General features: G+C 44.2%; 91 protein-coding genes, 6 tRNA genes and 4 pseudogenes (2 of these 101 only partly in view). 32 read left to right on the plus strand and 69 right to left on the minus strand.

The genetic code is table 11. The features are described 5' to 3' along the window. The 3 genes from P4S59_RS21325 to P4S59_RS21335 all read right to left on the minus strand — a co-directional run. Positions 1-1,594: the 5' portion of an Ig-like domain-containing protein gene (locus tag P4S59_RS21325; RefSeq protein WP_337169211.1), read on the minus strand. The gene continues 89 nt to the left of window position 1, outside the view; the window shows 1,594 of its 1,683 coding nt (coding positions 1-1,594); the start codon lies at positions 1,592-1,594; the stop codon falls past the left edge of the window. A gap of 981 nt (positions 1,595-2,575) precedes the next feature. Beyond that, a tRNA-Cys gene (locus tag P4S59_RS21330) sits at positions 2,576-2,649 on the minus strand. A gap of 36 nt (positions 2,650-2,685) precedes the next feature. Further along, a tRNA-Leu gene (locus P4S59_RS21335) sits at positions 2,686-2,772 on the minus strand. Positions 2,773-3,073: 301 nt separating this feature from the next. On the opposite strand from P4S59_RS21335, the gene P4S59_RS21340 reads away from it, so the two are divergent. Beyond that, positions 3,074-4,003 carry a CHAD domain-containing protein gene (locus tag P4S59_RS21340; protein ID WP_085343762.1) on the plus strand — a complete coding sequence of 310 codons (930 nt, stop codon included), beginning with the start codon at positions 3,074-3,076 and terminating at the stop codon, positions 4,001-4,003. Between the two features lie 68 nt (positions 4,004-4,071). Next, complete coding sequence (locus P4S59_RS21345; RefSeq protein ID WP_053808369.1) at positions 4,072-4,860, plus strand: lipase family protein; 789 nt, start codon at positions 4,072-4,074, stop codon at positions 4,858-4,860. 74 nt (positions 4,861-4,934) lie between these two features. Here the strand turns inward: P4S59_RS21345 and P4S59_RS21350 are convergent, their stop codons facing one another. From P4S59_RS21350 to P4S59_RS21365, 4 genes are all read right to left on the minus strand, one after another. Beyond that, entirely contained in the window at positions 4,935-5,189 is a 255-nt protein-coding gene (locus P4S59_RS21350) for a hypothetical protein (RefSeq protein ID WP_012842214.1), read from the minus strand. A gap of 130 nt (positions 5,190-5,319) precedes the next feature. Then, complete coding sequence (gene amyS / locus P4S59_RS21355; RefSeq protein ID WP_085343761.1) at positions 5,320-6,843, minus strand: alpha-amylase; 1,524 nt, start codon at positions 6,841-6,843, stop codon at positions 5,320-5,322. 307 nt (positions 6,844-7,150) lie between these two features. Continuing rightward, positions 7,151-7,224, minus strand: a tRNA-Cys gene (locus P4S59_RS21360). Between the two features lie 37 nt (positions 7,225-7,261). After that, a tRNA-Leu gene (locus P4S59_RS21365) sits at positions 7,262-7,348 on the minus strand. Positions 7,349-7,900: 552 nt separating this feature from the next. Between P4S59_RS21365 and P4S59_RS21370 the strand changes: the two genes are divergently transcribed. From P4S59_RS21370 to P4S59_RS21385, 4 genes are all read left to right on the plus strand, one after another. Further along, positions 7,901-9,532: a methyl-accepting chemotaxis protein gene (locus P4S59_RS21370; RefSeq protein ID WP_012842212.1), complete on the plus strand. Its 1,632-nt coding sequence runs from the start codon at positions 7,901-7,903 to the stop codon at positions 9,530-9,532. A 199-nt stretch (positions 9,533-9,731) separates the two neighbouring features. Next, positions 9,732-10,961: an alanine racemase gene (gene alr / locus P4S59_RS21375; RefSeq protein ID WP_256952389.1), complete on the plus strand. Its 1,230-nt coding sequence runs from the start codon at positions 9,732-9,734 to the stop codon at positions 10,959-10,961. Positions 10,962-11,281: 320 nt separating this feature from the next. Continuing rightward, positions 11,282-12,013: an AzlC family ABC transporter permease gene (locus P4S59_RS21380; RefSeq protein ID WP_337169015.1), complete on the plus strand. Its 732-nt coding sequence runs from the start codon at positions 11,282-11,284 to the stop codon at positions 12,011-12,013. Beyond that, a complete protein-coding gene (locus tag P4S59_RS21385; protein ID WP_337169016.1) occupies positions 12,010-12,318 on the plus strand; it encodes an AzlD family protein in 309 nt (102 codons plus the stop codon). Before P4S59_RS21380 ends, P4S59_RS21385 begins: the two co-directional genes overlap by 4 nt. A 140-nt stretch (positions 12,319-12,458) precedes the next feature. Here the strand turns inward: P4S59_RS21385 and dld are convergent, their stop codons facing one another. From dld to P4S59_RS21415, 6 genes are all read right to left on the minus strand, one after another. Beyond that, positions 12,459-14,165 (minus strand): D-lactate dehydrogenase, encoded by a 1,707-nt coding sequence (dld, locus tag P4S59_RS21390; RefSeq protein ID WP_337169017.1) that lies wholly within the window; start codon positions 14,163-14,165, stop codon positions 12,459-12,461. A 384-nt stretch (positions 14,166-14,549) separates the two neighbouring features. Beyond that, positions 14,550-15,452, minus strand: a complete 903-nt coding sequence (locus P4S59_RS21395) for a LysR family transcriptional regulator (RefSeq protein ID WP_258507476.1) — start codon at positions 15,450-15,452, stop codon at positions 14,550-14,552. A 236-nt stretch (positions 15,453-15,688) separates the two neighbouring features. Next, positions 15,689-15,764: transfer RNA gene (locus P4S59_RS21400), tRNA-Gly, on the minus strand. 36 nt (positions 15,765-15,800) lie between these two features. After that, a tRNA-Cys gene (locus P4S59_RS21405) sits at positions 15,801-15,874 on the minus strand. A gap of 205 nt (positions 15,875-16,079) precedes the next feature. Next, positions 16,080-17,534, minus strand: a complete 1,455-nt coding sequence (gene viaA / locus P4S59_RS21410; protein WP_337169018.1) for an ATPase RavA stimulator ViaA — start codon at positions 17,532-17,534, stop codon at positions 16,080-16,082. Positions 17,535-17,543: 9 nt separating this feature from the next. After that, positions 17,544-19,205 carry an ATPase RavA domain-containing protein gene (locus tag P4S59_RS21415; RefSeq protein ID WP_005396405.1) on the minus strand — a complete coding sequence of 554 codons (1,662 nt, stop codon included), beginning with the start codon at positions 19,203-19,205 and terminating at the stop codon, positions 17,544-17,546. Between the two features lie 268 nt (positions 19,206-19,473). On the opposite strand from P4S59_RS21415, the gene P4S59_RS21420 reads away from it, so the two are divergent. From P4S59_RS21420 to P4S59_RS21440, 5 genes are all read left to right on the plus strand, one after another. Next, positions 19,474-19,989, plus strand: coding sequence for an NUDIX hydrolase (locus P4S59_RS21420; RefSeq protein ID WP_005396403.1), 516 nt, complete (start codon positions 19,474-19,476; stop codon positions 19,987-19,989). Positions 19,990-20,011: 22 nt separating this feature from the next. Next, complete coding sequence (gene ltaE, locus P4S59_RS21425; RefSeq protein ID WP_337169019.1) at positions 20,012-21,016, plus strand: low-specificity L-threonine aldolase; 1,005 nt, start codon at positions 20,012-20,014, stop codon at positions 21,014-21,016. 79 nt (positions 21,017-21,095) lie between these two features. Further along, the gene (locus P4S59_RS21430; RefSeq protein WP_005396401.1) at positions 21,096-21,416 is read left to right on the plus strand and encodes a c-type cytochrome; all 321 of its coding nucleotides are present in this window, start codon (positions 21,096-21,098) and stop codon (positions 21,414-21,416) included. Between the two features lie 203 nt (positions 21,417-21,619). Further along, entirely contained in the window at positions 21,620-23,152 is a 1,533-nt protein-coding gene (gene yfcC, locus P4S59_RS21435; RefSeq protein WP_258687208.1) for a putative basic amino acid antiporter YfcC, read from the plus strand. Between the two features lie 110 nt (positions 23,153-23,262). Beyond that, the gene (locus P4S59_RS21440; RefSeq protein WP_337169020.1) at positions 23,263-24,258 is read left to right on the plus strand and encodes a succinylglutamate desuccinylase/aspartoacylase family protein; all 996 of its coding nucleotides are present in this window, start codon (positions 23,263-23,265) and stop codon (positions 24,256-24,258) included. 198 nt (positions 24,259-24,456) lie between these two features. Here the strand turns inward: P4S59_RS21440 and P4S59_RS21445 are convergent, their stop codons facing one another. Next, on the minus strand, positions 24,457-24,990 hold the full coding sequence (locus tag P4S59_RS21445) for a lipocalin family protein (protein ID WP_337169021.1): 534 nt from the start codon (positions 24,988-24,990) through the stop codon (positions 24,457-24,459). A 314-nt stretch (positions 24,991-25,304) separates the two neighbouring features. Between P4S59_RS21445 and P4S59_RS21450 the strand changes: the two genes are divergently transcribed. Continuing rightward, entirely contained in the window at positions 25,305-25,685 is a 381-nt protein-coding gene (locus tag P4S59_RS21450; RefSeq protein ID WP_005396397.1) for a cystatin family protein, read from the plus strand. A 47-nt stretch (positions 25,686-25,732) separates the two neighbouring features. Here P4S59_RS21450 and P4S59_RS21455 read toward each other — a convergent pair whose 3' ends face one another. From P4S59_RS21455 to P4S59_RS21485, 7 genes are read right to left on the minus strand one after another with little or no spacing between them, the layout of a single operon-like run. Then, positions 25,733-26,086 carry a RidA family protein gene (locus P4S59_RS21455; RefSeq protein ID WP_257889110.1) on the minus strand — a complete coding sequence of 118 codons (354 nt, stop codon included), beginning with the start codon at positions 26,084-26,086 and terminating at the stop codon, positions 25,733-25,735. After that, positions 26,055-27,518, minus strand: coding sequence for an NAD(P)/FAD-dependent oxidoreductase (locus P4S59_RS21460; protein WP_337169022.1), 1,464 nt, complete (start codon positions 27,516-27,518; stop codon positions 26,055-26,057). Before P4S59_RS21460 ends, P4S59_RS21455 begins: the two co-directional genes overlap by 32 nt. A gap of 11 nt (positions 27,519-27,529) precedes the next feature. After that, positions 27,530-27,829: a (2Fe-2S)-binding protein gene (locus P4S59_RS21465; RefSeq protein WP_012842199.1), complete on the minus strand. Its 300-nt coding sequence runs from the start codon at positions 27,827-27,829 to the stop codon at positions 27,530-27,532. Then, positions 27,813-28,910 (minus strand): NAD(P)/FAD-dependent oxidoreductase, encoded by a 1,098-nt coding sequence (locus P4S59_RS21470; protein ID WP_337169023.1) that lies wholly within the window; start codon positions 28,908-28,910, stop codon positions 27,813-27,815. Before P4S59_RS21470 ends, P4S59_RS21465 begins: the two co-directional genes overlap by 17 nt. 58 nt (positions 28,911-28,968) lie before the next feature. Beyond that, the gene (dctP, locus tag P4S59_RS21475) at positions 28,969-29,994 is read right to left on the minus strand and encodes a TRAP transporter substrate-binding protein DctP (RefSeq protein WP_257889106.1); all 1,026 of its coding nucleotides are present in this window, start codon (positions 29,992-29,994) and stop codon (positions 28,969-28,971) included. Between the two features lie 12 nt (positions 29,995-30,006). After that, positions 30,007-31,305 carry a TRAP transporter large permease gene (locus P4S59_RS21480; RefSeq protein ID WP_012842196.1) on the minus strand — a complete coding sequence of 433 codons (1,299 nt, stop codon included), beginning with the start codon at positions 31,303-31,305 and terminating at the stop codon, positions 30,007-30,009. Between the two features lie 3 nt (positions 31,306-31,308). Next, positions 31,309-31,791: a TRAP transporter small permease gene (locus P4S59_RS21485; protein ID WP_012842195.1), complete on the minus strand. Its 483-nt coding sequence runs from the start codon at positions 31,789-31,791 to the stop codon at positions 31,309-31,311. Between the two features lie 112 nt (positions 31,792-31,903). Here P4S59_RS21485 and P4S59_RS21490 point away from each other — a divergent pair, with 112 nt between their 5' ends. Next, the gene (locus P4S59_RS21490; RefSeq protein ID WP_337169024.1) at positions 31,904-32,818 is read left to right on the plus strand and encodes a LysR substrate-binding domain-containing protein; all 915 of its coding nucleotides are present in this window, start codon (positions 31,904-31,906) and stop codon (positions 32,816-32,818) included. A gap of 90 nt (positions 32,819-32,908) precedes the next feature. On the opposite strand, the gene P4S59_RS21495 is transcribed toward P4S59_RS21490, so the two are convergent. The 22 genes and pseudogenes from P4S59_RS21495 to tssJ (P4S59_RS21600) all read right to left on the minus strand — a co-directional run bounded on the left by P4S59_RS21495 (position 32,909) and on the right by tssJ (P4S59_RS21600) (position 60,404). Further along, on the minus strand, positions 32,909-35,965 hold the full coding sequence (locus P4S59_RS21495; protein ID WP_337169025.1) for an SMC family ATPase: 3,057 nt from the start codon (positions 35,963-35,965) through the stop codon (positions 32,909-32,911). Positions 35,966-35,974: 9 nt separating this feature from the next. Further along, on the minus strand, positions 35,975-37,108 hold the full coding sequence (locus P4S59_RS21500; RefSeq protein WP_012842192.1) for an exonuclease SbcCD subunit D: 1,134 nt from the start codon (positions 37,106-37,108) through the stop codon (positions 35,975-35,977). Positions 37,109-37,432: 324 nt separating this feature from the next. Further along, complete coding sequence (locus P4S59_RS21505) at positions 37,433-37,822, minus strand: hypothetical protein (protein WP_337169026.1); 390 nt, start codon at positions 37,820-37,822, stop codon at positions 37,433-37,435. Then, the gene (locus P4S59_RS21510; RefSeq protein ID WP_337169027.1) at positions 37,771-38,271 is read right to left on the minus strand and encodes a hypothetical protein; all 501 of its coding nucleotides are present in this window, start codon (positions 38,269-38,271) and stop codon (positions 37,771-37,773) included. Before P4S59_RS21510 ends, P4S59_RS21505 begins: the two co-directional genes overlap by 52 nt. Beyond that, positions 38,272-38,562 (minus strand): PAAR domain-containing protein, encoded by a 291-nt coding sequence (locus P4S59_RS21515; RefSeq protein ID WP_005375969.1) that lies wholly within the window; start codon positions 38,560-38,562, stop codon positions 38,272-38,274. 11 nt (positions 38,563-38,573) lie between these two features. Then, complete coding sequence (gene tssI / locus P4S59_RS21520; RefSeq protein WP_337169028.1) at positions 38,574-40,409, minus strand: type VI secretion system tip protein TssI/VgrG; 1,836 nt, start codon at positions 40,407-40,409, stop codon at positions 38,574-38,576. A gap of 48 nt (positions 40,410-40,457) precedes the next feature. After that, the gene (locus tag P4S59_RS21525) at positions 40,458-40,937 is read right to left on the minus strand and encodes an Hcp family type VI secretion system effector (protein ID WP_005375967.1); all 480 of its coding nucleotides are present in this window, start codon (positions 40,935-40,937) and stop codon (positions 40,458-40,460) included. Between the two features lie 208 nt (positions 40,938-41,145). Further along, positions 41,146-43,713 carry a type VI secretion system ATPase TssH gene (tssH, locus tag P4S59_RS21530; protein WP_337169029.1) on the minus strand — a complete coding sequence of 856 codons (2,568 nt, stop codon included), beginning with the start codon at positions 43,711-43,713 and terminating at the stop codon, positions 41,146-41,148. A gap of 10 nt (positions 43,714-43,723) precedes the next feature. After that, on the minus strand, positions 43,724-44,689 hold the full coding sequence (tssG, locus tag P4S59_RS21535) for a type VI secretion system baseplate subunit TssG (RefSeq protein ID WP_053808355.1): 966 nt from the start codon (positions 44,687-44,689) through the stop codon (positions 43,724-43,726). After that, positions 44,686-46,508: pseudogene (tssF, locus tag P4S59_RS21540) on the minus strand (type VI secretion system baseplate subunit TssF). The gene tssG and the pseudogene tssF overlap by 4 nt, the downstream one beginning before the upstream one ends. Further along, entirely contained in the window at positions 46,505-46,969 is a 465-nt protein-coding gene (gene tssE, locus P4S59_RS21545) for a type VI secretion system baseplate subunit TssE (protein WP_012842186.1), read from the minus strand. Before tssE ends, tssF begins: the two are co-directional and overlap by 4 nt. Positions 46,970-46,976: 7 nt before the next feature. Continuing rightward, on the minus strand, positions 46,977-47,771 hold the full coding sequence (locus tag P4S59_RS21550) for a type VI secretion system accessory protein TagJ (protein WP_104973744.1): 795 nt from the start codon (positions 47,769-47,771) through the stop codon (positions 46,977-46,979). A gap of 10 nt (positions 47,772-47,781) precedes the next feature. Further along, the gene (gene tssC / locus P4S59_RS21555) at positions 47,782-49,293 is read right to left on the minus strand and encodes a type VI secretion system contractile sheath large subunit (RefSeq protein ID WP_152814361.1); all 1,512 of its coding nucleotides are present in this window, start codon (positions 49,291-49,293) and stop codon (positions 47,782-47,784) included. Between the two features lie 52 nt (positions 49,294-49,345). Beyond that, positions 49,346-50,839: a type VI secretion system contractile sheath large subunit gene (gene tssC / locus P4S59_RS21560; protein WP_005396386.1), complete on the minus strand. Its 1,494-nt coding sequence runs from the start codon at positions 50,837-50,839 to the stop codon at positions 49,346-49,348. Then, positions 50,839-51,369 carry a type VI secretion system contractile sheath small subunit gene (gene tssB / locus P4S59_RS21565; protein ID WP_005396385.1) on the minus strand — a complete coding sequence of 177 codons (531 nt, stop codon included), beginning with the start codon at positions 51,367-51,369 and terminating at the stop codon, positions 50,839-50,841. The genes tssC (P4S59_RS21560) and tssB overlap by 1 nt, the downstream gene beginning before the upstream one ends. 15 nt (positions 51,370-51,384) lie before the next feature. Then, on the minus strand, positions 51,385-52,503 hold the full coding sequence (tssA, locus tag P4S59_RS21570) for a type VI secretion system protein TssA (RefSeq protein WP_337169030.1): 1,119 nt from the start codon (positions 52,501-52,503) through the stop codon (positions 51,385-51,387). Further along, a complete protein-coding gene (locus P4S59_RS21575) occupies positions 52,496-53,290 on the minus strand; it encodes a PP2C family protein-serine/threonine phosphatase (protein WP_337169031.1) in 795 nt (264 codons plus the stop codon). The genes tssA and P4S59_RS21575 overlap by 8 nt, the downstream gene beginning before the upstream one ends. A gap of 9 nt (positions 53,291-53,299) precedes the next feature. Next, complete coding sequence (gene tagF, locus P4S59_RS21580) at positions 53,300-53,995, minus strand: type VI secretion system-associated protein TagF (protein WP_256965779.1); 696 nt, start codon at positions 53,993-53,995, stop codon at positions 53,300-53,302. Then, positions 53,977-57,495, minus strand: a complete 3,519-nt coding sequence (gene tssM, locus P4S59_RS21585) for a type VI secretion system membrane subunit TssM (protein ID WP_109169030.1) — start codon at positions 57,493-57,495, stop codon at positions 53,977-53,979. Before tssM ends, tagF begins: the two co-directional genes overlap by 19 nt. Before the next feature lie 16 nt (positions 57,496-57,511). Next, positions 57,512-58,803: pseudogene (tssL, locus tag P4S59_RS21590) on the minus strand (type VI secretion system protein TssL, long form). Positions 58,804-58,814: 11 nt separating this feature from the next. Continuing rightward, positions 58,815-60,140 carry a type VI secretion system baseplate subunit TssK gene (gene tssK / locus P4S59_RS21595; protein ID WP_085344864.1) on the minus strand — a complete coding sequence of 442 codons (1,326 nt, stop codon included), beginning with the start codon at positions 60,138-60,140 and terminating at the stop codon, positions 58,815-58,817. Positions 60,141-60,161: 21 nt separating this feature from the next. After that, positions 60,162-60,404: a type VI secretion system lipoprotein TssJ gene (gene tssJ, locus P4S59_RS21600; protein WP_337169032.1), complete on the minus strand. Its 243-nt coding sequence runs from the start codon at positions 60,402-60,404 to the stop codon at positions 60,162-60,164. A gap of 213 nt (positions 60,405-60,617) precedes the next feature. Between tssJ (P4S59_RS21600) and istA the strand changes: the two genes are divergently transcribed. Both istA and istB read left to right on the plus strand, forming a co-directional pair. Further along, entirely contained in the window at positions 60,618-62,150 is a 1,533-nt protein-coding gene (istA, locus tag P4S59_RS21605) for an IS21 family transposase (RefSeq protein ID WP_337167981.1), read from the plus strand. 10 nt (positions 62,151-62,160) lie between these two features. Beyond that, positions 62,161-62,901, plus strand: coding sequence for an IS21-like element ISVch3 family helper ATPase IstB (gene istB, locus P4S59_RS21610; protein ID WP_238131037.1), 741 nt, complete (start codon positions 62,161-62,163; stop codon positions 62,899-62,901). Positions 62,902-62,986: 85 nt separating this feature from the next. Here the strand turns inward: istB and tssJ (P4S59_RS21615) are convergent. Next, positions 62,987-63,214 (minus strand): annotated as a pseudogene (tssJ, locus tag P4S59_RS21615) (type VI secretion system lipoprotein TssJ); the annotation flags it as partial. A gap of 11 nt (positions 63,215-63,225) precedes the next feature. After that, entirely contained in the window at positions 63,226-64,419 is a 1,194-nt protein-coding gene (gene tagH / locus P4S59_RS21620; protein WP_337169033.1) for a type VI secretion system-associated FHA domain protein TagH, read from the minus strand. 311 nt (positions 64,420-64,730) lie between these two features. On the opposite strand from tagH, the gene P4S59_RS21625 reads away from it, so the two are divergent. The 3 genes from P4S59_RS21625 (at position 64,731) to P4S59_RS21635 (ending at position 67,870) form a co-directional block, all read left to right on the plus strand. Then, positions 64,731-66,881 carry a serine/threonine-protein kinase gene (locus P4S59_RS21625; RefSeq protein ID WP_337169034.1) on the plus strand — a complete coding sequence of 717 codons (2,151 nt, stop codon included), beginning with the start codon at positions 64,731-64,733 and terminating at the stop codon, positions 66,879-66,881. A 428-nt stretch (positions 66,882-67,309) separates the two neighbouring features. Next, positions 67,310-67,645 carry an Hpt domain-containing protein gene (locus P4S59_RS21630; RefSeq protein WP_005395669.1) on the plus strand — a complete coding sequence of 112 codons (336 nt, stop codon included), beginning with the start codon at positions 67,310-67,312 and terminating at the stop codon, positions 67,643-67,645. A 33-nt stretch (positions 67,646-67,678) separates the two neighbouring features. Beyond that, positions 67,679-67,870, plus strand: a complete 192-nt coding sequence (locus P4S59_RS21635; RefSeq protein WP_012842175.1) for a hypothetical protein — start codon at positions 67,679-67,681, stop codon at positions 67,868-67,870. A gap of 32 nt (positions 67,871-67,902) precedes the next feature. Here P4S59_RS21635 and P4S59_RS21640 read toward each other — a convergent pair whose 3' ends face one another. The 4 genes and pseudogenes from P4S59_RS21640 to P4S59_RS21655 all read right to left on the minus strand — a co-directional run bounded on the left by P4S59_RS21640 (position 67,903) and on the right by P4S59_RS21655 (position 70,734). Further along, on the minus strand, positions 67,903-68,400 hold the full coding sequence (locus P4S59_RS21640) for an ATP-binding protein (RefSeq protein ID WP_053808346.1): 498 nt from the start codon (positions 68,398-68,400) through the stop codon (positions 67,903-67,905). Between the two features lie 23 nt (positions 68,401-68,423). Further along, positions 68,424-69,617, minus strand: coding sequence for a PP2C family protein-serine/threonine phosphatase (locus P4S59_RS21645; protein WP_258687222.1), 1,194 nt, complete (start codon positions 69,615-69,617; stop codon positions 68,424-68,426). 29 nt (positions 69,618-69,646) lie between these two features. After that, positions 69,647-69,907, minus strand: coding sequence for a hypothetical protein (locus tag P4S59_RS21650; RefSeq protein WP_005395662.1), 261 nt, complete (start codon positions 69,905-69,907; stop codon positions 69,647-69,649). A 213-nt stretch (positions 69,908-70,120) separates the two neighbouring features. Continuing rightward, positions 70,121-70,734 (minus strand): annotated as a pseudogene (locus P4S59_RS21655) (glutathione S-transferase N-terminal domain-containing protein). Positions 70,735-70,879: 145 nt separating this feature from the next. On the opposite strand from P4S59_RS21655, the gene P4S59_RS21660 reads away from it, so the two are divergent. After that, on the plus strand, positions 70,880-71,455 hold the full coding sequence (locus P4S59_RS21660; protein ID WP_257897831.1) for a TetR/AcrR family transcriptional regulator: 576 nt from the start codon (positions 70,880-70,882) through the stop codon (positions 71,453-71,455). A 1-nt stretch (position 71,456) separates the two neighbouring features. Beyond that, complete coding sequence (locus P4S59_RS21665; RefSeq protein ID WP_337169035.1) at positions 71,457-71,861, plus strand: PPC domain-containing DNA-binding protein; 405 nt, start codon at positions 71,457-71,459, stop codon at positions 71,859-71,861. Positions 71,862-71,959: 98 nt separating this feature from the next. On the opposite strand, the gene nirD is transcribed toward P4S59_RS21665, so the two are convergent. The 11 genes from nirD to P4S59_RS21720 form a co-directional block, all read right to left on the minus strand. After that, entirely contained in the window at positions 71,960-72,295 is a 336-nt protein-coding gene (nirD, locus tag P4S59_RS21670; protein ID WP_124007993.1) for a nitrite reductase small subunit NirD, read from the minus strand. Beyond that, entirely contained in the window at positions 72,296-74,815 is a 2,520-nt protein-coding gene (gene nirB / locus P4S59_RS21675) for a nitrite reductase large subunit NirB (RefSeq protein WP_337169036.1), read from the minus strand. Between the two features lie 10 nt (positions 74,816-74,825). Next, positions 74,826-75,662, minus strand: a complete 837-nt coding sequence (locus P4S59_RS21680) for an ABC transporter ATP-binding protein (RefSeq protein WP_337169037.1) — start codon at positions 75,660-75,662, stop codon at positions 74,826-74,828. An 11-nt stretch (positions 75,663-75,673) separates the two neighbouring features. Further along, positions 75,674-76,639 carry an ABC transporter permease gene (locus P4S59_RS21685; protein ID WP_337169038.1) on the minus strand — a complete coding sequence of 322 codons (966 nt, stop codon included), beginning with the start codon at positions 76,637-76,639 and terminating at the stop codon, positions 75,674-75,676. A 72-nt stretch (positions 76,640-76,711) separates the two neighbouring features. Next, complete coding sequence (locus P4S59_RS21690; protein WP_258647700.1) at positions 76,712-78,076, minus strand: CmpA/NrtA family ABC transporter substrate-binding protein; 1,365 nt, start codon at positions 78,074-78,076, stop codon at positions 76,712-76,714. A gap of 265 nt (positions 78,077-78,341) precedes the next feature. Further along, a complete protein-coding gene (locus tag P4S59_RS21695) occupies positions 78,342-78,923 on the minus strand; it encodes an ANTAR domain-containing response regulator (RefSeq protein WP_337169039.1) in 582 nt (193 codons plus the stop codon). Between the two features lie 73 nt (positions 78,924-78,996). After that, positions 78,997-79,914 (minus strand): dienelactone hydrolase family protein, encoded by a 918-nt coding sequence (locus P4S59_RS21700; protein ID WP_337169040.1) that lies wholly within the window; start codon positions 79,912-79,914, stop codon positions 78,997-78,999. 225 nt (positions 79,915-80,139) lie between these two features. Then, positions 80,140-81,093 carry a glycosyl transferase family protein gene (locus tag P4S59_RS21705; RefSeq protein ID WP_337169041.1) on the minus strand — a complete coding sequence of 318 codons (954 nt, stop codon included), beginning with the start codon at positions 81,091-81,093 and terminating at the stop codon, positions 80,140-80,142. Beyond that, on the minus strand, positions 81,090-81,995 hold the full coding sequence (cobA, locus tag P4S59_RS21710) for a uroporphyrinogen-III C-methyltransferase (protein ID WP_337169042.1): 906 nt from the start codon (positions 81,993-81,995) through the stop codon (positions 81,090-81,092). Before cobA ends, P4S59_RS21705 begins: the two co-directional genes overlap by 4 nt. A 20-nt stretch (positions 81,996-82,015) precedes the next feature. Beyond that, positions 82,016-84,661 carry a nitrate reductase gene (locus tag P4S59_RS21715; protein WP_337169043.1) on the minus strand — a complete coding sequence of 882 codons (2,646 nt, stop codon included), beginning with the start codon at positions 84,659-84,661 and terminating at the stop codon, positions 82,016-82,018. Positions 84,662-84,953: 292 nt separating this feature from the next. Next, positions 84,954-85,388 (minus strand): GNAT family N-acetyltransferase, encoded by a 435-nt coding sequence (locus P4S59_RS21720; protein ID WP_005395641.1) that lies wholly within the window; start codon positions 85,386-85,388, stop codon positions 84,954-84,956. Between the two features lie 381 nt (positions 85,389-85,769). On the opposite strand from P4S59_RS21720, the gene P4S59_RS21725 reads away from it, so the two are divergent. The 5 genes from P4S59_RS21725 (at position 85,770) to P4S59_RS21745 (ending at position 92,401) form a co-directional block, all read left to right on the plus strand. Further along, the gene (locus P4S59_RS21725; RefSeq protein ID WP_337169044.1) at positions 85,770-87,026 is read left to right on the plus strand and encodes an aromatic amino acid transport family protein; all 1,257 of its coding nucleotides are present in this window, start codon (positions 85,770-85,772) and stop codon (positions 87,024-87,026) included. A 616-nt stretch (positions 87,027-87,642) separates the two neighbouring features. Further along, positions 87,643-89,556: a tetratricopeptide repeat-containing diguanylate cyclase gene (locus tag P4S59_RS21730; RefSeq protein WP_337169045.1), complete on the plus strand. Its 1,914-nt coding sequence runs from the start codon at positions 87,643-87,645 to the stop codon at positions 89,554-89,556. Positions 89,557-89,563: 7 nt separating this feature from the next. Next, entirely contained in the window at positions 89,564-89,905 is a 342-nt protein-coding gene (locus P4S59_RS21735) for a hypothetical protein (protein WP_012842508.1), read from the plus strand. A 249-nt stretch (positions 89,906-90,154) separates the two neighbouring features. Further along, positions 90,155-91,933, plus strand: coding sequence for a S8 family peptidase (locus P4S59_RS21740; RefSeq protein WP_046875333.1), 1,779 nt, complete (start codon positions 90,155-90,157; stop codon positions 91,931-91,933). A gap of 12 nt (positions 91,934-91,945) precedes the next feature. Next, positions 91,946-92,401, plus strand: coding sequence for a hypothetical protein (locus P4S59_RS21745; protein WP_237308651.1), 456 nt, complete (start codon positions 91,946-91,948; stop codon positions 92,399-92,401). A gap of 147 nt (positions 92,402-92,548) precedes the next feature. Here P4S59_RS21745 and P4S59_RS21750 read toward each other — a convergent pair whose 3' ends face one another. From P4S59_RS21750 to P4S59_RS21760, 3 genes are all read right to left on the minus strand, one after another. Continuing rightward, entirely contained in the window at positions 92,549-93,478 is a 930-nt protein-coding gene (locus P4S59_RS21750) for an SRPBCC family protein (protein ID WP_257889083.1), read from the minus strand. Positions 93,479-93,566: 88 nt separating this feature from the next. Next, positions 93,567-94,808 carry a sensor histidine kinase gene (locus tag P4S59_RS21755; RefSeq protein WP_114322964.1) on the minus strand — a complete coding sequence of 414 codons (1,242 nt, stop codon included), beginning with the start codon at positions 94,806-94,808 and terminating at the stop codon, positions 93,567-93,569. Continuing rightward, positions 94,780-95,448 (minus strand): response regulator transcription factor, encoded by a 669-nt coding sequence (locus P4S59_RS21760; protein WP_005395631.1) that lies wholly within the window; start codon positions 95,446-95,448, stop codon positions 94,780-94,782. Before P4S59_RS21760 ends, P4S59_RS21755 begins: the two co-directional genes overlap by 29 nt. A gap of 90 nt (positions 95,449-95,538) precedes the next feature. Here P4S59_RS21760 and P4S59_RS21765 point away from each other — a divergent pair, with 90 nt between their 5' ends. Further along, entirely contained in the window at positions 95,539-96,738 is a 1,200-nt protein-coding gene (locus P4S59_RS21765; protein WP_337169046.1) for a DUF5666 domain-containing protein, read from the plus strand. 158 nt (positions 96,739-96,896) lie between these two features. Here P4S59_RS21765 and P4S59_RS21770 read toward each other — a convergent pair whose 3' ends face one another. Next, the gene (locus tag P4S59_RS21770) at positions 96,897-97,946 is read right to left on the minus strand and encodes a hypothetical protein (protein WP_047009268.1); all 1,050 of its coding nucleotides are present in this window, start codon (positions 97,944-97,946) and stop codon (positions 96,897-96,899) included. Positions 97,947-98,431: 485 nt separating this feature from the next. Between P4S59_RS21770 and P4S59_RS21775 the strand changes: the two genes are divergently transcribed. Continuing rightward, positions 98,432-98,893: a hypothetical protein gene (locus P4S59_RS21775; protein WP_046875326.1), complete on the plus strand. Its 462-nt coding sequence runs from the start codon at positions 98,432-98,434 to the stop codon at positions 98,891-98,893. 93 nt (positions 98,894-98,986) lie between these two features. Next, on the plus strand, positions 98,987-99,460 hold the full coding sequence (locus tag P4S59_RS21780) for a copper chaperone PCu(A)C (RefSeq protein WP_005395626.1): 474 nt from the start codon (positions 98,987-98,989) through the stop codon (positions 99,458-99,460). Positions 99,461-99,633: 173 nt separating this feature from the next. On the opposite strand, the gene yegD is transcribed toward P4S59_RS21780, so the two are convergent. The 3 genes from yegD to P4S59_RS21795 all read right to left on the minus strand — a co-directional run bounded on the left by yegD (position 99,634) and on the right by P4S59_RS21795 (position 102,368). After that, entirely contained in the window at positions 99,634-100,986 is a 1,353-nt protein-coding gene (gene yegD / locus P4S59_RS21785; RefSeq protein ID WP_337169047.1) for a molecular chaperone, read from the minus strand. Positions 100,987-101,098: 112 nt separating this feature from the next. Continuing rightward, entirely contained in the window at positions 101,099-101,722 is a 624-nt protein-coding gene (locus tag P4S59_RS21790) for a hypothetical protein (RefSeq protein ID WP_337169048.1), read from the minus strand. A gap of 325 nt (positions 101,723-102,047) precedes the next feature. Next, positions 102,048-102,368, minus strand: a complete 321-nt coding sequence (locus tag P4S59_RS21795; RefSeq protein ID WP_005375836.1) for a DOPA 4,5-dioxygenase family protein — start codon at positions 102,366-102,368, stop codon at positions 102,048-102,050. 656 nt (positions 102,369-103,024) lie between these two features. Here P4S59_RS21795 and pdhA point away from each other — a divergent pair. Genes pdhA through P4S59_RS21810 form a run of 3 tightly spaced genes read left to right on the plus strand, consistent with a single transcriptional unit; the run spans position 103,025 to position 106,240 of the window. Next, positions 103,025-104,119 carry a pyruvate dehydrogenase (acetyl-transferring) E1 component subunit alpha gene (pdhA, locus tag P4S59_RS21800; RefSeq protein ID WP_337169049.1) on the plus strand — a complete coding sequence of 365 codons (1,095 nt, stop codon included), beginning with the start codon at positions 103,025-103,027 and terminating at the stop codon, positions 104,117-104,119. Beyond that, the gene (locus P4S59_RS21805; protein ID WP_005395620.1) at positions 104,112-105,095 is read left to right on the plus strand and encodes an alpha-ketoacid dehydrogenase subunit beta; all 984 of its coding nucleotides are present in this window, start codon (positions 104,112-104,114) and stop codon (positions 105,093-105,095) included. The genes pdhA and P4S59_RS21805 overlap by 8 nt, the downstream gene beginning before the upstream one ends. After that, positions 105,092-106,240: a dihydrolipoamide acetyltransferase family protein gene (locus P4S59_RS21810; protein ID WP_047009272.1), complete on the plus strand. Its 1,149-nt coding sequence runs from the start codon at positions 105,092-105,094 to the stop codon at positions 106,238-106,240. The genes P4S59_RS21805 and P4S59_RS21810 overlap by 4 nt, the downstream gene beginning before the upstream one ends. 66 nt (positions 106,241-106,306) lie before the next feature. Here P4S59_RS21810 and P4S59_RS21815 read toward each other — a convergent pair whose 3' ends face one another. Further along, complete coding sequence (locus tag P4S59_RS21815; protein WP_167427579.1) at positions 106,307-107,272, minus strand: electron transfer flavoprotein subunit alpha/FixB family protein; 966 nt, start codon at positions 107,270-107,272, stop codon at positions 106,307-106,309. Positions 107,273-107,410: 138 nt separating this feature from the next. On the opposite strand from P4S59_RS21815, the gene P4S59_RS21820 reads away from it, so the two are divergent. Next, on the plus strand, positions 107,411-109,072 hold the full coding sequence (locus P4S59_RS21820) for an electron transfer flavoprotein-ubiquinone oxidoreductase (RefSeq protein WP_167427580.1): 1,662 nt from the start codon (positions 107,411-107,413) through the stop codon (positions 109,070-109,072). Positions 109,073-109,228: 156 nt separating this feature from the next. On the opposite strand, the gene P4S59_RS21825 is transcribed toward P4S59_RS21820, so the two are convergent. After that, on the minus strand, positions 109,229-115,343 hold the 3' portion of the coding sequence (locus P4S59_RS21825) for a VCBS domain-containing protein (RefSeq protein WP_337169050.1). The gene runs 3,035 nt beyond the window's last position; the window shows 6,115 of its 9,150 coding nt (coding positions 3,036-9,150); its start codon lies beyond the right edge, outside the window; its stop codon occupies positions 109,229-109,231.

Consider the following 115,343-nt stretch of genomic DNA (forward strand, 5'->3'; position numbering starts at 1 on the left):
AGCTGCTTTGACCATCACCTATGGTATAGGTAAAGCTGTCGTTATTTTTGAATTTCTTCTCAGGTGTGTAACGCAGGGTGCCATCTGATAACAGCTCTAGTCGCCCCTTACTTGGTCTAGTAAAAGAAACCACGCTTGCAGAGTTTTGCTCTCCAACAACATCGTTTGCCATCACATCGATAATCACCGACTGTTTCGAAGACATAGTCACCTGATCATCAACAGCAACGAGCTCTGGTGATGGCGAGATTTCAGTAGTTACAGAGTAATTCACGGAAGCTGCGGTTTGCAGACTTGAGTCCTCCCCGTGCGTCACGATCATATTCAAAGCATAGTCTTTATCACTAGCGTCCACCGAAGATACGACTGATATCATTACTTGTCCGGTTTCACCTGCTGCTAGCGTGATTGCATTGCTGCTTGCTTTCCAACCAGTTGGCACTGACGCGTTTACAGAAAAACTGCTCGCTGAACAATCTGCACTATCTTTGTTGGTAATAGTGGCCTGATATTGAACCTCACCGCCGGCTGCAACCGAGTTGTTTGTTGCAGCTTTCGCAGTCACTGATGGAGCATTTACAGTACAAGTCCCGATATTACCGTTGTCAGAGCCGTCAAAGACAACGCTTACTTCGGCGATGCCGTTCGCTGCACTCACCAAACTCAATGTTACACCTGAGTCTGGGTCAGTATAGCTACCACCGACCGGCATAGATGGGTCAAACCAGTCATTTCGGCCAAAAACCGCACGATATTCAGAATCAGTTTTAAAGTGAAGCAGATTACTGCTGCGCCCATCGCCTTCTACAGCGCTTCGAATGATGATGCCATCCGTAACGTCCCCACGATAGAAAGAGTAAGAACGAGCATCTAAAAAGTCGTCAAACCCAATAGACTGGCGGTATTCAATGTAAAACCATTTTTTTGCACCTGTAGAGGGATCAGTACCACGAGGTACTTTTATCGTAACTGGCTGATCACTAGTCGTCTCGTAATTCGCGATGGAGTAAGTACCATTTTGAGTAACTTCCAGTGTCTTTGAAGCGTGCTCTCCCTCTAGCCATCCTAGTCGCTCGCGCTGGAAAGTATTCAAATAGCCGATGTCTGGACCACCCATTACATCATAGGTATCACCGTATTCACGCAACGTACAGTTGTCTGAAAGCGTATGCTCGCCACAATCAAGAGCACGAGAGTGATGCAAACCAAAGTTATGTCCAAGCTCATGAGCGATATTCATCGGAGAAAAATCACCATTGATGTGCGCGCGTGAAGGCATGCCATCAATAGTTGCCGATCCAGCGACACCACATGCCGTTTTTGTCATCAAGTAAACAATACGATCGTACTCTTCAAGCTTCACTCCCGCAGCGATGGCTTCTTGATCCGCTGCATCTTGAACAGCGGTAAAATCACAAACCTGATTAGACAACGGTAGATTAAACCAACCCACGACTTTCCCAGACAGCCACATTTGATCAAAAGAGCTTTCACGGTAGAAGTCATTCACTGTGCCAAAGATTAGATTATTTGCCTCTGATAAAGTTAATGGCTGCTCATTTGGGTTTTCTTTGAAGTTCAACAGGATAACCAATGTACTTTGCTGTCCCGTCGTACTTCCTGCTGCACTGGCGTAATGGATGCTCTGTAAACAAGCGAATATTACTAATAAAAATGACAACCCTTTATTTAGGGTTGTTCTATTTATTTTAATATTTTTTATCACTGCTTCACCTAATTTTAAATTAATAACTAGTTCACCTTCCCGCCAATATAAGCAGAAATGGTAGGGTAAAATAATATAAATTTTAGGCAATAAAATGCCCTAGCCTATAAAGCCAAATATGTTCCTATATACATCAACATGGTTATAAAAGGATAACCACCAAAAATATAAGAGCCGGAATCATAGCAAAGCAACCGGTCAAAATTCAACCAGAGCGATAAGTAATTTAGGTTAAGTTTGTGTAATAATAAATTTGTCCATTTTTGTCAGTTACTTAAAATAACCTTATGATTGTTTTATATGAACAACCTTTGTATTCAACAATGACTTTAATAAATCACTTGCACTACAGCTAATTTAAATCATTAAAAATCAAACAAGTAGAAATTGAACTAAAACAACCTCAATTTCATCGCATGAAATTATAACCTTTAAATTCATTAACTTAATAACGAGTCATTCGAATAATATACCTCAACAACTCTTGAGTAATATTATCCATCTTTAATTGTTAAATTTACGTTAAATTAAAGTGGTGAAAAGTTTTTGCTCACCTAGTTTTATACTCGATTAAAAGACAGACTGAGCGATACAGTGCAATATCAACTAGAGACATATAGAGAAACAAGCAGGATATATGTGCAACTTTATTTTCAATATTGAACTAAAATCACATTGATAATATAACGCTATAGATAGCAATTCAGGAAAACCAGTTAAAGGGTGATTAACTGATAATTGAGGTTGGTATTTGTACAAAAATTAATTATTCAATAATAAATGTGTATTAGAATAGTTTGACAATACCAGATAGTAAAAAACCGGCACAAGGCCGGTTTTTAGAAATAGTGGAGGCGCCTCCCGGAGTCGAACCGAGGTCCACGGATTTGCAATCCGCTGCATAGCCACTCTGCCAAGGCGCCTTTCTGATTTTGTATCTCTGATACCAAAGATTTTGATGGTGCCCCGGGCCGGACTTGAACCGGCACAGCGCGAACGCCGAGGGATTTTAAATCCCTTGTGTCTACCAATTCCACCACCAGGGCAACGCAATCATGCGATGGGTTAGACACCATCTGTCTCAGCGGCCTTTGCCGTGAGAACGAGGCGTACTTTAACGGATTAATTTATCTGGTCAACAAAAAATTAGTCTTTTTTATTCAAATGGTTAAAAAGCCAACTCAAACGAACAAAGGGCGATCATTTTGCTCACAAGAACATCAGCGTGTTTTACTCTCGTTTACTTTGCTTCATCACTTCATGTCAACGAGGAATCGACAAGTCGCACAAATTGGCAGTATGGGTATAAACTTAACTCGTACTGCAGGGGACAAATAAGCGCTCATCATGTTTCGAAAGTCATCATTTCAATTACCGCTACATACTGATTCCGAACTCGACTTCGTAGTGCCCCACTTCTTACTTACTGAATTTGATTATGCACGCTCTCTGGAACAGAGGATCGTCCAAGACTTGGATCCTGAATATACACACCAATATCGCGTCACACTGAGGCGCATACGCTCACTATGCTTGCTACTTCACGAACTGCTCCCTCCTTTTGAACTGCGTATTTTGAAACCTCATTTAAAAATAATGATGAAGAAAACAAATAAGCTGCGTGATTTGGACGTATTTATCTTGGACAAAAGCCAATACATTGAAATGCTCCCAAACCACAAATCCTCTCTTGAGCCGCTTTTTGGCTTTATAGAATCCGAACGTACTTACGAACAGGCAAAAGTTGCGCGTTGGCTAGCGACAAAAGAATACACAACGCATTGCACTTTGGTCAGGAATAGTCTGCTGCGAAGTACACAACACGAACGAGCGGATAACAACGTACCTGCGTTACTCTTCGCAAGCCAAAAAGTCTCCGAACAATTTAAAAAGGTCGACAAAGCACGGCGCAAGATCTCGGGCAAAAGTTGTGACAACGTGATTCACTCGATGAGGATAAAGTGCAAAGCGCTGCGTTATTTGTTAGAAGGGTTTTCCGCACTCTACCCTTCCCCACAGCACAAAAACAACGTGAAACAATTAAAACTATTGCAAGACAAGCTCGGTGACTTTAACGACACTTCAAGTCAAATTGAATTTTTCGCACAGCTCAAAGAGGCAGTAAACCTCAATAAACAAGATCGTAAGACCCTGAAAAAGCTGCTTAACGTGCTTAGTGAACATCACGATACTTCGCGCCAGACCATCTTAACGCACTTAGACCAATTTGAGGCTTTCATCCACGATACCAACACACAATGCCTCTACCAGCACTAACCTAGGTTCACGTATTTTTAATATTCATTAATTACAGTCAGTCGTTAGGCTCCATAAAGAAAGATAACGTGAAACCATTAAAACGATACCAATATGAGCGCTATGCCGTACTCTGTAATCTCGCCTATCCTCGCGTCTTCAGACAAACTCAATACGGATTCGATCCTAATGGGCAACGAGTCATTAGAAATGAACACGGTAAGATTATGATTCGTGTGCTCTGGAGTAAAAAACAGAGTGAAGTGGTCGTAGTGATTAAAGGCTCACACAGTATCAGTGATTGGTTGTTAAACTTCGCGATGTGGACGAGAAGCTGTCGAAGGTTGGGACTGAATTACCGCATTCACGCGGGTTTCTATCATCTTCTGTTTCAAGAAAGTTTACCGAGCCGAAATGAAGATCGGTTGGGGTTGACCGTGCTCGAGCGCCTCGAAGGTATCGTTGTACCGCTCATTCTTAGAGGAAAAAGAATCACCATTACTGGTCACTCTTCAGGTGGCGCGATTGGCAGTGTTTTTGCCGACTATATTGAGAAAAAATACCCAAAGAGCATTAAACGCGTCGTGACTTTCGGTCAGCCCGCGGTTGGAGATTGGACCTTCAAAAAACGCTACCGTTTGGGGCACAAAACTTACCGGATTTGTTGCGACATCGACATCGTGACATTCATGCCGCCAGTGCCTTTTCTCTATTGGCATGTAGGCAAAATGTTATGGTTGTATAACGGGAGAATATACGAGAATACGCCAACGTTCATTCGACTTGGACGTTCTCTATTTAGTTGGTTGATGCGACCATTCTCTTATCACTTTATGAGTAAATACATCCGCGATAAAGACTTCTTTGACGAACGCTGAGCTAAGTACCCTAAAACTATGATGTACAGGCACTAAAAAGCCGGACTCAGCCGGCTTTACGTTTTTGTGGTGAATTACAGAGAGGCAATTTCTTTTTCAAGTTGATATTTGCTATCTGTGACTATGCGCTCTAACACTTCAACGCGTCGCTTCAAGTCACCAATTTGCTTGTTAAGGTTATCTTGTTCTTCTTGGCTCATTGTATTACGTTCAGATATCTCCAAGGCTCTTACTTCTTTACGATGATTCAAGATTAACTTAATTATCCCGCCCCCAAATATGGCACCGAACACAATAGCCACAACCAATACATCAGCAATAGATTCCATTCTTCATCTTCCTCTAGATAATGCTCAAATATAAGTTACTCATTTGTTATATGAATATCAAATAACGTATTGATTCGCTGCAAAGTTTCATCAGAATTTGCCTGTTCTGTATCAAAATCACAAGAATGGATTACTCAACGCTAACCCAAACCGAGACAGATCCACCATTTACAGGGAACTCAGCCCACCCGTTCGCATCTGTCCAAACGTCCTCAGTTCGGATGCCCAACTTGTCGACATAGCGTGTACTTGGCTTGCCCGTATACATCCACTTCGAGCCACCTGGTCCATCGCTCATGATCACTGCCATTGAATGTGGATGTTCTGCATCGCCCTCGCGAGTCCAGCCAATTACATCCCAATGGTCAAGATAAGAATGTTGTTTGCCATACGCATAGTCTTTACGCAGTGTTACGAGCTCTTCGATGTAAGGCACTTTGACCATATTGATGTCATGCCCTTTATCACTGTACTGCGCGCCGTAGTAATCTGCATAAAACACAGATGGATAACCTTCTTCACGCAATAAGATAAACGCGTAAGCGAGCGGCTTAAACCACCAATCGACCGTCGACTCCAACGCCTGCAAAGGTTGAGTATCATGGTTTTCTACTAAGGTTACCGCTTTGACTGGATTGTCCTTCATCAGCGTACCATCCATGATTTGACGCATATCGTAGCTACCACCCGATTTAGACGCATTGTAGAAGTTCATATGTAACGGTGCGTCGAATAGAGACATGCTGCCAGAAGTTTTGGTGATAAAGTTATGCAGCTGATTCACATCGTAGTTCCAGTACTCTCCGACCGTGAATAGTTCTTTCCCTGTTTTCCAACGTAGGTGATCAATCCATTCTTGAAGATATTGATATTTGATGTGCTTCACCGCATCCATTCTAAAGCCATCAACACCAGTCATGTTGATGTACCACTCACCCCAATCTTTCAGTTCTTGTTTAACTTCAGGATGATCCATGTCCAAGTCAGCATACATAAGGTAGTCGTAATTCCCCTTTTCAGAACTGACTTCCCAATCCCATGCCTTACCTTCACCTTTGAATTTAAAAATGGCTTTTTCTTTACCTGCATCGTCCCAGTCCACGCCATCAAAATGGTACCAAGTCCAATGGAAGTTAGAGTACTTGTCGTTGCGTCCAGGGAAATCAAACTCCACCCACGCTTCAATCCATTTATCACCAAGTTCAATGTTGCGGTTGTTCCAATCTACCCGCTTAGTATCAACCCAAGATTTCCCATCCGCACCACCACGGTGGTTAAACACCACGTCACCATAAACCTGGATATTGTTATTGTGAGCGGCATTGATAGCACTAAGGTACTGATCTTTTGTGCCATATTTGGTGCGCACTGATCCTTTTTGATCAAACTCCCCCAAATCGTACATGTCATAAACGCCGTAGCCGACATCATTACTGCCACCCGCTCCTTTGTATGCAGGTGGTAGCCAGAGCGCTGTGAATCCGTTTTCTGCTAGCGTTGGAGCGTTATTTTCCACTTGAGTCCACAGTGTGCCATCGTTAGGCACATACCAATGGAAATACTGCATCATTGTGCCATTCTCAGCAGCCAATGCAGATGAACTTAGCAGCAAGGTTAAAGGTAAAATAGTGCGTTTTAATTTAAATGTTTTCATTATTTTTCTCTCACGTTAAGGACTAAAATCCTCCTTTCTGCTCATACACACCAAGCATTGCCAACGGTCACGCTAGTCAAGTTGCTGCCTGTGATACAAAAAGTTCGGATTACAATCGAAGAGAAATTAGCACCAATCACCCTATACAATTATTGAGTTATTTAACATTTATAAAATCAATGACTAGTGCATTGAAAATATTGAATGGTGATCAAAACATGGGAGGAATTTAGAGAAGCGTGAACAGTATAGAATGATGGATTTAAAACGAAGAAAGCCAGTCATTTAAGACTGGCTTTCGAAATAGTGGAGGCGCCTCCCGGAGTCGAACCGAGGTCCACGGATTTGCAATCCGCTGCATAGCCACTCTGCCAAGGCGCCTTTCTGATTTTTATATCTCTGTTACCAAAGATGTTGATGGTGCCCCGGGCCGGACTTGAACCGGCACAGCGCGAACGCCGAGGGATTTTAAATCCCTTGTGTCTACCAATTCCACCACCAGGGCAACGCAATCATGCGATGGGTTAGACACCATCTGTCTCAGCGACCTTTGCCGTGAGAACGAGGCGTACTTTAACGGATTAATTTATCTGGTCAACAATAAATTTTATCTTTTTGATTTAAGTGCTTAAAAAGCGATCCAGACGGTACAATTGGCATTCAATTAGGCCAAGAAACACTCGTTAGCTTTCATCAACTTTAAATCACACACATGTTGATGCCCGTAACTGCTTAGCTTGTAAACGCCTGACTAACGCGGATCGTAGTCACCACTCTCTTCAGCTCGGTAACATCTGTAACAATTGGAGTCCCTACTCTTGGCACTATTTCACACGAAATATCATATTTTGTTACCGATAACTTTGCATCGAATGTGGTCGTACCTTTATAAAATCATTGACATTTTTTATTTTCAAAAAAAGCTCAATTCATTATCGAAAATATCAATAAATAATGATAGCTTACACTCGTTGCAGTAATTTAATGGACATATATCACATATAAGGACGTGGTTTACTTTGGCGACACACCATAAGAAAAACAAGGTATATCACTAATGTCTATCAAGAATCTTTCTATAGCGAAAAAGATATCGCTATCGTTTTTACTCATTGCCATCGTCAACATTGCGTTTGGCGTATTTTTATCTACAGAGCTCAAAAGCATTAAATCTGAGCTTTTAAACTATACCGATGATACGCTTCCTGCTATGGAAAGAGTAGATTCGATCCGAGATCACTTGTCTCGCTGGCGCCGTGCTCAGTTTGCGACATACACTTATGAAGACGCAGACCAAATCAGAAACAAAATTGCCAGCAACATTCGCGAACGTGAAAAGATCAGCAAAGAGCTCGATTCTTACGGTGAAACGATTTGGCCTGGTGAAGAGCAACAAACTTACCAGCGCCTTATGCGTCAGTGGAAAAAGTACTTGGTCACTATGGATCAGTACAACGAAGCGATGCTAGCCAACGACAAAAGCAAGGCCCACCCTATTTTGGCGAACTCTTTACCTGCTTTCGAAGCGGTTGACTCTGAGCTCGGTGAACTGATCCGTCTACTTAAAAATGCTATGGACAGTAACAAAACTCATATTCTTTCTTCTGTAAATGGATTGAGTAACTCGTCAATTGCAAGCAACGTGATTATTCTGCTTATCATGGTAGGCATGACGTACGTGCTGACACGCCTTATTTGTGGCCCACTAAAACTTGTTGTCGAGCAAGCAAATGCCATCGCAACAGGTGACCTATCAAACGACATCGATCGTAAAGCCATCGGCAATGACGAGCTAGGTGAGCTGGCAGATGCGACCACTAAGATGCAAGATGACTTACGCCAAGTTATCGATAACGTGATTGCTGCAGTTACTCAGTTAAGCAGCGCTGTCGAAGAGATGAATCAAATCTCCGATATTTCTGCGTCTGGTATGAAAGATCAACAGCTGCAAATTACGCACATCGCAACAGCAATGACAGAAATGAAAGCGGCCGTAGCCGATGTTGCTCGTAACACTGAAGACTCAGCGAACCAAGCTAACGAAGCAAACCGTCGTACACAACATGGTGTTCGTGAAACGCAAGGCATGGTTGACGCGATTCATGAAGTTTCAAACGTAATTGGTGCTGCGGGCGATACTGTGGCAGAGCTTGAACAGCAATCGAATAAAATTAACGTGATCGTGGATGTTATCCGCGACATCGCCGATCAAACCAACCTACTTGCGCTTAATGCAGCCATTGAAGCTGCGCGTGCTGGTGAGTCTGGTCGCGGTTTTGCCGTGGTTGCGGACGAGGTTCGAACGCTTGCAGGCCGTACGCAAGATTCAACCAGCGAAATTACGTCGATCATTGAACAGCTACAATCGCTTGCAAAAGACGCGAAATCTGCGACAGAACTTTCTAGAACCAGTATCTCAGAGTGTGCAGAGCAAGGCATTCAATCAAAACAGCTGATGAGCGACATTGAACACTCGATTTCTGATATCTCAGACATGGGCACCCAAATCGCCACGGCTTGTAACCAGCAAGACTCTGTTGCAGAAGAGCTTAACCGCAGCATTGAAAACATACACTTGGCATCTCAAGAAGTATCACAGGGCTCAGAGCAAACCGCACAGGCTTGTCGTGAGCTAAGCCAGCTGTCAATTTCTCTTAAAGATGTAATGAGCCGCTTTAAACTGAGTTAAACTCAGTGGATACCTTAGTTGATATTGAATCAACCTCGATTTGCGCAAATTGAGTGCAATCACTGAGATATATTTAGGTATATTGAATCATGATCTTCAAAAACGCTCCAAAGCACTACTTGGAGCGTTTTACTTCGTCAGGTACTTTCCCCAAGTACTCAATAACATAACCAATACAAAAAACGCGTACGGAGACTTTATGCGCTTAAATAAAACCTTACTATCACTGACTATCGCTGCTGCAACCGTTGCTCCTGCGATGCAAGCTACTGCTGCCCCTCTTCAAATTAGCAACACTGTAGTAAAAGCAGAGCAAGTTCAAGGCGCTAACGCTTGGCTGGAAATAAACTTAGGTCAATTCCGCGATAATATTGAGCAGTTCAAGTCGCACATGGATGGCAAAACGAAAATCTGCGCCGTGATGAAAGCCGACGCATACGGTAATGGCATCGCGGGCCTGATGCCGACTATTATCGAACAACAAATCCCTTGCGTTGCCGTTGCAAGTAACGCCGAAGCACAGACCGTTCGCGACAGTGGCTTTAAAGGTCAACTTATGCGTGTACGCTCGGCGGATATTGGCGAGATCGAAGCTGCAATCGACTTAAATATTGAAGAGCTGATTGGTACTGCAGAGCAAGCCAAAGCACTGTCTAAGCTAGCAGAGAAAGCGGATAAAGAAATCAAAGTTCACCTTGCTCTTAACGACGGTGGTATGGGACGAAATGGCGTTGATATGACAACAAAAGCGGGCAAGCAAGAAGCGCTAGAAATCGCTCAACAAGCTGGCGTTAATATTGTTGGCATCATGACTCATTTCCCTAACTACAATGCAGACGAAGTTCGTCAAAAGTTATCTTCGTTCAAAGACAGCTCTGCATGGCTGATTAAAGAAGCGGGCCTAAAACGCGAAGATATTTTGCTGCACGTGGCCAACTCTTACACTGCACTTAATGTTCCTGAAGCACAGCTTGATATGGTTCGTCCTGGTGGCGTTTTATACGGTGATCTGCCAACCAACCCTGAGTACCCTTCTATCGTGTCTTTCAAAACACGCGTGGCATCCGTTCACCACCTGCCAAAAAATAGCACTGTCGGTTACGACAGCAGCTACAAAACGAGCAAAGAAAGCCTAATGGCGAACATTCCTGTTGGTTACTCTGATGGCTACCCACGAAAAATGGGCAATACGGCAGAAGTACTGATCAATGGCCAACGAGCAAAAGTGGCAGGTGTGGCTTCAATGAACACCACCATGGTTGATATTACAGGTATCAAAGATGTTGAGCCTGGTTCTGAAGTTGTACTGTTTGGCTCTCAGCAAGGCAAAACGATTTCGGCAGCAGAAATGGAAAAACATGCAGAGGTCATCTTCCCAGAACTATACACGGTTTGGGGTACTGCGAACCCTCGTGTCTACGTAAAATAAACCCTTTCAGTTATTCGTAACAGAACGAAAAAGCGAGCCTCGTGCTCGCTTTCCTACTCATATACTTATAATCTTGTAGCAATCCGTGCTCTTCTCAATTGAACAGAGCTTGCTATTTGCGTTGCGTTACTTTCCTTGAGCCCTAGCAAGTGACAAACCCTCTAAACCCTTCACCTTAAAATCGTTCAGGTATACTTGTTTTTTATATAGCACTTAGTGTTTGAAAGCCCTTTCAATTGATGTTAAACATGAAGTTTACAAAAGAATAACAAACGCATTCATATGGCACTGCCCTTTTTGCCTGCTGGCTAGGTATCTCTATGACAGAAAATACTCAACATCTTCAGCGTTCCTCATCAGAGTTGCACGAATTTACTCGGGTCGACGTGTGGAACGGTTTCACCCAACTTTTACCTCTGTCCATGTTTGTGGTCATATTTGGCCTCGCATTCGGTGTTGCCGCCGTACAAACTGGACTAGATGTATTTCCCACTATGTTGATGAGCACACTGGTCTTCGCCGGTGCTTCACAATTTGCCACGCTAGAAATGTGGGGAGCAGAAGTACCTCTGATTCCAGTGCTTATTACTGTATTTGCTATTAATGCTCGTCACCTCTTGATGGGCGCTACGCTTTATCCATGGTTACGACAACTCCCACCGACAAAACGTTACGGTGTAATGCTAGTAGCATCAGACGCGAACTGGGCAATGGCACTCAATGCATTTGGTAGAAAAGAACCAGGTTTTGGCTTGCTTGTTGGTGGCGGCTTAGCGATGTGGTCGTTTTGGATTGTTGGCACCTGGATCGGCATTTATTTTGGTAACGCAATCAAAGACCCGGTGGGCCTCGGGCTCGATATGGTTATGGGATGCTTCCTGCTGTCTATGGTGGTGGCAGGGCCGAAAGACTTGAGAATCTTTGCGATTTGGGCCACAGCAGCAGCCTCTTCTATGTTGGCGTACTGGTATTTACCAGAGAATAGCCACGTAGTAGTTGGCACCATTACTGGCGGAGTCTTGGGTGCTTGTTGGAAGGAGAAAAAAGCATGAACATCGAAACGAGCGTAGGTGGCACACTGCTTGTCATCATCGCTATGGCGTTAGTCACGCTCATAACCCGCTGGGGCGGAGTGTATGTTATGTCATTTATTCCAATTAGCGAGCGGGTTCAACGTTTCATCACTGCGATGTCAGGTTCCGTATTGGTTGCCCTTTTAGCCCCACTAGCGGTTGAGGGTGATTACGGTGCTAGAGCAGCACTTTTTTCTACTGCTGTCGTCATGTTCATCGTGAAAAAGCCTCTGCCCGCAATTGCAGCTGGCATCATCGCAGCCGCCGCGGTACGCGCTATTTAACCGTTGTTTCGACGCCAATACCAGTCATCAATAAAAAGCCCCAAAACACGAAGCCCTGATGTCACGAGTGCCATCAGGGCTTATCTTATGCTCATTATTTTAACGATGATCAACGATATTAATCACGGTGAGATAGCAAATTACGCACAGCAGTTACAATTGCGCTTATATTTGTCCATTTTGCCAATACCAGGGTTAAAGGTGTTGGTTGGATCTAGCTCGTGGTAAAACTTCTGCAGCGAATTTTCAGCTTCGTACAAGTGACCCACATTATGTTCTGCTGGGTATTTAGCACCACGGCTATTGAGGTGTTCTAACATCAGCTTTTTCATCAACTTCGTGTCGGTCCCTTTTTTGAAAATGTAATCTTGATGGAATACATAGCACATAAAGTGACCATAATAGAGCGCTTGAACAAGGTTCTTACTCACCGCTTCCGGTAAAGTTTCTAGCCACTCTTCATCATTACGTCGCAAAGCGATATCAAGTGCAACGATGTCTTCTACGTCTTTTCGGTGAATCGTCTCGTAACGAATTGCTGCACCTGCTGCTGCAAAGCGATGTAAATAAGCTTTTTTACCCTCTTCCGGCGTACACTCGAAGAAATCACAGTCGTCTTCAACAGCCCAAACTTCTTTGAGGTATTTTTGCGCTTCAGCAATACCACCATCACTCATTTTCAATACCAGGTGATGCTCATACTTGTCACGGAAATCCAGCATTCGTTCTGGTAAATGTTGTGGGAACAACTTACTCGCGTAGTACAAAATGGTATCCGGCAGGTATTTACTAACAAACGGGACGCGCTCTAAGAAATTTTCTACTTTAGCTTTAAGTGCAAACATTTTTGGCAGCTTATCTGTGCCTAATAAGTTGATGGATAAGAAGACATCTTTGCCGTACTTCTCTGCCATGTTGAAGATATCTCGATGCAAGTATTCTCCCATCTCAGGCAAGTTCTCAAACGTAGATAAGAAATCTTTTCGCAGCTTCGTCAGTTTCGCAGGATCATTGGTGCCAAGGTAAAAAACCTGCTCTTTTTCGGGTACTGGGTAGCTATCAACTCGAACGGCGAAAACACCCAATTTGCCAGCGCAGCCACTGGCTTCAAATAATCGACGTTCATCGGCATTAAAGCGAGAAGGAATGTCAGAAGTCACGTCTCGAACACGTTCATCGTATTCTTTGTCTGATGCCATTCGCTCGTCATGAATGATCTTCGCTGGGTCAAAGTTTCCTTCTTGCAGGTTTGTCAGAATTTCTTCTGGCGTTTCACCTAACCCTTCAATACCAAGGTGGTTAACCAGGTGTAATTGGCCTTGCTTATCGACCTGCGCATAGATCGCCAGTTCGGTGTAAGCAGGACCACGCTTGACTAACGCACCGCCTGAGTTATTGGCGATACCACCAACCACAGTGGCACCTAATGATGAAGAACCGATGATAGAGTGCGGCGCTCGGTTCACCGCCTTCAATTCTTTTTCCAATGAGTGCAAACTTGCACCAGGCAAGCATACCGCCTGCTTACCGCCATCTAATAAGTGAATCTTCTTGATTTTGGTAATATTGATCACAACCACATCACGGTCATAATCATTACCACTTGGAGCTGAGCCTTCTGTTAAACCTGTTTTGGCAGCCTGCATAATAATAATGCAGTTTGCTTCAACGCACTGTTTAATGATCTTCCATTGTTCTACAAGAGTATTAGGAAACACGATAGCAAGCGCAGTGCCACTACCTGAGCGAAAACCCGAGCGGTAGTATTTTGTTTTAACCTCGTCGGTTAGGACATTTTCTTCCCCAACGATAGTTTTAAATTCGTCAATCAGCTGCTTTTGTTTCATATCCGTATCTCTAGTTATTGTACTTCGCTCACATCACCGTTTAGTGACGGTAATGGGCGTTTGAGCCACTATAAGCAGTCCATTTCTCGGCGTCTATGTCAGGCAGGCGAGCAACACTTAACCAATAGACAACAAACAAAATAATTCTTTTATTTTTCTGTCACTTATCTTTCACATTCGGAAAATTTAACGCAAGAAACAGACCGTTTCTTAAAAGAAACAATAGCAAAACCATTTGTTAACAGTTGTGCGCAGCATCTTGTTATCAATATTAGTGATAAAACAAGGAGAAAGCTTAAGCTTCTAAATTTATAAGAATTATTAGAAATGAAGATGGAAACAATAACTCAACACCAACATAACGATTGGTGTTGAGTTATTGTCTTAAAATCGATGATTTTGACTTTGAAAGCTGGTGTATAGATGATCAATGAAGATCTTAATTTTTTCTGGTTGTTGACGAGTGTAAGGATACACTGCATAAATACCCAAACATTTGGCGGTTTCGTCTTTGAACAATTGAATCAGGCGGCCTTGCTTTAAGTCTTCATAAACCAAGACACGCGGCACATAGATGATTCCCTGCCCTAACAGCGCCACATTTCTCAATACAGAAGAATTGTTGGTACAGAGGTTACCGTCGACGGTGATTTGATATACCTCGTCTCCCTCTTTAAACGCCCACTCATGCGCTCCGGTTTCTTGGTAGGAATAGACTAAACAATTGTGTTTATCCAAGGCTTGAGGTTGTTTAGGTATGCCATGTTTAGCCAGGTATTGGGGTGACGCGCAAATAATCCAATTCGCATCCACCAGCTTTCTTGCGATCAGGCTAGAATCTGGCAACACTCCCGTTCGAATGGCCAAATCAAAGCGTTCATTCACAATATCGACAAAACGATTATCAAGATCCATGTCGATATTGATGTCAGGGTATTTCTGATTAAACTCATTGATCACTTGAGGAAGAATTAACTCACCAGAGATAGTGGGTACAGAAACTTTAATGTTTCCAGATAAATTCTTACCCAACCCCACAATGGATTCTTCTGCCGTTGCCACCGCTTGATAAACGGCTTTTGCATGAGTAAAGAACGCTCGCCCTGCCTCCGTCAACGTTAACGTTCGCGTTGTTCGATATAGAAGCTGTACACCAAGCTCTTGCTCAAGCTTCGCGATGCGTTTACTGACAACCGATTTGGTCAATGACATGTGTCTTGCTGCAGCGCTAAATGAGCCTTGCTCGATCAGGTGATAGAAAATGATGTAATCGTCGGTATTTCTCATGCGTCTTCGTCAAATCCTTTGGAGACCGACATTGTAAACGGATATTGGTCAATCTGCGAAATATCGGGTCACACTTAACAGCATAACTCGCGAAAGAAACAAGGGTTATACCCACAGTTCAAGAAATTGAGATGGCGTAAATTTATCAATATTCAGATACAAAAAAACCAGCTTTCGCTGGTTTTAAGTTGATGCACTTGGCATCGAGATACCGCAATTGCCATATCTGAATAGCTTGGAGCGACACACGAGGTTCGAACTCGTGACCTCAACCTTGGCAAGGTTGCGCTCTACCAACTGAGCTAGTGTCGCATTGATTCTCGAAAGCCATTCGCTCTCAAAGAATAATGGAGGCGCCTCCCGGAGTCGAACCGAGGTCCACGGATTTGCAATCCGCTGCATAGCCACTCTGCCAAGGCGCCTTTTTTACTTCGCTTCAGGGCTCTTCCCCGTTGCGTTGGTGGCTACTTTACGGATTGAGAGAAGATAGTCAAACAAAAATCTTTCATTTTCTGTTTGTTTGATTTCTTTTAAGCCAATTAGACCAAAGTTCGATCTTATCGGCTTAAAACGAAGCAATATAAATCTAGCTTTCTGTACGTTTTACTCAATAGAATTTCAATTCACTTAATAATTACCGACCCGTTTAAGCAACCTGCCCACAACATTAGGATGATAAGACCACGTGTGATCAAACATCGACATCAATGCTGGGTTTCCGTATTTAGATAGGCTGATCGCGTGAAAACGGTTTTTCTTCGCTTTAAGCGCATCCACTTTGGCAAGCAACTCGTCTTGTTGTTTTGGCGCGATAAAGTCGGAAATGACCACCATATCGGCATTTTTGTACTTATCACCGCTCATCAAGTCGATAGATTTGATCAAAGTTGGCTCTAAGTCTGTACCACCATGGAAGCTATAAGTTAAAAAGTCCGCCGCCTCGCGCAGACCATCTTGTTTGGTTAGCTCGTACGTAATGTGTTCCGTCGAAAAAATAATGACATAGCAGTCACGTTGCTCCCCTAATGCGATTTGCATCAGAGCATAAGCCATGGCTTTGGCGCATTGCTCAGGAAACCCGCTCATGGAGCCGGACGCGTCCACACACACAATAAACGGTCCTTTTTCGATATCTACCGCTTTGTTGTCAGGTCGGTGAGCTTTAACTTTACGTAACGTGCGCGATTTGCCTTGTGTACGGTAGTTCATAAGTCGTTTATCGACTAAGTGTTTATAGAACACGACCTCTAGTTCAGGATACGCCAAAAACATCGTTTCGTTGGGAAGTAGCTTATTTAAATCATCGCTTTCGTGAATGCCGACAATATCATCTGTCGCTTCATCACTCTTCTCTTCGATCATTTGTAGCTCTTCAGTAGGCGCGCGGTTAAGTTCGGGATCATTCACTTGCTCCGCCATACGGCCAAGTTGCTCGGCTATTTCTTGCAAGCCTTGGTGCTTCTTCAGAAACTCCGCATGGCGTTTCATCACTGTTAAGTCAGTTTTGCTCAACTTGGCAGATGCCATATCCCATAAGCGCCCTACACTTTCAGCATCACCCGACTCCGTGACCTTATCCATATTACGCATGGTCTCCATACGCTGATACAGGTCATTCAGCACTTTCTCTTTATTGGCCTCAAGCTCGCTTACTTGCGCTTGCTTAATCGCATCGGCTAGGCTTTGGTACCATTGATCACAGAAGTAATGTGGGAACATGGGATTATTCATCCCCTTGTTCTTCTCCATCATTCGGCGAGCCTGCATATAAAAAGCGGAGTGCCACTCAAGCTTTTTAATCACATCTTCGATGTTTTCGAAAAACGCCTCTTCATCCCAGTGAATGACCTCTTGATATAAAGACAGCTCTTGTTGGAAACGCTCTGTCTCACATACCTTGGTAATCCGTTTTTTAACACTGCCCCTCCACTTTAATAAGTGGCCTTTGACTGAAGATTTAACGCCTCGGTTTTCTGCCATCATCATGACTTGTGAACGAGCCATTAAATCATTAACTGCACTATCGATGATGCCAGAGTCGGCTACCATCAGCGCGAGGTTAAGTCCGTCTGCACCTAGCATGTCGTCTCCTTATGAGAAAAACTGATGTAAGTTTTTAAAGCGTTGGATAACTTTTTCGCTTTCAGCTTGGATAGACTCAAGTCTCTGACTGACCTGCTGCAGACTCGACTCCATTAGGCGTGGTAATTCAGGATCAACAAAGCTATGCGGAAGCGCATCATGGAAATTCGCTTTTACCTTGCGCATATGGTGCTCTGCTTCACTGAGTTGATTTACGGCTTTTTCACTCTGCGTTAACCACTTTTGGTAAAGCTCTACATCCAAGCCCTCTTGAGTCACTAAGCTCACCAGAATGCCTCGGTTTGCGATATCACGGATAACTAGGTTATTTGCGGCATCAACATCAAATCGTAAACGACACATGTTGGTGTTTTGATTGACGTAGCCATACACATCACCGTGTCCCTCTTTGATGACTCGGTCTAGTTCATCTTTTGGCACGTAAACCCAGCGGCTATCGCCTTTCTCTGACTCTGAAACCGACATGTTGCTTTGCAAAATAACCAGTTTAACTAAGTTAACGGCTGCGCCAACTTTGTAGGTCTTAGCTTTAGAGGTATCAAAACGCATGGTTTCTTTGCGCAGAATACCCGTTGCCGCTTCAGACGTTAACGTCATGCGGTAGGCATCTTCAAGCTCATGCTGAACATCGACCAAAGACTCGCGACAGTATTCAATTTCCTGTTCGGCGTCTTGTTGGTCAAATGCATGTTTTAGGGCGAACTCTTGGACCACTTCGCGTACCACGTCTCGCGATTCAGGGCTGTTCCATAAACAATCTTGCAGCAACAGTAGATCAAGTGGGTTGATTTCATCGCGTCCATTAAAAAACGCGCTCGCTTTTAGCAATTTCACGGCTTTCTTCCAGCGGCGGTCAGACACATACATGTCGGTATTAGCGACATCGCCAAACTGAGCTTCGACTTTGCTTTCTAACATCGTTTTAAGCTGGAAAAGCTTCTCGAATGCATTATCGGTTAACGTCAGCTTGTCGAGCTGCTGTTGCCATTGATGATATTCTTCATCTGTTATTGCTAGCCCTTCTGGCACTTGTGCCTCTTGTGACGTGCCTACCGTCAACATCGACTTAAAGTTTTGTTTATTCTGAATTCGATTCACAAACACGCGCACCAACATGCGGTCATAGAGTGCATCCAAACCGCTGTCTTCATCTGGCAGTTCATTGGACGCCGATACCAACAAACGCATTGGCACACGCTCAATATCGCTGCCATTTTTGAACGTTTTCTCATTGACCACTGTCAGCAATGTATTCAGAATGGCGGGGCCCGCCTTCCAGATTTCATCTAAAAATACGACTTGTGCGGTTGGCAAATACCCTTTAGTTAAGCGAACATAACGACCGTTATCTTTGAGTTCTTGAATACTCAGTGGCCCAAAAACTTCTTCAGGTGTTGAGAATCGAGTCATCAGGTATTCAAAGTAACTGCTATTATCGAACGCTTGGATAAGTCGCTTGGCAATTAAGCTTTTTGCAATGCCAGGTGGGCCTAAAAGAAAAACACTTTCACCAGCAAGTGCCGCAAGGAGGCAGAGCTTGATGGTATGTTCGCGTTCATAAACGCCATCCGTTAACGCTTTAGCCAACTTGTTGATGCGTTCTGAGAGAAGCGCTTTTTCGGCATTTGAGGCAAATAAGGTTTGTGTCATACGTTCTCCGGCTGCTGAACTGGTATTGCGTTAACATTTTTATACACTTGTTATAACTTTGTTACAAATGTATTTTGTTGAATTCCCCTTATAGCAGATGCTTACACCCTTCTTTAGCAAGCAATCAAAGTTTCCATTTATGAGATACAGATCACTGAAAGTGCAAACGCTTTCGTAGTGTTGCAATATTTTTTGCTTTTGTTTCCCACCATTTGTGGTTAATGTCGAAAAACGTCAAAATGCGGTAACAGCTAGGGTTAATAACTGCATGAGCAAAATAATTCATAAATGGAAGCAAATTTCTCTGATTGAAGAAGAGGTTATGCTTCCTACAGGACAGGCAATTACGCACACCACAATCCATCACCCGGGCGCTGCGGTGATTCTCCCGATTACAACGGAAGGAGAGATAGTCCTTGTCCATCAATTTCGCCCTTCACTTAATAAATGGCTTTTGGAGCTTCCTGCTGGTACAAGAGAAGGCAATGAAGACCCTCTCTGCTGCGCGAAAAGAGAGCTAGAAGAAGAAACGGGCTATAGTGCAGAAAAATTCACCTCTCTCGGCCAAGTCACTCCCCTTGCCGGATTTTGTGATGAGATACAGTACCTATTTGTTGCTGAGAAGCTCAGCCAAACCAACCGTTACGAATGTGATGAAGATGAAGTGATTGAGGTTGTTACCTTGTCACTCCAACAACTCGAAGACAAGATTATTGATGGCACAATTACCGATGCCAAAACGATAGCTTGTTTAAGCAAAGCGCGCCTTTGCGGATATATTTAGGACTTTGACCAAGGAGACATTCATGGATTTTCGATCAGATACCGTTACACAGCCTACCCAAGCCATGCGAGAGGCCATGTTTAAGGCCCCCGTTGGGGATGATGTTTATGGTGATGACCCTACGGTCAATGAGCTTGAGGAGTTTGCCGCAGAGCTTGCAGGATTCGAAGCGGCTTTGTTTACCACTTCAGGCACGCAAGCCAATCTGCTCGGCCTAATGGCGCATTGTGAACGCGGAGATGAATATCTGTGTGGGCAGCAAGCACATAACTACAAGTACGAAGCTGGCGGCGCAGCAGTACTTGGGTCAATTCAACCTCAACCAGTCGAAAATAACCCAGATGGCACACTCCCATTTGATAAACTGGCAGCGGCGATTAAGCCAGATGATTGTCACTTTGCTCGTACCAAGCTGCTCAGCTTAGAAAACACGATTAATGGCAAAGTGCTGCCTCTGTCTTACTTAGCAGAAGCTCGTGACTTCGTGAATAAACATAACTTGCAGATGCATCTCGACGGCGCAAGAGTATTCAATGCAGCGGTTGCTTTAGATGTTCCGGTAAAAGAAATCGGTCAGTATTTTGATTCAATGACGATTTGTCTGTCGAAAGGTTTGGCTGCCCCTGTTGGTTCGTTACTGCTTGGTAGCAAAGAGTACATCGCAAAAGCACGTCGCTTAAGAAAGATGGTCGGCGGTGGTATGCGTCAAGCGGGTATTCTTGCCGCAGCAGGCAAACTCGCCCTTACCGAACAAGTGGAACAGCTAAAACAAGATCATATCAACGCAAAAAATTTAGCAGAAGGTTTAGCAGAACTGCCTGGTTTTTCAGTCAACCCTGAATTTGTTCAAACGAATATCGTATTCGCGAAGCTTGATCCTCAAGTGGACATAGTAAATATCGCTGCGAAACTAAAGGAACAAAATATCACGATAACACCTGGAAACCCCATTCGTTTCGTGACTCATAAAGACATTTCAGCGCAAGATATCGACAATTTCTTATCAAGCATTAAATCTCTGCTTTAGTTTGATTTTGATCATTGAGCTTCCCCTAAGGGGAAGCTTTATTGTATCGATATGACTTTTTAGCGAATAGACAATCTTCATGTTCAGATTTGTACTTCTAACCTCTCTTATTTTCTCTTCCGCTAGCCATGCCGCGCCTTTTGGTGATGCTGATAAAGGTAAAATCAAATCCCCTAGCTGCGTCTATTGTCATGGTGCCACAGGCGTCGCAGGTAATGATGCCTACCCAAATCTTGCAGGTCAAAATGCTCAGTATCTATACGATGCGATGAAGTCTTACCAAGCAGGCGAACGTAAAGGGCCGCTTGCCGAAATGATGGGCGCACAGTTAAGAATGTTAAATGATGAGGATCTTCGTGATGTCGCTGCATTTTATGCAGAACAGACGCAAGACAAATGATTTGTTTATCTCGGCTCACAACAAGAGCTTGTGAGCCCCCGAACCGAGAAAAAATATTTAACCAAACTCTGCTTGTAAAATAATCACAATGACTTCACTTCAAATATTTGATGAATTTATAGTTCAATATTTCCATTAATATTGACTTTTTATTCTGGTTTATTGATATTTCATGCTTCATTGAATTTAACGTGAAGTAAGTTATGTCTCACACACATGCGCAACCAGCAGACTCGGTTGCTACACCCAAATCATGGCAGATGCCAGATACCCTCATTTTGATCTTCATTGTTGGTATTCTCGCTGCGATTCTTACCTACTTAATTCCTGCTGGCCATTTTGACAGTCAGCAAGTGACTTATATGGTCGATGGTGCAGAAAAAACTCGCACGGTTATCGATCCATCTTCATTCTCTTATGCAACCGACGAAAACGGTGAATTGGTTTACAACAAGGTTGGCCTGTTTGCTTCTGGTGGTGGCATTGGCCTGATGAACTTCCCTTTCGAAGGGCTAGTTTCTGGCTCTAAATGGGGCAGCGCGATCGGCGTGATTATGTTCATGTTGGTTATCGGCGGTGCTTTCGGCGTTGTAATGCGCACAGGCACAATCGACAACGGTATCCTGCGCCTTATCGATAAGACCAAAGGTAACGAAGCGCTATTCATTCCAGTGCTATTTTTGCTGTTCTCGCTAGGCGGTGCGGTATTTGGTATGGGTGAAGAAGCCGTAGCATTTGCGATTATTATCGCGCCGCTTATGGTTCGCCTTGGTTATGATGGTATCACTACGGTAATGGTGACCTATGTTGCGACTCAAATTGGCTTTGCTACTTCTTGGATGAACCCTTTCTCCGTCGCTATTGCGCAAGGCATTGCGGGTGTACCTGTTTTATCCGGCATGACAGTGCGCATGGGGTTATGGGCTGGCTTTACGTTAATCGGTATCGCTTTCACAATGATCTACGCCGCTCGTGTGAAGTCAAACCCAGAACTTTCTTACAGTCACCGCACAGACAAATACTTCCGTCAGCAAGAGCTTGGCAATCAAGATTCTCGTTGGAACCTAGGTGACACACTCGTTATCCTTACGGTTATTGCAACCACAGTATGGGTTGTTTGGGGCGTGGTCGCTAACGCATGGTACATCCCAGAAATCGCTTCTCAATTCTTCACTATGGGCTTTGTTGTCGCGATCATCGGTACGATTTTTCGCTTAAACGGTATGACGCTCAACTGCGCTGCCGATGCGTTTAAAGAGGGGGCTGCTATTATGCTTGCACCTGCCCTATTAGTGGGTTGTGCAAAAGGTGTATTGCTTATCCTTGGTGGTGGTACAACTGATGAAGCGAGTGTACTGAATTCAATTCTAAACAGCGCTGGCGGCGTGATTAGCGGGCTTCCTGACGTGGCTGCGGCGTGGTTAATGTATGTATTCCAATCTATCTTCAACTTCTTCGTCACTTCGGGCTCTGGACAAGCGGCACTAACGATGCCTCTACTGGCCCCTCTGGCAGACATTGCAGGAGTTACGCGCCAAGTTGCCGTTTTGTCATTCCAACTTGGCGATGGCTTTACTAACGTTATCGTCCCTACTTCGGCATCTCTCATGGCAACGCTTGGTGTCTGCCGTATCGACTGGGGTGACTGGGCAAAATTCTGCTGGCGATTTATTCTATTACTCTTTACCCTATCAAGTATCGTCGTTATCGCAGCTCATATGATGGGTTTTGCGTAAAACGAAACCAATTGGTAATTAAGGCGAGACATGTTCTCGCCTTATTAATATTCATCGTATGACGACGCTAAGGTTTTAGATTAGCTTATGGTTTTGGAGTGGTAACTTTAATGGCAACACAATTTCTCGATGACGTGATTCAAGGTCATCAAGTGATTCAATCTCTCAATGTAGCAGACCTAAATTCGGGCGAGCATAAGTTCTGGTTTCGCATCGCAACGAATGCTCTCTCTCAGTGGCAACACCTACCTGTACTAGTGTTCAAAGGTGAAAAACCTGGCAAGAAAATCATGATTACCGCAGGGGTTCATGGTGATGAGTACAATGGTGTGTTAGCAGCGCAGAAAACTGCTCGAGAGCTCATCGGCACTGAAGTCGCTGGTACTGTCACTATTGTTCCAACCGTTAACATGCCAGGTATGCTAAACCACAGCCGCGATTTCTATTCCGCAGACCCGGATGCGTCTCCTGCAAACTTAAACCGTTTTTTCCCTGGTGACCAAAACGGCAATGAGGCACAACGCTACTTATATGCATTGTGGAATGATCTGCTCAAGCCAAATGCTGATTTAGCCATTGACCTTCACACTCAAACCAGTGGTGCGGCCTATCCACTATACGTGTTTGCAGACTTCCGAATTGAGCAATCATTAGAAATGGCTCGTCTCATTAATCCTGATGCAATTTTAAATGATCCTGGAGATGCTGGCGTCCTTGAAACAGTTTGGAATAACCATGGTGTCCCAAGCATTACGGTTGAAGTGGGTATGGGGCGCTACACAGAGCAAGAACTCATTAGTCGAACCGTATCAGGCATTTTTAATGTGTTGAAGCAGCATAACGTCGTAGAAGGTAAGATAGAGCCTATCACTTCATGCTTGGAAGGAAACGAGATCGTCAGTGTGAAAGCGACACATGGCGGCTTTGTACTACCTCATGTTGGTTTGATGGATTTTGTCGAGCAAGGCCAACTGGTTGCGATTCAATACGACAGCTTTGGCACTGAAGTTGAGCGCTACACCGCCCCGACAAGTGGTACAGTGCTCAGCCACAATGTGGAATCTATTCGGGCGCCTGGCTCTCTGATCGTTCGTTTGATTAAGTAAACCATAACCGTTTGTCGATAGATCTACCTTTCAACGCTCACTCAAATTTATATAAGCCCCATCACGATTAATCACAAATGATGGGGCTATATTTTTGACTACATGAGGTTACAAGGTAACAAAAATATTCCAAGCAAAACTCAAAACCGCGAGACAGAAACTTCGCTTCTGTCGATTTTAGAAGTCGCATTGATGAACTTAAAACTGTCGTCCACTCTCTTGATCAACGAGAATTAGATCATCTAACGCGAAACCTTTCTCTTTAGCAACCTGCTTAAAACGCTCCAGGATTTTCTCATCAACGTTGGGTGTTCTAGACAATAGCCACAAGTAATCGTGGTTGTAACCAGAGACAAACGCATAGTCATAGTTTTCACCTAGCTCAAACACAATGTAAGAAGAATAGATTGGCCCAAAAAAGGAGACTTTTAAGTGCGCAACCGTTTCGTCTTCAACAAAATAAGCTTTACCTTCAGCTTCGGACCACTGTTGATCTTCTTCTGAATATCCGCGGTTTGTCACCTTAACCCCACCATCCTCGCGAAGCCGATAATCGGCCGTAACGTTGGATAGACCACGCTCAAACGAATGATCGAGCCGTGCGATTTCATACCACTTGCCTAGATAAGGCTCTAAATCAAAATTGTTAACTGGCTCCACTCCATCAGGTTTAGAGGTACAGCCAAATAAAGTAACAAGTGATAAAAGTAATAATGTTTTTAGCGATTTCATACAACACCTAAATTTGATTTAGTGATTGATTTTACTGTAGAAGGTAGCAAATCGATCACTAAGTCGCACCACTGTCCCAAAGGTACGTAGCTAGACATCACAGTTCTTCATTGTCAATAGTATGCTGAACACCAAAACCTCGTTATGTCAGCAATTCCCTAACAATATTGTTCTATGTTTTACTTACAAGTTGGGCATACTTGTATATTTTGTCAGCATTTAACCGTATGCATATAGAAACTTTGCACAATATAGACATACGCTGTCATATCCCCCTCCTATAATACGTCGCGATATAGACAGAGGTTATTGTTATGAAATTAAAAACAGTGTCAGTTTGTGCACTTTTGGTATTGCTTGCAGGTTGCCAGCAGGAAAACCCAAGCCAAGCGACACAATTAACAACCTCGGCAGATGTATGTAATACACAAGGAAACATGCCAGGTGGGTGGAATGAGTTTAATGCTACCCCTGATGCACAAAAGGCAATGGCTTTTGTTTTGAAAAGAATGGACACAATAGCGTCGTTCAAACAAATACTGAACGTTCACGCGCAAATCGTTAGCGGCGTCAACTATGCCATTGAGTTTGAATTGGATGATGGCTCTATTTGGAATACAGTTGTTTATCGCAACCTAGATGGTGAGTATGCGATTACCCAATCGCCAAAAGAAGGCCACTTTTGCGAACAGTAGCGATTAAGTAAGAAAGCCCCTAGATAGGGGCTTTTTGAGTATATCTGTTACTTTCTGAGAGCTGCTGTAACAATCAGCTCCACTTTTAATTCTGGACTGGCCAACTTAGCTTCCCCGCATGCACGCGCAGGTGCGTAACCCTCTTCAAACCACGTATCCCAAACGCTATTCATTTCATCAAAGTCTTTCATGTCTGCTAGCCAAACAATCGTCTGCAAAACGTGTTTGCGGTCACTCCCCGCTTCAATCAATAAATCTTCGACACGTTTCAAAGCCTCTTCCGTTTGCTCCGCAACACTCGTGCCTTTTACACCAACTTGCCCACATAGATACACGGTATCGTTATGAATCACGACCTTACTCATTCGTTTATTGCTGTACTGTTTTTGCACGTTGTTCATGACTTGCTCCTTCACTTTTGTATTTTTCCATAAATGATTTATTGACTGGCGTTAAACTGGCTAACTCTCCCAGCTTCAGCGGTTTGATTGGGTTACGCAGGCGGTAATAACCAACTTGCTCCATCGATAGTCCTATTTTATCGCTGATAATATGTGCGACTGTCGAACCGCAGTAACGCCCTTGGCATGGCCCCATACCGCAACGGGTATAGGTTTTTATTTGATTAATTCCATTCGCCCCATTGGCTGCATGTTGTCTAATTTGACCGGCCGTCACCTCTTCACAACGGCAGACGATAGTCTTATCTGATGGGGATAACGCTTGTTTGGGCGGCGCGTACAAGGTGTCTAAGAATGGACGGACTGCCAACTCGTGCTCTATAGATTCTTTGAGCTCCAGAGATTCATTAATCAGCTCCCGGCTCAGCTCGTTTTGTAGCGATTGCAATACCTGGCAAGCGACCAATTCACCTTGTAGCTCGGCCACCAGTGCACCGCCAATACCACCGCTATCTCCGGCAATGAAAACGCCCTGTCGAGAACTCATATTGTTTTCATCAAGCGTTGGTTTCCAACACACTTGTAAGGCATCCCACTGATGGTCTAATCCCATTGCTCTAGTCAGTTGCACGTTTGGAATTACGCCGATATGGGCCAATACCGTCCCCGCCTCTAACGACACTTTGTTTCCGCCACACTTAAACACCAGCCCTTGCACAGAATCTGTACCTTCGGCCTCGATATTAGTCGCCCTTGTATAGCGTTTTATTCCGGCCTTTCGTAACTTCGCTAGTAAACCTAACCCTTTAACCAAATACTTACGCCCTGTCCACGCGTTTGACGCAAATCGGAGTGATTTTAAATATCCATCTGATTGTTGAGTATCGACGATCGCTTTAGGAGGCGATCCGGCGTCAATCATTTGCGCGGCCAATAGGTAAAGTAGTGGCCCCGTTCCAACCATAACCGCTTGTTTTGGCACTAAACCCGATGTTTTCATCATGATCTGACACGCCCCTGCGGTCATTACACCGGGTAATGTCCAACCAACAAACGGAAACGGACGTTCTGTCGCGCCAGTAGCGATAATGATATTTTTCGCGATGGTCTTATGCGCTTTGCCTTGCTGACTCCAATAAACCGTATTGTCTTCATCAATTCGCCACAATGTGGCTTGCGATACGTGATTTACTTCCGCTTGATTAAAGGCTTTTACTAACTCTGCGCCGCGCAAGTAATCCGGGCCAAAAATATGCCCATTCGGGTGGCCGTTCTCTTGCACTGCGCGGTAAATTTGCCCGCCGGGACGTGCTTGTTCATCGATAACAGTGACGCTAGCACCCGCGGCCGAGCAGCGCACAGCCGCTTTCATCCCTGCGGGCCCCGCTCCGATCACACATACATCCACTACATTGGTTACTTCGTCTTGCATGATGTCTCCTGTTAGGTGGTTTGGCGGCGAATCTGCATGCCGTCTTCGATTAAATTCATGCAGGCTTGAACATTCTGTTCACCATTCACTTCAACGCGACACTCAAAGCAACTTCCCATCATGCAGAACGGTGCTCGCGGGGAACCCGATTGCGGCGTTTCACGTGTATGGTTTACTTGCGCAGAAAAAAGTGCCACGGCAATGGTGTCCCCTTTACACGCGGTATACGGTTTGCCTTCCCAGTAAAACTGAACCGACTTAGGCTGAGAGCCAGCCTGTTCAAGTCGTTGAAACTTAGAATCGTTCTTCACTGAACACCTCCAAATTTGGTGCATCGGCAGAATCTTCCAGCCAATGTGGAAGTAAGTAGGAGTGCGCCGCTGCAAGGGTAATTCCGCTGTGGCAGCTAATCAGGTAAGCGCCAGAATGCGTTGTTGATTGCTGGTAGATCGGCAGGCCATCAGGAGAGACAATTCGAATCGCGCCCCAACTGCGGACCAATCTTGTTTGTGCCAAAAACGGATACACGGCGATGGCTCGTTCCGCAATAGCGGCTGTCATTTCAAGCGTGTCACTATCATCAAACCCAGCGTTCTCTTTCGAGTCACCAATCTGGATGCCGCCTTCGTCAACCTGTCGAATAATGCCAGAAGGACGCTTGATGATTTTCGGCAATTTTTCCGTGATCAGCACTTGCCCCTTTTGAGGCGAAATTGGGGCAACAAAGCCCAACTTAGGTCCGAGTTTGGCCGCACCTAAACCCGCAGACAGGATCACTTTATCACTTTGGTACTGCGTACCGTCCTCAAGTATTACTTGAAAGCGCCCTGTGTCATCCTTTTCAATATCCGAGACATGGACACCCGTAATAAGGTTCGCGCCAAGATTACGAATGGCTTTGGTATACGCTTTAAGTAGTTGCAGCGGATTCACATGACCATCTTCCGGGCCATAAATCGCCCCTACCACATCTGGGCCGATATCGGGTTCTTCTTTGAGCAAACGGGCTCTGTCCCAGACTTCATAGGGATGATCGGTACCCAGGGCTTCGCGCAACTGCTCGTATTGCTGCGCCTTGGCCATGAGTTCTTTTTCACAGAAGTGGAAATCGTATCCACCTTCCTGAACCAGGTTTAACTTTTCACCCGTTGCGCTTTCCAGCTCCTGCGCTAATCCTTGCCACAAATTCACTGAACGACGAGTCCACGCTGCGTAATGTGGCGCGTCTAACCCTTTGCTTGATAACCACACTAAGCCAAAGTTTCCGCGTGATGCCCGATGCGCACTGTCTCCACCGTCTAATACGGTGACTTGATGGCCGGCTTTCAGCAGCCCGTAGGCCAAAGCGCACCCCACGACACCGCCACCGACAACTATGTATTCCGGTTTCATAACATTCTCTTCAGACTAAATTTGGGGGCAGGACTGCCCCCGTTTGTATGTGCTTTGCTTAATTCAGCGCTTTATCTATGATTGGCTGGCTCCAGTCTGAGCCGATATCTTCGATGATCTGTGGCCATACTGTTGCGCGAACTTTATCCGCTGTTTTTCGCAGTTGCGCTGGTGTCATTTCTACAATGGTGGCACCTGCTTCAACGAGTCTTTGTTCGTTTTCTTTTTGGTCGACTTGAGCCGCCTGCCAGCGACGAGACTCAAACTGTTGCGCTGCGGCCTTTAGAGCTTGTTGCTCATTTTCGTCTAAGTCATCCAAACGCTCTGAGTTGATCATCAAGTACCAGATTTCGAAGTGCGTGTTCAAAGGAATATATGTCTTTGTCACGTCACGGAATGATGCATAGTAACCTTCAGCGCCAGAACCAATCACACCATCAACTACGCCAGTTTGAACCGCGGTGAAGGCTTCAGAGAACGGCAGTGGGGAACCGATGTAACCGACATTATCAGCCAAAAGCTGGAAGCTCTTGATCGGCGGAACACGCAGTTTAATGCCTTTAGCTGAATCTGGGTTGCCTGCATCCACAGCTTCACGATTTAACGAGATACCACCGAAGTAGACTGGATACGCGGCAAGCAGAGTAATATCTTGTTTTTCAAACAACTCTTCCATAGCTTCACGTACTGGTTCGCCGCTACCATAAACGTTTTGCGCCTCTTCCCAATCATTGGCTAAGAAAGGCAACAAACCAATCTGCATGCGTCTATCCGTCGACGTAGACGCGGGTTGCAACGCCATATCGATAGCACCGACAGAAATGCGTTCCTGAACTAAAGTGTAGTCACCCAAGGCATTGGCGGCATAAACGCGCAACTTAAGATCACCGTCTGTTGAGGTTTTAAGCGCCTCGCTAAGTTGTTTAATATCGTTATCAACCACTGTCCCTTGTGGACGAACATGACTGATTTTTAATGTCGTTGCTTGCGCAGAGATCGCTGTCACTGCGGCTGCAATGAGCGAAGCAAGAACGCTGTATTTTTTCAGTGTTTTTGATGGTGCAAACTTACTTGTTTTAAACATGGTAATTTCCTTTTAATAACCAAACACAGTAGGGAGGAACAGAGACAAATCTGCCCAGAACGAAGTTAGGATTACGACTGGCAGGTAGCCAAACACAATCAGTAGCATTGCAGGGCCAACAACTTCCGAGAACTTAACGTTTCCGATGCGAGCACCTAGGTAAAGAATCGACGCATATGGAGGGGTTACACCACCCATTGCCGTGTTTACGCCCATAATGGCGGCAAACTGAATTGGGCTGATACCAATTGCTGTCATCAGTGGTAAAAGCAGCGGCGCGATAAGGATAATAGCAGTAAGGTCATTCACAACCATGCCCACTAAAAACAACAACACGTTAATGAAAATAAGCAGCAACGCTTTGTTATCGGTGATACCAAAGATGGCTTCTACAAGCTGCTGAGGAATGTCTTCAACAACGAACATCTGGCTCAGGATGAGACTAAACAGAATCATAAACATGATAGAGCCAACCGCGGTTGCCGATTCTTTCCCGGATTCCAGCAGAGTTTTCCAGCTCAGACCTTTGTAGATCATGAACCCAACTGGCACAGCGTAAATCACTGCGACGGCTGCGGCTTCTGTTGGCGTCATAATGCCGCCATAAATGCCACCCAAAATGATCACAGGCATCAATAAAGCAGGGATCGCGTTAAAGGTTTTGCTTGATGTCTGCTTAATCAATTCGGACATCGTTGGTTTGTCATCCAACACCAGTGGAAACTTACGCGCCATGAACATGTTGATTCCGGCAAAGTTGAAAGTGACCAACAAACCCGGACCTAAAGTCGCAAGGAAACAGGCCAGAATAGAAGTATCTGTGACCCAACCATAGACAATCATGGTGACACTTGGCGGAATCAACAGACCTAGAATTGATGAGTTTGCAATCAAAGCTGTTGCGTACGCTCGTGGGTAACCGCGCTTTTCCATTTCAGGGATAAGCAAAGGCCCAATGGCAGCCACACCGGTCAAACCACTACCTGAAATTGCACCAATAATTGCACAGCTAACTGAGGCAACAATGCCCAATCCGCCGCGGATATGGCCGACAAAAACGTTCACAAAGCCTAATAAACTGGCGGCGATACCACTTCGACTCATGATGGTGCCAGCCAAGACAAACAGCGGTATCGCAAGCAGAACCGGGTTCATTAATTGGCCTGCGCCCCACATCATATTGCCTTTCATCGACATATCGCCGACAAAACTCATCACCATTAACGCACCACCGAAACAGAACGGTAAAGGCACACCGAACGTCAGCAGTATGACCAAAACTGCCACTGCTAACAGAGCTACTTCAACCATAATTTAAACCTTACTTACTGAATAGGATGGAGATCTAAGCTGGCGCACCAACTTGACGATATGAACAGCGATGAAAAGAGTGATCAGAAGTAATCCGAGAAATACGGAGCACTCATGATAAAACGTAGGTATATAAAGCGTTGGACTCTCTTTCCAAACTCGCCATGCGTACTTGGCATAATCCCATGCCCAGTAAGTCAGCCAGGCCGAAATAACAAAGCTGATCACTTCACCAACCAGAGCGAGGATCTGGTGTCCGCGTTCTGTCTTAATGAAAATTTCCAGCACATTTGCACGGATTTGCGTGTCTTCCCTTGAAGCATTCACCGCGCCAAGCATGTAGAGCCAAACAGTGGGGATCACCATCGACTCTTCCAGTCCCATAATTGGGACCTCAAAGATATATCGCGTCACGACTTGGATGAACTGCATCAGCGCTACAGATGCAATCAAGCAAGTCAGCAGATATCTGAACTTTTGCTCCACAGTACATTTCCTTATTGTTGTATTTGTAAATACATCGTTAATTTAATGGTGACAGTTAATAAAAACAAATTTAAAATTTCTCTAAAGTCATAATTTTTTCTTATAGGAAGATATGAGCAATATATCAATAAAACAACTTGAAACCTTCCGCACCGTGATGCGTTCTGGCTCGGTTACTGTCGCAGCGAAAACTTTGTGCCGGACTCAGCCTGCGATAAGCGCGATGCTGGTTAGCTTGGAGAAAGAGCTTGGCTTCGCATTGTTTGAGCGGCATAAAGGCCGGCTAATCCCAAACCCTGAAGCGTACTTTTTACTTGAAGAGACAGACGCCATTCTGGAGCGGTTATCGCGCTCAACACAGCTTATGGCAGAGGTCAAAAACTTAACTCGTGGGAAACTTCGCATTGCGTGCATGCCTGCAGCAGCGCTGTTCTTTATGCCACATGTAATTGCAGAATTTGTGAAGGATAGACCAGAGGTCGAAGTATCGATGATGATGCGCAGTTCGACCATGGTTCAGGACTGGGTCGCCTCCCAGCAGTATGATATTGGGTACTCGGAACTACCGAAAGACAGGGATTCTTTCCATGTCGAACCCATTCACCTTGAGGGGGTTTGTGCGTTGCATAAAGACCACCCACTGGCGCTTAAAGAAGTGATTGCTCCGAAAGATTTGGATAACGAACCGCTGGCTGCGCTGTATACGCGTCACTCTGCAAGTGAGCATGTACGCATGTTATTTGAGGAATGTGGAGCTACTTATCGACCAAGATTCGAGTTGCAAAATTACATTTCAGGCTTCGAATTTGTGGAGCAGAAGCTGTGTGCTTGTATCTGTGACCCAATCAGTGCGGCTAGTTACAAATTGTATAAATCCGGTCAAGGAAATGTGGTGTTTCGCCCATTTACGCCAGCCGTAATGTTTGATCACGCCATTCTAACCCCTGCGCATAAACCTATGTCTCAGCTTGCCAAAGTGTTTGCAGAGAGCATACGAGGAGGAGTCAAACAATTCGTTTCCATGTAGATGGTTGTTCCGAGCATCAACTAAGTATACTTTGCTGCAAATCGTAGGATACGACACAGCAAAGTATACATCTTTTCAATCGAGTATTAGTTATACTGTCCTAGTTAGTTGAGATTTGACCGATACTGTCGAACCGACTCTTGATGGTTCAACATCAATCCTCTGCGCCATTTGCTCTTTTAACTCAGAAACGTGAGAAATAACACCGATCATGCGTCCAGTCTGTTGCAAATCCACTAGCGTTTGAATGGCGAGATCCAAAGATTCTGGGTCTAAACTACCGAACCCCTCATCAATGAATAAAGTGTCTAAACGGATACCACCACTATATGATTGCACAACATCCGACAAGCCAAGCGCCAAAGCAAGCGCTGCCATAAACGATTCACCGCCGGAAAGTGTCGCAACATCACGTGTTTTTCCTGTGTAGCCATCTTCAACCATTAAATCTAAGCCGCGACCCGCAGCGCCTTTGAAGCCCTCTGTTTTTCGAGCAAGAATATAGCGCCCTTTACTCATGAGGCTTAAACGTTGAGAGGCCTGAATTAAAACATCATCCAACAGTACACCAAGAACAAAGCGATGCAGGCTAACCCTGCTGCCTGTTTTACCGCTGGCAACGTCGTATAACGTACCAAACACTTTGTACTCTTCTTCTAACTTGCTATTTTTCTCATGCAGCGTAGCAATATCTTTACGAACTTTTTCAATTCGCTCAAAGGTTGAGCGCGTGGTATCGAGCTGATTCCTTACTTCAATATACTGCGCCTGCAGAGTGGTTAAGCTGTCGTTAAGCGAATCCAAGTCCGGTCTTTCAAGCGCTTTCAATGCATGGTTTAAATCATGTAGTGTTTGTTCAAGCTTGGTTTGTGTCTGTTTGAAGTTGTCTATTTCTTTCTGCCACGCTTGAAGCTCATCATCTGTCACTCTGCTATTTAGATAACTGCTTTCATCCTCAAATTTACTCGCCTGTAATGCCTCATTCCACGCTAATTCTGCTTGGCTAAGCTTTTGTTCTGACTCAGATAGCCACTGCTTGTTCGTCACTAACTGACTTTCAGCATTCGATTGCGCTAATACCGCTTGCTGCAAAGCGTTTTGCGCCTTTTCTAAACCTGTATTCAAGGTCAGAATTTGCTCTTTTGTCAGCGTAATTTCGAGCTCAAGCGCGCCAACGGAACTGTATTTCGGATCGATAGAAGCTTGTAACTGAGTCAATTGTTCTTGGTTTGCTTGAACGGTTGACTCATTTGCCGCCATTTGATTCTGCAGCTCATGAATTTTATTTTCACCCACTAAGCAGCGTTGATTAAGCTGCTCAACGTTCTTTTCTAGCTTTTCAATATCAATAGATTGTAGACGTAGAAGTTGATCATTAAGCGCCTGTAACTCAGTTTGAACCGTCGAGATCTCAGATGCTGCATGCTCACCAAGCTCTTCTTTCAACTGGTTACATTGATTCTGATACTGACTAATGACAACGTTATGTTGCTCTAGCTGATTACTTAGCTGGTTCAACGATGCTTGAGCTTCTCTTTCTTTCACTCTGGCAGCCTGAACTTGCTCTTTTGTAACGACTTCTTCAACAAACGTTGCAGGGTTAGGATGCGCTTGGCTGCCACATACCGGACATGCTTCACCTGCCTTTAGTCGCTGCGCTAATACTGCCGCTTGAGCATTATGCCACTTAAGCTCTATCGTATCAGCGGCGTGTTGATACTGCATATAGCGCTGACTGGCTTCCTGTAATGACCGCTGCTTGCTTACGGTTAACGCCGTGAGTTTAGAGAGCTCCAAAGTAAGACCATGCAGCTTTTGTAGATCCTGTAGTAGTCGTTGTTTTTGTTTTATTTCCGCATCGATGCTTCCAACAAGCGCAACATCTACTCGGGCTTGCTCTAGATCTTTCTGGCCCTGTTGCGCCTGAAACGCTAACTTGTCTTTCAGCTCTATGTACTGTTTTAACGTTGCTTCAAATTGTTGTTTTTGTTGATGACCTGCCGTTATTTTTCTTTCCAAGTTGGCTTTTTCAACCAACTTGTCTTTCATGCTTTCAAGTTGATACTGCAGTTGCGTTAACTGTGGGACTTTTGCCGCGGCTTCTTTTGCACTTTGCTGCAAGTTTTCTTTTTCTTTCGTAACAGCATTGGCTTTATCAAGACTCTCTTTCAAGGCAACTATTTTTTGTCTGAGCTCTTGAGTTTGAGTTTTTGCATTTTGTAATGAGACGTAGGATAATTCTATCTTATTGGCATTTTTAGCATTTTCTAATTGCTGTTGACGAACTTTTATCGAGTCTGAGTGTTCTAGATGCAGCTTGAGTGCGTTTTCTGCTTGCTCTCGTTTCGAAAACTCTCCATTAATAGTTTCCGCTTTTTGTAATTCAGATTTAGCAACATTTAGCTTATCTAACGAAGCTTGTTCATTCTTTCTATCGACCTCTAGCTGCTCAGCTGCTTGTTCAAGCTGGTGTAATAATTCCTGCTCTGAACTCACTCCTGCAACTTGTAAAGCGCCTCGAATTTGATTATCAAATTCATCTTTCGCTTTACTGATTGCGCTCGCTTTATCCTTGAGCGCGTACTCAATTTTTTTATATATGTCCGTTTGAAAGAGCTGACCAAAAATTTCTTCGCGCTCTTTAGAACTAGCAAGCAACAGCTCCCGGAATTTTCCTTGAGGCAATACCATTACTTGGCGAAATTGCGTTTCATTCAAACCAATAATATGGCTCACTTCAGTTTTAACCTGAGTCGTCTTACTAGTGATGAGCTTTTCGGTCTCGCCGAGTTCATAAAGAGCCGCAGTGTGCTTTTTTACCGTCATCCCTTCACCACGCGCTTTGGGCGCTTCCTGTTCTGGAGATCGCACAACTCGGTATTGTTTGCCATGTAACGAAAATTCTAGAGCGACTTCGGTTGGTAAGTCTTGCGCCGATAAGTCACATCGCATCTGGATGCCTTGCCGCTCATTACCGGTAGTTTCACCGTAAAGGGCAAAGCAAATGGCATCTAAGATCGACGTTTTACCTGAGCCTGTAGGACCATTAATCAAAAACAGAGGGTTACGGCCAAGCTTTTCAAAGTCAATGACTTCGGTTTTTGCAAACGGACCAAAGGCTTGCATGGTAAGTTTGATCGGTTTCATCTTTGGTCCCTATTGCTGTGATAATTGCTTAATAATGTCAGTAACGGCTTGTTCTTGCTCTTGGGATAATTGACTATCTTGCGCCTCAATAAAAAAGTCTCGGAACATATCAATTTCGCTTCGGGCCAACTTTGCTTGCGCCATTTCCTGCTCTACCCCAATTAACATACCCGGTTTCTCAAGATGTAAAACGTTTGGATACACCGAACGAAGCTTTTCCATTGGATTTAAAATCGCATGTTTATCCATCAAACGAACTAACAAATAATCTTCATTTTTAGGGTCAGTCTTGCCCTGCTCTATGACTTTATCTAGCTCTCCCTCAACAATGCGCATTTCATGAGGGGCAATTAGCTCAATATGTTTAGCAGAGACAAATCCTTTCTTGTCTAGTTCGACTAACGTGAAGCCTTTCTTCTGGTTCTGTTCACCAAAACTATACTTCATAAGTGAACCAGAATAACGGATATGCTCTGCGCCTTTCTTCTGAGGCTGATGTAAATGACCAAGTGCGACGTAGTCGAAATCTAAGAAATGCTCATGACTTACGCGATCAGAGCCACCAATAGATAGTGGTCGTTCAGAGTCAGACTCAATAGCACCATCAACAAAACAGTGGCTAACGAGAACACGCCTTTGCTCTGAAATGAAATGCTCTCTTATTTGCTCTACAAGCAGTTGATGTGCCTCATCATGAGTTGATACCGAGGTTTTGTAGGCAAATCTGACCTGTTCAGGGTCGTTATAAGGCATGCCATAAAACGCTACCTCACCCGCAGAGTCCGTTTTTATGATGATGGGAGTTAGCATATCTTCAAAGTTACTAACAATATGAAGGCCTGCATTTTTCATTTGCTCTGAGCCAAAACCTAATCGTTCTGCACCATCATGGTTGCCAGATATCAATATCATCGGTGTTTTCAGTTCAGTACAAATACGCTTCACGACTCGATTTAGCAGTTCTATTGCAACCGTTGGTGGCACCGAACGGTCATAAATATCTCCCGCCACTACAACGGCATCGACGGGGTTGTGTTCAATATAGTTAATCAGTTGTTCGAGTACTGCTTGTTGATCTTCGAGTAGTGATACATTGTGGAATTGTCGACCAAGATGCCAATCTGAGGTGTGGATAAACTTCATTCGAATTCACTTTCCGCCAAATCTTTAAGCAAGGTTTGCTCCTGCAAGAATCCGAATTTCAGCCGTGTAAACATCAGAGTATTACGTGACTGGCTGAATCTGGCACAAACCAAAGCTCAATTTATTTAATTTGGGTTAGGATATCTTGAGTCGAACAGCTTTTCATGTAGTTTATGTTCTATGGTTCACTATTTCACCGGAAAGCGAGAAGAACGTTGTATAAACACCTTTTAAACAACATTAAGTGATGGTCTCGAGTAAACAAAACCGTCACTTTTAAACCATTAAAAGCCAACGTTTAGAAGGGACAAACTAGCTCAAGAACTACTCGTTATGCCAATTATATAGAACTCCCACCGTATAACCATCTGGCTCGATATCAGCTTGCAAAACGTGGAAGTCTGAGTTGAGGCTACTTCTTTGATGCTCCTCAATCATTAACACTTTTAAAACACCTCCGCATGCGCCCAGCCCTCCTAGTTTAACATCAATAAATTGATACTGAGTTTGATCGGTCACCCAGGGAGACAAGAGTTGCATAGCATTTAACCATCGAGGCTCATCTCCATCAACGGATAAATGCAACTCACTAAGTGAGTGATCACACCCTACTCCAAGTTGTTTAAACACTTTATCGACAGCAATGCTTTGTTGTTTGGTATCTAAATCAATTCTAACATCATCAGTAACAAGGCCGGACTGTTGAAAAAGCACTTCGTCAAAATGATCGAGTTTTGAGATTTGGCATGCTCTTCTGCATCGCGAGCAATTTCTATAGCCAGTATCCAAGTTGCTTGTGTTTCGTTAACTTCACGGTTTATCCGATTTAGCGCCATCAAGAACGCCGCTTGACCATAAGGATAAAAATAAATTTCTCTATTGGCAGAGTTATCAAGGATAAGAGAAAACTCGTTTATCAATGCCTTAAGCAAGCTTTTATCTACCGAAGACGGTAAAAGAACGCAGATATTCCCTTTGATATCACTTTGCTCCAGTATCTCGCGCTTAGAGCGCACAAGATTTAATATCTGCTCATACAGTGATTGATCAGGATAGGATCTTGGTGTTTCTGCGGGCAATCTAAAACATTCGTTAGCTATCTCACGAACAGTGTATGGCCTGCCATTAATAGCAAGAAGATGAGTTTGAAATGCGAGTGGCATCTAGCCTCCGATTAAAACCGTAGGCATGCCAGACAGAATTTTACCACCATGAGACGTTGAATCCCCGACCCTTGCCGCTGGCTTACCGTTGATTGTAACGCTAGAAGAGCCTGCTGAGATGCTATCCGGAGGACCTATACATATAAGCTTATCTCCCTGCCTAGCCGCTGGAATGCCGCCAATTGTCACGTTTGGCGAGCCAACTACGACGGGGCCACCTACATGAGGAATTTTTCCTGTTTTTTTAGGACAAAGATGAAAGCTGCCCAATATCGCGGCTGGTTTACCCACTTTAAATCACCTTAGTTCAATGAAATTTGCCCAGCTTTAAGAGCGATAGCAGAGCCGTTAATAGATATTTTATTGCCTTTGATGTTGATTTCTCCGGAACTAGACATCTGAATCGAAGCGCCACCGACTTTGATCTCGATACTCTTTCCTGCATTAAAAGACAACACTTCACCCGTTTCATTAGAAAAGTTTTTACCTACTTTCAAGGTCGCATTCTTGCCAATCTCTTGATTGACATCATTCGTCACTTTTTCGGTTTTACTGTTTTCAACGGCAATATCAACACAGTCTTCAACTAGCATTTGGAAAAGTTTTTCGGCATGAAGATAGATGTGTTCTTCACCGGGTTTGTCATCAAAGCGCAACTCATTAAAATTAGATGTGCCTTTTTGTACAGAACGCGATTTATAACCACTTTGAGAGCTTTGCTCTGGTAACGTGTAGGGAGGGAGTTGACTACCATTGTACAGTGACCCCGTAACAATTGGCTGGTCAGGATCGCCATTGACAAACTCGACGATGACCTCTTGTCCTACTCTAGGATGAAACACCGAGCCCCATCCGTTACCCGCGATATTTTGCGCAACACGAATCCAACATGAGCTGTTTACATCGTATTTACCAACACGATCCCAGTGAAACTGAACTTTAATACGACCGTGTTTGTCTATGTAAATTTCGCCATCTTTGTTTCCCGTTACCACTGCGGTTTGCAAACCTTTCATCTGAGGTTTCGGATAGTTCACTGAAGGGCGAAGGATTGTTTTTGAGTCAACACAACTAAATGATACTTTAACACCTTGCGCAGCAGTGCCACCTTGACCAGTCTGATTATAAACAGCCGCAGATAAAAAAACGGAGGACAGTACGTATTCTTTGCCGACTCGAGACTTATCTTCATGCTTTTTAAACTTAAAGCACTTTCCCACACGGAACGTTCGACACGTTGCCTCGCCACGGCACAGATATGCGTTTTGCTGTAGTGCTTCTATAGCGTGCGTGTTTCTAAGTGCGTATTGGTCATCACTTTCCGTTTCACCCATGTATTCAAAATACTCGCTTTCAGGCACGGTAAAAAAATCACTTTCACCCTTGGCAGTATTTTTAGGATTAGACGAAGGCTTAAGCATGTTATAGCCAGACTTTTGGCTTGCTTTAGTCGTCAAAACTTGGGTTTCATGCCAAGAAGAAATATGGCTAGACTTAGCCGTACCTGTATCAAAATCGACTAAAAACTCTGTACCCGGCTTATAGAAACTGATGTCGTCAAAAATCTTAAGCGTGTGGACAGACTTAGTGTGTGTGAAACAGAACGATAGCCCTTCTTCTGACAATAAGCGTCGGACAAATTCAAGGTCTGACTCTTCATATTGCACTTTGTATGTGTATTTAGGGTACGACTTAGTTAACTCAAAACTAAAGGCGACACTATGCTCCGAGAGTACTTCGGAGATAATTTCTTTTATATCTTTATGCTGAAATATTCTGCAATTTTTTCTGTAATCGGCGAAACGTAATTTAGGCTCTATTAATAACTCTATATTTTTATAATTCTCACCATTATGAGTATTAGAAACTCGTTGCCCTTCTAATCTTGCAGCAGAGACATAACCATGTATATAACGAGGTTTTGAAGAAACATCCTCACTATTTTCAAGGGTAATTGTTACTTCTTTACCAATTATTTCGTTTAACTCACTTCGTTGATCATTAAAGTAAGCTTTAGCACGCAATGAAAAAAGTTCTGAGATCTCTTCTCTATACTCAAATGAGTTTAGTATGATGGCATCTTTTCCGAATGGAGAGGAAATTCGGATGAAATTGTTATCTTGAGTTGCTCTTTTCATTAAATACTTCTTTCAAAAAATGCGGGGGAATATTCCCCCGCATAAAAATTACATTTGTTGACCTTTAACACCGCTGTAGCCGTATACCAATGGCGCAGAAGTGTTGTTTTTATCGTCAGTAGGAGTCACTGTCATCATCATTTCAGTGTAAGAAATAGTGATGGTTTCAACTGGACGATCATCCTGGATAGAAACTGAGTAGTTAGAAATCATCGCATCAGTCAGTTCGATCTTCATGATTTCTTCAACTTTCTCACCCTGCTTAGTAATATGGAAAACCGCAGGTTTACCTTTACCAATTGTCGCTTCTTTAAATAAGTCAGGAGAAGAACGGTCTTGAAGTTTAGTGATAGTCAAATCATATAGACGAGTAGCACTCGCTTCACGGTCCATCGCTGTACCAGTGTATGATGAGATCTCACGACCTACACTCCAATCTACAGATAGTAGTGTAATCAAATCTTTATATTGCTCGGCAGTTGCCTCACCCTTAATATCTGCGTATTTAAGATACGTATTAGACTGCATGCTAAGCTCCTATAGCATTATTAATTGACATATATCGTAGTAATTTAATTATCTGACGTTTGATGATAATTAGTGATTAATGTATCAAAAACTTCATTTTAAATACGCCCTGTTATATCTTTAAATAAGACTTAATTTAAGCGTTTTTTATAAAAAATAATAGTTAATATGAACCAACTCCCAATTATTATTGAGAGTGTAAAGGATGTTAAACTATTGAGACATCAAGTCCACTAGTTGTACCTTTAACAATAATTTCATCAAACGTCTTATCATTAAGAATTGCATGCAATATTTCATGAGAAATCTTAGGAAGTAATGTGTTTTCTATGGTTGTCTGTACCACACGTGCACCGCTCCCCGACTCATTACTATTGTCTACAATATCATTAATTAGTTCTTCATCAAAAAATAGGTCAGCGCCGTAATTTTTACGAATGCGATTCGTAACTTTGGCTAATTTTAATTTTGTTATTTCTATCAATACTTCTCTTGATAGAGGCAAATAAGGTAATACATTAACACGTCCTAAAAATGCAGGTTTAAAGTCAACCAACAAATCGTCACGCAAAGCATCTTTTAGTGCTGAAGGTTCTGGAGATAAATCAGGATCAGAATACAACGACATCGTCGTTTCGGTCCCTGTATTCGCGGTCATAATAATAATAGTGTTTTTAAAATCTATATCGCGACCTTCACCATCTTTAATTGAGCCTTTATCGAATACCTGATAAAAAATATCTTGAACTCCAGGGTGTGCTTTTTCCATTTCATCCAAGAGAATCACACTATAAGGTTTGCGTCTGACGGCTTCAGTAAGTACACCACCTTCGCCATACCCAACATAACCTGGAGGCGAGCCTAATAATAAGGAAACTTTGTGCTCTTCTTTAAACTCGGACATATTGATAGTTGTGACATTCTCTTCACTGCCGTACACTTTCTCTGCAATAGCTAAAGCAGACTCAGTTTTACCCACTCCACTTGGTCCCGTGAGAAGAAATACACCATTTGGTCGTGTCTCATCCGTGAGCTGTGCACTGGCAGTTTTTATCACTTCAGACATGACTTCCAAAGCGTGATCCTGTCCGACAACTCGTTTACACAAACTCTCTTTCAAACTCAGTACAGCTTGGATTTCATCATCCTGAAGTTTGCCCAGTGGTATCCCGGTCCAATCTGAAATTACTTCTGCAATAAGCGCTTCATTGACATGCGAAAATACTAATGGCTGCGAGTTAGCGGAGAGGCTACTTTCGAGCTCCTGTAACTTGTCCTTAGCAGTCTCAGAACCCTCCTTGATTATTTGAGCTCTAAGTGACTTAGCTTCACTTACCCACTCTTTTTCTTTCTCCCACAGCATCTCTAGTTCAACTATTTCACTAGATAGAACATCAATCTCTTTTCTGACATCTTGCAACTGCATATCAAGAGATGCACCTAGCTGACTTTCTTGGCTTAGGTGCTCATACTCAGCTTGCTTAGCTTTTAGTTTATTCCTTTTCGCATCTAGACCTCCCGGTGTAGACGATTGACTTAACGCGACTCGCGAGCAGGCTGTGTCTAAAACAGACACAGCCTTATCTGGCAGTTGTCGGCCATTAATGTATCGAGCTGAGAGTTGAACGGCAGCATTGAGGGCCTGGCTAGTGATGTGGACGTCATGGTGTTGTGCCATTACGTCAAGTAAACCACGTAACATCTCGATCGCTAGCTCCGGCGCTGGCTCGTCGACCTTCACTACTTGAAAGCGTCTGGTAAGAGCCGCGTCTTTTTCAAAATACTTTTTATATTCTGCCCAAGTTGTTGCTGCGATCGTTCTGAGTTCACCTCTCGCTAACGCTGGCTTTAGAATATTCGCTGCATCACCTTGTCCTGCTTGTCCCCCACCACCAATCAGACAATGTGCTTCATCGATAAACAAAATAATGGGTTGTGGTGCGTCGTTAACTTCTTTCACAAGGTTTTTAAGTCTGTTTTCAAACTCACCTTTCATGCCAGCACCAGCTTGCAATAACGCCAGATCCAAAGACTTAATCGCTACATTTTGTAGAGCAGGAGGTACATCGCCATCAATAATCTTTTGCGCCAAGCCTTCAACAACGGCTGTTTTTCCAACGCCAGCTTCACCAGTTAGAATCGGGTTGTTTTGTCGACGTCTTAATAAGATGTCGATCATTAAGCGGATTTCATTGTCTCTACCAATAACCGGATCTATCTTACCTTCCCTAGCCTGCTCAGTAAGATCTGTTGTAAATTGATTCAGCGCAGAATTCGCGTTTGATTTCCCTAGGTCATTCGATCCTGATTGACGCGTATTACTTTCTTTAAAGTTCAATAACCGCGATGGTTCTATCTTGTTTAGCTCAGGGCTAATCGAACCAGCCATGTTGACTAACGTATCATCGGACAAGTAGGCAAATAAAAGATGAATGCAATCCAACTGCTCCTGATTGAACTCAATCGTTGCCGATAGCAAAGCATTTTGCATCACAGTCACTGTGTGAGCTGAAAGACCTGGGACCGATTGACATCCCGTTTTGTATTTTTCAAGTGTCTTTTGAAGATCAGTTTCAACCTTGATTTTATCGACATCAAATTCGTCGAAAACTTCCGAGTAAATATCGGCAGGATGTTGAATAATCGTCATTAACCAGTGAGACATTTCAATACTGTGATGGGTTCGAGAGCTTGCCATCGCAGCTGCTTGTTCAAGTGTTTCCTTAGCCTGAGGAGACAATCTTTCGACCAACGCTGAAAGTGAGAGTGAAGCCATTATGTTTCCTTTAAATAGTAATTGTTATGGTTCGATCTTTTGTGCGTTTATGTTTTTTAAGTACAGAACCAACACCTAACTGACCATGTTTTTTTGATAAACAAACTTGAGGTAATAAACTATGTTTGGTGGTGAGCTGCCATTTCACTTGCTTATGCTTACCAATAAATTCATAAGCCGCACGTTTAATAATTTCTACATTTGGATGGTTAGGCAGTAATTTACTAACCAGATCTTTGTGCTTTGGCAGAAACTCGATCGTTGTTCCTGCGTTTATATTCCAAGCTTTCGAGCCTAAGGATGCTCCGGAACCAAGTTGAGCAAACTGCCCTTCTGGCATAGTTCGAGATGAAAGACGTGTTTGCTCTTCTTTTGCAAGATGTAGCCACTGCCCTTGAAACTCATGAATCTTTACTTGGCATCCAGATAAACATTCAAGAACACTTTTTAATCCAGCTTTGCTTCTCGTCGGTGAAGCAAAAACACCACCATAGTGCAGAGACAAAGAACTACCCTGCCCAGTTAATGCCGATTTACAATCTTCTAAAGGTGAACGTAATCCCAGTGCATGAGCACGAGACTGAACGGTCAATTGACTTAGTTGCCAGCATCGATAGTAAAGAGACAGTAAACGGTGGTTAAAAATATCGTAGAAGTCCACCATTGCTGTATCGCCTTCTTTTTGACGATGCAAAGCTAACTCGCTGTAGTGCTGAGGAAGCACCCCCTGCTCACCCGTTAGGCCTATTAAATTGGTTTCAAGTGCTAGCTTGTGGCTATCAATATGTTTTAGATCGCAAAGCTGCGCATTTTCAAAACCTAACGATGGATTGACCTTTAAGTTTAGTTTTTCATGCTTCGGTAGAGCATCTGTCCCTATTTGTGCCTCGGCTTGCAAGATCTCGTGTTCGATAAGGTGAATTGCTTCAAACAACGGATGTTGCTTTAGATCTCGATAAAATTGCTCCGCGATCATAGCAACACCTTATCGCCAGTTAATGCAGGCCATAAGTGGAAGGGCTTTCCCGTTGACTTAAGTCTTATTTCTAGCTGCGTAAAAATGTTAATTTCAGCATATTGTGCAAAGTAAACGGATAGCACACTACCTAGGAGGAAGATTTGCTCTTTAGGTAAAATTTGATCAGAAACCGTCAAAATGATTTTTATACCGTGCGCAAAACCAACTTTACCTTTCTGACTGACTCTGCCGGTAGTCGGCTCGAACTCTAACTTCGCTAAAGCATCAATTACCGCTTTCGTTTCTGCGGTCCCAGAAAATGCATAGAGATTCAGAGTTTGCTTCAAAGTTGTTAATCCATCTTCTTCGGTAAAGTGGTTTAAAGTTAGAAGCTTAGTTAACTGCCATCGTGTACTTTCATCCATTTCTGGCCGGAGGGTTTCTGATATAGAAACTAAACAACGAACTGACTCGAAGTTGTCATTTACTTCCGGCAAAGAGACTTTTGGAAGACCACCTCCAAATGGAAGCTTCTGCGCTAAATTACGATTGCAGCACTCAGCTTCAACGTACATTAACCAATTTTCTCGGCTCTCCGGACTGAACAATTGATGCCTTTTATCAACAAAAGAAATGTAAGTTTCCCTACCCGGCTCATCGTATCCACCAGCCCAGTTTTTATCCTCACGTCTCATCAACCAATAAATTTCACTGGCGTTCATATAATGCGTGTGCTCACCAGCGTGATAACATGGCAGGTTGTGATACGTTTTGTTCCAGTTTCTCAATGTTACGTCAGAAATAGAGACAACCTCGTTACTCTCGGCTTCCTGGTATTGCGGTGATAAGTGGTAATCGTACTCGGTTGGTAGAATACGCTTGGGCTCCATAACACTTTTAAATAAGTTGACGACTGGCACACAACCAACCATCAAGCTCTCTTCATCCACTTGCTTAGGAAGCCAATCATCATTGGTATCAAAGTAAAAATACAGTTCAGCTTGCTCTCCAAGAGCTAGCTCTGATAATCCAAGTTCAGTGATATCAAAGAACATGAACTTCTCAGGAAAGTGCAGATACTCAACAAGTAATCTTGCTCCCGAAAAGCTTCTCTTACTGTATGGAACAACCTTCTCATCTTCTGAAAATCCCACTTCAATAAGATGCCTTTTCGTTAAAGAACGAACTTCTGTGCCACCCGCAACGACAGATAAACCAATTAGATTTTGAAATAGCATTTGGTAAAGTTTAAACGTCAACTGAGATTGCCCGTTTAAATAAAAGCGCAACCGTTCTAATCCCATGTCACTCAGAGATGTCTCTTCATCTTGGGCGGTGAGCTGGATTTTCAAAACTGAATGAGCATGGCTTTCCCATTGGGAGCCCACCGATTTAAGCGGTGCGTTTTTGAAAGCGCCAGAGGTCACATCAACAGGGTACATTCTGACCGGATAACAGGTTCTAAACTCGCATTCGTGGTATCCAGGAGCACCGATAACGACTCGCTCACCTTCTTCTACGTCAAAAAAGAGGAAGTGGAGCTAGAGCAGTTCATCTTAATGACGGACATTGATGGAATTGGTGCGTGAAAATCCGGATATAACTGCCCCATCAAAGATTCAGTGAACTGAGGATAACTATTGTCTAAACTTTGTCTAATCCTTGCCGTTAGAAATGCACAGCCTTCTAGCAATCTTTCTACATGTGGATCGTCAACCTGCTCCTCACTGATACGGAGTCTCGCAGCGATCTTAGGATACTGCTCCCCAAACTCTTGTCCTTTGTGACGTAAATAAGCTAACTCGCGATTATAGTATTTGAGAAACTCTTCACTCATTTCGCTCTACTCAGTTTCATACCTAAATTTACCGGCTCTACTTCAGAATTGAATCGCACTTCATGAATGCTGTTATCGATTAAGCAAGTGGCGCTAATTTGTAACCTCAACACCCTATCAATAGCGTTTTTCTCGTCCGAAATCTGGACATAAGGATTCCTTAACCTAGGCTCGAACTCTTTAATTGCATCATGAACAATGTCACAAAGCTGATTCTGCCCCTCTTGGCTGCTATAAGGCATCGAGGAAAAATCTGGCAGACCATAATTCAATATTGAATAGCGAACCTCTAAAAGGTCATCAGGAATGTTTTTCCATCCGATACGACTATTTAACATAGACTCCAAATCTCTAAGCAAGCTGTTCAACATCTGTTGTTGGCTCGTAGGGAAGTCTTTTTCATCTCTAGTTGAAGGATCACTATCCATCAATTTGTCGAGCAGAGAAACGGTTAAAGACATGTTATTGTTACGCTATTTGTTTCGACTCTAACAATGTAATCAAGTCACAGATTGGGAGGGCTGAATCACCAACTAGCCAACATTTTTGGCCTAAACCCACGAAGGACTCTTGCTCACCAAGCTGTTTCCAATCTGTTTCTCGACCTAGCTTTTGTGCGTCAGTTTCTGAGTCAACATAGGTCAATGGCATATGGCCTTCTCCTTCGCCAAGTCCGTCAATATCAAACTCTACAGGTCGCCAAATACTTTCTAATAAAGAGGTAGGTGCTTTTATTTCTAGCGCTTGAATGCTAGAAATTGGAACAAGAAAATAGTTACCCGCGGTGGAAAACAGTTCAATGTAACCACCTAAACGATCATCAATATCCCTAGCATCTTCATAGTTTGTACCGTTTATGTTAAAGCCTTTAATAGTACGATGCTCTTCAATGCTATGCGCTAGGTGTGACGCTTCTGCATAGTCTTGATTTTTGAGAGCGAGGTTAAAGCGAACAAGCTCTTTAGTGAATTCCTCGTCACCTAATACCTTGGCACTAGCCGCACCGTCGATAAAATCTTTTCTAGCCTGGGCCGCTTTCACTAAATGTCGCAACTGACTTGCACCAGGTAGATACTCAGGAAACAATTTGATCGATTGCATAAGTTGCTCATCCGCACGCTCGAAGTCTCCATCAATGCAAAGCAGCTCAATGAACGAGCTTCTCAAGCTTGCATCTTTAGGCGCCGCTTTAATTTCATCAATTAATAGCTCTAGAGCTTGTTGCAATTGGCCTTGGGACAAAGCATTTTTCCATTGGGTCATTGTTATTTCCTTACACCAAGTGCTCTGGTGATAATTCAGTAATTAATTTAATGCTAGATACCATTTGATCGAGCTGGAAGTGCGGTCGCAAATGGATAACAGAGTAATAGTGTCCTGGAGTTTCTCTTTTCTCTCGAACCGTAATTTTCGCTTCATTTAAGGGGTACTTCGCCCTAAGTTCATCAGATGCTTCATCCGACGCGGTAGTGTACTGATGCAACCATCGTTGAAAGTCTCGCTCAAGGCTTTCTGCATCTTGATATCCACCAATCTTGTCACGCCCCATAACCTTGAGATAATGTGCGACTCGCGACACACACAACGTGTATTGCAACATCGACGTGAGCTTTGCATTCGTTGAAATGTGTTTTTCTGCATATTGCTTAGGCTTGTAGAGAGATACATTCGAGGTCATCCCTACCATATCGGTTTCAGGTACAGGAGAAATAGAAATGAAACCGCATTCAGACAACTCTTGTTCTTTTCTCTCAGAGATCTTTAAGTTTAAAGGACATCTTTCACGGTCATTCTTGCCATTAACACGCATTTTGTTCCTAGTAGGAGCAACGATAATACCCTGACTATAATCCCCTTGCTTAATGCCTCGCATGTGCGTAAACCACCCATGCTCCTGAAACGCTCTAATTGATACGGCCGCAAAACAATACGCGCTACTCCCCCATAGCAAATCGCGATTAGAGTCGTAGACATGCTCTTGAAAGTCGAACTGATCGTTGCGTGAACCATCACTTTTATATGGCTGACGGAATAAAACATTCGGCGCAGTCAGGCCAATAAATTTGGTATCATCGTTGTCTCTCAAACTGCGCCATTTTGCGTAATCTGCCTGTTCAAATTGGGCCGCAATATCTCTTATCGCAGAAAGCTGTGAAAAACTGTCAACACCAAACATCTCCGGCGATGCTGACATAATGAACGGGCTGAATGCTGCCGCTGCAGACTGAGAGATCTTGCTGAGCACAGACAGATCTCTATCAAAATAATTTTTACTCGCATCACAACGAAGTTGATAATCGCCAACTACCACGCCAAAGGGTTCTCCCCCGGCCATGCCATATTCATTTTGATAGAGCAGCTTAAATAGTGCTGATTGGTCAAACTCGATGGCTTTTAGTGCATCTTTACTGACTTCATTCCATGTTGCCGCCAACACCTTGACTTTGACGGAGTCTGATGAGCGAGTGTCGACCTGTTCGCATAAATACCTCACGCCGATCCAACCTCTTTCGAGTTGTTGAAACTCAGGATGATGTATTATTTCGTTTAATTGAGATTCTAATAGCTCATCAATTCGGTTTATCGTGTTCATCACACTATGACGAAAACTGTCCAAATCTCTTGAACGCGTACCTTCTAGCCAAATTCGAGCTGACTCTAAAAGATCAGAAGATTCATTGAATCGAGTCAACCACGGGCTATCAAGCTCAGCATAGCCTCCTGTGCTGAATTCATGCTTTAGCTTACTGGGATCGCGAAAGTTAAGTGACACTGCTATTTCCATCTAGAACATAACGATTTGGTATGGCTGGCCCTACGACCAGCCAATTCATTTCTTATCCACCCGACTGAGGGATCTTTGCAACAAGTCGCAAAGATGTCGTCAATTCTTCCATTTGCAGCCAAGGCTTAAGCCATGCTACAGCATTGTAAGAACCTGGTGCGCCAGGGATTTCCTTAACCTGGACACGAGCATCTGCTAGAGGGTATTTCGCTCGGATCTCTTGGCCACCACCCTCTGAAGCATTTACATAGCCTAGAATCCAGCGGTTCAACCAAGACTCAACGTCTTCTGCTTCCATAAAGCTACCGATTTTATCTCGAGCCATTACCTTCAAATAATGCGCAAAACGAGATGTCGCCATCATGTAAGGTAGACGTGCTGAAATCGCCGCATTAGCCGTTGCTTCTGGAGATTCGTGGTTCGCCGGTTTTTGACAGGTTTGCGCACCAAAGAACACCGCATAGTTGGTGTTTTTGTAGTGACAAAGCGGTAAGAAACCAAGTTTACCCAGCTCTGCCTCACGTCGGTCGGTAATACCAATCTCTGTTGGACACTTCATATCAGGATCGCCATCATCACTCATGAAGAAATGTGTTGGCAAATTATCCACTCGACCACCACCTTCTGCACCACGGATAGCTGTACAGAATCCATATTTTGAGAAGGCGTCTGTTAACTTAACACCAAGAACATACGAAGAGTTCATCCAACAGTAGTCATTATGCTCAGCATTGACAGCAATACCTGACACTGGATCTACTTCGAACTCTTCAAATCCAAATTCCTCAACTGGAGCAGTGGCTTGTCCGTATGGCAAACGAGCCAGAACTTTCGGCATAGTCAGGCTAACAAAACGTGAATCAGCACTCTCACGGAACGAACGCCATTGAGCGTATTCTAGCGACTCAAAGACCTTGTCTAGATCGCGTGGTTTTGACAGTTCAGTCCACTCATCAAAACCAAATAGTGCTGGTGAGGCCGCGGACAAGAATGGGGAGAAGCCTGAAGCGGCTACATTTGACATTAGGCGCAGCGACTCAATATCCTCTGGGTGGTTGGTAAACTCATAGTCACCAATTAATGCACCATAAGGTTCACCACCTGCACTGCCAAACTCAGACTCGTAAACTTTCTTAAAGATCTGGCTTTGGTCAAATTCAACCGCTTTACTCAAGTCTTTATGTAACTCTTTCTTGGTCATACTCATCATGCGAATTTTCAGAGTAGAGCTCGTCTCTGAGTTCATCACTAGATAATTTAAACCACGCCAAGAACCTTCAAGTTTCTGTAATTCAGGATGATGCATTACTTCAGACAACTGATCAGAAATCTGTTTATCAAGTAAATTAATCGCTTCACGAAAAGTTACCGTTAGGTTTTTGTTCCAAGTAACCGTCCCTTTCATCGCTTCTTCAGTGAGCGTTTTAATTAGCTCTTCAGCACGAGAGGCTTCTGTCTGCTTAGTTGCACCAATAGCTTGATCTAAAAATGAAGTTGTTTGTTCATTAACAGTTGGATCTAACTGCTTTTCAGCTTCAGTCGTCATTATTCCGCTCCTTCAGTACTGTCTGACTTCGCTTTCTTGCCAAGATCTAACTCGCCCGCAAGTTTTGCCAGATTGTCTGTGTTGTTCAAAACATCCTCTAAGATGTTTTCAAGCTCTTCAGAACGGTCAACTTTTGTCATCAAATCACGCAGTTTATTACGCGTTTCCATCAGTTGGCGCAGTGGATCAACTTGATTTACGATCGCAGCGGGCTCAAAGTCTTGCATTGATTTAAAGTTCAAATCCACCTCAAACTGTGAATCGTCGTTCGCAAGCTTATTCGCAACTTTGAACTTAACCGATGGGTTCATCTTTTTGAGCACATCATCGAAGTTGTCTCGATCGATCTGAATAAAACGGCGGTCTTTCAAAGGCTTCAACGCTTCAGTGTTTTGACCAGCGAAGTCACCCATTACACCTACAACAAAAGGTAGCTCTTTCTTAAGAGTTGTACCTTCAGTTTCAACATCATAGGTAATGTGGACACGAGGCTTCCGTACTCGTGACAGTTTCGAGTGGATACTCGTCATACCATTCTCCCTTTATTAATTTTCATTTTGTTCTGCTATGCCAACCAAACGGAAGTAGCTTTTCTTTGCATCTCCGTCGGAGATAAGTTCCGCCAGTAACTCCGGCAGAGGCATTCCACACCAACGAATGATCTGTTCGATGGAGTAAGAAACTGGTGAGTGAGGCTCACTCTCTCTGAAGAAATCAGCCACTTGCTGCAATTGTCTAATCGCCTGCTCTCGTGATTTCATGTTTGTCGCTAATAGTGCATCAGAACTTTGTGAACTCACTTGTTGTTCCGAAGAAGAAGATTCATCCACCTCCTCCAGTTCTTCAAACACAGCTTGTGGTTGATTAAAACGCTCTCCAAGGAGATGCTTTAATGCCGAGTGTATTGATTCAAGCCTTTTTGATATATAAGAGCTAGGAGTGACATCACCTACCGCTTCATCTAATCGCTGACTGAATTCATTAAATGACTCTGTGGCGAACTCCAGATCAGCGATTAGCTCACGATAAAAGGCATCAGAGGTAGATTTAACTGTAGTTGTAATATCAGATAGCTCTGTAGCGCCAAGATCGACTCGATTTCGGCGCTTATCTTCATCTAAACGATCCAACTCAATAGCTTGCTGATATTCCCAGTAGGCATACGCTTGCTCAACGCCTACGTCAGTAAGCGGGATACAAGCAATAGGGAAAATAAGTGTTCCTTCGCTATCGATACCATTGAGGCCAGTAATCGCCGATATTCTTGTTTCAATACCATCCTCATCAGGCATTGGATAGAGATCATCCCAAAACTTCTCGATGAACTCGGTTGCGAGTTTGTACCCAACGCCCATACCACGAAAACCATGCAATCGAGTTAGAGCCTCTATAAGCCAAGCCACAAACTCTAAATCTTTAGATTGATTCGTAAGTATCTCTGGTACTTCTTCAATAAATACCCGCCATAAGTTACTATGGGTATAAATACTTTCTTCTTCTATAAGCGCATTACGCTCTGCATTTCGCGCAGCCATACGCTGATCTTTTAATCGGTAATAAGCGGACTGTGGCGATACATCTTCTCTAGGATCAACACCTGTGGGATTCTCTTGAGATATAGGAGCCAACGCTTGTTCATACCAATCGAACATCTCACTATTCATAAGACCTCCCTCTAAGAAAAACGGGGATCGTCGCGTCTTCTCTCGTTACTGCTTCAAATTCTGTCTGCGCTTGGCGAACTTTGACTAACGCACAAGTAACGTTATCACTTGCACCTCTCACTAACGCCGAATGCATGAGCGCTAATCCTGCTTGATTTACTGAGTCCGCATACAATGTCCGGTGAATTTCATCACTCGTTAATTCTTTAGAAAGCCCATCACTACACAGAAGAAATTGATCTCCGTCAGCCAACTGCCCCGAAACTTGATCAATAGTGATACTCTCATCTACCCCAACAGCTCTGGTAATAACATTTGCGAGAGGATGTGACTCAGCATCTTCAAATGCCAATAACCCTTGATCGACTAAATCCATAACTTGACTATGATCGCGTGTTTTTTGAGAAAAATGACCATTTCTAAGCTGGTAAATTCGGCTATCACCGACCCAAAGACAGTGGTAATACCTGTCCTGGATAAACAACAAAACGAGAGTTGTTCCCATCGTTTTACCGTCTAAGTGATTTTGTGCGTATTGATAAATTTCTAAATTCGCGGCTTGAACCACACTCCGGATATCATCGATATTGGTATTTGGGACATCCTGCATATGGCGCGCGATTCTATCCACTAGCATCTGGCTTGCTATGTCGCCAGCACTATGCCCACCCATTCCATCGGCTACAACCCAAATATGCTGCTCTGTCATATCTAAAAGAGCATCCTCGTTATAAGGGCGTACTTTTCCTGCGTGCGATTTAGCAAAGGTAAAATAGTTCCAATTCATTCTTCTATCCTACCAATTCCACTTTTTCCAACCGCCATCAAGCATGGCAGAAAATTGACCAATAGAAGGGAACCCGCTGGTCATAAACATACATGGTTCAACTAGAGTCGAGCCTTCAGTCCACCAAAAGCATGGCTTACTCAATTTTTCTTTAATGAGGTAATTCAAAAGTGCGCTTTGATCTGCTCCACCTTGATCATGAAAAATCGTAGATATTTGGCTTTGATAAAGAAACTTAAGAGGCCGCACTTCACTTTTTACATTCGCCACTAAATCGTTTTTTTCTTGCATGCTCTTATGCCAAACATCAAATACAAAGTCGTCCTCAAGTACTGCTAGGGCAAGAGATGCACTGTCCTCGGTCCAAGCTTTGTTCCCCCAATATTGCGCAGCTTCACCTTTTACAGCACGAGCTATAGTAAAGAAAAAGTATCTACCGCATGCATCTACACTAGGAATCATGCTACCAATGTATGTTGAGTCTTCTAAGTAACTAACATCCAGAGCAAAATGCCACACAGGCGCGGTTAAAAAGTGCTCATTCCAACTTTCACCCAATTGTTCTCTGCTGACTGCAATAACAGCCTGCAGCCAGTCATGCCAGCGCTCTGAAAAGTCTTGTGATAAGCCATCCTTCACAAAGTCGCCTTTTGCAGGCATTTTACCGATATAACCCCAGGCTGATGTTACAAGGTTCGTGGACATCTGAACCTCTCCATTTCATTTGACCAAAACGGATTAATGGCACTAGACGGAATAAGCTCTAGTTGCACCTTATTTCCCTTTAAATCAATCATAACTATGTTGTCTTTACGCGATTCTGGTCTTGCTTTAAGTGATTGATCTAGCAGTTTGAATATGCCCCACTCACCTTCATAAGTATGGGCAATCTCACGTTTAGATTCTGGTGGTGTGAACACTATTCGAGTCTGGTCTTGACCCGCAGGCCAGCTCAAGGATTTAGCTCGTGCTGGTCCATGCTTATAAACCAAATCTTGCTTACCTAACTCTAGAACAAACCGAGTAATGTGCTGATCCAGATACACTGGTTTCATACCGAACTCTACGCGCAAAGAATTATCAGATTCAAAGAAAGACTGCCTGATACGCTTCGCTCTTTGAAAGACCATCAGCGTTTCTGGACGAACTCCAATTTCCTTTTCTAATCGCCAACGACTTTTCGACGTATCGACAAACGGTTCAAGATACTCTTGGAAGAATGAGTCAAGCGTACCTCCATAACCAAAGAAACGTTTGAAGTCCTTCAGCCTTACTTCTCTGCTCGCATTTGGCTCGAATGGGTATCTACCCGCAATCGTCCGCTGATAAGGGCGCACCACTTGCGTAACCCAAAGCTGATTTAGATGATCTTTCGACCCGCTCTCCGCAAACTTAACTGACTCTTGAGAAAGTTCACCTAGCCATTGATTAAATGGCCTAGGCAAAAGTTCTTTAGCGCGAGCAAAGGAAGCAGCCACATCTTGTGTAACGGTCCCATCTAAAATACTTTTGTAAGCAATTTTCTGATTATTACCTGAGCTTGATAAATCGCTTAAGTACGAGCGCAAGTTAACCATAGCTTGTTGAATATCATCAAAGTCTTGTTCGCCGAGACGTAAGATCTCCGAAAAGTGAGATTCGACTTCTTTACCTGGCAGTGCAACATTGAAACCATTTTCTTCAGGCAAGTACATGTCTAGTCTATCTGCCGTATTCGAAAATTTAACTTTGGCAACCTTACCAGCAACTTCAGAAGCGGCCTTCTGATTTTCTGACAATGATACTTTCGACAAACCTACTTCTTTTTGGATTGCCCTCAACAACGATTCGATTGGTCTTTCAACTCCAGATAGAACTCTAGCTTGTTCTGTTGCAAGCTCTAGGCTCGGAGCCTGCTTAAGTTGAATATCTTCGATCAGAGTTTTCCATTCATTCACATAATCTTGATAGTATCGAGATTGGACTCCTTGAATAGCGCTATCTTGATCAATTTCATGAGCCTTAAGATCATCACCATAAACCCAGTTCTCTTCCATTAGGCTTTTTACTGTACGGTTGATCTGAATCTGAAAAATGCTATGAAAGCCATTGTACGTATAAAAGCCCGAAATGCCCTGTGATAACGGCTTTCCACTCGCTCGTTCAAACTGCTCAAGCCCTTTAGGCCCCAAGACATCAGTCAAACGAAATGAAGGAACATGACTCTTCGAAAATTGTATCTTCATTCGCTGATAAGCACGTTCTGGTAGAGACATTTGTGTCAAAACCTCGCGGGCATTAGTCACGGCAGCAGTATTATAAGAAAAGCCTTGTCCATTATTCTCTAATAAATTTTGAGTGTGCTGTAACAGACCTTTTCTTAAGTCTATATTTAGTTCACCCGGATATTGACGTTCAAAATAGAAGTTAAACCAAGCCAACACTTCATCTTGTTGGTATTTGTCTGGATTAAATAACATCAAATAAGTTTTCAACGTTTCATACAAATACTCTCGATGCTGTTGATTACTTTCCATTTCCGTCACCAAGCTATCAAGAAGCAAGGGAGCGTAATATTGGGTCAACGCATCAGAATATGCATTGTTCGCCGCCTGTGAGACTTTATCTCCTTGATAGAGACCAAACCTTTTTACGGAATCAGCATCGCCGTAGTTGCTTTGCTTTCCTAGAGGAAGCGTCATCAATCGGTCTAATGTCTCTACGGCTGAGATAATATCCGCCTCAAAATCTAGGCTCTCAGCACCAATCATTGCTTCAATATGGCCGGCTTGCTCATTGGTATCGACAATCAGCTGAGAATTCCACTTGTAGCTCATAAGCCAAAGTGAAGACGCACCTAGCAGTAGAGAAGCACAGCCAATGTAAACACCTCGGCGCATCCACCCTGACTGCTTTTGATAGTGACGATTAACCGTTCCTAACAGTTGTTCCTTGAAAATAACCTTATCAAACAAGTTCTTCACGAAATAACTATGAGACCCTGTTGGGCTCTTTGCTAGAGCGAGGCGATTTAGTCCAAGTCCATTGGTCGATTCATTCATTAACTTATCGACTGGTAAGCCTTCTTGGACCGAGCTCAACATAAACACACCACGAATCAAGGCTGGCTCTTCAAAACTATTTTGTGCAAATATTTCCGCTAAAAATTCATCAAGATTAGCTTGCAATACCCTTAGCTGTTTAGGAAATTCAAAAATAAGTGCTCGCTTCTCTAAATCATCTTCAGTTTCAAGGATTCTCAGCATTCGCGCATCAAGGCGCTCCAACATGCCATGAAATTCTTTATTGAATAAAGAAATAACCCCTCTTTCATCAGCCACTTCACGCGGAAACATGAAACCGAACAATTCCTCACGCTCTTCCTTACTTAGATCAGAGAAGAACTCATTGAAACCCGCAACTAAATCCATTTTGGTCAGTAGTACGTAAATAGGAAATTGCATCCCTAACTGATTCTTCAGTTCTTGAAGGCGCGACTTGATAGCTCGGGCATGAAGGCTTCGCTCGGTTCTTGTCTGCGACATCACACTGGCTAAACTGATCGTGACAATTGCACCATTAATTGGCCTTTGCGTTCTATATTTTTTCAACAACCCTAAGAAGCCGTGCCATGCTTTAGAGTCGACCTTTTCTTGACTGTCTTGTGTCGTGTATCGACCGGCCGTATCAATCAGAACTGCTTTATTTGCAAACCACCAATCACAATGACGAGTTCCACCGACACCAGCAATAGAGTCAGAACCAAGGCTATCCGCTAACGGAAACTCCAGCCCTGACTGCTTTAACACTGTTGTTTTTCCTGTCCCTGGAGGGCCGATCAACACATACCAAGGCAAGTCATATAAGCTTCGCTTTCCTTTATGTGTTTTCGTTACTACTTTGACAGCTTGCTCAATACGCTCGCGCATTAAGTCAATTTCACTCGCCGCTTCTTTATCTGACTGACTATCAACCTCAAGTAACGTTTGAATACTTTCGTCTTCTTTAACTTTTTGCTTGTGCTGCTTAGTCACGTTGAATAAAGCCCACACAAACACCAGCACCAAAATCGTGACGAGTCGTTGGAAGTCGCTCTTTAGCGGCTCATATCCCGCTATCGTGATAAGTGGACCAACAACCCAAATAAAAATTGAACAAGCAGCGACACCGATAAGACCGAGAAACCACCTTTGAGTAAATATTCTGCCAATTTCTTTAATACGCATCTCTATCTACCTGTTATTAATTCGCGACAAGGAGGTCGATTTCAATTCGACGGTTAATAGCTCGGTTTTCGTCACTATTGTTTTCAACCAATGGTCTTGCATCACCCAGCCCTTCTGGTATGACTCGACCTTCTAGTGCGCTATTCGAGATAAGTTGTTCAGACATAGCAGTAGCTCGAGCTAATGATAGATGCCAGTTCGAAGGATATTTACTCGTGAAAATTGGCCTATCATCGGTATGACCTGTCACAATGATCTTGCCTTGGGTCGACTCCAACGTTCTAGCGAGTTTAGAAATTACGGGTTGGATATACGCAACAACATCAGCACTACCTGATTCAAATAGATCTTGCGACTTTAACGAAATTCTTACCCTGTCTTGCAACGGCTCGACGTTAATTAGCCCCTTCCCGATCTCAGTTGCCAGATACATAGAGATCCTTTCTGCAATTGGCGCTGATTTTGATTCTGACGTTGTATCTTGGTTAAGCTGTTGCGGTTGAACCAAATTGACTAATTGAGAAAAGGTGCGGTTGGAAGCCTTGTTTAGCTCATAGCTAAAATACATAAATATACAAACCAATAATGCAGCCGTTACGGAGCACACAACCCAGAGAGGAGCTCTGTCGGAAGCCTTAGAGCCATTCAAAATGTGTTGTTCGATACTATTGCTTAGCTCTTGAGGTATCCCTCTTCCGTAAGACTTAAGAATAGCGATAATCTGCCTTCTCAGTTTTCGGTGAGACTCCAGTCCGTTTTTTTCCAAACGATATTGGCCGAGAAACCCAAGCGATAGGCACACGTACATCAATTCAAGCAAATCTAAATTTGTATCTGGTTGCGCCATGCATTTATCAAGGTACTTAAAGAACGCTTCCCCACCCTGGCTGCTGGCATAGAAAGAACTAAGCAATGAGTCATGGCTCCAAAATGAATGCCCCCCCAATTAGTATTGAGCACCGCTTCATCTAACGAGCAACACAAACAGTAACGAGCCGTATCAATAGTGTCCAAATCAACGTCGTGGTGGCGTAGTCGGTTCTCATAATCTCTAAGTTTTTGTGCCAACGTCTCTTTTAGAAACAACGGATCAGAATGAGTCGCTGTCGCTCGAATTTGACCAATAATGGATAAAAGACCATTCGCTTCTGCCAATAAAGGGTTGTTCCCATAAGCAACCACTGAATCGTTATTCACCAATTCAGGACTTTTTGAGATAACTACCGTATTATCTGCTGACTTTTCTGATTGTGGTTTCGGTGCGGGCGCTCTTCCACCCGGTGTTGGTTTTACGATCGTTTGTTCCATACTGAGCACACCTATTGACTAATACTCCACAGCTCAAGGTCAGCATTCGGAAAATGCCCCGATAAATGCAGCGCAATACCACCACTGTCTTTCAGCCTCATCCAAAACGGGCCTTTCTTGACTACTTCGAAGTAGACATAACCCGTTTGGTAAGGGATCTGCCTCGGTACTACACTCAATGGCGCTACGTTTATGCCATTAATCTGATTGTTGATCAGATCACGAATCTGCTCCGCTGGTCCAAACTTGAGCTGCGCCGGGACTAAACGTCTGATTTCATCTGTTGTCGTATCAGCTTTGACCGCAAGCACAAACTGGCATGATTCAAGTAAACGCTTATCTGGAAGTGGCGTCACTTGAATTCCATATTGTCGTGGCTCCAAAGGAAGTTTGCTTGCAGTTTGATCAAGGACAACGCTCAGATATTGACTCAGAACTTGATTCAATTCGCTATAAACACTTGATACATCTAAGTGATCGTATGCAAGTAAGCTTGGCATCCTCTTGGTTTTGTCAGAAAACGTAGCTAATTCACCAATATAACCTTTCAGGGTCGTCGCTAATTCCAATGGATGTAGCCTGTCTAGGTCACTAAAGTGCTTTAACATCGCCTCATACCTGTTCAACATTTGTAGCATGATGAAATCAACAGCAGATGCAGATGCGGCTTTGCCCTTAATCAATCGCTGCGCAATAACGTCGGCACGCATCTTTGTCATCGCAATAACGTTACGCAAGTAAGCCGACATAACTTTGTCGCTAAGTAAATTGATAAGCGGTGGAACATACGAATCGTCTAGTATTACTTCGCCTTCTGCCGTTACCTCTTTTATTTTCAATATCGGTAACTCAACATAACCCGCTAATTTGTCATTGCTGGCTTTCAGTTCCAGGTTTAGGGCTGCGACTTGAATCGTTTCTTCATCCTGTCCAGTGAGATTATCTATAACGTCAACGTCTTTAAGTACATAACGAGAAACAATCGCCTCACTTACATCAGAAACATTTTTACCTTTGACATTTGAAAGGGGAAGAGTGATTTTTACTAACGTATTTTCTACGTCTTTATCAATAAATAAAGGCACAACCGAATCGCTGGCTGTTAAGGTATTAACCAGAGTCATATCTGGCAAAACTGCCTCAAAGTGATCTAATTCAATCAGACCATCTTTTAATGCATGTTCTTTTACTCGACATTTCCAAACCCCCCAATTATAAGCCCCACCAAACTGATGTAAGCCTTTGAATTCTTGAGAGGTTGCGCGTTCATGTTGTTGAAAGTGCTGGGGACGTAAAAACATCCCTTCGCACCAAGCCGTCTTGGAGTATTGCGTCATTTATAATTAGCCAACTAAACGTTATTTTACGACCAAAGACAGATCTTCTAACAGAATTTGATAGGTGTTGTAAGCGGTCTTATCCACTTCAATGACTTGTCGCCAATTTGAATTTTCAATATCTCGAAACGCTGCGACAATGCCTAAGTATTCAGTCTTTGGAGACATACTTGCCTGATATGTTTCTTTCTGACCTGGAGTTAATGATATTTCATATTTATTCACTAAATCAGGGCCTAAGACTTTTTGCGTATTTCGGAGCATTCCGAACAGCCATTTCGGTATGACCCGAACACCTATTTCGGTTTAATCCGAACGTACATTCCGCGATTATCCGAACACTTTTAAGCGAACTCCGAAATCAGCGTTCGGAATAGCGAAAACCGCGTTCGGAATGCCCGAAATCCTTCCTTTTTCTCTTTTAAATCAATAGCTCGCTATTCTTTACTTCTTAAACAAGAACGTAAGGAAGCGACAATGGCTAAAAAGAGAACTCCAATGAACAAAATCAAAGAGATATTACGCCTTAAGTACGAGTGTGGGTTGTCCTACCGTAGTATTGCTAGTTGTCTCAATGTCAGCCTTGCAACAGTCTCAGAGCTTGTCGCTCGCTTTAAGCAAAGTCAGATAGGCTGGCCTCTCCCAGAAGGTTGCAGTGATACGGACCTTACCAAAGCCCTATATCATTCGAAGCAAGCCAGTCGAGACAAGGTTATGCCAGACTTCGCTCAGTACGCTGTCGAACTCAAACGTAAAGGCATGACAAAGATGTTATTGTGGCAGGAGTACCATGAGCAATATCAAGAGCAAGCTTACGCTTACACTCAGTTCTGCGAGCACTTCACTCGTTGGTTCAAAACCCAAAAGCGCAGTATGCGTCAGCTCCATGTTGCAGGTGATAAGCTGTTTATCGATTACTGTGGGCCTCGGCTTCAAGTGGTCAACCCTGATACAGGTGAAGTGCGCGAAGCAGAAGTGTTCGTAGCAAGCTTAGGCGCGTCCAACTACACCTATGTGGAAGCCTTCCCCAGCCAAGGGAAGTCTTACTGGTTAGAGGCGCATGCCAATGCCTTCGAGCACTTCGGTGGCGTCCCCCATCTCTTGGTTCCCGATAATCTACGCAGCGCGGTCAGCAAACCTAACCGTTATGAACCGAGGCTTAATGAAAGCTATCAAAAACTGGCAAATCATTATCAAACTGCCGTGATGCCAGCTCGCCCCTACAAACCGAAAGACAAAGCCAAAGCAGAAAATGCCGTCCTCCTAGTGGAACGTTGGATCATGATGCGACTTCGCCATCAAACCTTCCATACCTTTAAAGAGCTGAACCTCGCCATCCGTGAGCTTATGAATGACTTAAACGAACGTGAGATGAAGCAGTATGGTGCGAGCCGCAAAGCACTGTTCGACAAACTCGATAAACCCGCGTTAAAGCCCCTTCCTAAACAGCGATATCTCTATACCGAAACCAAGCGAGCCAAAGTTGGGCCTGATTATCACATCGAATATCGCCGTCACTACTACTCGGTTCCCCATCAACTGGTTGGCCACCATGTCGAGCTGGAAGCCTCCAACCGTCTGGTGCAGATCTACCACCAAGGTAACTTGATCGCTCAACATCCACGCAGCCAAAGGGAACGTGGAAACAGCACTCAACCAGAGCACATGCCGAGTAACCATCAACATCAAAAGTGGTCGCCTGGACGCTTGCTCAACTGGGGAGCCAATATCGGCCCAGCCACCCGAGAAGTCGTCAATAAGATGCTGAACGCCAAACCTCATCCAGAGCAGGCCTATCGTTCCTGTCTTGGGCTGCTCAATCTGAGTAAAACCTATGGCGAGTCGCGCCTAGAACAAGCCTGTAAAGATGCATTGATGCTGACAAAACCCAATTACACCTTCGTCAACAATCTACTCAAGAACAATCGTGAGGGGCACCTGAGTAAAGATAAAGCGAATACGCCGAACCTTGTTCACAGCAATGTTCGTGGCCCGAACTGTTATCACTAGGAGAAAGGATATGAACGCACTGAATGACCAACTCAAAACCCTGCGCTTAAGTCATGCGGCGAAAGCGTTAGAGCAGCAACAAGAGCAACTGACCACCTACGCAGAGCTGGACTTCGAGGAGAGGTTAAGCCTACTTCTGGAAAGTGAAATCTTGAATCGCAATCAAACCAAAATCCAACGCCTGAAACGACAAGCCAAGCTGAGAGTGGATGCTCAGCCGAGCCAACTTATTTACAAGGAGGGACGAAACCTCAACCGCAAGCAGATGAGCGAACTGCTAACGGGTGGCTATCTGCACAAGCACCAGAACATCTTGATCACAGGCCCAACAGGCGCAGGTAAAACGTATCTTGGTTGCGCACTGGCAACCAGCGCCTGCGACCAACAGCAAACGGTCAGATACTACCGATTAACTCGCTTGCTCGATGACCTGACCGCAGGTCGTCTGGATGGTAGTTATCAAAAACAACTTCAGTCGCTGGCTAAGAAAGGCTTACTACTCCTCGACGACTGGGGGATGGAAAAACTGACTCAAGAGCATGCTGGTCACTTGTTAGAAGTACTTGAAGATCGTTACCAAAACAGCAGCACAATCGTCATCAGCCAGTTACCAGTAAAAGAATGGTACAACATGATCGGCAACGCCACTGTCGCTGACGCTCTAATGGATCGTCTAGTTCACAATAGTCATCGAATAGAACTGGGAGGAGAATCAATGAGAAAACTGGCGCAATCCGAACACTTAGAGTAAAAATAGGGAAAGAGAAAAAGTGCTGGTTAAGGTGTTCGGAATAAACCGAAACAAGCGTTCGCAATCACCGAAATACGCATTTTTCACTTTCTTCATAAATTGAAAAAAAATCCTGACTTTCAAAAAGGGTATTTGATGTTAATTCAAAAACATACACGACTACAGGGGATGGCCTACCATTGGAGTCAGGGTTAATATTGTGATTTGCTGTTATTTCTAAATCTGAATATGGGTCAACAACTAAATTGGCTGCTGAGCATCCAAATAAAACCATTGAAATTAATAACAAAATGTACTGATAAACTCTTTTCATCACCCTATTTCCTAGCTTTTATTTTTTAATGCTAACTCATAGTGTTTAGCGAAATCTTCTAAATAAAATGGAGATTCTTTATTGATAATGTCATCGGATAGCTTTTCATGAATATCCTCAAACCGCTTCCAACTTTGAGCATATTTTCTTGCTGGAATAACCTTATTAATAACCGTGTCTTTAGCTAAAGCTTCTGAGTATATCGACGTAGGCTCAACAAGCGACATAACACTTGAAACCGTACCCTCAACACCTTTCATTAACGCTTGTTCATGATTTTCTATATCACTAAACGCTTCTTTAATGGCTGCACTTGGTTTTAGGAAACTTGCAGTTTGACGGTTATATAAGTTATGAATTGCATCTTCTAAATTCGCAGAGAACTTCAGAGGATTATTTTCTGACTTTCGAAACGCAGTATGACTAAGTCGATTTGTTTGTTTAAATACCGCTCGATTGTGCAGCGTTTCCATTAAACCAACTAACATCAAAGAAAATGATTCCCCCAGTTGTTCAAACCATTGCTCTCTGTTATCGCTGGGAATCATCGTTGAGTCAATACCCGCTCCTTTAATGAACGCCGCAAGCTCGCTCCCTTTACTATCAAATTTGGGAGTTGATTGACGTTCTAGCTGTCGTGGGGTTTCCGGTACAGGTGTAGGATCTACACTCTGTTTTTCTGGTTTGGGGATATCAATAAAATCATCGACTAAGCCAATATCTAGTTGAAAGTCCGAAGGAACACTCTCATTCAAAAGCTCACTGGCACTAAGGCCGAGGTCTACAAACTCTGCTTCAGATGAACTCGAGAATGCTTCAGGTTCTGAACTGGAACGAAAGTTACTTTCCTGATTATTGAATGCCTCAGTGCTAGTTTGAATACTTACTGAAATTTGGTAATCCCCTAAACTAACCGTATCGTCATCACTTAGTGCAATCTCATTTCCTTGGCCCACAGGTGTCACAGCGTTATTAACAAACGTGCCATTAGTTGATAAGTCTTTTATCAAGTATTTATCACCAAACTTGATGAGCTCTCCGTGAGTTCCGGATACTACTCTTTCAGGGTCTGGCAGTGTCCAATCACATTGCTCAGACCGACCAAACGTAACTTTGGCATGCTCATCACTTGATTCAAACACAAACTCACTCTCAATCTCTGGAGTAAATTTGTGAAAACTTGTTATGGTTAAAACCAACTTCATGTAAACCTCGCCAAAGACCTGCTAAATATTATTTTTAATTTTATTATTAGTCACTTTCTTATTAACAGTAAGATTAATAAAAACCTTAAACCTGCCATTGAAAGTCATGCACGGATAATGAATCATTTTTTTATCAAAGCAATCACGTATTGTTCAACAATTTTAATTATCCAACCAAGTTCAAATTTTTGACACTTAGACTTTCATCAATAAAAAAACGAATGTTAGTTTGGCCGCGAAATTCTAACATAATGACTTTTCATTGAGCAGAAAGGTATATATTCCCCCATCATTTATACGGAGTTCTTGTGATGGAAGACAGCAATAAAAACAATTCTATAAATAATAAAGATAGCGGAGACAAAACTAAAATTGTAAAGACTCAAAAACGAGACAATGCAATTCAATCAAATAAAGTTGCTAGCAATGAAGGCTCCGTTCAAAATAAAAATGAAACAAATACAAAACTGTCTCAAAAAGAAAACACTCCGTTAGTTAATAGGAAAATAAACAATAAAAATAACACATCAAATAATGACAAAGATGTTATTAATGAGAATTTAATAGGCACAACTGTCAAAAATCGATATGAAATCGAGTCGGTTCTTGGCCATGGCGGACTTTGTGATGTTTATTTGGCAAAAGATAAGATATTAGAATCTTCAGGTTCAGAAACCCCTTACGTAGCATTAAAGATTTTACAAAAAGAGTTTGCATCTCAACCAGAGACTGCACGCATGTTGATACGTGAAGCTCAGCAAACACAAAGATTAAGTCACCCTAATATTATTAGGGTTTTTGATTTTGGTGTCGATGGCGAAATATATTTCTTAGTGATGGAATATATTAATGGGGAAACATTAGAGAATTTAATACAACGATCTAGGCCGCATGGGCTGAAGTTTAATGCAACTTTATCGATTCTAAATCAGGTACTTGACGCCCTGTCTTACGCCCATTCACTTGGTGTCGTGCATGCCGATTTAAAGCCCGCTAACGTCATTTTAACGTCTGAAGGTAATGTTAAATTACTCGACTTTGGTGTATCTAAAACTCATCAATTAAAGCAAGATCAATACGCAGCTAAACGTAAAGCCGAAAATGTGGAGACTCTTGGTTATACTCCAAACTACGCATCGCTCAACTTGTTGTCGGGTAAAGAGCCAAACTTAAGCGACGATATGTTTGCGCTATTTTGTATTGCTTACGAGTTATTGAGTTGCAAGCATCCTTATTCAAGAACTCCTGTTAATGAAGCTCTCAAAAAGAAAATGAAGGTCTCGAAACCTGCTAATATGCCAGCATCTAAGTGGCCTATCTTTGCACGCGTGTTTTCAACTGGCATCATCCCCAAAGACCTTACCCCAGAGCAGTTAAAACAAAAGTTGAACATGCGATATTGGCCTATCGTTAGCGGTGTAGCTGCAAGCGTACTATTGGTTACCGGAATCGTATTTGGCTATCAACAACAACAAGAAACCATCTCTGATTTAGAAATAGCGATTAACAAGCAAAATGATCAGATTAATGGGCAGGAATGGTTGCTTGATACACCGCCAGAAAAAAGCTTGTCACTGATTAATAGTGAGAAAAACTTACACCCGGTGATTAAAGCTGGCTTACTACGACAGCACAAGAGCTACCTTCTAAGTGAGTTTGAATCTGAGATTGATCAGGTTCTGAATTCTGATGCTAACAACTATCCAAATTATGATGAAATCGAGTCTGTACTAAACAAAGCAAAAGCCTACTACCCTGACTCACATAAAATTGAAGTTCTGGCGTTAGATATTCAATCAAGCAAGCACTCAACATTGCTTTCGATAGCCAGACAAATCAATAGCCAACTGGAAAAGTCTCGATACAGTAAAGAAGAAGACAGTAAGTCCATCTATGAACTGAAAGATGAGTTAAATCAAATTCATCAGGATTACCCATTTACACCAAGCTCATTATCTAGCGATGTTTTTGGTAAACACCTAACTGAAGCACTCAAAAATAAAGATGCTGCAGCACTTGTTGCGCTAATTAAGGTTGGGAATACTTTCTTCTCAAACGTTGAAGAGCATCAAAACAACTTAAAAATAAGCAACGCGATGAAAGATGCAGTCCTCGAGATGAAACTGTATGAGACCGCGCTAGACTCTAACGATCCTCTACCATTTCCGGACGAGGCTGCTCGAATTTTGTTCCAAGAGGAATTTGAAAACTTCTATTACCGCCTAGAAAAGGCAAGAACAACAACTCACCTCGATAACTTAGTGAAAGATGTTGATCAGTTTTCGAAGAACTTTCCTATCGGTTTTCAAGATATTAACGATTTGAGATTCAAAACTGCAGATAAATACCTGCGCTTCTCCGACATACTGCTCAATAAGAGAAGGACCACAAGCGCAAGGCGCGCAATGAAGAAAGCGAACGAGTTAATGAGGCAGGTAGAACAGGACTCCAAGCAAAGTTAATTGTACAAAAGGGGCTCAAGGCCCCTTTTTTGCGTCAAGCTACTTGCTATTATGCAACTAGGTTGCTAGCTTGTATTTGTACTCGATTAGGAGAGTTAACCTTGACTGAAGGAATAGTCAAAGTTGGCGAGCGCTTGGCTTACTTATTTGATGATTGCTTTAAACTAGGTAGACAAGATTGTTCCCAACCCAGCATTTTGTTTGGTACCCACTATCACGTAACTTGTGTTGCCACGACACGAGTGCAAAATGCTTTGCACAAAAGATTAGATCATAGACACTTGTATATAAGTCAAAGTGTACCGAACAATAACTTTGTTTTTATGAGTCTAGCTCAAGTGATAAGCACACTGTTCAGCGCTCAACTCCCCCACTTCAACGTTCCTATCCGATACATTTTTCTACCTCGCGGTTAGTCAGAGGTAAACATGATTAATTTTGATGTTCTCAATAAATACATGGAGAACGACGTAGATCTTATCGTCACCGTTTTTTCCACATACTTAGAAGACCACGCCAATGACATACAGCGTATCAATGAGTTGTACGCAAACAAATGTTGGCCGGAACTCTACTTATTAGCTCACAGTCTAAAGGGCATTCTAGAGAGCTTTGGTGAAGAAACCGCTGTCATTGTTTTCACAAAAATAGAAGCAGAAACAAGAAACGATAACGAGCCAGATAGCTCAGATATAGCTATAGTTACTAAAGAGCTAGCTGCCATTAATCAACAAATCTTTGCTTACTTGAAGAATATGCAATAAAACAAATTAAGGCTTAACTGGGGAAATATGGCAATGAACAATAGCAATTTCAAGGAGCTGATTGAGTCTCTCAAAGACTTAACGCCAACTCAAAAGAGGTACTTGCTTAGTCGTACAAAGATGGCGTTAGATGATGAGAGCAATATGCTAAACATCAGTGATATACTGACACCAGAAGAGTTGGAAGCATTATTGTCGCCTGCACCAACCACAAATACAAAATAACAATAATATACAACGTAACCGTCAGATTAACGCTAGGGACCAGGTGGGGTGAATAGATCTTGCTTGGTTGTTAGTTTTTCTCCGTTCTTCTTCACTAAAACAAACGTGTTTTTTCCAATCTCTTTTTCTAACTTGAACTGGTCAGATAATTGAGCGACTAACATCAGTCCACGACCTGAAGCAGACCAACTATCATCATCCATTAAGTTAGGAGCCTCAATCTGTTTATTTTTATGTTGGTTGAATGTCATTTCATTGATTGACGCTCCGTAGTCAGAAACCCTAAGTTCAATGAAATCTGACATTTGGTCGCATCTAATCCTACATTCCACGTCTATCGGCTTGCCTTCAATTTCGCTGTAAGAATGGATGTAAGCATTGTTCATAAGCTCAACAACACAAAGCTCCAATGACTGAGCCGTACTTAACGATACTTGATTATCCATTAAAAACTTAGCAACCTCTTTGCTCGCACTTCGAGAGCGAGTAAGGGATCCACCGTAAGTTCGTTTAAACTCGCTCTGGAACATTCTTTTCCTTTATCCCTAGGCTATCAGCCACGCCACCTTACTTGTAAAAGACTCGCATCATCATCAAACTCATCTTTGTTCTGCCAAGATTGTACTTGTTCAAAGACACATCTAGCCTGCACTTCTACTTCTAATTGCGAAGTACAAACAGCTTTTATACTTGATGCCAACCTTTGTACTGAAAACATCGCATCGCCTCGCCTTGCTTCTATCAAACCATCCGAATAAAGCCATACTACATCCCCCTCACTCAGAATAATTTGATTACCAACGTACTCCATCGGCTGCAAAGCGCCAATCATAAAGTTGTCTTCACCCGCCAGCTCTGTAGTTTCGGTGCTCGCTCGCCAAATAAGGAATTTAGGATGACCAGCAGTACAATAGCGAAGTTGTCCTGATTCTGTATTAAGAATGGCATAAACCATAGTGAAATAAAGCTGACTGTTTCTAGTTTGCTGATACCGTCGGTTTAGCCGATCAATAACGGCTGCTGGTTCACTGATACAGTAGTCGCCATCTCTTAGCTCCATGGTTATCGAATCAGGTCCCAGATTTTGAGATAACGTCTGTTGGATAGAAAAAGCCATCAAAGCAGACGAAACACCATGACCTGAAACATCGAAAACATAAAATGCAACATGTTGTTCATCAAGCTCAAAATACCCCAACATGTCACCACCAATCTGGGAGCACGGTTTGTAGGCGTAACTAAATTGCATGTTCTGGATAGACGACTCCGCTGGGAGTAGTTGCTCCATCAGGTGACTAGCATACTGTAAATCTTGATGGATCATTCGATAGGCTGCATCTAACTCTTTATTTCTATCAACGAGTTTGTTGTGCAGCTGCAGAGTTCGGAAACCCGCTCGAATTCTCGCTTGAAGTTCTTCGACAGACGTTTTCTTATCCACAAAGTCATCTGCGCCAGCATCGATGCCTTTCACGATCGAGCTTTGGTCATTTCTAGAGGACAATAAAACAAAGAAAATGTAACGTTCGCTAACTTGTGATTTTAATTGCCGACACAGCTCAATACCATTAATGCCAGGCATCATTAAGTCACTAAGTACAAACTGAATATCTTTGCGATAAGTCAGCACTTCAAGTGCGGATTGTCCGTCTTCAACAGCAATAACTTCATATCCCTGCTTTTCTAATGCACTGCTGATATAAAGTAGTACTGTTTTACTGTCATCGACCAAAAGAATGGATTTCATTCGCCTCCTTAAGACGGTAGTCGGGCACGCTAACGTAGAACACTAGTCACTGATTGCTCATTTCTAAAACGACTATAATCTTCAGCTAATAACTGGTGTTGATATCGAGTGTAAGACAGCGCCTCATTGGAGATTAATATCTGATGCTCTTTCTCTATTAACTGACTTTGCAGTTTTTCAATCTGTTCATTCTGCTGTGTGTTATTGAGGTACAGCGCGACGAGACCAAAGACCGAAACCATTAAAAGAGCAATAAGAACATTATTGATAGTTTTAACTTGAATACGCATGACCTCTCCTTGTCTATTAATAGACTTCCCACTATGAAAAGAACGTCTACAGACTAAGAGCGCTAGGCTCTAAAACGCATTGAAGCCCATTGAGGTTGTTTTTCCAATTATAGGCGATAGGAGACAAAATAAGAAAAAAGCTGAAGAATTTGAATATCCTTGTGAATTCGAAAGGCAATAGCAGCGAGCAATGATCTACTCGCTGCTGGTACATCAACTTAGAAATGCAGGCCGAGCTGAAACTTGCTCATACCAACGCGCAATGTTTGGTGCAGTAGTAAACACATCGATTTCTAGGCCTTTAATTGCAAAACCAATCAAAATAAAGCCTGTAATATCGACGATAGTAAAATGGTCAGCGGCAATGAACTCGCTTTCACCAAGTCGCTTATCTAACAACGGTAAAAACTCTTGCACGCGTTGCTTGGACTCTTCGCCCCACTCTTTAACACAACGCTCTCTATCTTCATAGATAGCTGTGATGTTTCTAAATGCTTGAAAAGCAGCATACAGACCTTGAAACTCCACCACGCGATGCCACATTTCCACTTGCGCGCGCTCAAGTTGGTTTGCCCCAAACAGAGCTAAATTATTTTCAAACGCTTCATCCAGATAACGACAAATTGCGACGCTCTCACAAATCGTCGTACCATCTTCAAGCTCAAGCAATGGCACTTTTCCATTGACGCTTTTTTGCTTGAAATCTTCCGCTAGATTTTCGCCGTCACGCACATTTAAAGCGATGCGTTCAACATCGCCACCAATTTCCTTTAAAAAATGCTAACTCGCTTACAACTTGGAGTTATCGCAGTTTCGTAGAGCTTCATTTTATATCCTTTTTTCTTTTTCTAACCGATTGGTTAGGATATACTGTAGCCAGTTTATAAACGATCAGTCAAGAACTTCATTTCCCAAAAGTTGTTCAATAAGTTTAGGAGTGGTTTGAGAAAAACCGCTCAGGTAGGTACGCATATGGCAAGAAAAGCCAACTTCGATCGAGAAGAAAAACTATTAGTCGCTATGGACGTTTTTTGGCGTAAAGGTTTCGCTAATACATCCATTTCTGATCTCACCGACGAGTTGAACATCAACCGCTTCAGTCTTTACAACACCTATGGTGACAAGCAACAGCTCTACTACGAAGCGCTCGATACCTACTTAAAAAAGGTCTCGCTACCGTCACTGAATGATTTGGAACAAGACGACGCGTCTTTACCTGAATTGGAATCGTTCCTTAAATCTTTTGCTGAGCTGCAACGCAAACGCAACTGTGGGTGTTTTATTCAAAATGCGTTGATTGAGCACGCTGGTGAAGACGATGACGTACTGCGCAAAGGGCATTTTTTGTTTGACCATCTTATCGACATCATTGCAGATGCGTTGACCAATGCGCAAAAAGAAACCTTAGTGCCGAAAACGCTGAAACCAGAAGAGCTCGCTCGTTTCGTTCTCAACAACATGCAAGGTATGCGCGTACTTGGCAAAGCCAAACGTTATGCAGACTTGGATACGGCGCTTTCCTGCTTGCTGGTTTTAATTAGGAAGTAATATGTCGATTGAAGTGATAGCAGTTCGTCTTACCAAAGGCATGGACTTAAAGCTGAGCCTAGCGAAATTGGTCGAGCAGCATTGTATCAAAGCAGGCTCGATTGCCTCATGCGTTGGCTGTGTCTCTGACCTCAATCTTCGTTTGGCAGGTGCAGAGTGTACGTTAACCAAACAAGAGCCATTTGAAATCGTCTCTGTGATGGGAACACTGACGCCTGAACATCAGCACGTTCATATCTCGGTGTCTGATCGTGATGGACGAGTCTGGGGCGGGCATTTAATGGAAGGCACGGTTATAGACACCACCGCAGAATTGATCATCCATTCTTATCCAGAACTTGAGTTTACCAGAGCGATGGACGACTCGACTGGCTATACCGAGCTACAAGTGAATTCTTGCAAATAGTCAAAAGCTCCAGAGCCACACTGTGCTGTCTCTGGAGCCTTATTCGCTTGTCTCTTACGCCAATAATTTATTCATATCGAGCAAGCTAATTTCGAGGATCATTCTTCGACTAAGTAACAAACCTGATTATCGTCGACCGTTACTTGCCACGTTTTTAGACAGTGCGCTTCGTCTTCCAAACACTGCCCGCTCTTTAGGCTGAAATGCTGTTTGTACAGTGGTGACGCAACACACATCTCACCATCAATATCGCCGACAATCCCTCGACTCATCACGTAAGCCTTGCCTATTGGGTCCCAATCTTGAACGGCGTAAACACCGCTATCAGGAATGTAGAATAACGCGACATGCTCGCCTTCAATCAACACAGTGGCACCGATGAACGGCATTAGGTCATCAAACTGACACAATTTCACTTTGGTTAAAGCTGCCATTTACACCTCCTGTTTCACCGGAATACGCTGACCGCGCACACGTTGGTACGGCAAGACTTTGCTGCCCGACGTGCTGTTCAAGAAAGGACGGAAGCGCTGCAGTTTTTGAGGATTATCCAACGTACTCTTCCACTCACACTGATAGGTATCTACGACTCGTGCCATTTGCTCATCCAATGAATCACATAGATTCAGAGAGTCATCCAAAATCACTTGTTTAAGGTAGTCTAAGCCCCCTTCCATGTTCTCCATCCACACTGACGTACGCTGCAAGCGATCTGCGGTGCTGACGTAGAACATCAATACTCGGTCAATCATGGTGATCAACTCTGATTTGGATAAGTCGGATGCAAACAAATCAGCGTGTCTTGGTCTCATGCCGCCATTACCACAAACGTATAGATTCCAGCCGTTTTCGGTGGCGATCACCCCAATGTCTTTACTTTGCGCTTCTGCACACTCGCGAGTACAGCCCGATACGGCAAACTTAAGCTTATGGGGCGCTCGCAATCCTTTGTAGCGGTTCTCTAACTCAATGGCTAATCCAACTGAATCATCAACACCATAACGACACCACGTAGAACCGACGCACGATTTCACGGTGCGCACCGATTTACCGTAGGCGTGCCCTGTTTCAAAACCAGCATCAATTAAGGTTTGCCAGATTTCAGGAAGCTGTTCTAACTGCGCGCCAAATAAATCCACGCGCTGACCGCCAGTGATCTTGGTGTACAGATCGTATTGCTGAGCGACTTCACCAAGTACGATGAGTTTGTCTGGTGTAATTTCGCCCCCGGAAAAACGAGGTACAATCGAGTAAGAGCCGTCTTTTTGCAGGTTTGCCATAAAAGCATCGTTAGAATCTTGTAGAGATTGATGCTGTGGCTCCATGATGTGTTCATTCCACAAAGAAGCAAACACTGATGCTGCTGTCGGCTTACAGATATCACACCCATGCCCTTTGCCATGCAGTGCGATTAAGGTGTCGAAGTCTTTGATCTGTTCCACTTGGCAAATATGGAACATCTCTTGCCGACTCAGCTCAAAGTGCTCACAAAGGTGGTTGTTAACCTCTACCCCCATGGCTGCCAATTGAGTATCCAATACCGATTTGACCATATTGCTACAGCCACCACAGCCAGTACCTGCTTTGGTGTTGGCTTTAAGGTCCGTCAGGTTGGTGGTGCCAGCTTGTATCTCGGCAACTAAGTCGCCTTTTGTGACGTTGTGACAAGAACAGATGATGGCGCTGTCTGGCATCTCTCCGTCCAGCATTCCGGTATCAAACAGCAGGTTCGCGGCGTGGTCTGGCAGAACCGTTTTGTTCAAATAACACTGTAAGAGCGCATCGTAATCGCTGTTGTCACCGACGAGAATCGCACCAAGCAATTGGGTGCCGCTCGCATCAACTACCAGCTTTTTGTAGATGCCTGCAACCGCATCTTGCAAGACCATTTCTTGTGCGCCTTCGGTCTGCATTTGTGCATCGCCAATAGACGCCACATCCACCCCAAGCAGCTTAAGTTTGGTGCTCATGTCTGCACCTTTAAAACCTTCGCTTGACATACCAGTCAAGACATCGGCAGTAGTTCTCGCCATGGTGTAACCGGGTGCGACCAAACCAAAGATCTTCTGCTCCCAAAGAGCACATTCGCCAATCGCATAAATATTCTCATCGCTGGTTTGGCATTGGTTGTTAATCACAATGCCGCCTCGCTCGCCGACTTCTAGCTCAGCCATTCTTGCCAACTCATCTTGAGGGCGAATGCCTGCGGAAAAGACAATCACATCTACTTCGAGAGGATCTTTGTCTTTAAAAACCATACGATGTTTAGCCGTTTCACCATCGCAGATTCGCTCCGTACCCGTCGAGGTATGTACGGTTAACCCTAGCGCTTCAATCTTCTCTTTTAGCACTAAGCCGGCACCATCATCTAACTGCACGGGCATCAGACGTGGCGCAAATTCAATAACGTGAGTTTCTAACCCCAATAGTTTGAGTGCGTTTGCCGCTTCTAAACCCAACAAGCCACCGCCAATCACTGCGCCCGTTCTTGCGCCTTCACATGCCTTTTTGATTTGTGAAAGATCATCAAGCGTGCGGTAGACAAACACGTTATCGCGGTCTTTACCTTCAATTGGAGGCACAAATGGGTACGAACCGGTCGCGAGCACGAGTTGGTCGTAACCCAGCACATCTTCACCATCAAGCAGAATGCGCTTTTGCTCTCTGTCGATGCCTGTTACTTGGCTGCCAAGTACGAGTTGGATGCCGTGCATGTCGTACCATTCTTGGTTACTCAGCATCAAATCATCATGAGACTTCCCCGCAAACAAAGAGGACAACTGTACACGGTCATACGCGATAAAACGCTCTGCACCAATCACGGTAATTCGGTGCTCCAAATGTGCATTTTTCTGCATCAATTGCTCGACGAGGTGTTGCCCGACCATACCGTTACCTACCACAACAATGTGGCTTAATGCGTTCTTTACTGGAATCGTTAAAGGACTATTCATCACTGCCTCCTTATGCCGTTTGCGCTGCGGTTTTGGGCTTGTCTTCTTTCGAAGCAGGAATCTCGACTTTGGATTGCTTCTCGTAAAGGAACTTCAGCACCGCTTGTCGACACTTCTGATACTGCGCATCATCTGCCAGTGCGACACGCTCACGAGGGCGAGGTAGATTCACTTCTAACACTTCACCAATGGTTGCTGCCGGTCCGTTAGTCATCATCACGATTTTGTCGGATAGCAGCACCGCTTCATCCACGTCATGGGTAATCATGATGACGGTGTTGTTTAGCTCGGCTTGAATCTTCATTAGTGCATCCTGTAAGTGCGCACGTGTTAACGCATCCAACGCGCCAAATGGTTCATCCATCAATAAAACCTTTGGCTGAAGTGCCAGTGCTCTGGCGATGCCGACTCGCTGCTTCATACCACCAGAGATTTCATCCGGCTTTTTGTGCGCGGCATGCTGCATTTGAATCAACTCCAAATAGTGATTCACTTGTTCCTGAATCCACGCTTTGCCCTTTTTGCCGGCAATTTGCTTTACTGCGAGCTCAACGTTTTGATATACGGTGAGCCAAGGCAATAATGAATGGTTTTGGAACACCACTGCGCGGTCTAGTCCCGGTCCAGCTACTTCTCGTCCATCGACGATCACGCCACCGTCTGTTGGCATGTGTAGCCCTGCGACTAAGTTCAATACCGTTGATTTACCGCAACCAGAGTGACCAATCAGCGATACAAACTCGCCTTTATTGATTTGCAAATCGACGTTCTTAAGCGCGATGAACTCACCATCTGGCGTTGGGAATCGCATCCCTAATCGCGTTAGATCTAATAATGCTTTTTCCATGATCTTTTCCCTTATCTCAACGTTTGTTGTTTATTCCAAGAAAGCCACTTTTGAAGTTGCAGCATGCCTCTATCGAGCATCAGACCAATAAAACCAATGGTGATGACTGCCACCATGATGCGACCCAATGATGCTGAACTGCCGTTTTGAAACTCATCCCAAACGAACTTGCCTAACCCAGGGTTCTGCGCGAGCATTTCTGCCGCAATCAACACCATCCAAGCGATACCCAAAGAGAGACGTAAGCCGGTGAAAATCATTGGAATGGCAGAAGGTAAAACGATGGTGCGTATGTGCTGCCACCACGAAAGTTGAAGCACTTTACTCACGTTGATTAAGTCTTTATCAGCGCTCGTTACACCCACAGCGGTATTAATCAGCGTCGGCCATAAGCTACACAGCGCTACGGTGATCAGAGAGTTAATGAACGACTTCGCAAACATCGGGTCATCACTCACATAAGTGGCACTTACCACCATGGTAACGATGGGTAGCCAAGCTAAAGGTGATACGGGCTTGAGCAATTGAATGATTGGGTTGAACGCTTGATACAGCCCTTGATTAAGACCAAGCACGATGCCAAGCGGAATCGCGATGACTGTCGCCAGCAAAAAGCCCGCAGTCACAGTCACTAAGCTTGTTATGATTTGGTCGAAGAACGTCGGTTTACCTGTGTATGGACGAATCTTCACTTCCGCGTCTGGATTCTTCGCTAACTTCGCAGCATTGCGCTTTTCCTGACGCTCGATAAACGCTTGTTCCTTTTCTCGCTCTTGCCAATGGTCATCGACAAGGTTGCTGAACTGCTGAAAAGTTTGCACAGGTCCCGGTAGCGTACCTAATGAGGTTTGCACTTCTCTCGCTGCTAAGTGCCACATTGCCAAAAAGATCAGCAAGCCAATGACGGGCAAAAGCACCAACCGACTTCGGTTCACTACCTGCTTAGCAGGAAATAGGGAAATGACATTACTAGACATACTCACTCCTAAGAAATTTACATCCTTGTTGCCACAAGCGAATCTCCTCGCCTGTGGCGTTTATCGTTATGGTTAAACCTTGTCTTTTCCTTTAAGCCCGATAGAGAACTTCTCTAGATATTTATTTGGCTCGCGACCGTCATAAACGATGTTGTCGATAAAGTGTGTTTGTGGCGCACGGAAACCATCTTCAGCACTGAAATCTGGGAAGTCTTTTTTGCTCAACACACCATCTTCAATTAGCGCTTGAGCCGCTTGTTGGTAGATATCTGGACGGTAAACCTCTTTTGCCACATCCATGTACCAATCATCGGATTTCTCGCTTGAGATCTGTCCCCAGCGACGCATTTGGGTCAGGTACCAAATCGCATCGCTGTAATACGGATAAGTGGCGTTATGACGGAAGAACACGTTGAAGTCTGGCACGTCGCGTTTATCACCTTTCTCGTATTCAAATGTGCCGGTCATTGAGTTAGCGATAACTTCGGCATCGGCTCCCACATACTCGCTTTTTGATAGCATCTTCACTGCTTCTTGGCGGTTGGCATTGTCGTTTTCATCCAACCAATGTGCAGCTCGAATCAAGGCTTTCACTACGCGAATGTGCGTGTTTGGATACTTCTCAGCCCAAGCTTTGGAAACACCAAATACTTTCTCTGGGTTGTTCTTCCAGATTTCGTAGTCGGTCACTACGGGCGTACCAATGCCTTTGAATACGGCTTGTTGGTTCCATGGTTCGCCTACGCAGTACCCTTTGATCGTGCCCGCTTCCATTGTCGCTGGCATTTGTGGTGGCGGTGTAACACTCAAAAGAACGTCAGCATCCAACTGGCCACTGTTGTCACCGGATTCTGGAGCATAAAAGCCTGGATGAATCCCACCTGCCGCTAACCAGTATCGCAACTCATAGTTGTGCGTCGATACAGGGAACACCATACCCATGTTGAACGGTTTACCTTTATCCAGATAGCTGTCCACAACTGGTTTTAAGGCATCCGCTTTGATTGGGTGAACAGGTTTGCCATCTGGTTGTTTTGGAATGTATTGCTTCATCTGCTCCCAAGTATCCTTGGAAACCGTGATTGCGTTGCCGTTCAAATCCATACTGAACGCGGTAATCACTTCCGCTTTTGTGCCGACACCAATCGTTGCGCCCAATGGCTGACCAGCAAGCATGTGTGCGCCAGCAAGCTCACCATCGATGACTCGGTCTAATAGCACCTTCCAGTTTGCTTGCGCTTCTAAAGTGACGTACAAGCCTTCGTCTTCAAAAAAACCTTTCTCATAAGCAACTGCCAGTGGTGCCATATCGGTTAACTTAATAAAACCAAACTTCAGGTCTTCAATCTCTGGCTCCCCCAACTCTGCATTTACGCTGGTCGTGGTGAATACCGATAACGAAATTGCTGACACTTTCAGCATCGAACTCCATTTCATTGGTTTGCTCCCATAAAAAAAGCGCCACTACTCCGAAGAGCAGTAGCGCCGTTGCTAAGTCTACAATTACCGCCGTTGATAATTGAGATAAGCGATTCAACAATAAACCCGTTTTAACTAATCCAAGTACTGTGCCAACTTATTTTCTACTTTAAATACAGCACATTAGAGTCTACCCTCGTAACCAAACAACTGTTTTTGCTTGCTGTTAGTGCAACACGCACCACGGTAGAATTTCTGCCATAACTCCAAAGTAGTAGAGAAGTTAATCCATTAACTGCAATGCCGTAATCAGATTCTTCGCCACTTGTGAGAGCGTTTGACTCGATTGCATGGCGGAGTTTCTTAACGCTTTATAAGCCTGCTCTTCATCAACGCTGTGCATCTTCATCAGCAGACCTTTGGCTTTTTCCACCAGCTTGCGCTCTTCGATCTTATGGGTCAGCAACTCAATTTCCGATTGCATACTTTCGAATTTCGCTCTCACTAATGTCGCATGTTCAATCCAAGGTTGAAGTGCAAACTCACTATCATGTGGCATGAGAACATAGTCCATTTTTTCTGATAACCGATTGATGTCATTCGATGATAACTGCTTTAAGACGATAAGAAGTGGTGCCGATTTTCTGCGGCAGAAATCCACAATTAAACGCAGTTCCGCCGTCGGCTGCTGCCATCCAACAACAACGCGTGCCGATGGTTCTCGCTGCATCAAAGTTTCCAGTTGTGCCAATTGGCAGCCAACGATGTTGTCGTAATCTTTGCTCAACAAGCCGGACAGTCGAGCCTGCTCTTGAAGGCTATCACAGCACACTATGATGGGTGTTTTTGACGTTGATCGAGTCATGCACATTCCTTGTTTATATCTCACTCACTAAGAGAGACATAACAAGGACTGTGCCAATTAAAGTTGAAGCATTTTAACTAGAGGTAAGATGTTCTTTGAAGAAGCCTAGTGTGCGTTCCCACGCGAGCGCCGCTTCTTCTGGTGCGTAGCGTGCCGTTGAGTCGTTATGGAAGCCATGGTTGACGTTTTCATACATTAACGCCTGATATTGCGCATCGTTCGCGATCAATTGCTGCTCATAGGCAGGCCATGTGTCGTTGACGCGCTTATCGAGCCCTGCGAAGTGAATCATCAACGGCCCTTTGACCTGCTTTTGAATCTCTTGCGCCGCCGGTGTTCCGTAGAAAGGCACACCTGCATCGAGCTCATCGGGCATCACTGCTGCAAGCATATTGACAATATAACCACCGAAGCAGAACCCTACCGCCCCCAACCTACCGTTCCCACCCTCGTGCTGTTTGATGAAATTAGCCGCCGCAATAAAGTCTTGCTCAATCTTGGCTCTGTCCATCTCTTTCTGCATGGCGCGACCCTCATCATCATTCCCCGGATAACCACCAAGTGGGTATAGGGCATCTGGGGCAAAAGCAATAAAGCCGTCTTTCGCGAGTCGCCTAGCCACGTCTTTGATATAAGGGTTCAACCCACGATTTTCGTGAACCACTAACACCGTCGGTGATTTTAAGGTCTTCTTCTGTGGCATCACCAAATAGCCGCGCCCTTCTCCATGCCCGTTTGGGGATGGGAAGGTTTCGTAGGTTGCTTTGATGTCAGGATCGTTAAATGAAACTTGTTCTGCCAGTGCGTAATTCGGAGTTAACGCATCGACCAGTACTGTCATGCTAAAGCCAAGCACAGCAAGGCCACCCAGCCTATTTAGAAACTCACGGCGCGAGATTTTTCCGTGGGCGTATTCGTCGTACCAATCGAAGGCTTCTTGCGGGATAGGATGAGAAGCCTTTTGTTTGGGAGGGGTATGCTTTAGAACCATTATCCATGTCCTCTACGTCTTACCATATGTTTATTTCAAACTCTCAGCGGCGAAACGAAGTTGAACGCGACTGATTCTTGAACGGTGGTTTCACCCCTGATAAGGAACGCAGCGGTGAAACACACATTGGCGAGCTAGGATCTTTTACCTTCTTCAAACAATAGATAATGAATTCAGATTCAACAACTTTGCGTCGTTGGTTTTACATTCATTGACAATAGTACGTTATTGCAGGCCGCAATAGGCTTGCCAGTAAGAGAAGGCGCGTTCGAATGCTTTTTCTCTGTCGTGTATTTGTGCAAATAAAACCACTGTCATCGTCGCTAAAACCGTATTCGCCATTTGGTTCATGTCATCTTCTGACGTACCAAACGGGCAATTTACTGGCATTGGCACCTCAGACAGCATTTGCTCCGTCCAGTAGTGCGATGTCACGCCGCTTGTTTGGCTTAACCATACCGTTTGGCTTACTTTCGGGTTGTACTCTGACTCACCCGATTGCCCTTTAAATGACACAACGGCGTGAGCGGTTTGACCAATCTCATATTCGACTTCAGCATGAAGTTGTTGGAATCCAGGATGGAAGCTACCACGAATACCGACGGTCGCCTGCCCCGGGTTCAGTGCTCGAACCACGGTATTAATCGGCGTTCTAAGCCCATAACGATTCTTCCAACCAATCATGGTTTCTGCTTGAGGTGCAAACGAACTCAGCGGCAGATACACAATGTTTTGTGTTTCCAACACACGCTTCGCGTCTTCTGCTGATTCCGCTTTGTTGATATCAAACTTGTCGAGGTAATCTTCTGCGTGTAAACGACCAGATTGACGATCGTGATAGCCGTGCATCAGCACTTTATGACCATTATCGGCGAGAATCTTCGCTGCCAACAGGTGCCAAGGCTGACCTGCCGCTTCACGTTTGCCTGCATAACATGGCCAGTCAATGTCTGCACCAATAGCAGGCATGCGGGATTGTAATGCTTTCACAAAGCCTGCGATTTCTTGTTGAGTCTCGTTCTGTACGCGGATCAGCATCAATAACATCGCCATCTGATCGTCGTCGCACTCTCCGTTTAGGTATTCATCCATAACTCGAAACGCTTGGTCAAAGTTCAGTGGTTTTCGTCCACGTTCACCACGACCGACTGTTCTGATACACTCCAAAATGCTGCTCATATTCCCTCGTATTCCGTCACTGACTGTACGGTTTCTATTAGTTGTTCGCGCAGTTTGACAACTTCTCCCATCACAATCAATGCTGGGCTCACGCCCTTAAGTGTAATCGATAAATCATTGAGCTGATTGAGCTGTGTAACGTGCACTTGTTGTTGAGGGCTACAACCATGAGTGATGATCGCGACAGGGAAATCTGCTCTCAAACCAGAGTTGATTAAACCCGTTTGTATTTGCGATGACTTTTCTAAACCCATATAGAAGACTAACGTTTGTCCGCTTTGCATCAATTGGCTCCACGCTTCAAATGCGCCTGTTACCACTTGCCCTGTAACAAAGGTAACGCTACGAGCAACGCCACGATGAGTCAGCGGAATCAAGCTGTTTGCTGAACATCCAATCGCAGCAGTAATACCGGGGATGACTTCGTAAGCGATTGAGTGTTTGACGAGTGCTAACGCCTCTTCGCCTCCACGGCCAAATACGAAAGGATCTCCCCCTTTTAAGCGTACAACTCGCTTTCCTTGCTGAGCGAGCGATACCATCAAGTCACAAATTTCTTCCTGACCAACACTAGGTTGTCCGCATCGTTTGCCCACGTAAATCCAATCGGCTTGTGGCGAAGCCAACTCCAAAATATCTTTGTTAACCAAACGGTCGTACAGCAGAACCTCTGCCGACATAATCGCTTTCACTGCCTTCACGGTTAACAAGTCTGGATCGTGCGGTCCTGCTCCGACAATAGAGACAAAACCTTTGTGGTTCGCATCTAGATCTTCGGAGTGATTTTCTAAAAGTTGGTTCAGTTTGCTTGCTTGGTCATGCTTAGAAAAGCGAGACGAGCGTTCTTGACTCTGGTCCGCTTGTCCTTTCTTAAACCAAGACTTTTGATAAGGCGCTTCCATGTGCTTATCCTCTTTATGACTTACTTTATTTGAATCGCCAGACTTTGCTGGTTCGCTTGCAGTTTGCCCTTTTGATGCAGATGGCTGTCGAGCATTTGTTTGATTTGAGAAACGCACGAACCACAGTTGGTACCGCATTTGAGTTTGTTTTGAAGTTGGGTCAGTGAAGTGCAGTCTTGTTTCTCCATCGCGTCATGTATCTGTTTATCAGTAACACGGAAACAACTACAGACCAGTTTGGCACTGCTTTGCGATTGAGTGATGGTAAGCAGTTGCGATAGCTCCATCGGCTTACCAATCAAGCCGGTAAAGTTGGTGTAGTCGGTTTGAATCGGTTCACTAGACACCACCAAAACAGAACGAATGATACGAACGTCTCCAACAAGGTCGTAATCCACCGCTAGCCAACCTAGGGCAATATCTATCGTAATCCTGCGACTCTTTTCCGTTCGACAAAAACTCTGCTTTTTTGGTCGTTTATCGTGTGCAAAGCGCCAGATGCCCAAATTACTTTCTGCTTGAAATGCGCTGTAGAGAAACTTGCCAGAATCAAACTGTGTACCGATAAACATACCGTAGGTTTTTACCGCCGCGTCTTGCACTTCAACATAAGACGACTTAAACGCAGGCTGCCCAGAAATAGGGTCTTTTACGCTGTTTACTATCGCGTTAACACTGCTTTCACCTCCATATCGACCAGCCCAGTGCATTGACATAAACAGCTCCTGAAACCCCAAACCTTCATCAATGGCAACTTTGGCATAAATACCAGTGTTTGAAGTAGGCTGGAACAGCTTGATGAGCTGTCCGGCTTTTAAGCGATTTTGAGTGGCGGAGAGTGTGTTCATGTACACGGTTGGCTCTAACTCAGAGGCGGCAAGGTGTGCGATATGCCCTGTACGCGTCATGGTATGCCATTGGTCGCGTTGTCTACCCGTATTGAGCCACCAGCCTTTTGCTCTCTCTAAGCGTTGAGGCAATTCACTGGTCACGACAAAACGCGCTTTACCATCTGGGTGCGAATAGATTCCATCAGCAAAAGGGCGCTCTCCTCCCCATTGTGTCGGCACCCACTCTTCGTATTCTTGCTCAGTTAAGTTCGCGTATTCAGATAGGTTGAGCTTCAATGGCGAATCAGCATTCATGCCTGTCATCGCCGCATATTCCCTGAATACCGCCCGCTCAGAAGTAAACGCAAAGCCATTTTGTGTCTTTTCCAATGCACACAGAGCTTGTCCGACTTGGCTTATCGCCCACCAATCCGATTTTGCTTCTCCCGGAGGTGTTTGAAACTGCCGTTGACGAGACATTCTACGTTCAGAGTTAGTCACCATCCCTTGCTTTTCACCCCAACCAGCCGCTGGCAGTAGAACATCTGCATATTTAGCAACGTCCGACTCTGCGGTAATATCAGACACAATCACAAAAGGACAAGCCTCTAACGCGCGCTTAACCATCTGATTATCAGGCAAAGAAACCACGGGATTGGTTGCCATGATCCACAGAACTTTAATCTCACCACGTTCTACCGCCTCAAACAGTTCAACGGCTTTTAAACCGGGCTGAGTAGCAATTTCTGGTGAATCCCAAAACGTCTGCACTTGCTTGATAGACTCAGCGTCAAAAGCACGATGAACCGCTAACTGATTGGCCAATCCACCGACTTCTCGCCCACCCATTGCATTCGGTTGACCTGTAATAGAAAACGGCCCGCAACCTGACTTGGCAATTTTACCTGATGCCAAATGTGCATTAATAATGGTATTGCCTTTATCGACACCATTTTCGGCTTGGTTAACCCCTTGGCAAAACAGCGTGATTGCGGTTGGGCTTTGCGCAAACCATTGGAAGAATGTCGTGAGTTTTTCTTCTGAAATACCAATGGAAGACGTTAAGTTAGTGACATCGTAACGCAAATCAGAAACTTCTTCTGCAAGCGCATCAAACCCGTCGGTATGGGAATTTATGTATTCAGAATCAATACATTGCTGCTCGATAAGAAACTTGAGCAGCCCATTAAAAAGTGACACATCCCCATCGTTTTTAATCGGTAGATGCAAATCCGCTTGCTGCGCGGTGACCGTTTCACGCGGGTCAATAACCACTAATTTAAGGTTTGGATTATTCTCTCGCGCTTGCTGAACACGACGGAATAACACGGGATGCGTCCAAGCGGTATTCGCACCGCAGATGATCAACAGCTCGCTATTATCAATATCGTCGTAATTGACAGGAACCACATCTTCGCCAAATGCGCGTACGTGAGCAGCAACCGCCGAAGACATGCATAAACGGGAATTGGTATCGATGTTCGCGCTACCCACGTAACCTTTCATGAGTTTGTTCGCGACGTAGTAATCTTCCGTCAGCAACTGCCCTGAAACATACATCGCGACAGAATCTGGTCCAAACTCCGCTTTCGCTTGATGGATCTCTTGTGCAATTAAGTCTGTGACCGACTGCCATGACACTTCTTTTTCCCTTAGCTTGGGGTAGAGTAACCTTGAAGGCATTTTTAAGCTTTCTGCTAATGCGACACCCTTTACACACAGTGAACCGGAATTGGCCGGATGAAGCGCATCTCCAATAATCTTGTTATTGCTGATTTCAATTCCGCAGCCTACTCCGCAATACGGACAAGTTGTCTTTCTACACCCTTGTGACATAACGCCTCCTGCGCGACTAATCCTAAATTACAGGCAAAAAAAAGCCTCTCCCGAATCGAGAGAGGCAGCAATGCCTTTAACGCTGTTAGTACATTTTCAAAAGTAATACCCTATCCCGCTCTCGCCTGCTATAGAGAGCGGCGCATCGAGTTAACGATGAACATTTATCTCAAAGCAAACGAGGTGCCAAGATTGAAAATCTTTAATTTACAAAACGTTAGAATGTAAACAACTATTGCAAAGTAATACCGCGCACTGATTGAGTGCAAGTTTCGTTCATTATCGTGCAGGGTTACTTTACTAATTCCATGACCAATCTAGACTCTTCGTCACCGAAATAATGCGCTTCTTCTTTTAAGACTTTGAAGCCAAGGGACAGGTACAAAGACAATGCAGGCTGATTATTCGGATCGACCGTCAACTTCACACTTGAGCCCAACTTCAACGGCGCGATGGCACTTTCAATCAGAGAACGCGCAATACCCTTACCACGATGTTGAGTATCGACAGCCAGTGACATGATCCAATATTGCTGTGCATTTGTGCTTGTCGTCAGCAAAATATACCCTGCGACTTGCTCCCCCTCTTTCGCCACTAGTAAGCTTTCCCCCCAACAATCAAAAGCTTGCCGAAAGAAAAATTGAGGATAGGCATGTTCTCCAAATAAAGTATTTTCAAGCGTATACACAGCCAATAAGTCGTCTTTATGTGCAGACAGAATGTCCATTCAATGATTCCTCCTTTAACATTTGTGGCGGCAGTATATACCTAAAACTCATCTAAATGCAGGACTCATAGACCTGCCACTTGCTAGCCCTCCAATATGCACCATGGCTCATTAAGTAAGAGCAAGCTTCTTTAGCATATACATCCATGATTAAGTTTTAACCACAAAATCAAAAACCACCCATTAGTAAAAATTTGAAATATAACACCAATTTATTGCTTAAGTTTTAGATTAAAATTCTAGTTTTTAAAAAAATTCATAGTTTGATAAGTTACAACCACCCCTTATCTTCAGCATGATTCACCACACTTCCGATGTGATAACAAACACCAAAACCTATACCATTCTCCGCATTATTATTTTTATAAAAGCGAGTTTTAAGTGAAAGAATCTCGAAATGCGTTAAATTCCAGTGAATTAAACACAACAACATCTTGGTCAAAACACGATACACATTGGGTCCTTAGTCTGTTTGGAACAGCCGTTGGTGCAGGCATTCTATTTCTGCCGATCAACCTTGGTATTGGCGGGTTTTGGCCGTTAGTCGCAATGGCTGTGCTTGCTTTCCCAATGACTTATCTTGCCCACCGTGGTTTAGCTCGCTTTGTACTGTCCTCCAAGATCAAAAATGCAGACTTTACTGATGTAGTAGAAGAGCACTTTGGCGCAAAAGCGGGTCGCTCTATTTCACTGCTGTATTTTCTTTCGATCTTCCCGATCCTGTTAATTTACGGTGTCGGTATTACCAATACCGTAGACAGTTTTATGGTTAACCAAGCTGATATGGCTTCTTTGCCTCGCCCTCTGCTTTCAGGTGCACTAGTGTTTGCATTAATTGCCATTATGATGGCGGGCGAAAAAGTCATGCTACGGGCTTTTGCCATTATGGTTTACCCATTAGTGGCTATTCTTGCCTTTCTTTCATTTTACTTGATACCAAACTGGACCATGCCAATCATGGACGCCCCTGAAGCGTCTGCTTTTGCTAGCACTATGTGGTTAGCGGTTCCTGTGGTTATTTTCTCGTTTAGTCACGCAGCTGCGATTTCAAGCTTTGCAAATGTGCAACGTCGCCATTATGGCGATCAAGCGGATGCGAAATCCGAAGTAATTCTTCGACGCACTAGCATCATGTTAATTGCGTTTGTGCTTATTTTTGTCTTTTCGTGTGTATTAGCGCTGTCACCAGAGCAATTGGCTCAAGCTAAAGAACAAAACGTGTCGGTGCTGTCTTATTTAGCCAATGCAACAGACAACCCATTTATCGCAACGCTTGGTCCTTTGGTGGCTTTTGTTGCTATCACTTCCTCTTTTCTTGGGCACTTTTTAGGTGCACGCGAAAGCTTAAATGGTTTAATTGCTAAACACTCTAAACTGTCTGAAAAGCGAGTTGATCGTATCAGCGTTGCAGTACTTTTCTTTTCAATCTGGGCAGCAGCGATCATGAACCCAAGCATTCTTGGTATGATGGAAGCGTTGTCAGGGCCTGTTATCGCGATGATCTTATTTATTATGCCAATGTTAGCGGTATACAAAATCGATGCATTGAAACAATATCGTGGGAATAGCTCAACTTACTTTGTTTTAACTGCGGGCATTGTAGCGGTAAGTGCATTGGTTTTTAGCTTCTTCAGCTAAAAAGTAGTTATTAGGTTGGATTTTCAGGGGAATACCTTATACGAGATTAAGGTGATTCCCTGAATTTTCTTACTTTTAAGCGGGTAACCATCGTTACCATTGACTCTTAGATAAGAGCAAAAACGCCCGCAATCATAAGTACTGAAGCGATACAAGTGCGGCCAATAATACCGAAGTGTGAAGGTTGAATCATTTCATTATGCATAGTTAATCTCCTGTTTATTATAAAAGCCATTTTTTATTGGCTTAATAACACTATGTCTAATATCGAGTTTTTTAACAACCCATACAAACATTAAATATTTATGACAGAAAGATAATTTTTTAGCGAACCAGCCATCTTTCGAGATGCGAATCGCACCGACTAAATGATGAAACTTACACCACTAACAATGTTCGACACACTAGATTCGTCGCACTGTTTATCTTGTCGTTAAATCAATCTTTCCACTTTTGAACAGATTTATCATTATAAATCATAATATTAGCCTCACCTTTCGCGAAACTTTCTTCACAAGCCGTTTGTAACTCGGAATCCATCCGCACTTAGCCAATAAGAAGTGATAGACTTACCTAGTATTAGGGTTAAACGAGATTACATTTTATTAATAAGCTCATGCACTTTCCGATTAAAACGCTAACTTGCGCGCTGTTCTCAGTACTTGGATTCTTCTTCCATCCAACCCATGTACTTGCCAACACAGAAAAACAGAGCTATCTGGAAGAACACATTTCTCCTCAAAGCAGCTCCATGCTCAATCTCTATTTTCGTTCAATGGGTAAGCCGCGCTCAATTGAAGAAGATGAATTAGTTGCGCCACAGAATGCGTCAGCGGAATCTCTTGCGCTTTATTACTTTGCGCGCCTATACCTAAAGCGCTACGAAGGCGTTCCGCTGCCCAAAGATATGCCTGATTTAATTGAGTTTGGGACAGAGCATAATTTACCGTGGGTAGTCGCTGAAGCACAGCTTAATAAAGCGGTAACCATGATTGAACTAGACGACAATTGGAATGCAGAACTTATACTCCATGACATCATCGCTGAAGCCCGCGATCTCGGCTATTTAGCGCTAGAAGGAAGAGCATATCGCTGGCTAGGGAACTTAGAGGTTTCACGGAATCAACTACGTAGCGGACTCAAGTATTACCGAACCGCCTATGAGTTGTTGGAGAGAACCGTGTTTGAAATGCAAGTTGCCATGACGCTGAATAACATCGGTACCGTCTATATCGATGCATCCGATTGGGCTCGCGCCAGTAGCTACCTTACGCAAGCACTCGATACCTATTTAAACAGCGAATATCAATATGACAACAGCCTTTTCATTGGGGTTATCTACGCAAACTTAAGTATTGTTCACTTAAGCAGTGGAGATAGCGAAAAGGCAGAATACTATTTTAATGAAGCAATCCGACTCTCAATGCAAACGGGGTCAGACGTCATCAAACACTATTCATTATCCAGCTTCTCACAAATGTTAAGTTCGATAGGGAAAATTGATGAAGCGTTGATGGTTGCACAGCGTTGCGTAGCTCTCCCTATCACGGGAAACTTAGAGGCGAAGAAAATGCCTTGTTATGAAGCATATGCAGAAGCATACCTCGCAGATGAACAATACGATAAAGCTATTTCGACAGCTATCAACGTACTTGAGCAAACTAAATCAACCGATGAGCTAGAAATACGACAGCGCATTGATATGCTGTCGGTCCTAGTAAACGCGAATCAAACCCTTAATAATTTTGAAGCGGCTTTTCGTTACTTAACTCAATTAAGAGAGCTAGAAGCTGAATTTTCTCATCATATTCACGGCGAAGAGATGATTAACATTAAGTTTGACCTCGAAGCTAAGTTAGCTCAGAAAGAACTCAAGCTACTAGAAACGACAAATGCGTTGCAAGCCTCAGAGCTGCGCTCACAACGCTATAGAGAAATGTTCTACTTTATCGCTATCGCAGCGATTGGTGTCGTTGGCTTTCGTTACGTACTGCGCGTTAGGCGTATTAATAAGGCACTCACTCAAGAAAATACTACCGATCCATTAACTCAATTGCACAACCGTCGCTACCTTCCCATTTGGCTGGATAAAATGGCTCGTAGAAGCCCAGATAGAACGTTTGCCTTAGCCGTATTAGATATCGATCATTTTAAAACGTTTAACGATGAATATGGGCATGATATTGGCGACAAGATGTTAATTCATATTGCCAGGTTATTTAATGAATCGACTCGCTCTGGGGACCTACTCATCCGTTGGGGTGGAGAGGAGTTTGTCTTATTATTTGAAGTAAACAGAACTGAAGATTGCGCTAAATTCTTGGATCGATTGAGATATATCGTGGAAAACACGCCACTAGTGGTTGACTCTAAGTCATTAAACGCGACAATTTCTCTCGGGGCTGTCGACAGACTGTCCGTAAAAACTATTCAACAAGAATGGGATCAATGGTTTTTCTTCGCAGATCAAGCTTTGTATGACGCAAAGCAAGCAGGAAGAAATCGCTTCGTTATTCACCCGACGTCATAAGAGCAAAATGAAAAAAATCCTAACCATCGCTATTTTTGCGCCTGCACTTCTCACTGCGTGTAGTAACCATCAAGCCTCTCAACTGGGAATGCGCAGCAGCAGTGTTAACGTATATGCCCAACAAATGAGTAACACTCAGTTGTGCGAGACCCTCTACTACAACCGTGCAACCAACCAAACCAAAGTTGCGATTGGCGCTGAGTTTAACCGACGTGGTTTAAACAAGAAGTGGTGTGATAGTGAGTTCAATAAGCTATACATCAAAAAGTGGATTGATAACGTGTTACCCAAAGAAAAGGCCAAACCGAAGAAACCAATGGCGACAATTCAACCAGCTTCAACTAAATAATCCTTCCTCTCAAAGCAGACAGTACGACCGTATTTTCTGCTTTTTACTTTTCATACGTGCGCTATTCGACATTAAAAAACCCTATAGTTTCAGTGAATTAACACTGACTCATGTTGTTCGTCGAACTTTTTATGTAAACAAGTTGTAAATGGTTTTCGTCCTTATTCTTTGTCGTTAGGTTTGTTTATTCCTGTTAGAGGAATATGAAACAGAAGCTAAAAAATTCCAAACAAAGACATGAGGTCAAAAATGGAAATACGCATTAACCGCCTATTTGCTGCTATGTTGGCAGTAGGCATTGCACCTGCCGTCTCGGCGTTTGATCCACTCTATTCTGAACAATGGCACTTAGACAACACAGGGCAAACTGCTTTTGCTGCTAACCCAGCTGTTGCTGGGAACGACCTAAACACCAAGCTCACTCAAGCAATGGGTATTGCGGGTATTGGTGTAAAAGTCGCGGTCATTGATTCTGGAGTGCAGATCGATCACCCAGATCTTGCAGGTAATATAGTTACAGGTAGCAGAAACTTCGTCGAAGACTCTTCTTTCCCATTAAGTTATCCGGTTGACACCAATGGTCACGGCACTGCTGTCGCCGGTTTGATCAGCGCAGTCGGCAACAATGGTGAAGGTGGACGCGGTGTTGCTTCTCACTCTTCTCTTATTGGTTTTAACTGGTTAGCCAACCAGACATTAGAAGGCTGGCTAATCTCTCACGGCATGGACCCAGCCACACGCGATGTTCGTGTATTTAACCAAAGCTATGGTTTCAGCCCGATCAACCCAATAACTTTTGATGAAAGCGATCCTCAACTTAAACTTGAAATGGACGTGATAAAAAATGTCAGCGAAAGTAACTCATGGGGACGCGGTGCTGTATTTGTTAAGTCAGCCGGCAATGGTTATCGCTATTTCAATGCGGGAAGATTCTTCGTATTACCAAGTAACTTCTTTGCTGGTGGAGACAACCAAGGCTTGCCGATGCACAACTCCGCTCAGTCTTATGACAACGCCAACTATTTTAATTTAATCACCAGTGCACTACGTGCGGATGGCACGCGAGCGAGTTACTCATCGGTGGGATCTAACGTATGGGTTGCCGCACCAGCAGGTGAATATGGGCAAGACTTCCCTGCCATGGTCACCACCGATTTGATGGGTTGTGAAGAAGGGCAAAATACCAGCGACGGACTTGGTATCAATGGCTTACACGGCGGTACGGAGCTAGACCCGAACTGTAACTATACCAGTACAATGAACGGAACCTCATCGGCTGCGCCAAATACGTCCGGTGCCATCGCGGCAATCATGTCCACGAATCATGCACTTTCTGCTCGTGATGTACGTGCTTTGCTAGCAGAGACAGCAAAAGTAACGGATAAAACGCATCCAGGCGTACAACTTGAATTTACTAACCACAAAGGTGAACAGGTTAGCTACGAGGCCATTTCTCCTTGGCAGAAAAACGCCGCAGGCGTAGATTTCCATACTTTTTATGGCTTCGGCGCTGTCGATTTGGATGAAGCAATGCAACGTGCTCGCATGACGAATCGTGTTTTACCGCCTCAAGTTATTACGCCTTGGGTTAATAATGCTAAAGAAGTCAGTGTACCCGATGCGAGTCTGGCTGGCGGTTCATCAAGTATCGCTATTGCCGATGATCTGAAGGTAGAATCCGTTCAAGTGAAATTGACATTAGACCACTCTCGCCTGCCCGACTTAGCTATCGAGCTCGTTTCGCCATCAGGGACTCGTTCCGTTTTGCAAACACCACGTAATGGTCTTGTTGGTCAATCTCTTGACCCAACGATTACTGGCTACAAAGACCAACTAATGTTGTCTAACCAGTTCTATGGCGAAGATGCAAAAGGCGAATGGACATTACGAGCAATCGATACGAATGGCGACGAAGTCTTTTCTTACATTGCATATTTTAACTCTTCAACCATCTATGATGTTCCGATGGCAAACAACACTCAGCCAGGTGTTATTAAGAACTGGTCGATGCGCATCTTTGGACACTAAGGAGTCAATTACATGAAATACATATCATTTTCTATGCTGGCTCTTTCTATGATGACGGCTAGCGCATACGCTGAGCAACAACTCTCTCAACAACCCGCACCTGAACTGTTCGTGCCTTCAGAAGCGGTTGAGATTAATGGCCAAGATTATCGCAAGGTGCAAACGGGTACAGCTAGGATCCTATCCGAAGAAGTAAAACTTCAAGCCGGTGATGAAGTGTTTAAGAATGCATTTAGCAATGTATCCAAGGCCACTGGACTGGTTTACATCACGGTAAACAACCCTAACGAAGCGAAAGCGGTCGCCAAAGAGCTAAAGCTGGAAGTTGTCTTCGCAGAGGGAGAGTCTGCGGTGTTAAAAGCATCTCAAGATCAAGACCTACTGAGCATTAGCGACTATCTAAACGCAGACAGCCGGGTAAAAGCGTCTAAAATTGAACTAAACAGCGGTAAGTACCGTGCACAATAATTCTCTAGCAAGAGAAGTTGGCTGATAAAACCATGCCTCGGCAATTGCTGAGGCATTTTTATAGGTGGGTATAGAAACCCTCTTTTTCTTTTGTAGATTACTACGGAACTAGCATGATATTTAGGTGAGCGTGTCCGGCAACGCCTGTCATTTCTTAAATAAAATAACTTCGGTTCTTAGTTTATCCTGCGTGGTTTCTTGCGGATTATCTAAGTAGCGCTCAATCCCTAATGGACTGGTTTTGGCTTTCATACCACTCTGGCGAACCAAGTTCATCGCTAAAGCCCATGCATTTCCTAAAAACTGATATTCCCCGCGGTGCTCGACGACAAATGTTTCACTCTCAGGTATGGTACCGGAAACCGCTCCCTCTGGCGCAGTTACCGCGTTATCAAGTGGTAAGCAAGTGATAAACTCAAACGTGCATTTCTGCATATCCATCGACTCATAATAACAAAATAACTCGCCGTTCACAGATAAGCCCTTGTCATCAACTATCTGCTTTAACTTGTGAACTTGTTCTTCTATTACCGGACCTAATTCTGGAATGCTGGCCTCGCCTTTTATTCCGATGTAATGAACCTGAGGCTGGGTTCGATTACCAATTTCAACCAAGTCTGAGAGCACTTGTCCGGTTTCAAGTTTGCTTTTGAGCATGCGTAGCCCACGTTGATAATCCATCTCTATCATCGACTTAAACATACTTTTCAAAAAGAACAGATACCAAGGAACACGTGATTGCATTTGCCATTCGACTAAACAACCATCTTGTGACGGCGTCACTATTAAAGTCACCTTTCCGTGACTCTTGATTGGGCGAAAGAAATGAAGCTCCATATCTAACCGATGTTCTTGAGTGCTTTCCAATACAATGGCACCAGTCCCAATACGCTGACCATTCCATTGGTAACCGGCTCCAACGTGACCTTGATTATCGCTGAATGTCAGCTCGCAGCTCGGTTCAAGAATGATCCAAGGTGACCAATCAGGCCAGTTATTAAAATCCTTGAGATAGCCAATAATCTCGCTTTGATTCTTATTAATTTCAATACTTCTGCTGACCTGATAAGAAAGCATAACGGTTCCTCAAGTTTCCGCGTCACTAACTTCAGTCTAATTCAAATTCCAGTTTTTTCTTGTTTGACTGTGGGTTAGACGCACAAAGCTAGGAACAGAATTCCACTTTCGCACTAAAGCGAACACCATCATCGTCCAGTATTAACGCCCATCCCATTCGTTCACATATGCGTTGTACGATAACAAGACCACAACCGTAGCCGGCGTTGTACGTCTCGTTACCATCGTGACGATTCAGGATCTTAAGAGCATGACCTTTCAACTCAATTTCAATATCCCCTACACTATAGCTAAAGGCGTTTTTAATCAGATTGTTGATAACAATGGTCACAAAACTCTCTGGAGCCGTCACTACACCACTATGTTGTTCGTGCAAAGCGTAATTCGAATCTTGCTTGGCAAATAAAGGAGCCAGCTCTTCCAGTTGTTTTTGTAAACAAGTAAGAAGCTGATGCTCTCCGTAATGCTGAGGCTCTATTTTCTCTTTACCGAGCAAGAGAAACGCTTCTGTCAGTACGCGCATGTCTTCACAAGCTGACTGCATTCTCGCGATGGCTTTTTGCGCGACTCGAGGTTGTTCTGGAATACGCGTTAGAATGTCTGTTGAGCCTTTGATCACCATGATTGGCGTTCTCAACTCATGCGATGCAAAACGACTAAATTCTTGTTCTCGTTTGAAATAGCCCGCGATATCGTTTTTATTATCCAGCAAAGTTTGCTCTATTTGGCGTGTCTCACTGAACTTGGTTTCAACTTGGAAAGCGGGTTGATCCGGTGACATTTGGCTGATTTTGTCTTCGATTTGCGCTAGTGGTCGAGACAATATTCGCACCATATAAATGCCATACCCGACCATAACAAATGAAAATAAGCCACCGAGCAGTAGTGTAAACTGATGCAGCGAGCTTTCGTATTCGTCGAGGTAATCATCGGAGTCATCTTGAAACACAATGTACATAAGCCCCTTCCCTGAGGGGTGTTTCAATACGACAAAGTGTTTGTCTTCTTCACCAAGCAGATATTCGTAAAAACCGGGCGAAGTAAAAGATAGCAACCAATCCGGTGTCGGTGCTTCACTCCAATATGAGTTGAACTCCAATACGTTTGGCAATGGCGCATCCCAGCCCTGTTTCTCGAAATTCTCACTATAAAGCGCAGCTTCAGTATCAAGCCAGTGATGTAAACTCAGCACTTCAAGTTTGTTTTCTGCCACATAAATCAGCGACCAAAAAAGAGTAAACATCACAAGCGTCATCACCCCAAAACCCCAACGGATCTTGCGATAAATACTTGGATATTCGTTATGCTTTAAGTCGGTAACCTTGTCCATGAATAGTCTCTAATCGTGATTCTTCAAAACCTTTGTCTAACGCGGTTCTTAAACCATAAATATGGCTACGAAGTGCATCACTTCCGGGTGGTTCGTCTCCCCACACACTATCGATCACTTCTGTGCGCGAAACCGATGCTGGAGCACGTTGGAGAAGTAACTTTAAAATCTTGGTTTGAATTCGGCTCAGCTTAATTTCTTTGTCTTTTCTCGTCACTTTGCCTGTGCGCGCATCTAAACAAATGTCCGCAAACTTGAGCGTGCCAATATCTTGCCTTGGACCGCGATTAGCCAAAGCATGAACACGCAAACTAAGCTCTTCCATCGCAAATGGCTTCATTAAATAGTCATCGCCTCCCGCTTTAAATGCCGCGATTTTGTCATCTAACGTATCTTTTGCGGTTAGGAAGAGGATTGGCGTTCCACAGAGCTGATCTTGTCGAAGTTTCTGTACCGTACTAATGCCATCGAGCTTAGGCATCATGATATCCATGATGATTACATCGTAATGATTATCCTCGATTAACTTCAGTGCGGCCTCACCATGATACGCACAATCGATAATCATGCCTTCAAGCTCAAGATAGTCCGCAATCGTCTCCGAGACATTGTGGTTGTCATCTACAATTAAAATTTTCATAAAAATCACATTTCTTCACGATCTCTTCACGATATGCCCAATAAGATACAGGCAATTTCCTAAACTAGCTCGTAAATTGAGGTTAATACAATGAAAAAACTCGCTCTTATTTCTGTAGTAGGTTTGGCATTGTCTGGTTGTGGTGGTTCAGGTGGTGGCAGCAATAGCGATAGCACACCAACTCAACCAGTAGTGAAACCAAGTGTAGCGATTGGCTCTGTTGAAGCGGTCAACGCTGAAGAAAACACGTTAACCGTCAATGGATATACATACCATGTGTCTGGGGTGGTTTATGGCGATACATCAATGCAATTGGCCGATGTAGAACCCAAAATGATGGTTCAAGTAGGAACAGATGTTCGTAAAGCGTCTGACGATGGCTTCTTAGTAACACTTGAGCCAACCATTACCGGACGTGTTACAGCAATTGATTATGTGAAGAAAACATTTACGGTAAACGGCGTAGATCTGCAGTTTGACGGTTTAAGTGATGATATAGAGATCAACGACTGGGTGATGGTGTCATCCTTGCCGACTGCGGATGCGGGTTATCGAGTGTTGTCTGTGGTCGAAATCGACGTAGATAACGATTACCCAACTCTTGGAAGCTACTACGAACTGGAAGGTCGCATTACTAGTATCGATGAAAATGCTGGCACGTTTAAGCTTGGTACAAATATAACCGTATCTTACGACAACATTAGCCAACTTAGCACCGGCCAATGGGTGGAAGTAGAAGGTGAAATGCAAAACGGCGTCTTCATGGCAAATGAGGTAGAAGTTGAAGGCTACGACGTCATAAGCAATGACAGCGATGTGGAAGGCATCGTGACTTGGGTTGCAAATGATTACAGTGAGTTTTCATTAAACTACCGAGGTGCATTCTTCATCGATAACGCAACACGATTTGAAGATGGCAGCAAAGCGAACCTAAAACAAGGTCAAGAAGTGGAAGTAACGTCTGTCATGAAAAATGGCAAACGCATCGCTACCGTTATTGAGTTTGAGCAACCAGACTTTGACGATAACAACCAATGGCACGGTAAAGAATTTGAATGTGAAGGATACGTATCAAACTACGATGCTGAAGCAAGAACATTTAACATCGAGCGTTGCGAAAACGACGCAGATCAATTGCTAAACAACACTACCGTTGTGATTGATGTACAAACACGCTTCCAAGGCATCGAAGAACTTAACCTAAATGGTGCTCGTGTCGAAGTCGATGGTGTAATCATCAACGACCAAAATATTGCCCGTGAAGTGGAGTTAGACGTTTACGACAACTGATCCCTTCTACGCTAAAGAAAAAGTGTCACTTCGGTGGCACTTTTTTGTTTTTCTATTTTTAAATCCTCTCTCTTCTTTTGGCTCACTTTAGTAGCGAAACCTTACAGTAAAAAAAGAGCGCCGATTGACGCTCTTTCCGATCTCTAATTGATAACCAATTATGCGGCCTCTGTCTGACCTATCCAATGATAATGGTGGTTGGCTTTTTTACCCACTAAACCGAGCTCTGCCAATTCCTCAAACACCTTGTCTACCTCTTCCGCAGATAACCTAAATTGTTTGGCAACGGCTTTTTTTGTGCACGTAATTTGATGCGTTTTAAGTGCATCGCTCACTTGCTCTAACAAAGTTTTCGGTTCCTTTGGTTCTTCTGGCTCCGGCGTTACTGGTATTTCTTGCTCTTCTTCCTCTTTAATATGAGGAAGATACCCCGCTGGCTCTGGATCGATATCGCGAACCGTTTTCAGTATCATGCCCTCATTTCGGCGATAGAAATGTCTGAACCGTTGCTCTTCACCAATCAGGCCGACAAAAAATGCAGCAAAGAAATCCAACAGAATCGAAAGAAATACAACCAAGCCAAGCTGAGCTTGCTGAGAGGTGGTACCAAATGCGTTGGCCAGGCTATCAATCAAACCAATCACTGAGCCTTGCGTGACCGGTGGTAAGCTATCACGTTCCATAGCCAAGCGTTGCTGCTCTTCGCGTAAGGTTTTGTTTTGCTCCTGAATGCGAGTTACACCGGTCGCGATACGCTCCATCTCGATGTATTTCTGCGCCGCCATATTGTTGAGCTCAATCTGTTTATCGATTGCCGCAATCTGGCGATTAAACGCTTCCACTTTCGCCTGCTCTACCGAAATATGACTTTGTGCGCTGTTTGTTGCACTGTTAATGCCACCAATACTACCGCCAATGGAGATCGCAGCTAAGACTAAATAAAACACGAGAGCGGTTGCCGCCCCTGTGTAGTTGCGATGGGCTCGGCGCTCACCGTATTCATACCAAGCGTAGAACTTACCCGCTTCAAAAATAATCGCTAAACCACCAAATAAGGTTTGCATCATCGGGTTTTCGTCGATCGACAAAAACAGCAATAGAGAAAAAATAGTCGATGCTAAAATCGCAGCACCAGTGAATGCGTATACACTCACCATGGCAAATCGACCTTTAGGGTATCGATATCCAATCTGTTGTTCGTATTTCATTTGAGAAATTTCTTAAGATTAATCGCCCCTCCGACTAAGTAGGACGGACGTTCTGGCATGTACAAAGGAGCGCAGAATACCGTATCCTTTATTAAATTACTGTCATAATTCCGTTAATGGAAAACAAGTGAAGATTCGGTGTGCATTTTGAATCGATATCAGCCAAATCTAGCACGTAAAAACACCACCACGACACCCACTAACCGGAGCTTCAGTGACATATAAGAGAGATTAATTCAGTATCTTCAAAAGCGACTAGGCAAGACAGACAAGCTGAATTGGAGGTTATGAATGCAAGCCGAATCAAGACATGCCATCTGCCGTAACACGTTGCTTTAAATCGTAAAGAGCCAAGCTATTAAAGCGTTAAAAATAGGCAATAAAACAAATAATGCACACTTGCATCACCTTTTAGTAAACTGATAATTACATTGTTTGGTTAATTTGTTAGTATCCCGCGCCGAAGAAGATAAGCACTCAATTGTATGGAAAACACTCTAATACAGCATAAACACCATCGCTTGCACGCTATTGCGGTTATTATCGCGGTGTTGTTTCAGTTGTATTTAGCGTCCACAGCGACTCTTAACCCAACACAAGTTCACAGCACAACTTGGCTTAACAAAGTTCAAAGTGAAAAGGTCTTACTGTGTACCGCAGATGGTTTCAAATGGGTGGATATCAATACGCTGATTGAAGCTAACGCTCAACCTTCTTCTACGCTCATTCAAGATCTTAATTTACATGAAGGCTTTCAGTTTGAGTGTCCGCTTCTTCAAGCGGTTCAATTCTTTCTTTTGGTTGCGATTGGGCTATACCTGACTACCATCCATTGGCAGCGCCGAGTCAAGAAAGCTCTGACGCCTTACCGATTTTCAAAATGCGATAAGCTCGTTTACAAACACATCGCGCCTAAGCACTCTCCGCCGAGTGTTTTTCCTGCCTAACAGGCATCTAATCATTAACAACTTTATTCAAGAATAACGATGACTCTGTTTGTTGTCCATTCAGAGAAGCTATTCATTCAAAAGGAAAAACACATGCTTAAATCATTTAAAACCGCCGCTATCGCGCTTATTGCTGTCATCGCTAGCCCACTGAGTTTAGCGCACGATTATGAAGCAGGAAAAATTCATATCGACCATCCATGGAGCCGCGAAGCGCCACCAAACGCACCTGTTATCGGTGGTTTTTTTCAATTAACCAACCACGGTGACAGTGAAGATGCATTGATCGCAGCAGAAAGCCCAATCGCAGGACATGTCGAAATTCACACGCACAAGAAAGAAGATGGTGTGATGAAAATGATTAAGATTGACGAAGTGCGCGTTCCCGCCAATGACTCAGTGTTGTTTAAGCCAGGCAGCTTCCATTTAATGATTTTCAATCCAACACAAGCGCTCAAAGAAGGTGACCGCTTCCCTATGACGTTAACATTCAAAAACGCGGGTAAAGTGGAAGTAGAAATGGCGGTTGAAAAACAAGGTCACATGGAAAAACACATGCACCATTAATGACGTAAACAAAAATGCCCGCTGATTTAGCGGGCATTTTTATTTCAGCTTAATAGAAATCATTATTCCGATAGATCATAACCCGATTCTTCAGAATAATGGCAGCGAGTAGCGCTTAGCGAGACGAAGTCATAAATTTGGTAACAATGCCCATAGCGCAATTAGTTTTCTTTCTACTTGAAACAGACCTCAGCCCAACGAGCTAGGCCAGCAGTTACCGAGCCAAAATAATTTCCACTGACAACCGGAATATTTGGCAGTACAGTTTGCACCGCATCGCGCAAAATTGGCGAGCGTGCCGAACCACCAGTCATAAAGATAGCATCGGGTTTCACCCCAGCTTGCTCTACCGCTTCTGTCACCAACGCCGTCATTTTATTCTTCGGCGACTGAATCGCTTCGATCATTTCGTCTCGTTGCACATCGACTTCAATCAGTTCTGACAGTAAGTTGATGCCAGTTCGGTAAGAAGCTTGTTCTGAAAGCGCCACTTTCGCTTCTTCGGCACGGCGAACAATGTTGTAGCCTAAAGACTCATGATACACCTCTAGCAAACGAGCAAGCTTTTCTGGCTCTTGAGCCTGCTTTTGAAGCAACTTCAACGCGGATAGGTTCTCTCGCGAATAGAAATCACTCTGCGCTTCTACATTGTTGATTGCTATCGGGTTCCAGAATTGGGTGGTCGGCATCACAATACCTGACTCCATTTTGCTTTCCATGCCAAACGGGAACATGAGCTGCTTAAATGCTAACGCGATATCAAGATCATTCCCGCCGACGCGCTGGCCACTATGAGCTAACAAGCTTGCGGTCCTATCCGCTTTGCCACGCCAAGACGGCCCCATTTGAATCAACGAGCAGTCCGTTGTACCACCGCCAATATCGACCACTAGAATGGTTTTGTCTTCGCTGAGTGTCGCTTCATACTCTAGGCCCGCCGCGACAGGCTCAAACTGAAACTCCACATTTTGGAAGCCCGCACGTTTCGCTGCCCGCAACAAAATACGTTCAGCCTGAATGTTAGCCGTTTCACCGCCACGCCCATGGAAGTTAATTGGCCGGCCGATAACAGCATCGGTAATACTTTGCTGCGCATCGTTTTCGGCTTGCGACTTAATATTGTCCATCATCGCGCAGACAAGATCTTCGAAGAAAGCCAATTGCACGTCACGCAAGCCAGAAGCGCCAAGAAAAGACTTCGGCGACTTTACGTAATAGATATCACGAGGGTCTTCCAAATAGAGATTAAGCGCCGCCAGACCAAATGCAATGTCGTCAGATACGAGATCAATACTTTCTTCTCTGTTTAAATTGATTGCCCGGCGTAAAACCTGCTCACCAACTTGATCTAATGGTTTAATATCTCGATGGCGAAATAAGTGCTCGGATACCGATTCACGAGTCGGTGCAGCAAGGGTGGAAGGAATAAATGGACTGTTCCCTTCTAGGTTAAGCATTACTGGCTCACCCGATTCCATTTTTGCCACTGAACAGTTTGCAGTGCCATAGTCAAAGCCGATAAACATAGTTCCTCCCACTAATAAGGGCCTGTAGACCGTTAAAAAGCCGGCAATGCTAACTTAATGGCATAGGAATTACTATCCTAAAATCGTGTGTAATTTAACGTGGCAAGTCTATCTAAGGTTTATTGCTCTCTTTTTTCATAGATGGCAAAACAACCGCAACCAATAACGCTAATAATAAGAATACAGGAGTAAGCGTTAACCCGTGCCAGATCGAATAACCGTCATGGAACAACCAGAAAATACCAACAGTCAAGAGATACGCAAAGTAACTGCAAAACACTAAGCTAATCGCAACAAAGCGAGTTCGATTGATAATAAGAATCCGCACTAGATACTGACTAAGAATACCAGAACAGTGCATGGCAAGCTGCCAATTGATGATAAAGAAAGCAAGCGCAATAAACCCTGCAACCACTAGTGAATCGTGAGTATTTAAAATAAAGTAGCTACCAAATCGGCTTATGATGATCGGGTAATCCCCTTCATATACTGTTGACCAAGATATCGCATTTGCTGCTGCAATATAATTCGCAAAATAAGCGATGGCGTAAAAAGTCGTTTGAGAGCTGAACGGCTGAAATACATCCGTACAATATCCTCGCCATTCTTCTTTGTTGGCGGTAGGTCCAACCCAGTTACGTTTTTGATGAGCGACACGCTCGGCGAATGCAGGTCCGTTGCGAAACAACAACCAAAATATATACAGTAAAAGTATGACCAAGAGTATCGAAAACATACCCTTCCCCCTCAGAAATTATCGGCTCCACTGCCAATGGCGTTGGGGTCGTAAACTCCACTTCCCTGCTATACCTATTTCATTTATCTGAACTTATTATTTTATTGCTGCCAAAACTTATTTAACGACATGCTAAACAGAAACATGGTCTCACTTGATGTTTAAGCTCAAAAACCTACTTGTAGGTTTAGCACACAAAAACAGGGCCTGCAGAATGGAGAAAAGGAAATCGCGACTTATTAACGAACATGAAAACGCTAACTTGCTACGGTGACCGCGATGAGGGGAGAAGCATTCAAAGCGGTCATACATGCGGGAGGAACAGCTATTTCTCTAGCTTCTCTTCAAATACACCAATCTCTCTACCCAGCCAAATCGCGCGTTCCGTATGATCGAGCAACTCTTCTTCACTCACAGGATGGATAAGCACAGAAAAATCACCTCGAATTGTATCGAGCCAAGCCAAAAACTCTTCACTCAATGACTCTAGATGAATTTCAAACATCGGCATTTTATGTGGGCCAACCAATCTTCCAACCAAAGGAAACACACGCAGCACATCTTGACGCTCTTGACGGATGATCTCGTTCAAGGCTTGCGCTTTATCTTGTTCTCTTAAAGGAAAATAAACATGAGCGTGATACATAATTTCTCCATAATCACTTCGACTTGAGCACCATCTACTGTTGATAAGCTCAAGGACCGCCGAGGGTATACATTTGTAATGTCGTCACCCTACCCTGATTCCACTCTGTTGGGAAGAAGTTATGTATTCTCATAAGGCCGGAGTTTCGGGCACAACAAAAAATCTCAATACAACACATAACAACTACTTGAGTTGATTCATTAATAATGACTCACTTTGTCAAATTTTACAGCCAAATTTTGTTGCAAATATGTTTCATTCAATAGCAATTAAATTCGAGTTTAAAAATGCCAACAATTAAAAATTAGCATATTACTCTACAAAATCAGGGTGTAAGCAAAACTTTACTACTGATCAAAAGTCAAAATGAAGCACAATTTAACAATTTGTTTACACTTATTGTATCTGGCTATACCACGATTTAGTTAGAGGTTAGATGCAGAAAAAATGTTTCTCTGTGTCTTGCGATGAAATAGCCGCAGCGGTGTTATCGAAAAATAGTTTAAAGGACGTACAGATGCCTACAGCTATAGAAAACACAAGCAACCTTAGGTATGGCCTTTGCGCTGATATCAGAGTTTGAGTACCCATACAAACTCTGGTTTGATATGAACAGCTGCAGTCCAAAAGACACGCAGCGTCAAAAGGAGCTTGAGATGAACGTTCAGGCATTACCCATGCATCGGTTTATCGACCATCATGGGGACCTAGTCGGCCAACTACCCAGCTGGGCTGACACTGAAACTTTGGTCGGGTTTTACCGAGACATGGTATTAACTCGCACTTACGACAACAAAGCCGTTGCGTTGCAACGCACCGGCAAGTTAGGGACCTACCCTTCGCACCTAGGTGCTGAAGCCATCGGCATTGCGGTCGGCAGAGCGCTGAAAGCCGATGATGTATTTGTCCCTTATTATCGCGATATGCCTGCAATGTGGTGTCGTGGTATTGGCATGGAGAAGAATCTTCAATACTGGGGCGGTGATGAGCGCGGTAGTGATTTTGCTCCTGAGGGCAGCCCAATTCCTAGCCGAGATCTTCCATTCTGTGTTCCCATTGCGACGCAATGTACACACGCTGTCGGGGTGGCTTCCGCATTGAAAATTCAAGGTAACCATGAAGCTGCGCTAGTCATGTGCGGCGATGGCGGTACATCCAAAGGGGATTTTCTAGAGTCAATAAACTGTGCGGGTGCTTGGAATATTCCACTTGTTTTCGTTGTGAATAACAACCAGTGGGCAATTTCAGTGCCGCGTAGCCTTCAATGTGCTGCCGATTTCTTATCAGAAAAAGCGCAAGGCGCTGGTATACCGGGCATTACAGTAGATGGTAACGATGTCGTCGCGGTTTATGATGCAACCAAGACCGCACTTGAGAGAGTGAGAAAAGGGAAAGGCGCAACACTCATCGAAGCGGTGAGTTACCGACTGAGTGACCACACTACGGCCGATGATGCGACTCGTTATCGTAAAGAGGACGACGTTCAAACCGCATGGCAATACGAACCTATAGCACGTCTTAAAACGTATCTCCTTAATCAAGGTGCTTGGAGCGATGAACAAGAGCAACAATGGCTAGAATACTGCAAGGAACAAGTGGAACTGGCAGTTGAACGCTACCTCAGCTTACCGTCACAAGCACCTGAAACTGGGTTCGATTATTTGTATGAATCGCTTCCCCAAGAGCTTCACGCTCAAAGAGATGAACTCATCAACAAAGCAATGCGAATGCAGGGAGGCAAACATGGCTGAGCTAACGTTAGTTGAAGCAGTAAATCTCGCTCTGCACCACGAAATGCAACAAGACCAAAATGTTGTCGTGTTAGGTGAGGACGTAGGTGATAATGGTGGCGTATTCCGTGCCACCGTAGGGCTCAAACAAGAGTTTGGTCTCAAACGAGTGATCGATACGCCCCTCGCTGAAGCGTTAATCGGCGGTGTTGCGGTCGGTATGGCAACGCAAGGATTACGACCTGTCGCCGAATTTCAATTTCAAGGTTTTGTTTTTCCGGCAATGGAGCACTTAATGTGCCACGCGGCACGCATGCGTAACCGAACTCGCGGTCGCCTCACTTGCCCTGCGGTTTTTCGTGCGCCATTTGGTGGCGGTATTCACGCTCCAGAGCACCACTCAGAAAGTGTAGAGGCGCTATTTGCGCACACTGCTGGCTTTAAAGTAGTGATTCCTTCTTCACCTCAACGCGCATACGGCCTGCTTCTCGCCGCGATTCGAAGTAATGATCCTGTCATGTTCTTCGAACCGAAACGCATTTATCGAACCGTAAAATCTGAAGTCGTTGATAATGGCGAAGCACTTCCACTCGACACCTGCTTCACCTTACGTAAGGGGCGAGATATCACGCTTGTTACTTGGGGCGCATGCGTCGTAGAGTCACTTCAAGCCGCACAGACCTTATCTAGTCAAGGAATTGAAGTCGAGGTGATTGATTTGGCGAGCATTAAGCCAATTGATACCGCAACGATTTTCAGCTCACTAGAAAAAACCGGACGTTTACTCGTTGTTCATGAAGCGAGTAAAACTTGTGGTGTGGGCTCTGAGCTTTTAGCTCGAACAGCCGAACACGCCATGTGCTTACTAAAAGCCCCACCTAAACGAGTAACTGGAATGGATACCATTATGCCTTATTACCGTAACGAAGATTATTTCATGGTTCAGGAAGAAGACATTGTGACCGCAGCGCGCGAACTCGTGGAGGATTGGAAATGAAGACGTTTAACTTACCCGATCTCGGCGAAGGCCTCGCTGAATCAGAAATTGTAAAATGGCACGTTAATGTCGGTGACATGGTTAAGTTGGATCAAGTGATCTTAACTGTCGAGACAGCAAAAGCGACGGTCGACGTTCCCGCCCCCTACTCGGGCCGTGTAGTCAGCCGCCATGGGGAAGAAGGTGATATCGTCAATATTGGCGCATTGCTACTCGAAATTGACGAAACTGGCGCAGAGCGCGGGGCTACGGTAGAGAAAAAAGAGACTGCTGACGCCGCGACCGTTGTCGGCAATGTTTCTCATCAAGCACATCACGTTAACGTCGATGACTTCTGGATTGGAGGCAATCACAACACGACTGAGAGTAATCTAGTTACTGCTCTACCCTCGGCTCGTCTATTGGCACAAAAACTTGGGGTAGATCTTAATCTCGTGTCAGGCAGTGGTCCAAACGGTCTTATCGTTGATGCCGATATTTACGACGAAGCCGGAAAACAGCGTCCGGGCACCGAAGTATTGAAAGGCGCTCGACGCACCATGGTGTCGTCGATGACTGAGTCACACGAGCACGTTGCTGCCGTGACCATTACAGAAGAAGCGTTGCTGGAAGACTGGCTGCCGAACGAAGACATCAGTATCCGCCTGGTTCAAGCGATTGTTCATGCGTGTCAGGAAGAGCCCGCTTTAAATGCTTGGTTTGATGCAGAAACCATGACGCGTTGCGTGCACAATACGGTTAATCTTGGTATTGCTGTAGATAGCCGTCATGGCTTGTACGTACCCGTATTGCGCCACGCAGATGAATACGAGCCACAAGATGTTCGTCGTTGGCTCGATCAAACCGTTGAAGGGATCAGAGAGAGAAAAATCGGTCGAGAGCAATTACAGCACGCGACGATTACGCTTTCCAACTTTGGAGCGATTGCCGGCATTTACGCGACACCTGTCGTCACACCTCCGCAAGTCGCTATTGTTGGTGCTGGTCGAATACTCGACCGAGTGGTGATAAGAAATGGTCAAGCAATTTCGGTGAAAGCAATGCCGCTATCAGTAACGTTTGATCATCGCGCTTGTACTGGTGGTGAAGCTGCAAGGTTTACGAAAGTACTTGCAGAGCACCTGCAACGCCCGAGCGAAAAGTAACTGGTAAAAACCAAATGATAAAGGCTTCCAGTTCGGAAGCCTTTTGTTTGAGGAAGCTGATTATATCTACAGCTTCTCTAGCAACTCCGGCATCACCTCAAATAAATCGCCGACCAACCCATAGTCAGCGATGTCAAAAATAGGCGCATCGGGATCGCTGTTAATTGCGACAATCACCTTTGAGTCTTTCATTCCCGCTAAATGTTGAATAGCACCAGAAATTCCGACGGCAATGTATAATTCAGGTGCAACAATTTTACCAGTTTGCCCGACTTGATGGTCATTAGACACATACCCCGCATCAACCGCCGCTCGGGACGCTCCTACCGCTCCACCTAGCTTGTCAGCCAATTGTTCGACTAAAGCAAACTTCTCTTTACTCCCGAATGCACGACCACCCGATACCACCACTCTAGCCGCTGGCAATTCTGGTCGCTCACTTTCTGGCGTTTGCTGCGAAATAAACTCACTAAGTTTGTTGATAATCACCGTATCGACTTGAGTAACCTTAGGGACAACTGGCGTGTCTGACAGCTCTACGGCATCAAAAGCCGTACTTCGTATGGTCATCACTTTAAAGGGGTCGTTCGACGTGACTCTCGCCAATGCATTCCCGGCATAAATGGGACGAATCACCGTATCGATAGACTCGATTGTCATCACGTCCGAAAGTTGCCCTACATCGAGTAACGCCGCCACGCGAGGCATCACATTCTTACCAAATGTACTGGCAGGAGAAAGAATGTGTGAGTAATTTTTGGCTACTTGTGAGATCAAAGACGCGATATTTTCCGCTAACCCATGCTCGTATTCCTTCGCGTCAACCCAGATAATTTCTGCAACGCCCTTAACGCACTTCAACTCATCCAAAACCGATTGGCACTGATAACCAATAAGCAATACAGAAATAGGAAGCGATTTAGCATCATCCTTGATATCAAATGCCGCTTTAATTGCACACAGCGTCCCTACAGCCAACGACTGGTTGTCATGTTCCGCAATGACAAGTGTTGCAAATGGTCGGTCGTCCATGGTCATGCCTCGTATAACACGTCAGATCCATTACTTGAGCTTAGTTCACTTCACGTTAACGTCAACTGAGCTATAGTTTTCTGTATAGAAACCAAAAACCTGTCACGCAGATGACGATAATAGAAAGGAAGCAGATAGATGGAACGAGAATGCATGGAGTTTGATGTCGTGATCGTGGGAGCCGGACCTGCGGGCTTAAGTGCCGCTTGTCGCCTAGCTCAACTCAACCAAGATAGTGAAGGTGACGCACTTTCAATTTGCGTTGTAGAAAAAGGCTCAGAAGTGGGCGCACATATTTTATCTGGCGCTGTTTTTGAAACCAATGCCTTGGATGAACTTTTCCCCGATTGGAAAGAAATGGATGCCCCGCTATCAGCCTCAGTTCAGCAAGACCATTTCCTTTATCTTACTACTGAGCAAAACCATATTCGCGTCCCTCATTTCCTTACGCCACGTCCAATGATAAATGGCGAAAATAATTATGTAATTAGCCTTGCCAACCTTTGCCGTTGGCTCGCTAACCAAGCAGAAAGTCTTGGGGTGGAAGTTTTTCCTGGCTTTGCCGCTGCAAACATCAATTATGATCAGAGTGGCGCCGTGACAGGCATTAATACGAGCGATATGGGACTAGATAAGAACGGCCAAGCCAAACCTAACTTTGAGCCAGGTATCGAGCTAAAGGCAAAATACACCCTTTTTGCTGAAGGTTGTCGCGGACATCTGGGTAAAGAACTTATTCAAAGGTTCGACCTAGACGCAGGCAAGCAACCTCAGCACTACGCGCTTGGCTTAAAAGAGATATGGGAATTACCCTCTGACAGCAAGGATGTATCTGGCAGTGTTATCCACTCCGCTGGCTGGCCTTTGAGCGAGACAAATACCACTGGCGGCGGTTTTCTCTATCACATGGAGAACAACCAAATCGCGGTCGGTTTGATCGTAGATTTAAACTACAGCAACCCTTACTTAAGCCCGTTTGACGAGTTTCAACGCTTTAAGCATCATCCAGCTATCAAGCAACACCTAAAAGGTGCCCAACGTATCGCATATGGTGCAAGAGCCATTGCAAAAGGTGGACTTTCTTCTCTGCCGAAACAGCAATTCCCCGGCGGTTTATTGATTGGTTGTGATGCGGGGACTTTGAACGTCGCTAAGATCAAAGGCAGCCATACTGCGATGAAATCCGGAATCATTGCAGCAGAAGCGGTACATACGGCCCGACAAACTAGAGCTTCTGAGCCAGACTACCAGTCGTTGTTTGAATCATCATGGTTGTATGACGAACTCGCCGAAACGCGTAACTTTGGCGCGAACATCCACAAGTTTGGCAGCATACTGGGCGGTGCACTTTCGACCTTTGAGCATAACCTATGGCAACCACTGGTTAAGAAGCCGTTACCTTGGTCTATCAAGGACTATTCGTACGATCATGAGCAGTTAAAACCTAAACAAGAGTGCCACCCAATTGCATACCCAAAACCAGATGGTGAAATCAGTTTTGATAAGCCTTCGTCGGTATTTTTATCGGGAACACAGCACGAAGAGGACCAACCTTGCCACCTTGTTCTGACTTATCCTCACATTCCAATTGATGTGAATTTGGGTATGTATGACGAGCCGAGTCAACGCTACTGCCCCGCAGGGGTTTACGAAGTGGTGGAAGTTGAGAGTAAGTTGAAGTTTCAGATAAATGCCGCCAACTGCGTGCATTGCAAAACCTGTGATATCAAAGATCCTTCACAAAACATCACATGGAAAGCGCCAGAAGGTGGCGGCGGACCAAGCTATCAAAACATGTAACCAAAGAACCACTTAAAGTGCGAAGCAGTGCATTTACTACTGCTAATTTTTAAAATGGTTAAGCAAAAAGTCGGTAGCTAACAACAGAAAAGAAAAACAGCACCTGATGATTCAATCAGGTGCTGTTTACTAAAATAACTTTATCTTCAGGTAATATTAATCCACGCTAAAAACTTGGTGATGGAACAGCTGATCAACGATTTCATGAGATGTCGCTGACGACCCTAGCTCCAACCCTGATAAATCAAAGTTCTCTAATGCCACGGACATTGTGTTGCTGTCTTCTCCAGTAATCGTCAAGTTCAGAGTATCTTGGGCACTATCGTAGTCTGCGCTTACGTGTTCCAACAAGTTATCCATATCCGTTGTGTCGTCACCGACAAACTCAAGAATGTCACTCAAATCCAACTTGTCTTCATCCAGCCTAAAGTCTTTAATCACATCTCTTGATGACGTCATGTCCAGTGATTCTTGAGTAAAGGTGAAGGTGTCAATACCCTCTCCACCTGTCAAGATGTCACTGCCTAGGCCTCCCATCAGGATATCGTTTCCAAGCCCACCAACCAGAATGTCATCGCCTGCGCCACCATTCAACGTATCTTCACCTGCTTGACCTAGCAAAATATCAATGCTTTCGCCACCAGTGATGCTATTCGCAAACTCATCTCCCACCGACGCATGGCGCTCAGTTTGCACAATATCGGTGCCAGAATCGTTCAATGTAAGTGTAAAGACGTTTTCACTTATGCCACCTTTACCATCAGACACTTTAAACAAGAAATGCAAATCCGCCTGCTGGTCTCCCTGTAGAGTAAGCTCATCGCTTTGAGTAAAGCTATAACTGCCATTGGATGACACTTCCAAAGTGCCGAACGCTGTCTGGATATGAAGCTGACCATCTACGTCACTGGTTGAAGAAACTAACGGCTGATTTACGGTTACACCGTGCAGATCTGCGCCCAACAGAGTGAAATCGCCTTCTGCCAAAGAAACGGTCATGCTATCACCATTAGCGTCCTGGCTTCCCGCCAGTAACTCTCCGGCAATTGGATCGGGAGAGAACTGGTTTAGGTACTGCCCCAAGTCTTCACCTGAGTCGATAAACACCACTTTGTCGCTAAGCTCATCTAGAGCCTCTGCGGCTTTGACATTATCAGAGAGAGCAATACCAATCCCATATACCTTGGCGTCATGAGTCTGTTTGTAATCCTCCCAGCGCTCGTCTAGATCAGGAGAAGTAACAGCGCCCTCGCTAGGGTTGGGTTCGCCATCTGAGATAAAGAATATGGTGTCCTTACTCTCTGACGGTTTTTCTGGACCGAAATAGTCCCAACCATCCTGCCAAGGGTAAACGGCATTACTTGCCTCACCAGGCTCCATTACAGCCTCTAAAGCTTTATCGTAATCCGTATTGGTACCGTATTCTACGTCACACCAGTTGCGCACATATTCTGACACTTCATTTTGGAAACTTAAATCGTTTGGATCACGGCCATTCATCTCTGGTGGGCGTGTCATCAACTCAACTTCACTCAAGGTCAGCCAGCTATGTGTGGATGTATCTCCGTCGAAACGTACCAGGCGGATATAGGTATTTGATTCTCCTCCATCGGCAATCATGTTTTCAACCATGGAATGTAACGCTGCTGCTGCTTTGTAAGCTCTCGATTCAGTTTTCGGTGCGGTTGCCTCACGACCCACGGTATTTTCACCGTCAAAGGTGCGGGTCATGCTGTTCGAGTGGTCGAACACTACCGTCACTTTATTGATCGGTAGGTCTTCCATCTGAGCATAGCCCTGAACTGGAGATGAGGTTGGGGCATGGTTCTCAGTGACATTCAGGATAACCTGAGTTGTATCTGTATCCACACCATCGCTTGCAGACACTTCCAACTGATACGTTTGCTGAGTCGAGTGATCCAGTTTTACACCATCTTTCAGCCAAATCTCACCACTATTAGAGTCAACACGGAATAGATCAGCATCACCACCACTCAATTCATACTTTATGGTGTCACTGCCATCCGGATCAAACGCTTCCACCTGGCCGACTAATACCCCAACTTCTTGCTCAGCGACGTCAAAGCTTGCTGTATCTTCTGTTGGCATACCGTTGGCATCCGTGCCGTGGGTTTGATCTGCATCACCGGCACTGATGAATTCTGGTGCGCGATCTCGGATATCAATGGTAACTTCACTATTTGTAGTATCACCGTCAGCATCGATAACCGTAACGTCAAGCTTCTCTTGTTGATGACCTACAACATTGCTCGCTTGATAGTCGTAGTGGCCATTTTCAAAGTTAATGGTCAGCTTGCCGTGGTTGGTATCAATCTGCGCCAGAGAATGATCCGATATTTTCGTGCCATCGCTGTTAGTGACATCACCGTTTACTTTGTTGTAGTAATATATCTCGCCATCGATAGTGATGTGATCTACCCACTGAGCATCACCGCCATTGTCATCCAGAAGGTTGCCTTGCAACTGGCCTGAGACCGTTTTACTAAGCAAATCCCCAATCTGAGAATCATCTACAACGACAATAGCACTGCCTTTATCTGTCGCGATCGACTCCAGATGTTCCAGAGACGCTCCATTACCAATACCAACAGACCAGATATTTTCAACATCCTGACCGCTAATGCTGATGCTATTTTCCATCGCATTTTGCAGAATGATGCCCTCTTCTTCAGAAGTAGGCTGAACCCGACCATTCACTATGTCCTGATAACGCTGTTCACTTTCAAAATCATCTGATGTTGACCACTTAATCAAGTTTTCACGGGTTTGAATTTCTCCCACGTTCGTTTGATTTGTCCAATAGGTAAAATCGGAAGGTCGACCATCTGAGATAAAGTAAAGCTGGGTATCGGTATTACTAAGCAATGCGTCATCTTCTGGATCACTAAGTATTTCATTTATTTGGTCAACGGCCTGGTTATATGGCGTCGATGCATATGGATGTATACCAGAGATAAAGGCATCAATGGCCTCGGCAGAATCTAGCCACTCAGAAATCTGGCCAGATGGTTGTCCGCTGTAAGTTGCAATTCTAAAACTTACTGGACCCAAATCTTGGTATTGCTCAAACATTGACTTAATAGAGTCTTGAGCAAGTTGCCAGCGAGTAACATATTGTCCGTCTGCATCTGTTACCCAGTCGAGCATTGATTCTGACGCATCAAGTGCAATCACAACACTATTACTTTGTGAATCAACATCATTTATTTCGTAGTGAGCTGAAGACGATGACGGTAATGAGTCCGTTACATTCAGATGCAAGGTGGCACTCTCAGACTGACCTCCGGCATCCACCTCTACGCTAGCGCGGATATCCAGCATGTCCGCCCCCTGCTCAGCATGATCAAGAGGCATATGTTGATCAACTGTGAAATGACCCGTTTTGCTATCTATGTTGGCTTGAACCACTTTGATGCGATCGGCACCTGTTCCAGTATAACCAGTTAGAGTGCTCTGATCTGCACTCACATCAAACACAACCTCTTTACCATCGCTGGTGAAACCACCTAGGTTTTGATCGGCGTTGAAGTGATATTCAGCCTCCGTTGCAGAACCGAGGTTTGCGATAAAGTTGCCTTCAGCATGTACGCCAGTATCCGTGCCAACTTGAGATTCATCCAATGCTGCGTGCGTATCATTAAGCGACATAGGCTCGCCCATCACACTAACGGTAACTTCTGCTTTATCAGTCAGACCGTCGTCATCACGGATGGTATATTCGAAGGTATAATCTTTCACTTCACCCGTTTTCAGGGTTTGTTGATCAGCTGGCAGTGACTCTAGATACTTGGCCGCATCAAAGACCAATTTACCATCTTGCAGACTGAGGAAACTTTCTGATGGATAGTCGATAATAGTCAGAGCGTCACCATCCGGGTCGCTGTCATTCGCTAGAACATCCAGCTCTAACGTGCCTGAGCCGTTGGTCTGGTAAGCTTCATCAAAGGTCGTCAGGTCCGCTGATACCTGAGTAATAAAGTACTCTGAACCTTTAGGATCAATGATATCGTCTTTATAGCTGGTAGTAGACATTTCAATACTATCGAAGAAACGCCCATCTGCATTGATGTTGACTACTTGATTACCACCACGGGTACCTTCAAACACACCTGTCGCAACCAAGTCACCTTTGTAGTAAGCCTTCCAAACACCGCGCTCAATACCAGGCTCCCAGCTACCGTTCGAAGTGTCTGTCCATAGGTTTTTCACTTCAACTTCAGCATGATCGGCAACCTGACCATTAGCGAAGGAGAAGCGCATTGCTTCACTTTGTCCAGTTGCATCATCATATCGAATCTGACCATCTTGAACCCGGTCTGAGCCACTGTCTAGCGCAGAACTAACGCCATATTTGTGGTCTCCGTCACCAACATAATCAGCTTTCGATGCATCAGAAACCTTGTTTCCAGATCGAGTATCAATCACATAGTAATCGACTGTGATATCAGTGCTATCATCCCAGTTGCTCTGGTCAATTGTCTTGGTTGTTTTTTCAATGCCCTTATCATCTTCAGCAATAGGGGCTTCATTAATATCGCGAACCAACACTTCGACCTGAGCGGTGTCTTTACCGCCAAACTGGTCACGAGCTTCCACTTCTAGCTGGTAGTTATCGATAGATTCATGGTCCAGATTTGCACTATTTTTGACACTGATCTCACCAGTAAGACTGTTGATTTCAAACAGTTCGTTATGACCGTTTAAGTGATACGTAATCTGACTGTCCTGATCGACATCGAATGCATTTACTTTTCCAATTACACCCGATTGACTGTTTTCATCAACGCTAAACTGGTAACTATCGATGTCGGTTTTACCTTGGGCATCCAGACCAAAGTTGTCATTACTCCCACTAACAAATTCAGGAACATCATTAGTGCCCGTAATATCAATCACGATGTTTTGTTGGGTGCCATCGGTCGTCGTAAGAGTGATGGTGTCTTGCACCTGGTCACCCTCGTCCAGCTGTTGCACCTGGCTTTGGTCCAGCGTATACGTCCATTGCCCATCCACCAATACCAGCTCACCATAGGTGCCCGTAACGGCAGTGTTGCTGAACACTGGCTCATCGCCATTATCAACATCAGAAATAGTAATGGTACCTGTTGCGGTCGCGACATCACCGAGATTTCCTTCAGTCACCTTACCGGTGAACGTGCCTGTCACGACTGGCGCGTCTTCGGTGCCCGTAATATCAATCACGATGTTTTGTTGGGTGCCATCGGTTGCCGTCAGGGTGACGGTGTCTTGCACCTGGTCACCCTCGTCCAGCTGTTGAACCTGGCTTTGGTCCAGCGTATACGTCCACTTCCCATCCACCAATACCAGCTCACCATAGGTGCCCGTGACGGTGGTGTTTGCAAAAATCGGATCGTCGCCATTATCAACATCAGTAATAACAATGGAGCCTGTTGCGGTCGCGACATCACCGAGGTTGCCTTCGGTCACCGATCCCGTGAACGTGCCCGTCACGACGGGCGCGTCTTCGGTGCCCGTAATATCAATCACGATGCTTTGTTGGGTGCCATCGGTCGCCGTGAGAGTGGTGGTGTCTTGTACCTGATCACCCTCGTCCAGCTGTTGAACCTGGCTTTGGTCCAGCGTATACGTCCACTTTCCATCCACCAATACCAGCTCACCATAGGTGCCCGTAACGGCAGTGTTGCTGAACACTGGCTCATCGCCATTATCAACATCAGAAATAGTAATGGTACCTGTTGCGGTCGCGACATCACCGAGATTTCCTTCAGTCACCTTACCGGTGAACGTGCCTGTCACGACTGGCGCGTCTTCGGTGCCCGTAATATCAATCACGATGTTTTGTTGGGTGCCATCGGTTGCCGTGAGAGTGATGGTGTCTTGTACTTTTTCACCCTCGTCCAACTGCTGAACCTGGCTTTGATACAGCGTATACGTCCACTTTCCATCCACCAATACCAGCTCACCGTAGGTGCCCGTAACGGTAGTGTTGCTGAACACTGGCTCATCGCCATTATCAACATCAGAGATAGTAATAGTACCTGTTGCGGTCGCGACATCACCGAGGTTGCCTTCGCTCACCTTGCTGGTAAACGTACCGTCAACAATAGGCGTGTCTTCGGTGCCCGTAATATCAATCACGATGTTTTGTTGGGTGCCATCGGTTGCCGTCAGGGTGATGGTGTCTTGCACCTGCTCACCCTCGTCCAGCTGTTGAACCTGGCTTTGGTCCAGCGTATACGTCCACTTCCCATCCACCAATACCAGCTCA

Source organism: Vibrio sp. M60_M70 (genome assembly GCF_037162085.1).
GTDB classification, from domain to species: domain Bacteria; phylum Pseudomonadota; class Gammaproteobacteria; order Enterobacterales; family Vibrionaceae; genus Vibrio; species Vibrio diabolicus.

What these genes read in the sequence shown, in the direction of transcription:
- P4S59_RS21340 (WP_085343762.1), top strand. Translation starts at nt 3,074, where the DNA reads ATGTTTCGAAAGTCATCATTTCAATTACCGCTACATACTGATTCCGAA.
- P4S59_RS21350 (WP_012842214.1), bottom strand. Translation starts at nt 5,189, where the DNA reads ATGGAATCTATTGCTGATGTATTGGTTGTGGCTATTGTGTTCGGTGCC.
- amyS (WP_085343761.1), bottom strand. Translation starts at nt 6,843, where the DNA reads ATGAAAACATTTAAATTAAAACGCACTATTTTACCTTTAACCTTGCTG.
- P4S59_RS21370 (WP_012842212.1), top strand. Translation starts at nt 7,901, where the DNA reads ATGTCTATCAAGAATCTTTCTATAGCGAAAAAGATATCGCTATCGTTT.
- alr (WP_256952389.1), top strand. Translation starts at nt 9,732, where the DNA reads ATGCGCTTAAATAAAACCTTACTATCACTGACTATCGCTGCTGCAACC.
- P4S59_RS21380 (WP_337169015.1), top strand. Translation starts at nt 11,282, where the DNA reads ATGACAGAAAATACTCAACATCTTCAGCGTTCCTCATCAGAGTTGCAC.
- P4S59_RS21385 (WP_337169016.1), top strand. Translation starts at nt 12,010, where the DNA reads ATGAACATCGAAACGAGCGTAGGTGGCACACTGCTTGTCATCATCGCT.
- dld (WP_337169017.1), bottom strand. Translation starts at nt 14,165, where the DNA reads ATGAAACAAAAGCAGCTGATTGACGAATTTAAAACTATCGTTGGGGAA.
- P4S59_RS21395 (WP_258507476.1), bottom strand. Translation starts at nt 15,452, where the DNA reads ATGAGAAATACCGACGATTACATCATTTTCTATCACCTGATCGAGCAA.
- viaA (WP_337169018.1), bottom strand. Translation starts at nt 17,534, where the DNA reads ATGCTAGGTGCAGACGGACTTAACCTCGCGCTGATGGTAGCCGACTCT.
- P4S59_RS21415 (WP_005396405.1), bottom strand. Translation starts at nt 19,205, where the DNA reads ATGACACAAACCTTATTTGCCTCAAATGCCGAAAAAGCGCTTCTCTCA.
- P4S59_RS21420 (WP_005396403.1), top strand. Translation starts at nt 19,474, where the DNA reads ATGAGCAAAATAATTCATAAATGGAAGCAAATTTCTCTGATTGAAGAA.
- ltaE (WP_337169019.1), top strand. Translation starts at nt 20,012, where the DNA reads ATGGATTTTCGATCAGATACCGTTACACAGCCTACCCAAGCCATGCGA.
- P4S59_RS21430 (WP_005396401.1), top strand. Translation starts at nt 21,096, where the DNA reads ATGTTCAGATTTGTACTTCTAACCTCTCTTATTTTCTCTTCCGCTAGC.
- yfcC (WP_258687208.1), top strand. Translation starts at nt 21,620, where the DNA reads ATGTCTCACACACATGCGCAACCAGCAGACTCGGTTGCTACACCCAAA.
- P4S59_RS21440 (WP_337169020.1), top strand. Translation starts at nt 23,263, where the DNA reads ATGGCAACACAATTTCTCGATGACGTGATTCAAGGTCATCAAGTGATT.
- P4S59_RS21445 (WP_337169021.1), bottom strand. Translation starts at nt 24,990, where the DNA reads ATGAAATCGCTAAAAACATTATTACTTTTATCACTTGTTACTTTATTT.
- P4S59_RS21450 (WP_005396397.1), top strand. Translation starts at nt 25,305, where the DNA reads ATGAAATTAAAAACAGTGTCAGTTTGTGCACTTTTGGTATTGCTTGCA.
- P4S59_RS21455 (WP_257889110.1), bottom strand. Translation starts at nt 26,086, where the DNA reads ATGAACAACGTGCAAAAACAGTACAGCAATAAACGAATGAGTAAGGTC.
- P4S59_RS21460 (WP_337169022.1), bottom strand. Translation starts at nt 27,518, where the DNA reads ATGCAAGACGAAGTAACCAATGTAGTGGATGTATGTGTGATCGGAGCG.
- P4S59_RS21470 (WP_337169023.1), bottom strand. Translation starts at nt 28,910, where the DNA reads ATGAAACCGGAATACATAGTTGTCGGTGGCGGTGTCGTGGGGTGCGCT.
- dctP (WP_257889106.1), bottom strand. Translation starts at nt 29,994, where the DNA reads ATGTTTAAAACAAGTAAGTTTGCACCATCAAAAACACTGAAAAAATAC.
- P4S59_RS21480 (WP_012842196.1), bottom strand. Translation starts at nt 31,305, where the DNA reads ATGGTTGAAGTAGCTCTGTTAGCAGTGGCAGTTTTGGTCATACTGCTG.
- P4S59_RS21490 (WP_337169024.1), top strand. Translation starts at nt 31,904, where the DNA reads ATGAGCAATATATCAATAAAACAACTTGAAACCTTCCGCACCGTGATG.
- P4S59_RS21495 (WP_337169025.1), bottom strand. Translation starts at nt 35,965, where the DNA reads ATGAAACCGATCAAACTTACCATGCAAGCCTTTGGTCCGTTTGCAAAA.
- P4S59_RS21500 (WP_012842192.1), bottom strand. Translation starts at nt 37,108, where the DNA reads ATGAAGTTTATCCACACCTCAGATTGGCATCTTGGTCGACAATTCCAC.
- P4S59_RS21510 (WP_337169027.1), bottom strand. Translation starts at nt 38,271, where the DNA reads ATGCCACTCGCATTTCAAACTCATCTTCTTGCTATTAATGGCAGGCCA.
- tssI (WP_337169028.1), bottom strand. Translation starts at nt 40,409, where the DNA reads ATGAAAAGAGCAACTCAAGATAACAATTTCATCCGAATTTCCTCTCCA.
- P4S59_RS21525 (WP_005375967.1), bottom strand. Translation starts at nt 40,937, where the DNA reads ATGCAGTCTAATACGTATCTTAAATACGCAGATATTAAGGGTGAGGCA.
- tssH (WP_337169029.1), bottom strand. Translation starts at nt 43,713, where the DNA reads ATGGCTTCACTCTCACTTTCAGCGTTGGTCGAAAGATTGTCTCCTCAG.
- tssG (WP_053808355.1), bottom strand. Translation starts at nt 44,689, where the DNA reads ATGATCGCGGAGCAATTTTATCGAGATCTAAAGCAACATCCGTTGTTT.
- tssE (WP_012842186.1), bottom strand. Translation starts at nt 46,969, where the DNA reads ATGTCTTTAACCGTTTCTCTGCTCGACAAATTGATGGATAGTGATCCT.
- P4S59_RS21550 (WP_104973744.1), bottom strand. Translation starts at nt 47,771, where the DNA reads ATGACCCAATGGAAAAATGCTTTGTCCCAAGGCCAATTGCAACAAGCT.
- tssC (WP_152814361.1), bottom strand. Translation starts at nt 49,293, where the DNA reads ATGGAAATAGCAGTGTCACTTAACTTTCGCGATCCCAGTAAGCTAAAG.
- tssC (WP_005396386.1), bottom strand. Translation starts at nt 50,839, where the DNA reads ATGACGACTGAAGCTGAAAAGCAGTTAGATCCAACTGTTAATGAACAA.
- tssB (WP_005396385.1), bottom strand. Translation starts at nt 51,369, where the DNA reads ATGACGAGTATCCACTCGAAACTGTCACGAGTACGGAAGCCTCGTGTC.
- tssA (WP_337169030.1), bottom strand. Translation starts at nt 52,503, where the DNA reads ATGAATAGTGAGATGTTCGATTGGTATGAACAAGCGTTGGCTCCTATA.
- P4S59_RS21575 (WP_337169031.1), bottom strand. Translation starts at nt 53,290, where the DNA reads ATGAATTGGAACTATTTTACCTTTGCTAAATCGCACGCAGGAAAAGTA.
- tagF (WP_256965779.1), bottom strand. Translation starts at nt 53,995, where the DNA reads ATGTCCACGAACCTTGTAACATCAGCCTGGGGTTATATCGGTAAAATG.
- tssM (WP_109169030.1), bottom strand. Translation starts at nt 57,495, where the DNA reads ATGCGTATTAAAGAAATTGGCAGAATATTTACTCAAAGGTGGTTTCTC.
- tssK (WP_085344864.1), bottom strand. Translation starts at nt 60,140, where the DNA reads ATGACGCAATACTCCAAGACGGCTTGGTGCGAAGGGATGTTTTTACGT.
- tssJ (WP_337169032.1), bottom strand. Translation starts at nt 60,404, where the DNA reads ATGCTCCGAAATACGCAAAAAGTCTTAGGCCCTGATTTAGTGAATAAA.
- istA (WP_337167981.1), top strand. Translation starts at nt 60,618, where the DNA reads ATGGCTAAAAAGAGAACTCCAATGAACAAAATCAAAGAGATATTACGC.
- istB (WP_238131037.1), top strand. Translation starts at nt 62,161, where the DNA reads ATGAACGCACTGAATGACCAACTCAAAACCCTGCGCTTAAGTCATGCG.
- tagH (WP_337169033.1), bottom strand. Translation starts at nt 64,419, where the DNA reads ATGAAGTTGGTTTTAACCATAACAAGTTTTCACAAATTTACTCCAGAG.
- P4S59_RS21625 (WP_337169034.1), top strand. Translation starts at nt 64,731, where the DNA reads ATGGAAGACAGCAATAAAAACAATTCTATAAATAATAAAGATAGCGGA.
- P4S59_RS21630 (WP_005395669.1), top strand. Translation starts at nt 67,310, where the DNA reads ATGATTAATTTTGATGTTCTCAATAAATACATGGAGAACGACGTAGAT.
- P4S59_RS21635 (WP_012842175.1), top strand. Translation starts at nt 67,679, where the DNA reads ATGAACAATAGCAATTTCAAGGAGCTGATTGAGTCTCTCAAAGACTTA.
- P4S59_RS21640 (WP_053808346.1), bottom strand. Translation starts at nt 68,400, where the DNA reads ATGTTCCAGAGCGAGTTTAAACGAACTTACGGTGGATCCCTTACTCGC.
- P4S59_RS21645 (WP_258687222.1), bottom strand. Translation starts at nt 69,617, where the DNA reads ATGAAATCCATTCTTTTGGTCGATGACAGTAAAACAGTACTACTTTAT.
- P4S59_RS21650 (WP_005395662.1), bottom strand. Translation starts at nt 69,907, where the DNA reads ATGCGTATTCAAGTTAAAACTATCAATAATGTTCTTATTGCTCTTTTA.
- P4S59_RS21660 (WP_257897831.1), top strand. Translation starts at nt 70,880, where the DNA reads ATGGCAAGAAAAGCCAACTTCGATCGAGAAGAAAAACTATTAGTCGCT.
- P4S59_RS21665 (WP_337169035.1), top strand. Translation starts at nt 71,457, where the DNA reads ATGTCGATTGAAGTGATAGCAGTTCGTCTTACCAAAGGCATGGACTTA.
- nirD (WP_124007993.1), bottom strand. Translation starts at nt 72,295, where the DNA reads ATGGCAGCTTTAACCAAAGTGAAATTGTGTCAGTTTGATGACCTAATG.
- nirB (WP_337169036.1), bottom strand. Translation starts at nt 74,815, where the DNA reads ATGAATAGTCCTTTAACGATTCCAGTAAAGAACGCATTAAGCCACATT.
- P4S59_RS21680 (WP_337169037.1), bottom strand. Translation starts at nt 75,662, where the DNA reads ATGGAAAAAGCATTATTAGATCTAACGCGATTAGGGATGCGATTCCCA.
- P4S59_RS21685 (WP_337169038.1), bottom strand. Translation starts at nt 76,639, where the DNA reads ATGTCTAGTAATGTCATTTCCCTATTTCCTGCTAAGCAGGTAGTGAAC.
- P4S59_RS21690 (WP_258647700.1), bottom strand. Translation starts at nt 78,076, where the DNA reads ATGAAATGGAGTTCGATGCTGAAAGTGTCAGCAATTTCGTTATCGGTA.
- P4S59_RS21695 (WP_337169039.1), bottom strand. Translation starts at nt 78,923, where the DNA reads ATGACTCGATCAACGTCAAAAACACCCATCATAGTGTGCTGTGATAGC.
- P4S59_RS21700 (WP_337169040.1), bottom strand. Translation starts at nt 79,914, where the DNA reads ATGGTTCTAAAGCATACCCCTCCCAAACAAAAGGCTTCTCATCCTATC.
- P4S59_RS21705 (WP_337169041.1), bottom strand. Translation starts at nt 81,093, where the DNA reads ATGAGCAGCATTTTGGAGTGTATCAGAACAGTCGGTCGTGGTGAACGT.
- cobA (WP_337169042.1), bottom strand. Translation starts at nt 81,995, where the DNA reads ATGGAAGCGCCTTATCAAAAGTCTTGGTTTAAGAAAGGACAAGCGGAC.
- P4S59_RS21715 (WP_337169043.1), bottom strand. Translation starts at nt 84,661, where the DNA reads ATGTCACAAGGGTGTAGAAAGACAACTTGTCCGTATTGCGGAGTAGGC.
- P4S59_RS21720 (WP_005395641.1), bottom strand. Translation starts at nt 85,388, where the DNA reads ATGGACATTCTGTCTGCACATAAAGACGACTTATTGGCTGTGTATACG.
- P4S59_RS21730 (WP_337169045.1), top strand. Translation starts at nt 87,643, where the DNA reads ATGCACTTTCCGATTAAAACGCTAACTTGCGCGCTGTTCTCAGTACTT.
- P4S59_RS21735 (WP_012842508.1), top strand. Translation starts at nt 89,564, where the DNA reads ATGAAAAAAATCCTAACCATCGCTATTTTTGCGCCTGCACTTCTCACT.
- P4S59_RS21740 (WP_046875333.1), top strand. Translation starts at nt 90,155, where the DNA reads ATGGAAATACGCATTAACCGCCTATTTGCTGCTATGTTGGCAGTAGGC.
- P4S59_RS21745 (WP_237308651.1), top strand. Translation starts at nt 91,946, where the DNA reads ATGAAATACATATCATTTTCTATGCTGGCTCTTTCTATGATGACGGCT.
- P4S59_RS21750 (WP_257889083.1), bottom strand. Translation starts at nt 93,478, where the DNA reads ATGCTTTCTTATCAGGTCAGCAGAAGTATTGAAATTAATAAGAATCAA.
- P4S59_RS21755 (WP_114322964.1), bottom strand. Translation starts at nt 94,808, where the DNA reads ATGGACAAGGTTACCGACTTAAAGCATAACGAATATCCAAGTATTTAT.
- P4S59_RS21760 (WP_005395631.1), bottom strand. Translation starts at nt 95,448, where the DNA reads ATGAAAATTTTAATTGTAGATGACAACCACAATGTCTCGGAGACGATT.
- P4S59_RS21765 (WP_337169046.1), top strand. Translation starts at nt 95,539, where the DNA reads ATGAAAAAACTCGCTCTTATTTCTGTAGTAGGTTTGGCATTGTCTGGT.
- P4S59_RS21770 (WP_047009268.1), bottom strand. Translation starts at nt 97,946, where the DNA reads ATGAAATACGAACAACAGATTGGATATCGATACCCTAAAGGTCGATTT.
- P4S59_RS21775 (WP_046875326.1), top strand. Translation starts at nt 98,432, where the DNA reads ATGGAAAACACTCTAATACAGCATAAACACCATCGCTTGCACGCTATT.
- P4S59_RS21780 (WP_005395626.1), top strand. Translation starts at nt 98,987, where the DNA reads ATGCTTAAATCATTTAAAACCGCCGCTATCGCGCTTATTGCTGTCATC.
- yegD (WP_337169047.1), bottom strand. Translation starts at nt 100,986, where the DNA reads ATGTTTATCGGCTTTGACTATGGCACTGCAAACTGTTCAGTGGCAAAA.
- P4S59_RS21790 (WP_337169048.1), bottom strand. Translation starts at nt 101,722, where the DNA reads ATGTTTTCGATACTCTTGGTCATACTTTTACTGTATATATTTTGGTTG.
- P4S59_RS21795 (WP_005375836.1), bottom strand. Translation starts at nt 102,368, where the DNA reads ATGTATCACGCTCATGTTTATTTTCCTTTAAGAGAACAAGATAAAGCG.
- pdhA (WP_337169049.1), top strand. Translation starts at nt 103,025, where the DNA reads ATGAACGTTCAGGCATTACCCATGCATCGGTTTATCGACCATCATGGG.
- P4S59_RS21805 (WP_005395620.1), top strand. Translation starts at nt 104,112, where the DNA reads ATGGCTGAGCTAACGTTAGTTGAAGCAGTAAATCTCGCTCTGCACCAC.
- P4S59_RS21810 (WP_047009272.1), top strand. Translation starts at nt 105,092, where the DNA reads ATGAAGACGTTTAACTTACCCGATCTCGGCGAAGGCCTCGCTGAATCA.
- P4S59_RS21815 (WP_167427579.1), bottom strand. Translation starts at nt 107,272, where the DNA reads ATGGACGACCGACCATTTGCAACACTTGTCATTGCGGAACATGACAAC.
- P4S59_RS21820 (WP_167427580.1), top strand. Translation starts at nt 107,411, where the DNA reads ATGGAACGAGAATGCATGGAGTTTGATGTCGTGATCGTGGGAGCCGGA.